111 protein-coding genes and 1 pseudogene (2 of these 112 cut by a window edge) are annotated in these 113,719 nt (G+C 67.3%); 49 read left to right on the plus strand and 63 right to left on the minus strand.

The window, feature by feature from the left end; translation table 11 throughout:
• Positions 1-1,410, plus strand: partial view of a polyribonucleotide nucleotidyltransferase gene (locus tag NRB20_RS08500; RefSeq protein ID WP_153409237.1) — the 3' portion only. 861 nt of this gene lie to the left of the window's left edge; only the last 1,410 of its 2,271 coding nucleotides appear in the window; its start codon lies beyond the left edge, outside the window; the stop codon is at positions 1,408-1,410.
• Between the two features lie 52 nt (positions 1,411-1,462).
• Entirely contained in the window at positions 1,463-2,800 is a 1,338-nt protein-coding gene (locus tag NRB20_RS08505; RefSeq protein ID WP_319944705.1) for a M16 family metallopeptidase, read from the plus strand.
• A gap of 82 nt (positions 2,801-2,882) precedes the next feature.
• Here the strand turns inward: NRB20_RS08505 and NRB20_RS39525 are convergent, their stop codons facing one another.
• A complete protein-coding gene (locus NRB20_RS39525) occupies positions 2,883-3,257 on the minus strand; it encodes a CD225/dispanin family protein (RefSeq protein WP_153409239.1) in 375 nt (124 codons plus the stop codon).
• A 379-nt stretch (positions 3,258-3,636) separates the two neighbouring features.
• Between NRB20_RS39525 and NRB20_RS08515 the strand changes: the two genes are divergently transcribed.
• Together NRB20_RS08515 and NRB20_RS08520 are read left to right on the plus strand one after the other, a co-directional pair.
• Positions 3,637-4,887 (plus strand): Lsr2 dimerization domain-containing protein, encoded by a 1,251-nt coding sequence (locus NRB20_RS08515; RefSeq protein ID WP_153409241.1) that lies wholly within the window; start codon positions 3,637-3,639, stop codon positions 4,885-4,887.
• 260 nt (positions 4,888-5,147) lie between these two features.
• Positions 5,148-5,483 (plus strand): hypothetical protein, encoded by a 336-nt coding sequence (locus NRB20_RS08520; protein WP_153409242.1) that lies wholly within the window; start codon positions 5,148-5,150, stop codon positions 5,481-5,483.
• Positions 5,484-5,555: 72 nt separating this feature from the next.
• On the opposite strand, the gene NRB20_RS08525 is transcribed toward NRB20_RS08520, so the two are convergent.
• The gene (locus NRB20_RS08525) at positions 5,556-6,272 is read right to left on the minus strand and encodes an SDR family NAD(P)-dependent oxidoreductase (RefSeq protein WP_153409244.1); all 717 of its coding nucleotides are present in this window, start codon (positions 6,270-6,272) and stop codon (positions 5,556-5,558) included.
• A gap of 85 nt (positions 6,273-6,357) precedes the next feature.
• Here NRB20_RS08525 and NRB20_RS08530 point away from each other — a divergent pair, with 85 nt between their 5' ends.
• Complete coding sequence (locus tag NRB20_RS08530) at positions 6,358-6,909, plus strand: TetR/AcrR family transcriptional regulator (protein ID WP_319944632.1); 552 nt, start codon at positions 6,358-6,360, stop codon at positions 6,907-6,909.
• Between the two features lie 341 nt (positions 6,910-7,250).
• Here the strand turns inward: NRB20_RS08530 and NRB20_RS08535 are convergent, their stop codons facing one another.
• Positions 7,251-7,577 (minus strand): ArsR/SmtB family transcription factor, encoded by a 327-nt coding sequence (locus NRB20_RS08535; protein WP_153409245.1) that lies wholly within the window; start codon positions 7,575-7,577, stop codon positions 7,251-7,253.
• 92 nt (positions 7,578-7,669) lie between these two features.
• On the opposite strand from NRB20_RS08535, the gene NRB20_RS08540 reads away from it, so the two are divergent.
• The 6 genes from NRB20_RS08540 to NRB20_RS08565 all read left to right on the plus strand — a co-directional run bounded on the left by NRB20_RS08540 (position 7,670) and on the right by NRB20_RS08565 (position 13,813).
• On the plus strand, positions 7,670-8,914 hold the full coding sequence (locus NRB20_RS08540) for an MFS transporter (RefSeq protein WP_153409247.1): 1,245 nt from the start codon (positions 7,670-7,672) through the stop codon (positions 8,912-8,914).
• Between the two features lie 87 nt (positions 8,915-9,001).
• Positions 9,002-10,435 (plus strand): pentapeptide repeat-containing protein, encoded by a 1,434-nt coding sequence (locus NRB20_RS08545; RefSeq protein ID WP_153409249.1) that lies wholly within the window; start codon positions 9,002-9,004, stop codon positions 10,433-10,435.
• 48 nt (positions 10,436-10,483) lie between these two features.
• A complete protein-coding gene (locus NRB20_RS08550) occupies positions 10,484-11,257 on the plus strand; it encodes a sulfotransferase family protein (RefSeq protein ID WP_194289766.1) in 774 nt (257 codons plus the stop codon).
• A gap of 53 nt (positions 11,258-11,310) precedes the next feature.
• Entirely contained in the window at positions 11,311-12,426 is a 1,116-nt protein-coding gene (locus tag NRB20_RS08555) for an alcohol dehydrogenase catalytic domain-containing protein (RefSeq protein WP_153409253.1), read from the plus strand.
• A 108-nt stretch (positions 12,427-12,534) separates the two neighbouring features.
• A complete protein-coding gene (gene dapB, locus NRB20_RS08560; protein ID WP_319944633.1) occupies positions 12,535-13,290 on the plus strand; it encodes a 4-hydroxy-tetrahydrodipicolinate reductase in 756 nt (251 codons plus the stop codon).
• Positions 13,291-13,324: 34 nt separating this feature from the next.
• Positions 13,325-13,813, plus strand: a complete 489-nt coding sequence (locus tag NRB20_RS08565) for a hypothetical protein (protein ID WP_319944634.1) — start codon at positions 13,325-13,327, stop codon at positions 13,811-13,813.
• Positions 13,814-14,312: 499 nt separating this feature from the next.
• On the opposite strand, the gene alc is transcribed toward NRB20_RS08565, so the two are convergent.
• The 3 genes from alc to NRB20_RS08580 all read right to left on the minus strand — a co-directional run bounded on the left by alc (position 14,313) and on the right by NRB20_RS08580 (position 17,408).
• Complete coding sequence (gene alc, locus NRB20_RS08570) at positions 14,313-15,323, minus strand: allantoicase (RefSeq protein WP_319944635.1); 1,011 nt, start codon at positions 15,321-15,323, stop codon at positions 14,313-14,315.
• The gene (locus NRB20_RS08575) at positions 15,320-16,525 is read right to left on the minus strand and encodes a DUF6986 family protein (RefSeq protein WP_153409257.1); all 1,206 of its coding nucleotides are present in this window, start codon (positions 16,523-16,525) and stop codon (positions 15,320-15,322) included. Before NRB20_RS08575 ends, alc begins: the two co-directional genes overlap by 4 nt.
• A 400-nt stretch (positions 16,526-16,925) precedes the next feature.
• Positions 16,926-17,408: a MarR family winged helix-turn-helix transcriptional regulator gene (locus tag NRB20_RS08580; RefSeq protein ID WP_153409259.1), complete on the minus strand. Its 483-nt coding sequence runs from the start codon at positions 17,406-17,408 to the stop codon at positions 16,926-16,928.
• A 140-nt stretch (positions 17,409-17,548) separates the two neighbouring features.
• On the opposite strand from NRB20_RS08580, the pseudogene NRB20_RS37960 reads away from it, so the two are divergent.
• A pseudogene (locus NRB20_RS37960) lies at positions 17,549-18,952 on the plus strand (MFS transporter); the annotation flags it as partial.
• 93 nt (positions 18,953-19,045) lie between these two features.
• Entirely contained in the window at positions 19,046-19,906 is an 861-nt protein-coding gene (locus NRB20_RS37965; protein WP_319944706.1) for an MSCRAMM family protein, read from the plus strand.
• Between the two features lie 56 nt (positions 19,907-19,962).
• Here the strand turns inward: NRB20_RS37965 and NRB20_RS08590 are convergent, their stop codons facing one another.
• From NRB20_RS08590 to NRB20_RS08600, 3 genes are all read right to left on the minus strand, one after another.
• Complete coding sequence (locus NRB20_RS08590) at positions 19,963-21,597, minus strand: MFS transporter (RefSeq protein ID WP_153409263.1); 1,635 nt, start codon at positions 21,595-21,597, stop codon at positions 19,963-19,965.
• A 198-nt stretch (positions 21,598-21,795) separates the two neighbouring features.
• Positions 21,796-22,191: a 4-carboxymuconolactone decarboxylase gene (pcaC, locus tag NRB20_RS08595; protein ID WP_153409266.1), complete on the minus strand. Its 396-nt coding sequence runs from the start codon at positions 22,189-22,191 to the stop codon at positions 21,796-21,798.
• Between the two features lie 38 nt (positions 22,192-22,229).
• Entirely contained in the window at positions 22,230-23,060 is an 831-nt protein-coding gene (locus tag NRB20_RS08600; protein WP_153409268.1) for an SDR family oxidoreductase, read from the minus strand.
• 89 nt (positions 23,061-23,149) lie between these two features.
• On the opposite strand from NRB20_RS08600, the gene NRB20_RS08605 reads away from it, so the two are divergent.
• From NRB20_RS08605 to NRB20_RS08620, 4 genes are all read left to right on the plus strand, one after another.
• Positions 23,150-24,727 (plus strand): methylmalonyl-CoA mutase family protein, encoded by a 1,578-nt coding sequence (locus NRB20_RS08605; protein WP_153409270.1) that lies wholly within the window; start codon positions 23,150-23,152, stop codon positions 24,725-24,727.
• Positions 24,727-25,128, plus strand: a complete 402-nt coding sequence (locus NRB20_RS08610) for a cobalamin B12-binding domain-containing protein (protein WP_153409272.1) — start codon at positions 24,727-24,729, stop codon at positions 25,126-25,128. The genes NRB20_RS08605 and NRB20_RS08610 overlap by 1 nt, the downstream gene beginning before the upstream one ends.
• A 51-nt stretch (positions 25,129-25,179) precedes the next feature.
• Entirely contained in the window at positions 25,180-26,136 is a 957-nt protein-coding gene (locus tag NRB20_RS08615) for an LLM class F420-dependent oxidoreductase (RefSeq protein ID WP_319944636.1), read from the plus strand.
• Positions 26,137-26,231: 95 nt separating this feature from the next.
• A complete protein-coding gene (locus tag NRB20_RS08620) occupies positions 26,232-27,296 on the plus strand; it encodes a CaiB/BaiF CoA transferase family protein (protein WP_319944637.1) in 1,065 nt (354 codons plus the stop codon).
• Between the two features lie 197 nt (positions 27,297-27,493).
• On the opposite strand, the gene NRB20_RS08625 is transcribed toward NRB20_RS08620, so the two are convergent.
• Positions 27,494-28,546 carry a ferredoxin--NADP reductase gene (locus tag NRB20_RS08625; RefSeq protein WP_153409274.1) on the minus strand — a complete coding sequence of 351 codons (1,053 nt, stop codon included), beginning with the start codon at positions 28,544-28,546 and terminating at the stop codon, positions 27,494-27,496.
• A gap of 140 nt (positions 28,547-28,686) precedes the next feature.
• On the opposite strand from NRB20_RS08625, the gene NRB20_RS08630 reads away from it, so the two are divergent.
• The 4 genes from NRB20_RS08630 to NRB20_RS08645 all read left to right on the plus strand — a co-directional run bounded on the left by NRB20_RS08630 (position 28,687) and on the right by NRB20_RS08645 (position 32,977).
• Positions 28,687-30,132 (plus strand): class I adenylate-forming enzyme family protein, encoded by a 1,446-nt coding sequence (locus tag NRB20_RS08630; protein ID WP_319944638.1) that lies wholly within the window; start codon positions 28,687-28,689, stop codon positions 30,130-30,132.
• Positions 30,110-31,015 (plus strand): acyl-CoA dehydrogenase family protein, encoded by a 906-nt coding sequence (locus NRB20_RS08635; RefSeq protein ID WP_153409278.1) that lies wholly within the window; start codon positions 30,110-30,112, stop codon positions 31,013-31,015. The genes NRB20_RS08630 and NRB20_RS08635 overlap by 23 nt, the downstream gene beginning before the upstream one ends.
• A 104-nt stretch (positions 31,016-31,119) precedes the next feature.
• Complete coding sequence (locus NRB20_RS08640; RefSeq protein WP_319944639.1) at positions 31,120-32,208, plus strand: acyl-CoA dehydrogenase family protein; 1,089 nt, start codon at positions 31,120-31,122, stop codon at positions 32,206-32,208.
• 1 nt (position 32,209) lies between these two features.
• Positions 32,210-32,977: an enoyl-CoA hydratase/isomerase family protein gene (locus NRB20_RS08645; protein ID WP_153409282.1), complete on the plus strand. Its 768-nt coding sequence runs from the start codon at positions 32,210-32,212 to the stop codon at positions 32,975-32,977.
• A 6-nt stretch (positions 32,978-32,983) separates the two neighbouring features.
• On the opposite strand, the gene NRB20_RS08650 is transcribed toward NRB20_RS08645, so the two are convergent.
• Positions 32,984-33,781, minus strand: coding sequence for a siderophore-interacting protein (locus NRB20_RS08650; RefSeq protein WP_153409284.1), 798 nt, complete (start codon positions 33,779-33,781; stop codon positions 32,984-32,986).
• 28 nt (positions 33,782-33,809) lie between these two features.
• The gene (locus NRB20_RS08655) at positions 33,810-34,385 is read right to left on the minus strand and encodes a PadR family transcriptional regulator (protein ID WP_153409286.1); all 576 of its coding nucleotides are present in this window, start codon (positions 34,383-34,385) and stop codon (positions 33,810-33,812) included.
• A gap of 252 nt (positions 34,386-34,637) precedes the next feature.
• On the opposite strand from NRB20_RS08655, the gene NRB20_RS08660 reads away from it, so the two are divergent.
• Positions 34,638-35,456, plus strand: a complete 819-nt coding sequence (locus NRB20_RS08660; protein WP_153409288.1) for an SDR family NAD(P)-dependent oxidoreductase — start codon at positions 34,638-34,640, stop codon at positions 35,454-35,456.
• A 313-nt stretch (positions 35,457-35,769) separates the two neighbouring features.
• On the opposite strand, the gene NRB20_RS08665 is transcribed toward NRB20_RS08660, so the two are convergent.
• From NRB20_RS08665 to NRB20_RS08675, 3 genes are read right to left on the minus strand one after another with little or no spacing between them, the layout of a single operon-like run.
• Positions 35,770-36,849, minus strand: coding sequence for an NAD(P)H-dependent amine dehydrogenase family protein (locus tag NRB20_RS08665; RefSeq protein WP_153409290.1), 1,080 nt, complete (start codon positions 36,847-36,849; stop codon positions 35,770-35,772).
• The gene (locus NRB20_RS08670) at positions 36,849-37,682 is read right to left on the minus strand and encodes an acyl-CoA thioesterase (RefSeq protein WP_153409292.1); all 834 of its coding nucleotides are present in this window, start codon (positions 37,680-37,682) and stop codon (positions 36,849-36,851) included. Before NRB20_RS08670 ends, NRB20_RS08665 begins: the two co-directional genes overlap by 1 nt.
• A 45-nt stretch (positions 37,683-37,727) precedes the next feature.
• Positions 37,728-38,381 (minus strand): TetR/AcrR family transcriptional regulator, encoded by a 654-nt coding sequence (locus tag NRB20_RS08675; RefSeq protein ID WP_319944640.1) that lies wholly within the window; start codon positions 38,379-38,381, stop codon positions 37,728-37,730.
• Between the two features lie 239 nt (positions 38,382-38,620).
• Between NRB20_RS08675 and NRB20_RS08680 the strand changes: the two genes are divergently transcribed.
• From NRB20_RS08680 to NRB20_RS08695, 4 genes are all read left to right on the plus strand, one after another.
• Positions 38,621-39,619, plus strand: a complete 999-nt coding sequence (locus NRB20_RS08680) for an acyl-CoA dehydrogenase family protein (RefSeq protein WP_153409294.1) — start codon at positions 38,621-38,623, stop codon at positions 39,617-39,619.
• Positions 39,603-40,778 (plus strand): acyl-CoA dehydrogenase family protein, encoded by a 1,176-nt coding sequence (locus tag NRB20_RS08685; RefSeq protein ID WP_319944641.1) that lies wholly within the window; start codon positions 39,603-39,605, stop codon positions 40,776-40,778. Before NRB20_RS08680 ends, NRB20_RS08685 begins: the two co-directional genes overlap by 17 nt.
• Positions 40,779-40,792: 14 nt before the next feature.
• Positions 40,793-41,575 carry an enoyl-CoA hydratase gene (locus tag NRB20_RS08690; protein WP_153409296.1) on the plus strand — a complete coding sequence of 261 codons (783 nt, stop codon included), beginning with the start codon at positions 40,793-40,795 and terminating at the stop codon, positions 41,573-41,575.
• 203 nt (positions 41,576-41,778) lie between these two features.
• Positions 41,779-42,297, plus strand: coding sequence for a hypothetical protein (locus NRB20_RS08695; RefSeq protein ID WP_153409298.1), 519 nt, complete (start codon positions 41,779-41,781; stop codon positions 42,295-42,297).
• Positions 42,298-42,413: 116 nt separating this feature from the next.
• On the opposite strand, the gene NRB20_RS08700 is transcribed toward NRB20_RS08695, so the two are convergent.
• The 7 genes from NRB20_RS08700 to NRB20_RS08730 form a co-directional block, all read right to left on the minus strand.
• Positions 42,414-43,205 carry an acyl-CoA dehydrogenase family protein gene (locus NRB20_RS08700; protein WP_406603795.1) on the minus strand — a complete coding sequence of 264 codons (792 nt, stop codon included), beginning with the start codon at positions 43,203-43,205 and terminating at the stop codon, positions 42,414-42,416.
• A gap of 241 nt (positions 43,206-43,446) precedes the next feature.
• Positions 43,447-44,535: an acyl-CoA dehydrogenase family protein gene (locus NRB20_RS08705; protein ID WP_153409300.1), complete on the minus strand. Its 1,089-nt coding sequence runs from the start codon at positions 44,533-44,535 to the stop codon at positions 43,447-43,449.
• Positions 44,536-44,982: 447 nt separating this feature from the next.
• Positions 44,983-45,414, minus strand: a complete 432-nt coding sequence (locus NRB20_RS08710) for a nuclear transport factor 2 family protein (RefSeq protein ID WP_153409302.1) — start codon at positions 45,412-45,414, stop codon at positions 44,983-44,985.
• Complete coding sequence (locus tag NRB20_RS08715) at positions 45,401-46,612, minus strand: metal-dependent hydrolase family protein (RefSeq protein WP_319944642.1); 1,212 nt, start codon at positions 46,610-46,612, stop codon at positions 45,401-45,403. Before NRB20_RS08715 ends, NRB20_RS08710 begins: the two co-directional genes overlap by 14 nt.
• 3 nt (positions 46,613-46,615) lie before the next feature.
• On the minus strand, positions 46,616-46,963 hold the full coding sequence (locus NRB20_RS08720) for a hypothetical protein (protein ID WP_153409304.1): 348 nt from the start codon (positions 46,961-46,963) through the stop codon (positions 46,616-46,618).
• Positions 46,944-48,215, minus strand: coding sequence for an aromatic ring-hydroxylating oxygenase subunit alpha (locus NRB20_RS08725; protein ID WP_153409306.1), 1,272 nt, complete (start codon positions 48,213-48,215; stop codon positions 46,944-46,946). Before NRB20_RS08725 ends, NRB20_RS08720 begins: the two co-directional genes overlap by 20 nt.
• Before the next feature lie 12 nt (positions 48,216-48,227).
• Positions 48,228-48,752, minus strand: a complete 525-nt coding sequence (locus tag NRB20_RS08730; RefSeq protein WP_153409308.1) for a carboxymuconolactone decarboxylase family protein — start codon at positions 48,750-48,752, stop codon at positions 48,228-48,230.
• A gap of 292 nt (positions 48,753-49,044) precedes the next feature.
• On the opposite strand from NRB20_RS08730, the gene NRB20_RS08735 reads away from it, so the two are divergent.
• The 6 genes from NRB20_RS08735 to NRB20_RS08760 all read left to right on the plus strand — a co-directional run bounded on the left by NRB20_RS08735 (position 49,045) and on the right by NRB20_RS08760 (position 55,632).
• The gene (locus NRB20_RS08735) at positions 49,045-50,211 is read left to right on the plus strand and encodes an acyl-CoA dehydrogenase family protein (RefSeq protein WP_153409830.1); all 1,167 of its coding nucleotides are present in this window, start codon (positions 49,045-49,047) and stop codon (positions 50,209-50,211) included.
• A gap of 123 nt (positions 50,212-50,334) precedes the next feature.
• Entirely contained in the window at positions 50,335-51,102 is a 768-nt protein-coding gene (locus tag NRB20_RS08740; protein ID WP_153409309.1) for an SDR family NAD(P)-dependent oxidoreductase, read from the plus strand.
• Positions 51,102-52,334, plus strand: a complete 1,233-nt coding sequence (locus NRB20_RS08745; protein ID WP_153409311.1) for a CaiB/BaiF CoA transferase family protein — start codon at positions 51,102-51,104, stop codon at positions 52,332-52,334. Before NRB20_RS08740 ends, NRB20_RS08745 begins: the two co-directional genes overlap by 1 nt.
• A gap of 161 nt (positions 52,335-52,495) precedes the next feature.
• Entirely contained in the window at positions 52,496-53,332 is an 837-nt protein-coding gene (locus NRB20_RS08750) for an enoyl-CoA hydratase/isomerase family protein (protein WP_153409313.1), read from the plus strand.
• Positions 53,325-54,470 carry a thiolase family protein gene (locus tag NRB20_RS08755; RefSeq protein ID WP_153409315.1) on the plus strand — a complete coding sequence of 382 codons (1,146 nt, stop codon included), beginning with the start codon at positions 53,325-53,327 and terminating at the stop codon, positions 54,468-54,470. The genes NRB20_RS08750 and NRB20_RS08755 overlap by 8 nt, the downstream gene beginning before the upstream one ends.
• 10 nt (positions 54,471-54,480) lie before the next feature.
• Positions 54,481-55,632: an acyl-CoA dehydrogenase family protein gene (locus NRB20_RS08760; protein ID WP_319944643.1), complete on the plus strand. Its 1,152-nt coding sequence runs from the start codon at positions 54,481-54,483 to the stop codon at positions 55,630-55,632.
• Between the two features lie 115 nt (positions 55,633-55,747).
• Here NRB20_RS08760 and NRB20_RS08765 read toward each other — a convergent pair whose 3' ends face one another.
• From NRB20_RS08765 to NRB20_RS08805, 9 genes are all read right to left on the minus strand, one after another.
• Entirely contained in the window at positions 55,748-56,221 is a 474-nt protein-coding gene (locus NRB20_RS08765; protein ID WP_319944644.1) for an NUDIX hydrolase, read from the minus strand.
• 164 nt (positions 56,222-56,385) lie between these two features.
• Positions 56,386-57,087, minus strand: coding sequence for an HAD family hydrolase (locus NRB20_RS08770; RefSeq protein WP_153409319.1), 702 nt, complete (start codon positions 57,085-57,087; stop codon positions 56,386-56,388).
• 42 nt (positions 57,088-57,129) lie between these two features.
• Positions 57,130-57,753: a Uma2 family endonuclease gene (locus NRB20_RS08775; protein WP_153409321.1), complete on the minus strand. Its 624-nt coding sequence runs from the start codon at positions 57,751-57,753 to the stop codon at positions 57,130-57,132.
• Positions 57,754-58,043: 290 nt separating this feature from the next.
• Positions 58,044-58,682: an NAD(P)-dependent oxidoreductase gene (locus NRB20_RS08780; RefSeq protein ID WP_153409323.1), complete on the minus strand. Its 639-nt coding sequence runs from the start codon at positions 58,680-58,682 to the stop codon at positions 58,044-58,046.
• Positions 58,683-58,690: 8 nt separating this feature from the next.
• Positions 58,691-58,909 (minus strand): hypothetical protein, encoded by a 219-nt coding sequence (locus NRB20_RS08785; RefSeq protein WP_153409324.1) that lies wholly within the window; start codon positions 58,907-58,909, stop codon positions 58,691-58,693.
• Between the two features lie 13 nt (positions 58,910-58,922).
• A complete protein-coding gene (locus NRB20_RS08790; RefSeq protein WP_153409326.1) occupies positions 58,923-59,885 on the minus strand; it encodes a sigma-70 family RNA polymerase sigma factor in 963 nt (320 codons plus the stop codon).
• Between the two features lie 31 nt (positions 59,886-59,916).
• On the minus strand, positions 59,917-60,624 hold the full coding sequence (locus NRB20_RS08795) for a hypothetical protein (protein WP_153409328.1): 708 nt from the start codon (positions 60,622-60,624) through the stop codon (positions 59,917-59,919).
• A gap of 47 nt (positions 60,625-60,671) precedes the next feature.
• Complete coding sequence (locus NRB20_RS08800; protein ID WP_153409330.1) at positions 60,672-61,463, minus strand: SDR family NAD(P)-dependent oxidoreductase; 792 nt, start codon at positions 61,461-61,463, stop codon at positions 60,672-60,674.
• Positions 61,464-61,820: 357 nt separating this feature from the next.
• Positions 61,821-62,381, minus strand: a complete 561-nt coding sequence (locus tag NRB20_RS08805; protein ID WP_153409332.1) for a TetR/AcrR family transcriptional regulator — start codon at positions 62,379-62,381, stop codon at positions 61,821-61,823.
• An 85-nt stretch (positions 62,382-62,466) separates the two neighbouring features.
• Between NRB20_RS08805 and NRB20_RS08810 the strand changes: the two genes are divergently transcribed.
• Positions 62,467-62,877, plus strand: a complete 411-nt coding sequence (locus NRB20_RS08810; protein ID WP_153409333.1) for a nuclear transport factor 2 family protein — start codon at positions 62,467-62,469, stop codon at positions 62,875-62,877.
• Positions 62,878-63,045: 168 nt separating this feature from the next.
• Here the strand turns inward: NRB20_RS08810 and NRB20_RS08815 are convergent, their stop codons facing one another.
• Both NRB20_RS08815 and NRB20_RS08820 read right to left on the minus strand, forming a co-directional pair.
• Positions 63,046-63,756 (minus strand): lytic transglycosylase domain-containing protein, encoded by a 711-nt coding sequence (locus NRB20_RS08815; protein WP_194289767.1) that lies wholly within the window; start codon positions 63,754-63,756, stop codon positions 63,046-63,048.
• A gap of 159 nt (positions 63,757-63,915) precedes the next feature.
• Positions 63,916-65,481 carry a plasmid pRiA4b ORF-3 family protein gene (locus tag NRB20_RS08820; RefSeq protein WP_194289768.1) on the minus strand — a complete coding sequence of 522 codons (1,566 nt, stop codon included), beginning with the start codon at positions 65,479-65,481 and terminating at the stop codon, positions 63,916-63,918.
• Between the two features lie 159 nt (positions 65,482-65,640).
• Between NRB20_RS08820 and NRB20_RS37490 the strand changes: the two genes are divergently transcribed.
• Both NRB20_RS37490 and NRB20_RS38860 read left to right on the plus strand, forming a co-directional pair.
• Positions 65,641-65,865: a hypothetical protein gene (locus NRB20_RS37490; RefSeq protein WP_194289769.1), complete on the plus strand. Its 225-nt coding sequence runs from the start codon at positions 65,641-65,643 to the stop codon at positions 65,863-65,865.
• Positions 65,866-66,037: 172 nt separating this feature from the next.
• On the plus strand, positions 66,038-66,166 hold the full coding sequence (locus NRB20_RS38860) for a hypothetical protein (RefSeq protein ID WP_264766335.1): 129 nt from the start codon (positions 66,038-66,040) through the stop codon (positions 66,164-66,166).
• 54 nt (positions 66,167-66,220) lie between these two features.
• Here the strand turns inward: NRB20_RS38860 and NRB20_RS08825 are convergent, their stop codons facing one another.
• From NRB20_RS08825 to NRB20_RS08840, 4 genes are all read right to left on the minus strand, one after another.
• Positions 66,221-67,192, minus strand: coding sequence for an NADPH:quinone oxidoreductase family protein (locus NRB20_RS08825; protein ID WP_153409338.1), 972 nt, complete (start codon positions 67,190-67,192; stop codon positions 66,221-66,223).
• Between the two features lies 1 nt (position 67,193).
• Positions 67,194-67,979 (minus strand): enoyl-CoA hydratase-related protein, encoded by a 786-nt coding sequence (locus NRB20_RS08830; protein WP_153409340.1) that lies wholly within the window; start codon positions 67,977-67,979, stop codon positions 67,194-67,196.
• Positions 67,980-67,999: 20 nt separating this feature from the next.
• Complete coding sequence (locus NRB20_RS08835) at positions 68,000-69,028, minus strand: phosphotransferase family protein (RefSeq protein ID WP_194289770.1); 1,029 nt, start codon at positions 69,026-69,028, stop codon at positions 68,000-68,002.
• Between the two features lie 193 nt (positions 69,029-69,221).
• Complete coding sequence (locus NRB20_RS08840) at positions 69,222-70,523, minus strand: acyl-CoA dehydrogenase family protein (protein WP_153409344.1); 1,302 nt, start codon at positions 70,521-70,523, stop codon at positions 69,222-69,224.
• A gap of 35 nt (positions 70,524-70,558) precedes the next feature.
• On the opposite strand from NRB20_RS08840, the gene NRB20_RS08845 reads away from it, so the two are divergent.
• Together NRB20_RS08845 and NRB20_RS08850 are read left to right on the plus strand one after the other, a co-directional pair.
• Complete coding sequence (locus NRB20_RS08845) at positions 70,559-71,047, plus strand: VOC family protein (protein WP_153409346.1); 489 nt, start codon at positions 70,559-70,561, stop codon at positions 71,045-71,047.
• A complete protein-coding gene (locus NRB20_RS08850) occupies positions 71,044-71,883 on the plus strand; it encodes an SDR family oxidoreductase (protein WP_153409348.1) in 840 nt (279 codons plus the stop codon). The genes NRB20_RS08845 and NRB20_RS08850 overlap by 4 nt, the downstream gene beginning before the upstream one ends.
• Before the next feature lie 90 nt (positions 71,884-71,973).
• On the opposite strand, the gene NRB20_RS08855 is transcribed toward NRB20_RS08850, so the two are convergent.
• Together NRB20_RS08855 and NRB20_RS08860 are read right to left on the minus strand one after the other, a co-directional pair.
• Positions 71,974-73,149 (minus strand): amidohydrolase family protein, encoded by a 1,176-nt coding sequence (locus NRB20_RS08855; protein WP_153409350.1) that lies wholly within the window; start codon positions 73,147-73,149, stop codon positions 71,974-71,976.
• A gap of 95 nt (positions 73,150-73,244) precedes the next feature.
• Positions 73,245-73,961 (minus strand): 3'(2'),5'-bisphosphate nucleotidase CysQ, encoded by a 717-nt coding sequence (locus tag NRB20_RS08860; RefSeq protein ID WP_153409352.1) that lies wholly within the window; start codon positions 73,959-73,961, stop codon positions 73,245-73,247.
• Between the two features lie 166 nt (positions 73,962-74,127).
• Here NRB20_RS08860 and NRB20_RS08865 point away from each other — a divergent pair, with 166 nt between their 5' ends.
• A complete protein-coding gene (locus NRB20_RS08865) occupies positions 74,128-74,784 on the plus strand; it encodes a phosphate signaling complex PhoU family protein (protein ID WP_194289771.1) in 657 nt (218 codons plus the stop codon).
• A gap of 118 nt (positions 74,785-74,902) precedes the next feature.
• Here the strand turns inward: NRB20_RS08865 and NRB20_RS08870 are convergent, their stop codons facing one another.
• The 14 genes from NRB20_RS08870 to NRB20_RS39250 all read right to left on the minus strand — a co-directional run bounded on the left by NRB20_RS08870 (position 74,903) and on the right by NRB20_RS39250 (position 90,436).
• Positions 74,903-75,763 carry an acyl-CoA thioesterase gene (locus NRB20_RS08870; RefSeq protein ID WP_153409356.1) on the minus strand — a complete coding sequence of 287 codons (861 nt, stop codon included), beginning with the start codon at positions 75,761-75,763 and terminating at the stop codon, positions 74,903-74,905.
• Between the two features lie 45 nt (positions 75,764-75,808).
• Positions 75,809-76,396 (minus strand): carboxymuconolactone decarboxylase family protein, encoded by a 588-nt coding sequence (locus NRB20_RS08875; RefSeq protein WP_153409358.1) that lies wholly within the window; start codon positions 76,394-76,396, stop codon positions 75,809-75,811.
• A 27-nt stretch (positions 76,397-76,423) separates the two neighbouring features.
• Complete coding sequence (locus NRB20_RS08880) at positions 76,424-77,179, minus strand: SDR family NAD(P)-dependent oxidoreductase (protein ID WP_319944645.1); 756 nt, start codon at positions 77,177-77,179, stop codon at positions 76,424-76,426.
• Entirely contained in the window at positions 77,176-78,003 is an 828-nt protein-coding gene (locus NRB20_RS08885) for a TauD/TfdA dioxygenase family protein (RefSeq protein ID WP_153409362.1), read from the minus strand. Before NRB20_RS08885 ends, NRB20_RS08880 begins: the two co-directional genes overlap by 4 nt.
• Positions 78,004-78,044: 41 nt before the next feature.
• Positions 78,045-78,578 carry a nuclear transport factor 2 family protein gene (locus NRB20_RS08890; RefSeq protein WP_227833335.1) on the minus strand — a complete coding sequence of 178 codons (534 nt, stop codon included), beginning with the start codon at positions 78,576-78,578 and terminating at the stop codon, positions 78,045-78,047.
• A gap of 44 nt (positions 78,579-78,622) precedes the next feature.
• Positions 78,623-79,483 (minus strand): SDR family NAD(P)-dependent oxidoreductase, encoded by an 861-nt coding sequence (locus NRB20_RS08895; protein ID WP_153409366.1) that lies wholly within the window; start codon positions 79,481-79,483, stop codon positions 78,623-78,625.
• A gap of 5 nt (positions 79,484-79,488) precedes the next feature.
• Positions 79,489-80,916: an aldehyde dehydrogenase family protein gene (locus NRB20_RS08900; protein WP_153409367.1), complete on the minus strand. Its 1,428-nt coding sequence runs from the start codon at positions 80,914-80,916 to the stop codon at positions 79,489-79,491.
• Positions 80,917-80,940: 24 nt separating this feature from the next.
• Complete coding sequence (locus NRB20_RS08905) at positions 80,941-82,650, minus strand: thiamine pyrophosphate-binding protein (RefSeq protein ID WP_153409369.1); 1,710 nt, start codon at positions 82,648-82,650, stop codon at positions 80,941-80,943.
• Between the two features lie 22 nt (positions 82,651-82,672).
• Positions 82,673-83,614 carry an SDR family NAD(P)-dependent oxidoreductase gene (locus tag NRB20_RS08910; protein ID WP_153409371.1) on the minus strand — a complete coding sequence of 314 codons (942 nt, stop codon included), beginning with the start codon at positions 83,612-83,614 and terminating at the stop codon, positions 82,673-82,675.
• 44 nt (positions 83,615-83,658) lie between these two features.
• Entirely contained in the window at positions 83,659-85,485 is a 1,827-nt protein-coding gene (locus NRB20_RS08915) for a flavin-containing monooxygenase (RefSeq protein WP_153409374.1), read from the minus strand.
• 17 nt (positions 85,486-85,502) lie between these two features.
• Positions 85,503-86,855, minus strand: a complete 1,353-nt coding sequence (locus NRB20_RS08920) for an aromatic ring-hydroxylating oxygenase subunit alpha (RefSeq protein WP_153409376.1) — start codon at positions 86,853-86,855, stop codon at positions 85,503-85,505.
• Positions 86,852-87,733, minus strand: coding sequence for an SDR family NAD(P)-dependent oxidoreductase (locus NRB20_RS08925; protein WP_153409378.1), 882 nt, complete (start codon positions 87,731-87,733; stop codon positions 86,852-86,854). The genes NRB20_RS08920 and NRB20_RS08925 overlap by 4 nt, the downstream gene beginning before the upstream one ends.
• 5 nt (positions 87,734-87,738) lie before the next feature.
• Complete coding sequence (locus NRB20_RS08930; protein WP_153409380.1) at positions 87,739-89,346, minus strand: SMP-30/gluconolactonase/LRE family protein; 1,608 nt, start codon at positions 89,344-89,346, stop codon at positions 87,739-87,741.
• A gap of 283 nt (positions 89,347-89,629) precedes the next feature.
• The gene (locus NRB20_RS39250; RefSeq protein WP_319944646.1) at positions 89,630-90,436 is read right to left on the minus strand and encodes a FadR/GntR family transcriptional regulator; all 807 of its coding nucleotides are present in this window, start codon (positions 90,434-90,436) and stop codon (positions 89,630-89,632) included.
• Positions 90,437-90,511: 75 nt separating this feature from the next.
• Here NRB20_RS39250 and NRB20_RS08940 point away from each other — a divergent pair, with 75 nt between their 5' ends.
• The 6 genes from NRB20_RS08940 (at position 90,512) to NRB20_RS08965 (ending at position 96,743) form a co-directional block, all read left to right on the plus strand.
• The gene (locus NRB20_RS08940; RefSeq protein WP_153409382.1) at positions 90,512-91,681 is read left to right on the plus strand and encodes an acyl-CoA dehydrogenase family protein; all 1,170 of its coding nucleotides are present in this window, start codon (positions 90,512-90,514) and stop codon (positions 91,679-91,681) included.
• 154 nt (positions 91,682-91,835) lie between these two features.
• Positions 91,836-92,783 (plus strand): acyl-CoA dehydrogenase family protein, encoded by a 948-nt coding sequence (locus tag NRB20_RS08945; protein WP_153409384.1) that lies wholly within the window; start codon positions 91,836-91,838, stop codon positions 92,781-92,783.
• Between the two features lie 15 nt (positions 92,784-92,798).
• Positions 92,799-93,581, plus strand: coding sequence for an enoyl-CoA hydratase/isomerase family protein (locus tag NRB20_RS08950; RefSeq protein WP_153409833.1), 783 nt, complete (start codon positions 92,799-92,801; stop codon positions 93,579-93,581).
• A 10-nt stretch (positions 93,582-93,591) separates the two neighbouring features.
• Positions 93,592-94,767 carry an acyl-CoA dehydrogenase family protein gene (locus NRB20_RS08955; protein WP_153409386.1) on the plus strand — a complete coding sequence of 392 codons (1,176 nt, stop codon included), beginning with the start codon at positions 93,592-93,594 and terminating at the stop codon, positions 94,765-94,767.
• Positions 94,764-95,876, plus strand: a complete 1,113-nt coding sequence (locus tag NRB20_RS08960) for an acyl-CoA dehydrogenase family protein (protein WP_153409388.1) — start codon at positions 94,764-94,766, stop codon at positions 95,874-95,876. The genes NRB20_RS08955 and NRB20_RS08960 overlap by 4 nt, the downstream gene beginning before the upstream one ends.
• 147 nt (positions 95,877-96,023) lie before the next feature.
• Positions 96,024-96,743, plus strand: a complete 720-nt coding sequence (locus NRB20_RS08965; RefSeq protein ID WP_153409390.1) for an alpha/beta fold hydrolase — start codon at positions 96,024-96,026, stop codon at positions 96,741-96,743.
• Here the strand turns inward: NRB20_RS08965 and NRB20_RS08970 are convergent.
• From NRB20_RS08970 to NRB20_RS08990, 5 genes are all read right to left on the minus strand, one after another.
• Positions 96,720-98,438 (minus strand): class I adenylate-forming enzyme family protein, encoded by a 1,719-nt coding sequence (locus NRB20_RS08970; RefSeq protein ID WP_319944647.1) that lies wholly within the window; start codon positions 98,436-98,438, stop codon positions 96,720-96,722. The genes NRB20_RS08965 and NRB20_RS08970 overlap by 24 nt on opposite strands.
• Before the next feature lie 19 nt (positions 98,439-98,457).
• Positions 98,458-99,684 (minus strand): FAS1-like dehydratase domain-containing protein, encoded by a 1,227-nt coding sequence (locus NRB20_RS08975; protein WP_319944648.1) that lies wholly within the window; start codon positions 99,682-99,684, stop codon positions 98,458-98,460.
• An 84-nt stretch (positions 99,685-99,768) separates the two neighbouring features.
• Positions 99,769-100,752, minus strand: a complete 984-nt coding sequence (acuI, locus tag NRB20_RS08980; protein ID WP_153409392.1) for an acrylyl-CoA reductase (NADPH) — start codon at positions 100,750-100,752, stop codon at positions 99,769-99,771.
• 34 nt (positions 100,753-100,786) lie between these two features.
• Complete coding sequence (locus NRB20_RS08985) at positions 100,787-101,701, minus strand: SDR family NAD(P)-dependent oxidoreductase (protein WP_227833336.1); 915 nt, start codon at positions 101,699-101,701, stop codon at positions 100,787-100,789.
• Positions 101,702-101,793: 92 nt separating this feature from the next.
• On the minus strand, positions 101,794-103,344 hold the full coding sequence (locus NRB20_RS08990) for a class I adenylate-forming enzyme family protein (protein ID WP_319944649.1): 1,551 nt from the start codon (positions 103,342-103,344) through the stop codon (positions 101,794-101,796).
• 210 nt (positions 103,345-103,554) lie between these two features.
• Between NRB20_RS08990 and NRB20_RS08995 the strand changes: the two genes are divergently transcribed.
• The 3 genes from NRB20_RS08995 (at position 103,555) to NRB20_RS09005 (ending at position 106,858) form a co-directional block, all read left to right on the plus strand.
• A complete protein-coding gene (locus tag NRB20_RS08995; RefSeq protein WP_153409394.1) occupies positions 103,555-104,694 on the plus strand; it encodes a CaiB/BaiF CoA transferase family protein in 1,140 nt (379 codons plus the stop codon).
• A 127-nt stretch (positions 104,695-104,821) separates the two neighbouring features.
• On the plus strand, positions 104,822-106,090 hold the full coding sequence (locus NRB20_RS09000) for an acetyl-CoA hydrolase/transferase family protein (RefSeq protein WP_153409396.1): 1,269 nt from the start codon (positions 104,822-104,824) through the stop codon (positions 106,088-106,090).
• Positions 106,091-106,858 carry an enoyl-CoA hydratase-related protein gene (locus NRB20_RS09005; RefSeq protein ID WP_153409398.1) on the plus strand — a complete coding sequence of 256 codons (768 nt, stop codon included), beginning with the start codon at positions 106,091-106,093 and terminating at the stop codon, positions 106,856-106,858.
• A 145-nt stretch (positions 106,859-107,003) separates the two neighbouring features.
• On the opposite strand, the gene NRB20_RS09010 is transcribed toward NRB20_RS09005, so the two are convergent.
• Entirely contained in the window at positions 107,004-108,080 is a 1,077-nt protein-coding gene (locus NRB20_RS09010) for an alpha/beta hydrolase family esterase (protein ID WP_153409400.1), read from the minus strand.
• A 114-nt stretch (positions 108,081-108,194) separates the two neighbouring features.
• On the opposite strand from NRB20_RS09010, the gene NRB20_RS09015 reads away from it, so the two are divergent.
• The gene (locus NRB20_RS09015; RefSeq protein WP_319944650.1) at positions 108,195-108,848 is read left to right on the plus strand and encodes a TetR/AcrR family transcriptional regulator; all 654 of its coding nucleotides are present in this window, start codon (positions 108,195-108,197) and stop codon (positions 108,846-108,848) included.
• 36 nt (positions 108,849-108,884) lie between these two features.
• On the opposite strand, the gene NRB20_RS09020 is transcribed toward NRB20_RS09015, so the two are convergent.
• Genes NRB20_RS09020 through NRB20_RS09035 form a run of 4 tightly spaced genes read right to left on the minus strand, consistent with a single transcriptional unit; the run spans position 108,885 to position 113,050 of the window.
• Entirely contained in the window at positions 108,885-109,781 is an 897-nt protein-coding gene (locus NRB20_RS09020; protein ID WP_153409404.1) for an SDR family NAD(P)-dependent oxidoreductase, read from the minus strand.
• A complete protein-coding gene (locus NRB20_RS09025) occupies positions 109,778-110,680 on the minus strand; it encodes an LLM class F420-dependent oxidoreductase (RefSeq protein ID WP_153409406.1) in 903 nt (300 codons plus the stop codon). Before NRB20_RS09025 ends, NRB20_RS09020 begins: the two co-directional genes overlap by 4 nt.
• A 1-nt stretch (position 110,681) precedes the next feature.
• On the minus strand, positions 110,682-111,923 hold the full coding sequence (locus tag NRB20_RS09030; RefSeq protein WP_153409408.1) for an acyl-CoA dehydrogenase family protein: 1,242 nt from the start codon (positions 111,921-111,923) through the stop codon (positions 110,682-110,684).
• Positions 111,920-113,050: an acyl-CoA dehydrogenase family protein gene (locus tag NRB20_RS09035; RefSeq protein ID WP_153409409.1), complete on the minus strand. Its 1,131-nt coding sequence runs from the start codon at positions 113,048-113,050 to the stop codon at positions 111,920-111,922. Before NRB20_RS09035 ends, NRB20_RS09030 begins: the two co-directional genes overlap by 4 nt.
• A gap of 103 nt (positions 113,051-113,153) precedes the next feature.
• On the opposite strand from NRB20_RS09035, the gene NRB20_RS09040 reads away from it, so the two are divergent.
• A protein-coding gene (locus NRB20_RS09040) for a cytochrome P450 (RefSeq protein WP_153409412.1) crosses the window boundary here: on the plus strand, positions 113,154-113,719 show its 5' end (the start). 775 nt of this gene lie beyond the right edge of the window; the window shows 566 of its 1,341 coding nt (coding positions 1-566); the start codon lies at positions 113,154-113,156; its stop codon lies beyond the right edge, outside the window.

The following is a 113,719-nucleotide window of genomic DNA, read 5'->3' on the forward strand; positions in this document are numbered from 1 at the left end:
CTGAACGAGGCGCTGTCCATCGCGGGCAAGCAGGAGCGCGACGAGAAGACCGACGAGATCAAGCTCGCGGTGCTGTCCGAGCTGGCCGAGACCTTCGAGGGCCGCGAGAAGGAGATCGGCGCGGCATTCCGCTCGGTCACCAAAAAGCTTGTGCGCCAGCGCATCCTGGCCGACGGTTTCCGCATCGACGGTCGTGGGCTGGCGGATATCCGCGCGCTGTCGGCCGAGGTCGCGGTGGTGCCGCGGGCGCACGGTTCGGCGCTGTTCGAGCGTGGCGAGACCCAGATCCTGGGCGTCACCACTCTCGACATGGTGAAGATGGCGCAGCAGGTCGATTCGCTCGGCCCGGAGACCAGCAAGCGCTACATGCACCACTACAACTTCCCGCCGTTCTCCACCGGTGAGACCGGTCGCGTCGGTTCGCCGAAGCGTCGCGAGATCGGGCACGGAGCTCTCGCCGAGCGCGCGCTGATTCCGGTGTTGCCCTCGCAGGAGGAGTTCCCGTACGCGATCCGTCAGGTCTCGGAGGCGTTGGGCTCCAACGGTTCCACCTCGATGGGTTCGGTCTGCGCCTCGACCCTGTCGCTGCTGAACGCCGGTGTGCCGCTGAAGTCCCCGGTCGCGGGCATCGCGATGGGTCTGGTGTCCGACGAGGTCACCGACGAGTCGGGCAAGACCGAGACCCGCTACGTCGCGCTGACCGACATCCTCGGCGCCGAGGATGCCTTCGGCGACATGGACTTCAAGTGCGCGGGCACCCGGGACTTCGTCACCGCGTTGCAGCTGGACACCAAGCTCGACGGCATCCCCTCGAAGGTGCTCGCGGGTGCGTTGAACCAGGCTCGCGACGCGCGCCTGACCATCCTGGACGTGATGGCCGAGGCCATCGCCAGCCCGGACGAGATGAGCCCCTACGCCCCGCGCGTCACCGCGATCAAGATCCCGGTCGACAAGATCGGCGAGGTGATCGGACCCAAGGGCAAGGTGATCAACCAGATCACCGAGGACACCGGCGCCAACATCTCCATCGAGGACGACGGCACCGTGTTCGTCGGCGCGACCGACGGCCCGTCGGCGCAGGCCGCGATCGACGCGATCAACGCGATCGCGAACCCGCAGCTGCCGAAGGTCGGCGAGCGTTTCCTGGGCACGGTCGTGAAGACCACCGCCTTCGGCGCGTTCGTCTCGCTGCTGCCGGGCCGCGACGGTCTGGTGCACATCTCCAAGCTGGGCAACGGCAAGCGCGTGGGCAAGGTCGAGGACGTGGTGAACGTCGGCGACAAGCTGCGCGTGGAGATCGCGGACATCGACAACCGCGGCAAGATCTCCCTCGTCCCGGTGGAAGAGGAAGACGCCGCCGCGGCCCCCGCCGCCGAAGAGAGTGCTGCGGTCGAGGCCGGTGCCGAGTAAAAACTCTGGTGTGACGAAGAAAAACGCGGCAGCGCTTTCGACCCCCTTGCTCGTGAACGGCGAGCAGGGGGGTTCGTCTCTGCTGAAGACGGCCGCCCCCGGCGACAGCGGGGTGCGGCGCACCGTGCTGCCGGGCGGGCTGCGGGTGGTCACCGAACATGTGCCCGGGGTGCGGTCGGCGTCGGTCGGTGTATGGGTCGGTGTGGGTTCGCGCGACGAGGGCCCGACCGTGGCCGGTGCCGCGCATTTCCTGGAACACCTGCTGTTCAAGGCGACGCCGACGCGGACAGCGCTGGATATCGCGCAGGCCGTGGACGCGGTCGGCGGCGAGTTGAACGCCTTCACCGCGAAGGAACAGACCTGCTACTACGCGCACGTGCTGGACGAGGATCTGCCGCTGGCGGTGGATCTGGTCTCCGATGTGGTGCTGAACGGGCTGTGCCGGGCCGAGGACGTGAACGTGGAGCGGCAGGTGGTGCTCGAGGAGATCTCGATGCGCGACGACGATCCCGAGGACATGGTCGGGGACGCGTTCCTGACCGCGCTGTTCGGCGATCATCCGGTGGGGCGGCCGGTGATCGGCACGATCGAGTCGATCGAATCGATGACCGCGAATCAGCTGCGTGGATTCCATCAGCGTCGCTACCGTCCGGAGCGGATGGTTGTGGCGGTGGCCGGGAATGTCGAGCACGAGCACACGGTGGAGTTGGTGCGGCGGGCGTTCGCGGCCCGGCTGGATCCGGCGTGTGAGCCCGCGCCGCGCCGCGAGGGGCGGTTCCGCACGCATACGCCGCCGCAGTTGCAGTGGATGTACCGGGACAGCGAGCAGGCGCATCTGGTGTTCGGGGTGCGCGCGTTCGGGCGGCACGAAGGGGAGAAGCGCTGGCCGCTGTCGGTGTTGAACACGGTGCTGGGCGGCGGTCTGTCCTCGCGACTGTTCCAGCGCATCCGCGAGGAACGCGGCCTGGCGTACTCGGTGTATTCCAGCGTCGACACCTTCGCCGACACCGGCGCGTTCTCGGTGTACCTGGGGTGTCAGCCCGAAAACCTGGGCCAGGTGGCCGCTTTGGCGCGTGATGTGCTGGAAGAGGTTGCCGCGGACGGGATCACCGACGCCGAGTGTGCTCGCGCCAAGGGCTCGCTGCGCGGCGGTTTGGTTCTGGGACTGGAGGATTCGGGTTCCCGGATGAACCGCATCGGCCGCAGTGAACTCAGCTACGGCAATCACCGCAGCGTCTCGGAAACCCTCACCCGCATAGATTCGGTCACCACGGCCGAAGTCTCCGCGGTAGCCCGCACCCTGCTGTCGCGGCCCTTCGCCGTGTCGGTGGCGGGCCCGTATCGCCGCGCCCGCGACCTCCCGGTCGCAGTACGTCGACTGGCGGACTGATCACCGTCCCGGAAGACCTCGAATCCCGCACTGCGGGTTGGTCTTCCGGGACCGGTCACCGGCCACGACTTTCCGTCCGGATTCAGGAACTCGTGCCCTGAATAGAGGACACAAGAATATAGATTATGACGGACACGACGAGGAGCGCCTCGACAACGGTCGCGACAATAGCCCATATTTTCGTCTTACGGGATGCTGAAAGGGCTCCTTGGATATCGCCCGAGATCCATTTCTGTCGCACCTGACCGGAATATACGAGCGCAACGACTCCCGCCACTACGCTGATCGGGCTGCAGAATGGAACCACTCCGATGATCGTTATCGCCAGTGCCCATCCAAAATACCGTGGCGGAGCCCCCTCCGGTGATATCGGTTGATACTGTGCGAGATTCGGGTACGGTGTTCCGCTGCCCTGATTACCAGGTTCGACAGGTCCGTTCGGCTGACCATAGGTCATTGCGATGCGTTTCCTCCCTGGTCTCACATACAGAGACCTAGTGTTCTGCAAAGTACCGTGTCCATCCTCGACGGTCGAGCAGTTTACTAATTGCCGCCGGTAATTCCTCACCGTGGGAAGTGATTATCCTTCGCGTGGGCGATGCCGGTGACGGTGCACCCACCGCACTCTGCGTGCCGGACGGGTTGCCCATTCGGTGAAGACCAGAGTCACCACGACTGCCGGCCCTCAGGCCGCTGCGGATCGGTGTGTGCGGCTGCTGGCGGAACCTGTAGTGCTGGTTGATATTCCGAGGTGGGAGGGTATTCGGTCGTACTTGTCGGTGGGGGTGGCTATGGTGAGCGCACGGGCAGGGTCGGGCGGGAATGTGGAGGGTGAGATGGCCAGGCGGGTGAGTGTCGAGTGGCTCGATGACTACGACGGGGAGTCCGAGGCGGTGAGTACGGTCGAGTTCTCGTTCGAGGGGGAGGATTACGAGATCGATCTGTCCGAAGGCAATGCGGCGGCGTTTCGTGCGTTCTGGCAGCCGTGGGTCGAGAGAGCCTGTGTCGCAGAGTCGTTCGAGGATGACGAGGATGACGAGGATGACGAGGATGACGAGGAGCCGGGGGAGGGCGACGGTGCGGCGGTGTTCTCGGTGGAGATCGTGCGATGGACGAATCGGGACATCGTATTTCCCCGGGACGACAGGGGGACGCCCTTCGGGACCAGGTTCACGCCGGGGGTGGCGGTTCATCGGGGGGATATGTGGTGTCTGTTCGTGCGCAAGAGTGATGACAGGCTGTACTACGGCAGTGGTGGTCAGGCGGGGTGGTGTGCGCCGAGTTTGTTCTCCGCGGATCCGGAGTTGACGGTGGTGGGCTCGCCGCGGCTGGCCGAGTTGGATGGTGTGCTGCATGCAGTGGTGATCGAATCCGCCGGGGACAGTGGCGATCTGGTGCACTATCGATACGACGATGCCGGGCGTGAATGGGGGCAGCGGTCCGGGTTGGTTCGGCGGGCCCATGCCGCGCCCGCGCTGGCGGCTCATCGCGGGCGGCTGTTCTGCGTCTACGGTGACGACCAGGATTACGACCGACTGTGGTTCACGACGTGGGACGCGAATCGCGGCTGGGGTAGGCCGGTCCGGTGCGGCGTCGAGAGTATGTGGGGCACACCGGCATTGTTCGTCGTCGGTGATGAATTGCATCTGGTCTTCGCCTCGAGCGGTGAGGATCGTGCGATGGTCGACATGATCTATCGCGAACCCGACGGGCCCCGCTCCGGCACGTGGGTACGCAACCGGCACCGGACGGATATCGCCGCGACTCCCGGTGTGGCAGCGGCGGGTTCGGCGACCAATGGATATCTCGGCTATCTCCGGCATGGCACCGGTGGTCTGCTGTTGTCCGCGCTGGGGCCGGATGGCTGGAGCGAGAACGAGTATCCGGGCGGTTATGCCTGGGAGGCTCCGGCCGTCGTGGTCCAGGGCGGTCATCTCAATCTGATCTTCAACGCGCGCAATGATATGAGCGACCTGCTGTGGCACGAGCGTCCGATCATCGACCACGGAAATGATCCGGCGGATTCGGGTGGATACGACGGACTCACGGCCGAGGGTTCGGATGAACTCGGTGGTGAAGTCGGGTAGACGATCGGCGAGACTTTCGCGGCCCGACCCCGCGGCACGCTGCGACCATCGATCACCGCCGCAATTCGACCGGGGACGGACAATGGTCGCGAAAGGGGGAGAGTGGCTGAATTTCGCGAGGATTGCGAGGTTTCCGCTGAATTATTTGCCGGGGTATTCGACATTTCCCGATGGTTTGCGGTATACCCGTGCGTGATCGGTGTGAAACCAAATGAATCCAGCCGTTACGGGCCGGTGGGTCCGCAAGGAAAGGGTTGTACATGGCCAGTCTCCGACAAGGACGTCTTCGTGGAATCGCGGCGAAGACCATAGCGACGGCGGCTCTGGTCGCTGTCCCGTTCATCGGGCTCGAAGCCACCGCCTCTGCGGCTCCGGGGCAGCAGCCCGGTGGGCAGACGCAGCAGCAGCCGCAACAACAACATCAGCAGCAACAACAGCAACAGCCGCAGCGGACGATTCCGCCGCAGAATCAGTGGCACCACTCCTATTACCCGCCGAACGGCTATCGGGACGACCAGCGCGCGCCGTCGTATCCGCTCGGTGGCTACCCGCCCGACTGGTGGTGGCAGGTGCTGCGCGCGTTCGGCATGGCCTGATCCGTGTGCCGTTCGAGGCCGTGACCGATCCGATCAGGTCACGGCCTCGGCTGTTTCCGGATGTTGTGGTGTTCAGCTGCCGAGGGCGTCGAAGATCGTCTCCGCGCGATCCCGCTTCTGGTACATCTCCCAGGCGGTGTCGGCGACCTCGTCCGGATCGAGCGTATGTTCCTGTACCGCAACGGAAGTCGCGGGATCGGCGGTCATCGCGGCGTGGATGTCGCCGCGTTCGATCAGGCCGCCGATGGTGAGCGTGCCCGCGTAGACGCCCTGTTCGGCCAGCGCGGGATGGAGGGTGAGCGCGTAGTTGCGCAGCGCCGCGACGACGAGGGCGAGCTGACCCAGCATCGGCATCGGGCGGACGCTGGACAGGCCGCCCGAGATGATGAACCCGCCCGCGCCGCGTTCGAGCATGCCCGGCAGCACCGTGTCGACCACCTGGATCACCGGCCAGAGCAGCTCGAATCCGGCCTGCGCGGTCCGCACGTCGACCTCGGTGATCGGTACCGGCCGACCGGTGGTCGGGCCGTAGTACACGAATTCGATATCGCCGGACGCGGCGATCTCCGCCAGGACCGCGGTGAGCTGATCCAGGTCGGTGACGTCCGCGGTGTGCGCGGTCGCCTCGATGTCCAGCGCCGACAGCTCGGCCAGGTAGTCGCCGTGCCGGGTGTCGCTGCGCGAGATCAGGGCGATCCGGTAACCCTCGCGGCCGAATCGGCGGGCCATGGACATGCCCAGGCCCGGTCCGACGCCGAAGATCACGGCGGTACGTGCGGTGTTCGTCATGGTGTCTCCAAAATATTGAGGCCCCCCTCAATTTCGGAGGTTAGCACTAGGGTGAGGGGCTCCTCAAGTTTTGTATGATGATGCCGTGTCCCGACCGATGCGCCGCGATGCGGCCCGCAACCGCGAGCGGCTGCTGCACGAGGCCGCGGCGGTGTTCACCGAGCAGGGGCTGTCCGGCTCACTCGAGGAGATCGCGCGCCGTGCGCAGGTCAGCATCGGCACGCTCTACAACCACTTCCCGAACCGCGACGCGCTCATCGACGCACTGGTCCCACAGCGGGTCGCCGAACTGATGCAATTCGCCGAACAGGCGACGGCCGAACCGGATTCGTGGCTCGCGCTGACCGGATACATCGAGAACATGCTCAGCCGGTTCACCACGGACCGAGCCCTGTTCGAGGCATTCACCGGCGATCATCCGGCCGCGGCACAGCTGGTCCAGGCGTGTTCGCGCGGGATGTCCGGGTTGTCGGCCGTGCTGGACCGCGCGCGCCGCGACGGAGTACTGCGCGCGGACGCCACCGACATCGACGTGGTCAACCTGATCTGGGCGTTATCGCTGCTGGGCGACGGCGTCGAGACGACAGGCTGGCAACGGTCGCTGGGTTTCGTACTCGACGGACTGCGCGCCCGTTGATCGGTCGGGGTGCATGGTGATCAGTTCGGGCGCACAATGATTGGCCGTGTGCCCGGTGACGAGTCGGCGGGCTCGCAGATGAGCTGGTGTGCCCGGTGATCGGCTGGATTGCGCAGTGATCAACTGGTGCGCACGGTGATGGCCGGGGTGCGCGGTGAGCGGCTAGCGCATACGGCGATTGGCTGGAGTGTGCGGTGATCAGTCGGTGTGCTCGGAGATACGCCGGTGTGTGCGGCTCGGTGGTCGCACGTATTCCCGGGGGCGAACCGGTGTACCGGGGCCCGGCTGGTGTGCCCGGGATTGGTCGGTGTGTCCGGTGATCGGCGGGTGTGCCGGGGCGATTACTTCGTGTGTGCGCGGTTGGCGGCGGCGATGATCGGGTCGAGTAGGCCGGGGAGTTCGGTGTCGACTTCGGTGCGGCGTAGGCGGGCGTAGACCTGGCCCTCGTCGACGATGCGTTCGGTCAGGCCGGCTTCGCGGAGGGTTTTCAGGTGGTGGGTGGCGGTGGATTTGTTGATCGTGTCGTAGAGGGCGCCGCAGCGTTGGGCGGTGCCGGCGTTGGCCAGGCGGCGCACCATTTCCAGGCGTACCGGGTCCTGGAGCGCGGCCAGCACGTCCTGAACCGAGCCGACCGGGAAGGACTCCACGGTTGCTGCCGTATTCGCCATGACCCACCTCACTTCAGGTTTGATGGGAATCAAACCGCGCCGACTGTCGTTGAGTTCGATCGTAATCAAACTTACCTGATGGGGAGCGAGATATGGCAGCGACCACGGCGGCAGCCCCGATCCCTGCGAAAGGGGTCGTTCAATCCTGGGCGTACGCATTGATACTGCTGGCCACGGGGGTGGCGCTCGGGGTGTCCGGGGCGCCCGCACCGCTGTACGGGCTGTATCAGAAGCAGTGGCACTTCTCGTCGTTCACCACCACGATCGTGTTCGCGGTCTACGCGGTCGCGGCACTGGCGGCGGTGCTGGTGTCCGGGCGCATCTCCGATGTGATCGGCCGAAAACCCGTGCTGCTCGGGGCGATCGGGACCATGATCCTCGGACTGGTGGTGTTCGTCTTCGCGGACAACGTGGCAATGCTGTTGCTGGCCAGGGCATTACACGGGCTCGCGGTGGGATCGATGGTGGTGGCCGGCGCCGCCGCGCTGCTGGACCTGCGGCCCGCACACGGCGCGCGGACCGGGCAGCTCAGCGGGGTGTCCTTCAATGTCGGTATGGCCGTGGCGATTCTGGGTTCGGCCGCGCTGGCGCAGTACGTGCCGCATCCGCTGCGCACGCCGTATCTGGTGATCACGGTGCTGTGCCTGCTGATCGGGATCGGTGTGCTGGTCATGCGCGAACCGCACACCGCGCGCGTGCCCGGACGCGTCCGCATCGCGAAACCAGCTGTGCCGCAGGAGATTCGAGCCGACTTCTGGTTCTCGGCGCTGGGTGTGATGGCGGCCTGGTCGGTGCTGGGCGTGCTGCTGTCGCTGTATCCGGCGCTGGCCTCGGCGAAAACCGGTGTGCACAACCTGATCTTCGGCGGCGCGGTGGTGGCCGCCACCGCGACGGCCGGTGCGCTCGCGCAGTTGTTCGCGACCGGGATTCCGGCGCGGCGGGCGGCCATCGGCGGTGATCTGGGAATGGCCGTGACGCTGCTGCTGACGATTCCCGCACTCGCGACCCGCAATTGGGTGCTGGTCCTGGTGGCCGGGGTGTTGCTGGGCGTGACGTTCGGGCTCGGATTCGGCGGCTCGCTGCGGCATCTGTCCGACGTCGTGCCGCCGCATCGGCGCGGGGAGACGATGTCGGCGTACTACTTGCTGGGCTATTCGGCGATGGCGTTGCCGACGGTGCTCGCGGGATGGGCCGCGACGCGGTGGGGGATGGCCGCGATCTTCCCGTGGTTCGTGGTCGTGGTCGCGCTGGCCTGCGTGGGTGCGGCGGTGATCGGGATACGTGGTCAGCGGGCCGAACGGGTGCGCACAGACGCGTCGGAGGTCGTGTCGGCCTGAGCGGCGGGCGTCGTGAGATGTCCTGGGCGGTAACCACGGATCGCACTCGCACTCCCGCGGGCGGCGATTTGTGGTTACCATGCCGCTATGCGGTGGAGGGGGAAAACCCGGGAACGTTTCACCGGCAGGCTACAGCGGTCCGCGTTGTTGTTGTCGGTGGTATTCGCGGTGCTGGGCGGACTCGGTATCGCGGCACTGGCCTGGTGGGTGCTGTGGATTCTGTTGGGCGCCAAGGCGCAGACACCCGATCAGGTCGATCTGACCAAGATCGCGCTGTCGGTGGCCGCGGGTGTCGGTGGTGCGGTCGCGCTGGTCGTCGCCTATCGCAAACAGCGGGACGGGGAACGCGGCCGATTCGCCGAATTGTTCGGCGCGGCAGCACGACAGCTCGGTGACGCCGATGTGGCGGTGCGGATCGCCGGGGTCTATGCGATGGCCGGAGTGGCCGACGAATTCGGTGCGCCGGGTCGTCGGCAGCAGTGCATCGATGTGCTGTGCGGATATCTGCGGCTGCCCTACGATCCGGATTCCGGGGCCGATCATCTGACGCAGCGCACCGAGACCGTCGAGGAATCCGGCGTCAAGCGGGAGTTGAAATATCAACTGCGGCAGAATGATCGGGAGGTGCGCCGGGCCGTCGTGGACGTGATCGTCGCGCATCTGCGGCCGCAGGCCGAGGTGTCCTGGTCGCGGTGCAATTTCGACTTCTCCGGTGCGGTACTGGAGGATTCGGACTTCCGGTACGCGGTGTTCGCGGGCGAGCGCACCTATTTCGCGCGGGCGGTATTCCTGGGCAAGCGGGCCACCACCTTCGAACACGCGCGTTTCATCGGACAGTTCATCTCGTTCCGCAGCTGCGAATTCCGCGGCGCCACCACCCTTTTCCGGGACACGGAATTCGCGCCGGCCGAGCGGTCCGGATCTGAGTTGCCCGGCGCCGGAATACGTTTCGAGGGCGCGGTGTTCGATTCACCGGTCTCCTTCGATCGGACCGTATTCCGCGGTCCCGCGGTGATATTCGGCGATGCGGCGTTCACCGGGGAGCGCACCTCGTTCGCCGAGACCGTATTCCGCACGGAGCGAGCCGAATTCGGCGGGGCGACGTTCGACGGTATCGCGGTGCGTTTCGAGGCGGCCGAATTCGACTGTGCGCGAATATCGTTCACCCGCGCCCGCTTCTATGCCGCGCGAGTTGCCTTCGACGGTGCGCGATTCGGCGTTCGCTCCCGCTGGCGGCGCAGTCCGACGCTCGCGGTCGACTTCTCCGCCGCCGAGTACCACGGCACGATCTCCTTCGACGACACCGTCTTCGACGGCCGCGACGCGGATTTCTCCGAGGGGGACTTCTTCGGCGAGATCACGTTCCGCAGAACACGTTTCGAGACGCAGCGCACCCGCTTCGACACCCCGAAGGCATGGGTGGGCGTGCGCGTGGACTGGGATGTCGACCCGACCTACAAGCCCTCGCGGATCACCCCCGAGACGTGGCCTCCGGCGCCCGTGCCACCGCCCGCGAGCTGAGCGACACAGAAGCTGCACAGGTTCCATACGGCAGTTAACATCGCCGACGTGTCTACTCCGCTATTGATATTCGGCGCTGGTCAGCGCTGTGGCAGCACGCTGGTGCAGCGCCTGATCACCTCCCACCCCGAGGCGTTCATCTGGGGCGAGCAACACGGGCAGTTCGGAGCGGTCGTCGACGCGTTCGAGGGTCTGGTCGGTCACAACGAGTCGTACGGCGGGGCCGGCCGCACGGAATTCGAGTTGCACGGATATCAGGGATTCCTGGCGAACCTCATGCCGGAAACGGAGCATATGCGGGAGGCGTTCGCCGAGTTCTGCACGCGGCTGTTCCAGGTGCCGGATGTGCGGGTGTGGGGGTTCAAGGAGGTCCGCTTCGATCTGGCGTTCGCCACGCGGTTGCAGCGGTATCTGCCGGGGCTGCGGGTGATCTTCATCGTGCGGGATCCGCGCGATGTGCTGTCCAGCCTGGACGAGTGGGAGAGTCGCGGGTGGTGGACCCGCGCGGATACCGAGATGTCGTTCCGGAACTGGACGCGGATCGCGCACTCGTTCCTGGAGACCGGTTCGGTGCCGGTGCTGTCGGTGCGTTACGAGGACTTCATCGCCGATCGGGAGGACTCGGCCCGCAGGGTCGCCGAATTCGCCGACCTCGATCCCGACGGATTCGATATGGCGGTGTTCGATCGCAAGGTGCACAACCTCGGCCTGTGGGAGGAGCGCACGCTGCGGACCTGGGAGGAAATGTCCATCGACCTGCGGTATCTGCTGTTCGACGAGGGTTTGCGGGCTACCGCGAAGGCATACGACTACCACCTGTAGGTCCTGGCGCGATCGCGGCCGACGCCGGGCCGGGAGGCGGTAGCGTGCGGATCATGAAGATTCGTGGTGCAGTCCTGGAACGCATCGGCGCGCCCGCGCCGTACGCCGAATCGACCCCGCTCGTGGTCGGTGAACTGGACCTGGGCGAGCCCGGTCCCGGTGAGTTGCTGGTGCGGATCGAGGCGGCCGGGCTGTGCCATTCGGATCTGTCCGTGGTGGACGGGAACCGGGTGCGGCCGGTGCCGATGCTGCTCGGGCACGAGGCGGCCGGGCGGGTCGAGGCGATCGGTCCGGGGGACAGCGATCTGCGGATCGGGCAGCGCGTGGTGATGACGTTCCTGCCGCGCTGCGGGGAATGCGAGGGCTGCGCGACCAACGGCCGCACCCCGTGCGTGCCCGGCAGCGTCGCGAACAATGCCGGTGAGTTGCTGGGTGGCGGGCGACGGCTGCGGCGGGACGGCGAGACGATCCAGCATCATCTGGGCGTGTCCGGATTCGCCACGCACGCGGTGGTGGATCGGCGTTCGGTGGTGCCGGTGGACGACGACGTGCCGCCGGAGGTCGCCGCGGTGCTGGGCTGCGCGGTGCTGACCGGCGGTGGGGCACTGTTGAATTCGGCGAAACCGGGGCCGGGCGAGCGGATCATGGTGGTCGGGCTCGGCGGGGTCGGGATGGCCGCGGTGCTGGTGGCGGCCTCGGTGCGCGCGGAATTCGGCAACGAGGTGATCGCGGTCGACACGCTGCCCGAGAAGCTCGCGCTGGCAACGGAACTCGGCGCCGATCGGGTGTACACCCCGGAGCAGCTGACCGCGGCGGGGATCGTCGCGGAGATCGTGGTGGAGGCCGCGGGGAACGTGCGGGCCTTCGAGACCGCGGTCGCCGCGACCGCGCCCGGCGGCACCACGGTGACCGTCGGGCTGCCGAATCCGCAAGCGCGGGCGAGCATCTCACCGCTGGGACTGGTCGCGCAGGGACGTTCGATCGTGGGCAGCTACCTCGGATCGGCGGTGCCCGCCCGGGACATTCCGACCTATGTGCGGATGTGGCGGGAGGGCCGGTTGCCGGTCGAGCGGCTGGTCTCCTCGCGATTGCGGCTCGAACAGATCAATCACGGCATGGACGAACTCGCGGCCGGACACGGGCTGCGGCAGGTCGTCGTCTTCGACTGAAACGCCCCGCGTGCCGCGGGTCACTCGCGGTGTGGGTGCGTCGGTTCGGTGTCGGTGCAGCGCAGTAGGCTCGGCGCAGGTTGTCGACCGGCATGTGAGGAGTCAAGGGTGAGCTCGAACCGGATCCGGGTGGGTGTGCTCGGCGCGCGGGGCAAGGTCGGACAGGCGATCTGCGCGGCGGTCGAGGCGGCAGGCGATCTGGAGCTGGTCGCCGGGTTGGACAAGGGGGACGCGCTCGACGGATTCGCCGACGCGGGTGCGCAGGTGGTCGTCGATTTCACCCATCCCGATGTGGTGATGCCGAATCTGCGGTGGCTGGTCGAGCACGGGATCCACGCGGTGGTCGGCACGACCGGGTTCGACGAGTCGCGGCTCGCGCAGGTGCGCGCGTGGCTCGCGGGCAAACCCGAGGTCGGGGTGCTGATCGCGCCGAATTTCGCGATCGGTGCGGTGTTGTCGATGCGGTTCGCCGAACAGGCCGCGCGCTGGTTCGATTCGGTCGAGGTCATCGAACTGCATCATCCGAACAAGGCCGACGCGCCCTCGGGCACCGCGTACCGCACGGCGGGCATCATCGCCGAGGCGCGCAAGAACGCCGGTGTCGGTGCGAGCCCCGACGCGACCAGCACCGAACTCGAGGGTGCGCGCGGCGCGAGCGTCGACGGGGTGCGGGTGCACTCGGTGCGGCTGGCCGGGCTCGTCGCGCATCAGGAAGTGCTGTTCGGCACCCAGGGCGAGACGCTCACCATCCGCCACGATTCGATCGATCGGACCTCGTTCGCGCCGGGTGTGCTGCTGGGCGTGCGGCAGATCGGCGCGCGGCCGGGCCTGACCGTCGGCCTCGACCCGCTGCTGGATCTGTGAGCGGGCGTGCGTGCGAATGCGTTCGGAGTCGGCCGTGAGTGAGAGCAACGACAACGGGCGGCTGGTGCGGACCCTCGGAACCATCGTGTTCCTGGTGGTCGCGCTGGTGCTGTACTTCCTGCTGCTGGGCCGGATCGCGGTGGCGCTCATCGCCTCCGGGAAGGTCGCCGGTATCGCGATGGGTGTCGGGGTGTTCATCCTCGGTCTCATCGGCATCTGGGTGGTGGTCACGAGTATCCGTGCGGCACTGGCCCATCAACATCTGGCCAAGCGCATCCACGAGGAGGGCCGTGAGCTGGACGTCTCGGATCTGCCGCGTCGCCCGTCCGGCCGAATCGAAAAGGCCGCCGCTGACGCGCTTTTCGAGCAGGTGAAGTCGGAATGGGAAGCCGCGCCGGATGATTGGCGCAACAACTACCGTGCCGCCCGCGCCTACGACTACGCCGGGGACCGCACCCGGGCGCGTGAGGTCATGCGTCGCGCGGTCGCACTCGAGCGCGCCGAGCGGGATCGCGAGAAGTAGACCGCCGCACCGGGATTCGATCGCGCGGAATCCGATCGCACGGGAATCCGATCGCACGGGGATTCGGGCGTACGGGGATTCGGGCGTACGGGGACTCGATCGCACGGTGATCCGGACGCACGGGGATTCGGGCGTACGGGGACTCGATCGCGCGGGGACTCGATCGCACGGTGATCCGGACGCACGGGGATTCGGGCGTACGGGGACTCGATCGCGCGGGGACTCGATCGCACGGTGATCCGGACGCACGGGAATCCGGACGCGCGGGGATTCGATCGCACCGGGATCCGGGCGCGCGGGGATCCGGGCGCGCGGGGATCCGGGCGCGCGGGGATCCGTCAGCCGGGCGGGGACCGATCGGTTCGTCGGCGGTCGCGGGTACGCGCTCGGATGGTCGGCCCGGTGTCGGGCGGCGTGAGAGATCTGCGCTGCAGGACGAATTACGTTGTGTTGTTACATAATTCGAACCGAGCGGCGTCGGATCGGGCTGGAACGTGTGTTACGAGACGTCGTTGTCGGGTTCGGTCAAGGTGCCGTAGAGGCGCAGGCGGGCCAGGCCGCCGTCGGGGTAGACGTCCAGGCGCACTTCGTCCAGCGGATCGGTGCTGGTCAGGGCGAAGCGGTGGCGGGTGTCGGGGAGTAGGTCGGTGCGGGGGAGCAGGTCGATCTCGGTGCCGTCGGGGCGGAAGCCGGTGAGTGAGGCCGCGCCGGGGCTGTTCCAGAGGAAGTAGGACGTGTCGATCTCGGCGGCGGTCAGCACGCCGGTTCCGGCGAGGCGGACCAGTACCCAGTCGTTGCCGGGGGTGCGGCGGCGGGCGGTTTCCCAGCCGTCGCCCATGACGCGGGCGCGGCCGGGCATGAGGATGTTCTGCGGATGGGAGTAGAAGCGGTTCGAACAGTCCGCGATCCGGCCGCCGTTCTCCACCGCCGCCAGATCGAACGGGCCCGCGCGCAGCCATTGCGGATCAGGTTTCGTCTCGCCGTGCACGCGCAGCCGGGCCACGCCGCCGTCCGGGTGGATGTGCAGGCGCACGTGGGTGAATCGTTCCTCGGAATCGACCTCGAACGCGTTGGGCGTGCCGCCGCCGACCGTGCTGCGGGCCACCAGCGTGGTCCAGCCGTCGAGCGCGGCCACCTCCTCGGCGGTCGGATAACCCTGCACCGCAATGGCTTCCACCGAAACCTCGGGCGGATAGTTGCCGGTGAACCACGCGGTGTCCACGATCACGCCGCGGATCACGCCCGGCACGCCCAGGCGCACGATGGCGGTGTCGCGATCGTCGGGGCCGGGGGCGTCACCGTGCGAGCGGCGGCGGCGGCGCGTCTCCCAGCCGTCGTACACCTGGCCCTTGTGCCCGAAGGTGGCGGCCTGATGGGTCGCGGCCGCGGGCAGGATCAGGTTCTCCTTCTCCGCGAACGCCTCGTCGCTCGCCCAGATCACCGCACCGCCCAGGGTGCGCACCGCCAGATCGGGCAGCAGGGTGAATTCGGTCGACTCCGTGGGTTTCACAGTTCGGGCACCTTCCGCTCGCGCAATTGGGTGAGGACCTCGACCGATGCGTCGGGGGCCAGTGCGGTGACGTCTTCGGGGTCGAATGCACCGCAGTCCAGGCCGCGCAGCACCACCGTGGCCAGGGCCTGCGCGGTGGCCGGCTCGTCGACCACGGCCCCGCCCCGGCGTCGCAGATAGTCGTCGATGCGGGGAGCCGCGGCGCGCAGCGCGTTGCGGAAGAAGGTGAAGGTGGCGGCCCAGCGGGTGATCAGGTGGCCCGGATGCATATCCCAGCCCTGGTAGTAGCCGCGCTCGAGGGCCCGGGTGACCAGGCGGAAGTGCCGTTCGAGCGCGGCGGGAGCGGTATCGCCGACCGGCAGCACCTGCGTCGAGCCGTCGCACACCCACACCCCGGTTTGCGCGGCCGCGACCTGCATGATCGTCTTGGCGTGATCGGCGACCGGATGCTCCAGCGACTGGAACTGCGGTGCGATACCGCAGGCCGCGCTGTAATCGTAAGTGCCGTAGTGCAATCCGGTGCAGCGTCCGCCCGAGCGCTGGATCGCGCGGGCGACCACCGCGGAACCGTCGGCCGCGATCACCGCCTGTGGGCTCTCGATCTGCAATTCGAAACGCAGTGTGCCCGAGGCGATCCCGTGCACACTCTCCAGCAGCTCGCACACCTGCACGGCGACCTTCACCTGTTCGACGGCGCGCAGCTTCGGCACGGTGAACACGAAACCCTCGGGGACGCCCCCGGCCCCGTCCAGGACCAGTTCCAGCGTGCGGATCGCCCGGTCGTATTCGCCGACGGTCAGCCCCTTGACCCGCACCCCGCGCGAGAACACCGCCGGGGGCAGCGCGGCGAGCACGCGTCCCGCCCATCTCGCGTCGTTGTCCTCCACCGCATCGCCCCGGATGCCGTAGCCGTCCTCGAAATCCAGTCGCAGATCCTGAATGGGCCGTTGCCGCAACATGTTCCGGGTCCGCGCGAGTACGCCCGGACCGACCAGCTCGAGCAGTTGTTCGGCATGCTGATCGGACAGCCGCAGTGCGGTGGCGCCCCATTCGCCCGGCAGGTCCACCGCGGCATGCGCGCCGTTCACGTACACGGTGTGCACGGGCTGCCCCGGCCGATCGCCGGGATATTGCCGCCGCAGCACCGTGTCGACCGCGCGCAGCTGCTCGCCGATGTTGTGCAGGTCGATGCGCGGCGTCATGACCGAGCCCCCTCGACGTCGACGGCGATCGTGCGCCGGACCGATCGAATCCGTCGGTCACTCTCGGGTGGGCAGCGATGCTCCTGCCGATCCGTTGCTGTCGCGGCGGCCGGAATGCGGCTGCCGCGCACGGATGATCCGAGACACCGGAGTCGTGCTTTCCGGCGCACCCCGCGCATCCGGTGCGCCGAAAGCCCGTGTGCCGCAAGCGGAGACGCGGTTGTGGCAGCACCGAATGCGGGCATCGCCGTTGGCGCGCTGCGAACTTCGGCCAATCTCACACCTCCGATCGTTCGGTCCCCCGTATGGGGCGGTTGACGGTGGTGACGGTATCGAGTCCATATTGCGTGGTTGTTGCCCGAAGCGTATACGTTCCGGTCCGCGCGGTCCGGGACGGGAATCAGCGGGGGTTCGCCGGGGTGGTTTCGCGGGTGTCGGGGCGGGGCCAGCCGCGCCCGTCGAGACGTTCGATACCGAGGTTGAAGCGGCGCAGGTAGGCGGCGAAGGCGGTGATATCCGCCGCGGACCAGTCGGCCATGATGCGGTTCATACCGTCGAGGTGGACCGCGCGGGCGGCGTGCAGCAGGCGGCGCCCGGTCTCGGTGAGCTGGAACTTGCGCGCGATACCGCCGTCGGGATCGGGGATCCGCTCGACGAGCCGGTCCCGCAGCATCGCGCGGGTCTGGCGGTTCAGGGTCGAGGCGTCCAGGCGCAGCGCGTCGCCGAACTGCCGGATGGATTGCGGCCCGGCCACTTCGATGCGGCTCAGCAGCAGGTAGGCGCTGCGCTCGAGCAGGCCGTTACCGCTGCGGAAGCGCGGATCGAGAGTGTACTTCGTGAGCAGCATGCTCTCGAATTCGACCATTTCCACCGGCCCGTTCATGCTGAACTCCCTTCCGCCGTCCTCGCCGTGGGGCTGTCGACGAGACGGACGCCACATCCTTGTGCACTCAGCAATTGTTGTGCATAACGCACATGCTATGCATACTACATATTAACGGCGTGACTCGTAAGGAGATAGACGTGGCCGAAACAAAACCTGCCGCCCGCTCCGGCGGCATCCTGGCGGTGCTGGCGATCGCCGGTATCGTCGCGTCACTGACGCAGACATTGGTGATTCCGCTGCTGGGACAGATGCCGCAGCTGCTGCACACCTCGACGACGAACGCGACCTGGGTGGTGACCGCGAGCCTGCTGGTCGCGGCGGTCTGCACGCCGGTGGCCGGACGCCTCGGCGACATGTACGGAAAACGTCAGGTGCTGGTGGCCTCGACCATCCCGCTGATCGTGGGTTCGGTGGTGTGCGCGCTGTCCTCGTCGCTGTGGCCGATGATCATCGGCCGTGGCCTACAGGGCATGAGCGTGGGCATCATTCCGGTCGGCATCGCCGCCCTGCGTGATCTGCTGCCGCCCGAGAAGCTCGGTTCGGGTATCGCGCTGATCAGCTCGTCGCTGGGTATCGGTGGCGCGCTGGGGCTGCCGCTGGCCGCGGCGGTCGTGCAGTACAGCAACTGGCGGGTGCTGTTCTGGGGAGTCGCGGTGGCCGGGGTGATCGTCGCGGCGCTGATGTACTTCGTGTTGCCCGCGATCCCGGCGGCCGGCGCGGCCGGACGTTTCGACGTGCTCGGCGCGGTCGGACTCGGGGTCGGACTGGTGTGCCTGCTGCTCGCGGTGTCCAAGGGCGGTTCGTGGGGCTGGGGTAGTGCCAGCATCATCTGCCTGTTCGTCGGCGCGGTCGTGGTGCTGCTGGCGTGGGGCTGGTGGGAGTTGCGCAACAGCACACCGCTGGTGGATCTGCGCACCACCGCGCGTCCGCAGGTGCTGATGACCAACATCGCGTCGATCGGCATCGGTGTCGCGATGTACTCGCAGTCGCTGATCGTCCCGCAGTTGCTGCAACTGCCCAAGATCACCGGCTACGGCCTGGGCCAGTCGATGATGGCGATGGGCCTGTTCATGGCGCCCGGTGGGCTGATGATGATGCTGCTGTCGGTGCCCAGCGCCAAGCTGTCGGCGGCGCGCGGACCGAAGGTGACCCTGGCGCTCGGCGCGCTGATCATGGCCATCGGTTACGGCCTGTCGATGGTGCTGATGGGCAACCCGTGGACGCTGATGATCGTCACGATCATCATCAGCTCGGGTACCGGATTCGCCTACGGCGCGATGCCCGCGCTGATCATGGGCGGGGTGCCGGTGTCCGAATCCGCGGCGGCCAACAGCTTCAACACTCTGATGCGTTCGATCGGCACCTCGGTGTCCGCGGCCGTCATCGGTGTGGTGCTGGCGCAGCTGAGCGTCAACTTCGGCGGGCACAGCATTCCGACCGAGAACGGGTTCCGCACGGGTCTGCTGATCGGATGTGGTGTGTCGGTCGTGGCCGCGATCATCGCACTGCTGATCCCGGTGCGCCGTGCCGCTGCCGCCGCCGCGGAGGCCGCGGTCGCGCACACCGTCGACGAGGTCGATATCGTTGCCGCGGAAGTGGATTCGCTGCCGGTCGCGGGCGTCGTCTCGGCCGCGGTGCAGGTCGCTGCCGATCGTTACGCGGGTGAGCCGGTCGCCGAAACCGTCACCGGCCCTTCGATCTACGGCCGGGTGCGCGATGTGGGCGGGCCGGTCGTGGCCGGTGCCACGCTGACGCTGATCTCGACGTCGGGTAGCCAGCTCGGGCGGGCCGCCACCCGGCACGACGGCTACTTCGAATTCGCCGTGCCGGCCGCGGGTTCGTACGTGCTGATCGCCTCGGCGGAGGGCCGTCGCCCCGACGCCTCGACCATCACCGTGGGCCAGGTCCCGACGCTGAGCGAGGTGACCCTCGGCGGCATGGGCGCGCTGGCCGGAACCGTCACCCGGGAACCCGGCGACGATCCGGTGCCCGAGGCGCGCGTCGCGGCGCTGGACCCGCGCGGTGAGGTCGTGGCCTCGGCCGAGACGGACATCCTGGGCCGGTTCGGGCTGTCCGATCTGCCCGAGGGCGAGTTCATCGTCGCGGTGAGTGCCGACGGCTTCCATCCGACGGCTGTTCCGGTGCTGGTCAGCGGTGCGGGTATCACCGAGATCGCGGTCATGCTGCGGCCGGGTGCGCGGTTGAGCGGTGTGGTCCGGGTCCGCTCGGACGATCGGCCGCTGCACGACGCGCAGGTGACGCTGATGGATCCGGCCGGGCACGTGGTGGACACCATGACCACCGGTCCGGACGGCGGCTACACCTTCGGCAACCTGTCCGATGGTGACTACACCGTCGTGGTGAGCGGTTACGCGCCGGTCGTCATGCAGGTCAGCGTGCACGGTGACGCCGTGCAGGGTGTGGACGCGCACCTGGGTCACGACGGCCCGGCCGTCCCGGTGATCCCCGCGCTGGAGCAGACTCCGGTTCGCTGATCACGACCACGAACGAACCCCGGTGCCCGAAAAAGATTCGGGCACCGGGGTTTTCGCTATCCCTGGTTGGCGACCTCGGCACCGCCGGTGGCCGGGCTGCGGCCGTGCCGCATGACTATCGCGACGATCAGCGCGACGATCGTGGTGGCCAGCACCACCCAGAAACTCAGCGTGTACCCCCGGTCGGCGAAGACCTGCGGGATCGTCTGGACGGTCGAATGCCCCATCACATCGATGTGCGCCTTGACCGGATGGTTGTTCAGCAGCGCGGTGGTGACCGCCATGCAGACGGCCGAACCCATACTCATGGTCACCCCGAGCATGCCCGCGCTGATGCCCTGCTGTTCCTGCGGTACCGCGTCGATGATGAGGTTGGGCCCCGCGGCGTAGAAGAAGCCGAATCCGATGCCCGCCAACAGATACAGCACCAGATAGGTGATCCAGCTGTAGTGGAACACGACGAAGCCGATACCCGAGACGGTCAGGATGGAGAAGGCCAGGATCGCGGGGATGCGCGCGCCGAGCTTCCGGGCCATCGCGCCGGCGAACGGGCCGATGACCATGCCGAGCAGACCGGCCCAGATGCCCACGTGCAGTGCGTATCCCAGCATGCTGAAGCCGTTGCCGTAGGTGTATCCGGGATCGAAATTCACGTGCACGAGATTGGCCGGGAGGGTCATACCCGTCATCTGATGTGCTTGTGCCACAACGCCTTGCACGACATTCTCGCGTAGTCCGTCCTGGTTCGGAGTCTGCGTCATGTACCCCAGCGCCAGTGGTTGCACCGCGGTGATGCCGACGCCGAACGCGGTCATCAGCAGGGTGAGACTGACCTTCGGGTTGACCAGCAGTTTCATATCCATGATCGGCCGGGACACGTTGAACTCGACCACCACGAACAGCACCAGCATGAGCACGCCGCCGATGAGCCAGGCCAGCGCCGACGGTCGACCCCAGCCCCAGGTCTGGCCGTTGTCCAGGTAGAGCAGGGTGAACAGCGCGCCCGCGGACAGCAGGATCGCGCCGAACGGGTCGATGCGCTCGCGCACCCGCAGCTTCGTCTCGGGTACGATCCAGATCACCAGCGGCGTCAGCACCAGGGTGAACGCGGCCAGGAACCAGAACATCGCGCGCCAGTCGTAGTGGTCGACCAGGAAGCCGCCGATCAGCGGTGCGATGGCGCCGGAGAAGCCCAGTCCGGCCCCGATCATGCCGACGCCGAGCGGAATGTACTTGCGCGGGATGAGATCTCGGATCAGACCGTAGGCGACCACCTGGCTGGCGATGGAGAACGCCGCCAGCCCGCGGCCGATCAGGAAGATGGTCCAGCTGCTGGTCAGCGCGCAGATGACGCAGCCGACGAAGAAGCAGACGCCGGTGGCCAGGAACAGCTTCTTCTTACCCCAGGCGTCGCTGGCCTTGCCGATCAGCGGTGTCGCGGCCGCACCCACCAGCCCCAGGATGATGACCGCCCAGTTGATGTTGCCGCCGACGTTCGTGAACGTCTTGGTCATCTTCTGTAGCGCTGCCGAGACCATCGTGTATTGCAGCGGGACGACCTCGGTGTACAGGACGATGACGACCAGGATGGTGAAGATCCGCAGTCGTGAGGCCCCGTCCAGGCGGCCGGTGTCGATCTCGGCAGGACTGTCGAGGTTGTCCGGCGGAGGACTGGTTTCGGTGGTGGACATGGAGAGCTCCTGAAGCAGGGCGATATGAAAGCGAGCTCGCGAATGTGATCGAGGTCTCGCTAGGCATTTATGGTAAGCAGATTCTCCAAATAAACAAGTATCATTTACAAACTGGGATTATCACATTCTGTGATGGCTCGGAACGTGCGAACGCGAGGCATCCGTACTGGTGCCTCGCGTTCGGGGGTGCGGGGACGGCTATGGTCCGGCGTGCTCCGCGATGATCGGTCCGGCGATCCGGAACGCTTCGACCCCGGCCGGTACGCCCGCGTAGACGGTCGCGTGCAGCAACACCTCGCGGATCTCGTCGGGGGTGACGCCGTTGGTGAGGGCCGCGCGCACGTGGGTGGCGAATTCGGCCGACCGGTTCAGGGCGGTGAGCATGGACAGGGTGAGCATCGAGCGGGTGCGGCGGTCCAGGCCGTCCCTGGTCCAGACCGCGCCCCAGCAGTATTCGGTGACCAGATCCTGGAGTGGGCCGGAGAAATCGGTGGCCGAGGCCAGGGCGCGTTCGACGTACTCCGCGCCGACCACCTCCCGGCGGACCTGGAGTCCGGCTTCGTAGCGTTCGGCGGGAGTGTTGTCGATTGTCATGTGCACCAGCTCTTTTCGCGGTCCGTGGGATACCGAACTCAGTCCAGGAACAGGTCCGGCGTGGGATTCGGGCCGCCGCCGTAGCGGGAGAAGTCCTCGACGCCGGCGTACAGGGACAGGGCGTCGGCGTCGAGGAAGCAGTTGCCGGTGGTCTTGCGCGCCGGGCGGGTCAGGATCGCGGCCGCGGCGTCGGCCATGATCTCGGGGCTGCGCGCGGCGGCGAGCTGATTCTCGCCGTCCCGCAGGTTCGCCACCGCCGAGGTGGCGATGTACGTCTGCGGCCACAGGCAGTTGAAAGCTATTCCGGCATCGGCGAATTCGGCGGCCCAGCCCTGCGAGAGCAGCGTCATCCCGTATTTGGACAGCGTGTAGGAGGGGTGCGCGCCGAGCCAGCGCGGATTCATGTTGATCGGCGGGGCGATGGTCAGCACGTGCGGGTTGGCCGACTTGCGCAGGTGCGGCAGGCAGGCCTGGGTGAGCAGGAAGGTGCCGTGCAGATTGATGTCGGTCATCAGCGCGAACTTCTTGGGCGCGAGCTGTTCGGTGGGTTCGGTCGCGATGGCGCTGGCGTTGTTGATGCAGATGTCGACGCCGCCGAAGCGTTCCACCGCCGTGTTCACCACGCGTTCGACATCCTCCGCGCGACGCACGTCACCGACGACGGCCGCGGCCTTACCTCCGGCCGCCTCGATTTCGGCGGCGGCGGTGTGCACGGTGCCGGGCAGGCGCGGATGGGGTTCGGCGGTCTTGGCCAGCAGCGCCACATTGGCCCCCTGGCGGGCGGCGGCGAGGGCGATCGCCAGGCCGATGCCGCGGCTCGCGCCGGAGATCACCATCGTGCGGTCGGTCAGCGGTAGGTGGTCGGACATCGTGCTCCTCGGTCGCAACGGGTTCGTGATCAGGCATTCACACCTGATGGTATTGGCATTCTCTTTTTTGGCAAGTACCGTATTCACTGATGAACAACGAAGTGCAGACCTCGTCCAGGATCCCGCTCGACGCGGTGTACGGACCGCAGGATCGGCGAGCCGATCCGCCCGCGCCGGGCGAGTACCCCTTCACGCGCGGAAACTTCGCCTCCGGCTATCGGGGGCGGCTGTGGACCTTCCGGCAGTACTCCGGCTTCGGCACCGCCGAGGAGTCCAACCGGCGCTACCGGTATCTGCTCGAACAGGGCGGTACCGGGCTGTCGGTGGCGTTGGATCTGCCGACCCAATGTGGTTACGACTCCGACGATCCCGAGGTGAGCGAGGAGGTCGGGCGGGTCGGCGTCGCGGTGGACACCCTCGCCGACGCCGAGATCCTGTTCGACGGCATACCTTTGGACAAGATCTCCACCAGCTTCACCATCAACGGCACCGCCGCGATCCTGCTGGCGTTCTACGTCGCGGCCGCGGAGAAGAAGGGCGTGCCGCGCGAAAAGCTCACCGGCACGATCCAGAACGACATCCTCAAGGAGTACGCCTCGCGCGGCACCTGGATCTGGCCGCCCGAACCGTCGCTGCGGTTGATCGCCGACACCATCGAGTTCTGTGCCGCGCAGGTGCCGCGATTCAACGCGATCTCGGTGGCGGGCGCGCACTTTCGCGATGCGGGCGCCACGGCGGTGCAGGAGATGGCGTTCACGCTGGCCGATGGTGTGACCTACTGCGACACCGTCGTCGAACGCGGCCGGATGAGTATCGACCAGTTCGCGCCGCAGGTGTCCTTTTTCTTCTACACGCACGGCGATTTCTTCGAGGAGATCGCGAAATACCGTGCGGGACGGCGTCGTTGGGCCACGATCGTGCGCGAGCGATACGGCGCGACCAAGGACAAGGCGTCGATGTTCCGGTTCGGCTGTGTATCGGGCGGCGCCTCGCTGTACGCGCCGCAGGCGCAGAACAATCTGGTCCGAATCGCTTACGAGGCAATGGCTTCGGTGCTGGGCGGGGTGCAGTCGATGTTCACCGCGGCCTGGGACGAGCCGTTCGCGCTGCCCAGCGAGGAATCCGCGACGCTGGCGCTGCGCACCCAGCAGATCCTGGCCTACGAGACCGGCGTGACCCGGGTCGCGGATCCGCTCGGCGGCTCGTACTTCGTCGAGGCGCTGACCGACGAGACCGAGGCGCGCATCGTCGAGATCATGGCCGATCTGGATCAGCACGGCGGCATGGTGCGCTGCATCGAGGACGGTTATCTACAGGGCCTCATTGCCGACGAGGCATACAAAGCGCATCAGGAGATCGAATCGGGCGAGCGTCCGGTGGTCGGGGTGAACCGGTTCGTCTCCGACGAGCCCGCGCCCGATATCGGCACCTACGAACTCGATGCGCAGGGCCGCGAGGTGCAGTTGCAACGCCTGGCCAAGGTCAAGGCCGAAAGGGATTCCGCCGCAGTGGAATCCACGCTGGCCGCGCTGTCGCGCGCCGCCGAGGGAGACGAGAATCTGATGGACCGCCTGATCGACTGTGCCAACGCCTACTGCACGGTCGGGGAGATGACCGCCGCGCTGAAGTCGGTGTGGGGCGAATTCCAGCAGCCGGTGGTGTTCTGATGACCGCGCGGGTGCTGGTCGCCAAGCCCGGTCTGGACGGACATGATCGCGGCGCGAAGATCGTCGCGCGCACGCTGCGCGACGCGGGATTCGAGGTGATCTACACCGGGATCCGCCAGCGCGTGGAGGACATCGTGTCCATCGCGTTGCAGGAGGATGTGGCCGTGGTCGGGCTGAGCATCCTGTCCGGCGCGCATCTGGCGCTGACCAAACGAGTGGTGGACGCGCTGCGGGCCGCCGATGCCGGGGATATCGCCGTGGTCGTGGGCGGCACGATTCCGCAGGCCGACGTGTCGCGGCTGGAGGAGGCCGGGGCCGCGGCGGTGTTCCCGACCGGTACGGCGCTGGAGGTGCTGGTCACCGAGATCCGCAAACTGACCGGCACACCGGCCTCGTCCTGAACCCGCTGTCGCCCATCGCGCTGTGAAAGTGCTTGGAACTGGAGGAAATTCGTGCGTATCGGAGTGATGATCGGCCCGGAGAAGGGCGATGCCGCGCGCAAACTCGACCGGATGCTGGCCGATATCGAATGGGCCGAGTCGGCCGGGCTGGACACCGCCTGGATTCCGCAGATACCCACCGATTTCGACGCGCTGATCACCATCGCGCTGATGGGGCTGAAGACCTCGCGCATCGAATTGGGTACGGCCGTAGTGCCTTTGCAGGCGCAACACCCGATCGCCCTTGCCCGGCAGGCGCTTTCGACGCAAGCGGCGGCGAGCGGGCGGTTGGCGCTCGGGGTCGGCCCGTCGCATCACTGGATCGTGCGGGACATGCTGGGCCTGCCCTACGACAAGCCCGCCGCCTACACCCGCGACTACCTCGATGTGCTGAATCCCGCACTGCGCGGGCCGGGTTCGGTGGATGTCGAGAACGAGACGTTCACCGTGCACAACCCGCTGGACCTCGGTCCGGTCGCGCCGATTCCGGTGCTGGTGGCCGCGCTGGGACCGGTGATGTTGCGGATCGCGGGGGAGCGGGCCGACGGCACGGTGCTGTGGATGGCCGACGAACGCGCGATCGCGGACCACATCGCGCCCAAGATCACCAAAGCCGCCGCCGAGGCGGGACGTCCCGCGCCGCGCATCGTGGCCGGACTGCCGGTGTGCCTGTGCCGTCCGGACGAGGTGGATCAGGCCAAGGAGCGGGCCAACCGGATTCTCGCCGAGGCCGAGGTGTCGCCGAATTATCAACGGCTGCTGGATCAGGGCGACGCTCGCAATGTCGGCGATATGTGTATCGCCGGGGACGAGGCGGCGATCGCGGCGGGGCTGCGCAGGTACGCCGAGGCCGGGGCGACGGATGTGTCGGTGCGGCTGCTGCCGATCGGGGACACGCTCGACGAGTTGCGTGCCTCCAAGCGGCGCACCCGCGAGATGATCGCCGAGGTCGCCCGGGATTTGCGTTAGGTCCTTGCACGGCAAGGGAATTCGGAACGTCGGCGGGATCTCGCGGTGGCGGGGTTCGTGGAGAACGGGTGATGCGGATGCGAGCGGATGGACGAGTGTCGCCGGAGCCGGATACCGAGGCGACCGGTGGTGGTCCGCTGGCCGGAATCCGGATCCTGGAGGTCGGCACCATGCTGGCCGGGCCCTACGCGACCATGATGCTGGCCGATCTGGGGGCGGAGGTGACCAAGCTGGAACCCGCCTCGGGCGAGATCTCGCGGCAGGTCAGCGATACCTATTTCGCGAGTCTCAATCGCGGAAAGCGCAGTCTGGTCATCGATCTGACCTCGCCGGAGGGGCAGCAGCGGCTGGGGGAGCTGGTCGCGGAATCGCATGCGCTGCTGGTGAATCTGAAGCCCTCGGCGATTCGGCGGTTGGGGTTGACCTTCGAGGCGCTGCGTCGGTGGAACGAGCGGATCGTCTGCGTGGCCATCACCGGGTTCGGGTTGGACGGTGGGGATGATCCGGCGTTCGACTACGTCGTCCAGGCGTCGACCGGGATCGCGGCCATGACCGGGGATCCGGACGGGCCGCCGACGCTGCCGGGGTACTCCTCCGCGGACAATTCGACCGGTTTGACCGCCGCGTTGGGGCTGCTCGCGCAGATCGTGTCCGGGCGGGGCGGGCAGGTCGACGTCTCGCTCTACGACGTGATGCTCTCCCAGCTCAACTATCACGCCGCCGCTTACCTGGGGACCGGTGCCGAGCCTCGACGTCGTCCGTTCGGCGCGCATTCGTATTACGTTCCGGCGCAACTCTTCCCGACTGCCGAGGGGCATCTGGCGCTGTTCATCACGCACGACGGATTCTGGAAGACTTTTGCTGCCGAGGCCGGGGTCGGCGGTTTCGAGACGATGGCCGAACGTGCTTCCCGCCGTGAGGAAGTGCTCGACGCGGTCACCGCGGCCCTGGCCACCGATACCGCAGCGGGTTGGCAGAATCGACTGCGGCCCTTGGGGATTCCCGCAGCAGCGGTCCGCACGCTCCCCGAGGCGCTGGCCGCGACCCCGGAAGCGATCATCACCGCGGGCGATTTCCGGCTGATCCGCAATCCGATCAAGGTCGCCGGGTACGAGCACGTGTACGGCCCGCCCCCGGTGCTGGGCGAAGCCGGTCGCTGAAAGTCTTTGTCGTGCAGCTAATTGTGGGAGATTCCGGACGTGTGGCAGCCCGCTTCGGCGGGTGCGACGTGGCGGGTGCGGCGTGGTCCGGCCCGGAGGGTAGAGCAATCCGGCGGCGCGACGGGTGAGATTCCCGGCACGCGCGAGGCCCCGTGCGGCGGATCGGCTGGGATCCGCCGCACGGGGCCGGGCTCGTTCTACTCGTAGTCGACGGTGATGGAGTCGGTATCGGGGATCGCCTGGCAGGTCAGCACGTAGCCTTCGTCGAGTTCGTCGTCGGTGAGGGCGTTGTTCTGCCGCAGCGTCGCATGGCCTTTCAGGACCTTGGCCATGCAGGTGGCGCAGTTGCCGGACTCGCAGGAGAAGGGCGGGGTCAGGCCCGCGCGACGGGCGCTCTCCAGCAGGGTTTCGCCGTCCTTGCGCGGGACCGTCTTCTTCTTGCGGTTCAGGATGATCGTGACCGAACCCTCACCGGCGGGTTTTGCCGGGGCCGTGGGGGTTTCGGGTATCGAGGGCGTCACCGCGGGGGTTTCGGCCGTGGGTGTCTCGGGCAGTACCGGCACCGGCGCGCCGAATCGCTCGCTGAAGATCAGACCCGGTCCGGGCAGGGCCTTCTCGATCATCTCCATGAACGGTTCCGGGCCGCAGATGTAGCTGTCGGCCGCACCGTCGAACCCGACGAATTCGGCGATCGCCTCGGGGGTGAGGAATCCGCTCGCCGAATCCAGATGCCGGATTACGCTGAGCCGTCCGGGATACTTCGCGGCCAGTTCGGTCAGGGCGGTGTCGAAGATCACCGATTCCGGATCGCGGTCCGCGCACAGCAGCCGCACGCGACGTGCGGTGGTGGCCAGGGCGCTCTTGGTCAGCGACAGCACCGGGGTGATACCGCTGCCGCCGCTGAATCCGAGCAGCGGGACCTGCGTGTCGCGCAGACAGAATCGGCCCGCGGCCTGCGACATCTCCACTTCGTCGCCCTCGACCAGGTTGTCGTGCAGCCAGTTCGAGACCGCGCCGCCGGGTACGCGCTTGACCGTGGTCATCAGTTCGCCGTCGGTTTCGGGCGCGCTGGACATCGAGTACGAGCGGAACAGGGTTCGGCCGTCCACCTCCACCCGGAACGTGCAGAACTGCCCGGCGCGGTACGTGATCGGCCCTTCGTGCGGGGCCAGCACGAAGGTGCGCGCGTCCGCGCTCTCCTTGCTGATCCTGGTGACGGTCGCGCGCTGGAACATCGGTGGTCTCGCCATGAACTACCCTCCTCTGGTATTAAGATTCTAGTATAGAGAGAATTAGATTCTCATCAATGAGATTGGATGGCTGCGATGGTGGTGTGCACCACTCGGCGCACAGGTCTCCCTGTCGCGCCCTCGCGTGCCGAGGCGTCGTCGTGAGCGCGCCGGGTGTCGCGACGGCGCTGCGGGCCGATCCGGTCGCGTTGGTCTTCGAGGACCGGGAGTACTCGCGGGGTGAGTTGGATCGGCTCGCCGCGGGCCTGGCGGCCGAACTTGCCGAGCGCGGGGTGCGGGCGGGGGATCGCGTCGCGCTGATGTCCGGCAATCGGCCGGAGTTCGTGGTCGCGGTGCTGGGGTTGTGGCAGCTGGGCGCGACGGTGGTGTTGATCAGCCCGTCCTGGAAGCGGACCGAACTCGAGCACGCGCTCATGCTCACCGAACCCGTGCTGGGCGTGGGTGATTCGCCGCTGCTCGCGGAGATGTTGCCGATGCGGCATCTGGACGAGCCGATAACGCCGCGCACACCCGCTGCCGCACGTCCCGATCCGGCGTCCGACGCGGTACTCGTATTCAGTTCCGGCACAACGGGTCTGCCCAAGGCCGTGCGGCACACCCATGCCTCGATGGCCGCGGCGGTGCAGCACTGGATCAAGGTGCTCGAGCTGAATTCCTATGACCGCCTACAGATTCTCACCCCGCCCTCGCACATCCTGGGTCTGCTGAACATCGTCACCGTGCTTCAAGCCGGGGCGTGGATGCGACTGCATCGACGGTTCGATCTCGAACGCATGCTCAGCTGTATCGCGCAGGATCGGATCACCATCGAAATGGCCGTTGCGCCAATAGCTCTGGCGTTGGCCGCCCATCCCGAACTCGAGTCCTACGATCTGTCCTCGCTGCGGTACATCATGTGGGGTGCGACCCCGGTCGCGGCCGGTGTCGCCGAAACCGTCACCGCGCGAACGGGTGTGCCCTGGCTGCCCGCCTACGGTGCCAGTGAGCTGCCGGTCATCGCGTGCAGCCCGATCGGCGACGTGCGATTGGACAGCGTCGGCAAGGCCGCGCCCGGGGTGCGGCTGCGCGCGATCTCGCTGGAGACCCGAGAACCGTTGGGGCCCGGGGAGATCGGTGAGCTCCAGGCGCGGTCGGCGTCGCTCATGGCCGGATATCTTCCGGACGAGGCGACCGCGAGCGCCTTCGACGACGGCTGGTACCGCACCGGTGATGTCGGCAGTATCGACGCCGACGGCTGGATCCGGCTCACCGATCGATCCAAGGAGATGATCAAGGTGCGCGGCTTCCAGGTCGCGCCCGCCGAGATCGAGGCCGTGCTGCACGCGCATCCGGGAGTGGGCGACTGCGCGGTGTTCGGGGTGGCCGATCCGGGCGACGGCGAGGCGATCGTCGCGGCGGTCACCCGGGCCGCCGAGGTCGTCCCGGAGGTCACCGCCGACGAGCTCGCCGCGCTGGTCGCCGAGCGGCTGGCCGGATACAAGCGGTTGCGTCGCGTGGTCTTCGTATCCGAGATTCCCCGACTGCCGTCGGGCAAGGTGTTGCGCCGAATTCTCAAGGAGCAGTATGGACGTCAGATACACGAGTGAACAGCGGCAGCTGCGTGACGCCGCCGCGAAACTGGCCGACGATCTGGGACCGGGTTCGGTGCTGGGGCTGGACGACCGGGCTCGGCTGAACAGGTTGGAGAACACGGTCGCGCAGACCGGGTGGCGGGCGCTGCGGTCGGACGGGGCCTCCGGTGTCGAGGTCGCGATCGTCGCGGAGGAGTTCGCGCGCGGCCTGGTCGACGTGCCGTTCCTCGGGCCGGTGCTGGCCGACGACCTGCGTGGGCAGTCCGGGGACGCCGCCGTGCGCTGGACCGTCGCGGTGGGCAACCGCGCCATCGACGCCGTCGACGCCGATCGGGTGCTGATCGTGGACGGGCCGCGGCTGCTGGCCGCGGGGGTCGGCGAGGATTCGCCGAGCGCCGATCTGACCCGTCACGACGCGGCGATCAGCGGTGAACCCGAACCGCTCGGTGAACTCAGCGCCGAACAACTCGGCCACTGGCAGGCGTTGGCGCTCACCGCGACCAGCGCGGATCTGGTCGGATGTGCCCGGGGCGCACAGGCTCTCGCGGTCGACTACGCGAAAGTGCGTGAGCAGTACGGCAATACGATCGGCTCGTACCAGGCAGTCGCGCATCTGCTCGCCGAGAGTCAGGCGCTGATCGAGGGCTGCATCAGCGTGCTGCGGCATGCGGCCTGGGCGGTGGACGAACTCACTCCCACCGAAGCCATCCGAGCCGGGCAGATCGCCAAGATCTATTGCGCGCGATCGGCATTGACGGTGTGCGAGACGGCCATTCAGGTGCACGGCGGCATCGGCAACACCTGGGAATGCCTCGCGCACGTGTATCTGCGTCGCGTGATGACCTCGACGGAACTGTTCCCGGTGCGGTTGGAGGAGATCGACTGTGGGCTCACGTAATTCATTCGGCGCGGCGCAGGTAATCCACTCGACGAGGCGGAACTGTTCGCCGTGCTCTCGAAGGAGATCGGTTGTGAGCTTTGACGATTCGAAGGAGTGCGGTCGTGGACTTTCGTGATTCCCCCGAAGAGGCCGAATTCCGGGCGCGTCTGCGGGACTGGCTGGCCGAGATCGCCGGGCGCTTCCCGACCTCGGGCGATGAGTACTGGGCGCGGCAGGGCGAATGGCATCAGGCCCTGTACGCGGCGGGATTCTTCGGCGTGACCTGGCCCCGGGAGTTCGGCGGGCAGGAGTTGCCGCCGGTGTTCGACGTCATCCTGGACGAGGAACTCGCCATCGCCGGGGCCCCGCCGCGGCCGAGCCTGGGCTATCTGGTGCAGGGTCTGGGGCGGCACGGCAGCAAGGAATTGCAGCAGCGGTTCCTGCCCGGGATGATCAACGGCACCGAACGCTGGTGCCAGGGGTTCAGCGAACCGGGCGCGGGCTCGGATCTGGCCGCGCTGACCACCACCGCCACGCGCGAGGGTGATCACTACGTCATCCACGGGCACAAGATCTGGACCAGCTACTCCGATGTCGCGGACTGGTGTCTGCTGCTGGCCCGCACCGACTCGGATGTGCCTCGGCACAAAGGGATTTCGGCGTTCATCATCTCGATGCATCAGCCCGGCGTGGAGCAGCGGCCGTTGCAGATGATCAGCGGCGTCACCCGGGAGTTCGGGCAGGTGCGTTTCGACGGTGCGACCGTGCCCGCCGATCAACTCGTCGGCGAACCCGGTGACGGCTGGAAGATGGCCATGACCGTGGTCGGGCACGAGCGCGAACCCGCCACCCTCGGATTCGCCGCCCGATACGGAAAGCTGGTGCGCCAGTTGGCATCCCGCGTGGACGGGCCGACTCCGCCCGAACTCGCCTGGGCCGCGGTGCAGACCGAGATGCTGCGGCTGCACGTGCGCCGCCGCCTGTCCGAACAGCTCGACGGGGTCACCCACGGTCCGGACGGATCGCTGGACAAACTGCTCATGACCTGGGTCGATCAGTCGGTCGGACATGCCGCGCTGAGCGTGGGCGGCAGCCGCGATCCCGAACTACTCGGTTCCTACATGTACAGCCGGGCGCAGAGCGTCATGGGCGGGACCTCGCAGATTCAGAAGAACATCATCGCCGCACGCATCCTGGGATTGGGAGTTTGACATGTACGACATGCCCGCCGAAATCGACGTTCGCGCCGAGGGACCGGTCCGGATCATCACCCTCAACCGTCCCGACGCGCTCAACGCGGTCAACGATTCGCTGCACTCCGGGCTGGCCCGGCTGTGGCCGCAGCTCAGCGCCGACCCGACGGCACGGGTGGCGGTGCTGACCGGCGCCGGTCGCGCGTTCTCCGCGGGCGGGGATTTCGCGTACCTCGACGAGTTGAGCAACGACCGCGCGTTGCGGGCGAAGTCCATCGCCGACGGTCGCGACATCGTGCTGGGGATGGCGCGCTGCCGGATTCCGGTGATCGCCGCGGTGAACGGCCCGGCCGTCGGATTGGGTTGCAGCCTGGTCGCTTTGAGCGATCTGGTCTACATCGCCGAGACCGCGTACCTGGCCGATCCGCACGTGCAGGTCGGCCTGGTCGCCGCCGACGGTGGCCCGCTCACCTGGCCGCTGCACACCAGCATGCTGCTGGCCAAGGAATACGCCATCACCGGTGCGCGCATCCGCGCCGAACAGGCCCGGGAGATGGGTTTGGCCAACCACGTCGTCGCCGATCCGGTCGCCGAGGCCCTGGCCTGCGCCCAGCGCATCCTCGAACTACCGCAGCAGGCCGTGGAGGCCACCAAGCGCCTGTTCAACATGCAGCTCGAGCACACGGTGTTGCAAACGCTCGACTTCGCCCTCACCGCAGAGGATCTCACCTTCCAGAGCGAGGATTTCCGGGCGAATATCGCCAAGCTGACGGCCGCCAAGCGCTGAGCCGGGTCAGTCCATACCGCGTTTGCCCGGGGTCCAGAACGGCTTGGTGACGACCGAGCGTCGCGGCCAATGCCGTTCGCGGACAAGGTGTGTGGAGATCATCTGGATGGTCCGGGCCTCGCCGGCGAGGTAGGCGACGCCGGGTTCGGCGGGCAGGTCGATGGTGCGGATCGCGTCGAGCAGGGTTTGTGAGCGGGCCGCCGAGGCGGCGCCGCGCAGCGGGCGGGTGAGGGCCACGGCGCGGTGCAGGGGGAGGCGGTCCGCCTCGGTGGCGGACTCGATCGCGCCGTAGACCGGGACGTGGCCGGGGACCGCGCGCAGCATCGGGCCGAAGGCGGCCGCGGCGGTCTCCTCGCCCGCGAACAGGTGGTAGGGGGCGTCGGGGCGGAGGGTGAAGGTGCCCTCGGGGCCGCGGAAGCGTACGGCGAGACCGGGTTTCGCCTCGCGACCCCAGGTGGCTCCGGGGCCGTCGCCGTGGTCCATGACGCACAGGTGGATCTCGGCGGCGTCGGGATCGTAGTGCCACACCGAATAGGTGCGCAGCTCGCCGATGCGGCCCATGATGCCGTCGGCGTCAGGATCGCCGGTGGCGATCCGGATCTGTTGTCCGGGAAGCCAATCCAGGCCGCTCAGGGCCGGGCCGCCGATGCGGATGCGGCGCATGCGCGCGGCGATCTGTTCGGTCTCCAGGACCTGCCCCTCCAGGAAGAAGCGGTCGAGCAGGCGGGTCCGCAGGGTGCGGGGTGAGCCGGGCGGGGTCGCCTCGGCGATGGTCTGTTGCGCGGTGGTGTCGTTGTGCGCCATGGGAATACCTTCGTATCGGGAGATGCGATCACTCGGTGCGGCGGCCGCGACGCCGCTGCTGATGATGAGCCCGGTGTGCCCGTTTGACATCGGTTTTGAGCTGCCGGAGCTCGCCGGTGGCCTCGGTCAGGACCGCCCGGACGCGGTCGACGACCTCCGGGTCGCCGTGTGCGTGCACGATCACCGAGACCGCGGTCTTGAACAGACGCAGTGCGGGACCGACGATCTCGGCGGCGTCGGGGTCGCGGAACATTCCCCACTCACCGCGTTCGGTGGCACGCTCCCAGATCTCCCGCACGGTCTCGCCGTGCGCGTCGACCTCGGCGCGACCTGCCTCGGTGATGTGGAAAACCTTTCTGCCGCTGGTGATCTCGAGCGTGGCCAGGCCCTCGTCCTCCAGCTGTTGCAGGGTCGGGTAGACCGCGCCCGCGCTCGGGCGGTACGCGCCGCGGCAGCGATCCTCCAGCCGGGACATCAGTTCGTAGCCGTGGCCGGGTTGCTCGGCGATGAGTGCGAGCAGTGCCAGCCGCAGCTCGCCCTGGCCGAAGAAGCGTCCGGGGCCGGGGCCGATACCGCCGGGAATCGGAGGTCGTCGTGGACTCACGCTCTCAAGTTATATCGTAAGATATAGCTAAAGCAAGAGTCTGGAATTCGCGGATCTGCTGTTCACGTGTATGAGAACGATGTGTACTCTGATGGAGAACATAATTTCCACGCATGATTGCGTACAGGCGGCCCGGTTGTGCCGTCTTTGTGCAACTCGCCGGGTACCGTGCCCTGCGGGAAGGCTTGGCCGCACTCGTGTGATTCGCTCGAACCTGTTGTTTCACACAGGGTTCTGCTGAGAGGAGCGGTAATGCAGATCCAGTCGGGGCAGGTCGCCGTCATCACCGGCGGTGCCAGCGGTATCGGCTACGGCTTGGCCGAGGCGCTCGCCGCGCGCGGGGTCCGCGTGGTCATCTCCGACATCCGCGCGGACGGGCTGGCCGAGGCCGCGACCGCACTGCGCGAGACCGGGGCCGAGGTCACCGCCGTCGTCGCCGATGTGAGCGACGAATCCTCGGTGCGGGCCCTGGCCGAGGCCACCCTGGCCGCGTACGGCCGCGTGGATCTGGTCTGCAACAACGCCGGTGTGGTGTGCCCGGCGGCCCCGATGTGGGAGCAGGACGCCCGCACCTGGCAGCGCATGATCGGCATCAAGATGCTCGGAGTCATCCACGGCGTCAAGGCTTTCGCCCCGCTGCTGATCGCGCAGGGCGCCGGCCACATCCTCAACACCGCGTCCTCGGGCGGCCTCGCCCCGCTCCCGTCCCGCACCCCCTACACCGGCACCATGCACGCCGTCGTCGGCCTCACCGAAACCCTCGACCTGGAACTCAAACAGCAATCCCCGAACCTGGGTGCCACCGTTCTTTGCCCCGGCCTGGTCGACACCCCGCTCGGCCGGAACTCCGCTGCCCTCGGAGCCATCACACCCCCACCCGCAGACGCCCCGGCCCCCTCGATGCGCACCTTGGCCGCCGCCCGCGGCGGAATCCTCTCACCCCGCGAGGTGGCCGAGGCCGCGCTCACCGCCATCGAAGTGGACCGCGTCCACACCGCCCCCGGTGCGGGCGTCGCGGACCGGGCACAGGCTCGCGTCGATGCGCTCCTGTCGGATCTGGCCGCCGACTGAGCGACTGGCTGCCGTGACATCGCGGCGTCGGATACGGCAGAGGTGGCAACGCGTTGTGACCGCCGTCTGTAACCGGTGCTTCACATCCGTACCGTCCGGCGTGACCTGGTCGCGAGATCGGTTCAGGCGCATGGCATTCACCTCGGCGCTTGCCGACCATGCCTGACGGCGCGGTGACGAGTACGCCTTCGAATCATGTGTCGGCAGCCGGTGGTCGTTTGCCGTGCGGTCGGGGCGAACCCGACCGCAGCGAACGAATTGTCCGGTCTGTTGAGGCTTGCGGTGAGATATGTTTCGCCGCAAGCAGATTCGCTCAGCTGAGTCGGGTGATGATGTGCGGTAGGTCGAGGGTGGTGCGGATGCCGGGCTCTGCGGCGCAGACGGCGGGGATGGCGTTCACCGCGCGGTTGGCGGTGTAGGCGGGGGAGATCTCGGCCATGCGGTCGAGGGGGATGGGGAAGTGGAGGGTGACCTCGAGGGGCGCGTCGCCTTCGACCGATATGTGCCAGCCGGTGTCGTGCAGGTCCCAGGTGGGGTCGATGTCCTTGCCGCAGTACCAGGTGGCGCGGAAGCTCAGCAGGGGGCGGTCACCGACCATGGCGGTGATCGTGGTGCGTTGGGCGGCAACGGTTCCTCGCTCGATCGTGCCGGCCGCGATGGTGAAGGTTTCGCGGGCGGTGGCGACCTCGCCGTGTGCGGTGAGGGAATCCACGGGTTGGCCGAGGGCGTCGCCGAGCAGGCGTAGCGAGGGGCCGAAGCTCGCGGCGAGGTATTCGGCGCGGGCCGGGTCGAATTCGGTTGGCGCGCTGCCGAATCCCATGATGTCGAACAGCATGGACGGCGAATCACGTTGCGACAGATCGGCGTACTCGTCGATCGCGAGCCGGTCCAGGCGACGCTGGATCGAGGACAGCACCAGCGGTACGGCCTCGCTGATGAATCCGGGGCTGCTCCCGGTGCTGTGCACCGAGGACCGGCCCAGGCCGCAGGCGTGCTGAACCTGGTGTCGCAGTGCGGGATCCATACTTCCGGGGTGATGGAACGCCCCGCAGGTGGTCACCACGTTCGCGCCCGCGGTGAGCAGCCGGACCACGGTGTCGCCGTCGAAGAGCAGCGGCATGTAGAGCACGCAGTCCGCGTCCAGGTCGAGAATCTGCTCGATGTCGTCGGTCGCGAGCACGCCGGTCGGCGGCAGGCCGCACAACTCGCCCGCGTCCCGCCCGGCCTTGTCGGCGGAATGCACGAACAGGCCGACGAGTTCCAGCTCCGGATGTCCGATCACGCCGCGCAGCGCGCGAGCGCCGATGGTCCCGGTGGCCCACTGCACGACCCGGTACTTGGGCCGCCCCGGATCCTGCTGAGAGTTCTTGTCCAGCACGGTATTCGGCTCCATCATCGCACCGCCGCATCGGCATCGGGTTGCGGGAAGCGCACCATGGCCTCCTGCGCGTAGGACGCGACCAACTGCCCGTCCTCGGTGAGCACATCGCCGCGGCCGAAGCACCGTGCGCCGGACATGATCGGACTGTCCTGGCGCAGCAGCAACCATTCGTCGGTCCGGAACTCACGATGGAACCACAGGCTGTGCGAGGTCACCGCGGAACGGAAGGCGGTTCCGTTGCCGCTCTGGCGAATTCCCTCCAGCGGTCGCAGTGCGGTGCCGATCAGGTTCAGGTCGGTGGCGTACGCCAGGATCGCCGGGGCCAGTTCCGGGGACACCTGCGGGGTGCGCATCCAGAACTCGAATTCCGGTGGCCCGGAAGCGGAGTCGTCCAGGTCGGCGGCCGCGCGGGTCTCCCACGGCAGCAGACCCCACTCGACCTTGTGCTCGTCACCCAGCAGTGCGGCGGGTGCGGGCACGGACTGCCGCTCCGGACCCGCCTCGGGTGCGTGCATCGACAGGGATGCGGTGGCCGCGACGCCCGAATCCTGTTCGGCGACAATGCTCACCGTCGCGAACGAGCGCCCCTCGTGGTGGCGGCGCACCCGATAGCGGATCGGCTCGTCGGTGCGGCCCTCCCGCGCGAACAGCGCGTGCACCGACTTGACCGACTTGTGCGGACAACTCAGCGCCGCGGCGCGAACGAACTGCCCCAGCAGCTGCCCACCGAAGACGCGGTAGTACTCCAACTGCTGGTTGGCGCCCTCGAAGACGGTCTCGTCGTCGAGGGACGACCGGGTCGACAGTTCGAGGCAGGCGAGAAGATCACTCCACAGGTCGGGCATACACCCGAGTGTAAGTGAAACTCTCGATGATTGAGAATAAGATTCTCATTTACGGGCGAAGCCGTGCGCGCAGAAGCTCCAGACCTCGCTCGCGCTGATCGGATGCGTGGTCTCCTCGTCCGTGCCGCCGTTGGACTGCGCGGTGAACATGACCGTCTGCATCACCATCGCCGCCACCCGGCGCGGATTGGCATCGGCGCGAAGCTCTTTCGCCTCCTGCGCCTGCTCCATCAGCTCGGTGAACAGCGCCAGCACCGGCGCGTGCGCGACCTTGACCTGGGCGGGATGCGAAACCAGCAACTGCGGCGCGAAGTCGGTGAACAGCGGGCGCTGCGCGTTCGGATCGGGACGGCACAGCTCGTACAGCAGCTCGACGGTCACCTGCAACTGCTCCAGCGGATCGCTCTTGGCGTCGGCGGCGGCGCGCAGCTGATCGGCCGTGCGGTTCAGCGCGTCCTCGAACAGTGCCAGCAGCAGTTCGTGTTTGCCGTCGAACTGCAAATAGAAACTGCGCAGCGACTGCCGGGAGCGATCCACGACCTCCTGCACCGTGAAGTCGGTGGTGCCCTTCTCGGTGATGATGGCCTGGGCGGCGTCCAGGAACCGCTGCACGCGCTGCTCGGCGCGCAACTTCGCGGTGCGCAGCGACCGCTCGACGGCGCGCTGCTTCCAGGCGGGCTCTTCGCTGGGGCTACTCACAGTGTCACCTCGTCGGCGTCGGACGCCCACGGCTGTGTAGCCGGTGTGCTCGCGGACCTACTCACGGGCTCACTGCTCCTCGGTTATGTGAAGAGAACATGACTGCACTGTACCGGAGAACGTGTTTCCATCGGGTTGCTGGGTGGCGTGTTTGTCGACATAGTGGAGACTCTTACTTCCACTGAATGAGAATGATATTCTCGCTAGGCAACATAGTAGTCGGCAAGGAGGCTGTCCGGATGCTTTTGGAGTTCGACTCCGACCAGCGACTGTGGCACGACACGGTGCGCGAGGTGCTGGCCAAACAGTGCCCCCCGGCGCTGATCCGGGAGATCGCCGACAAGGGGGCCGACAGTGATGCGCTGTGGCGCAACTACATCGGCCACGGGTGGACCGAGCTGACCGATCCGGCGGCGACGGTCGAGCTGGGCATCGTGCTCGAAGAGTTCGGTTACGCAACGGATCCCACGCCGTATCTGGCGACCATGACCCAATTCGCGCCGCTGGCACCGGATTTCGCGCGGCCGGACAGCTCCGGCACCGCGGTGTACGACGGCATCACCGCCTTCCGTGACGCCGGGGGCTGGGTGCTCAGCGGTACCGCGCGGCACGTGCTGGACGGCGATCGCGCCGAACAGTTCGCCGTGGTGACCGAGGCCGGGGTGTTCGTGGTGCCCGCCGCCGAGGCGAGTACCCGGCGCAGCATGGTGTTCGATCCGGTGCTGCACGTCGGCGAGGTGAGTCTGGCCGGGGTGCGGGTGCGCGAGGAGAACTATCTGCGCGCCGATACCGAGCGGGCGCGTCACGTGGCGTTGACCGGGATGGCCCTGACCATGGTGGGCGCGTGCCGTCGCGTACTGGATCTGGTGCTCGAGCATGTGCGCACCCGCGAGCAGTTCGGGGTGCGGATCGGCTCGTTCCAGGCCGTCAAACACAAGGCTGCCGATATGCACATCGCCATCGAAAGGGCCCGTGCCCTGGCCTATTTCGCGGCGCTGACCATTCGCGACGACGATCCGCGCCGACGGCTCGCCGCGGCCATGGCCAAGGCCGCCGCGGGGGAGTGCCAGGCGCTGGTGTTCCGGCACGGCATGCAGCTGTTCGGCGCGATGAGTTTCACCTGGGAGAACGACCTGCAGTTCGCGCTCAAGCGGGCCAAGTCCGGCGAGCTCATGCTCGGCGGCGCCGCCGAACACCGCGCGCTGATCGCCGAGGAGTACCGTGCAACTGAATTTTGATCCCGAGGTCGAGGAGTTCCGGGCCGAATTCGCCGCCTTCCTCGGCGAGAACCTGCCCGACGAGGTCGCCGCCGCCGCGGACCGGCCGATCTCGAGTGCCGAGGTGCCGCCCTGGGCGCGCGAGTGGCAGCGGCTGCTGTTCGACAATGGCTGGCTGCTGCCTGGCAATCCGCCCGAATTCGGTGGCCGCAATGCCGGAATCCTGCAGCAGTACGTGCATTTGCAGGAGCTCTCGTACCGGCGCATCTATCCCAGTTTCAATCCGCAGGGCCTGGGCATCATCGCCGCCTCGCTGCTGTCCTTCGGCACCGAGGAGCAGAAAACCCGTTGGGCGCGACGGATTCTGCGCGCGGAGATCACCGCCGCGCTGGGGATGAGCGAACCGGGCGCGGGTTCGGATCTGGCCGGACTGCGCACCCGCGCGGTCCGGGACGGTGACGAGTTCGTGGTCAACGGGCAGAAGGTGTGGACCTCGGGCGCGCACGACGCCGATGTGCTGCTCACCTTCGTGCGCACCGATCCGGACGCGCCCAAGCACAAGGGCATCAGCGTGCTGCTGATCCCGACCGACTCGCCCGGCCTGACCCGGCGGCCCTTCGCCTCCATCTGCGGGCCGCACGACCTGGACTTCAACGAGGTCTTCTTCGAGAACGTCCGGGTGCCCGCCGAGAACCTGGTCGGCCCACTGAACGGTGGCTGGGGTGTTGCCAATGGGTCGCTCGGGCACGAACGCACGCTGCTGTGGCTGAGTTTCGCGGATCGGTTGCAGGAACTGCTCGAGGATTTCCGGCCCAAGACGGTGCTGGACCGGGACAGTTACGCGACGCTCGCGATGGACAATCAGGCGCTGCGGCTGCTGGGTTCGGCGGCGCTGGCCCGGGAGGCGCGCGGGGAACAGGACGTCGCCTCGCTGTCGGTGCTCAAGCTGCTGGGCTCCGAGGCGGTGCAGCGCGCGGCCGATTCGGCGTTGTACGCCAAGGGAATCGATGGGCTCGATCATCCCGGGATGACCGCGCCGTTCAATCCGCTCAACAACGACAATATGGTCAGCAGCTGGTTCGAGCGGTATGTCCGCAGTTTCGCCGGCACCATCGCCGGCGGTACCTCGGAAATTCAGCGCAATATCGTCGCCGAGCGCGTGCTCGGATTGCCCCGATAGGTCAGGAGCCCGATTTGTTCATCCGCTACGAGGTCGCCGACAAGGTCGCGACCATAACGCTGAATCGCCCCGAGGTCGCCAATGCGCAGAACCCGGAGCTGCTCGACGAACTCGATCAGGCCTGGACACGTGCGGCGGCCGACGAGGAGGTGTCGGTGATCGTATTGCGGGGCGAGGGTAAACATTTCTCCTCCGGGCACGATCTACGCGGCGGCGGGAAATGGCCGGACAAGATCACGCTCGAGATGATCTACACGACCGAGGCGCGGCGGTATCTGGAATATTCGCTGCGCTGGCGCAACGTGCCGAAGCCGTCGATCGCGGCGGTGCAGGGCCGGTGCATCTCCGGCGGGCTGCTGCTGTGCTGGCCGTGCGATCTGATCGTGGCCTCCGAGGACGCGCTGTTCTCCGATCCGGTGGTGCTGATGGGTATCGGCGGCGTCGAATATCACGGGCACACTTGGGAATTGGGGCCGCGCAAGGCCAAGGAGATCCTGTTCACCGGACGTCCGGTCACCGCGCGCGAGGCCGAACAGGTGGGCATGGTGAACAAGGTGGTGCCGCGCGAGCAGCTCGATGCCGAGACCTCCGAGCTGGCCCGGCACATCGCCACCATGCCGCCGTTCGGGTTGCGGCAGGCCAAGCGCGCGGTCAATCAGACCCTGGACATCCAGGGTTTCTACGCGGCCATCCAATCGGTATTCGATGTGCACCAGACCGGGCACGGCAATGCGCTGAGCCATACCGGTATGCCGATTCTGGCGCATCTGGCCGAGATGAAGGAGAAGCTGAAATAACCGGAGGAATTTCCCTCCGAAGAAGGGAATTCGCAACACGCGGGACGTGTCATTGGCTAGCATGATCGCTGTCGGCATTCCACTCGAATTCACCGGCAGCGCTTCGCTATACGTGACACGGCAGCGAAGCGGTCGAATTCCGCCGAAGCACCCGCGGTGGGATTTCATCCACCCCGAAATTCCTTCCGGAAAGAAATATACTCATGCGCGATACCCTTTTCCGCCGGACCGCGATCTGTGCCGCCCTGGTGGCCGTCGGCGCTTCCGTGCTGGCCGGCTGCGGCTCGTCGAACAGCTCCAGCAGCAGTTCGACCACCGCGGCCGCGGCGAGTTCCGCGGCCGCGACCACCGCCAGCGCGGGGACCAAGGCCGATGCCGCGACCACCCAGGCGGTGACCGAGGTCTTCACGAAGTTCTTCGACGCCAAGACCTCCGCCGCCGACAAGGCCACGCTGGTGGAGAAGGGCGACGTGTTCGCTCCGGTGTTGCAGGCCCAGGCGAGCAATCCGCAGGCGCAGGGCACCTCGGCCACCGTTTCGGCGGTGACTCTCAGTGACCCCACCCACGCCACCGTGACCTACTCGATCGTCATGGGCGGAACTCCGGTGCTGCCCAACCAGACCGGCAAGGCGGTGCAGGATGGCGGCAAGTGGAAGGTCGCCGCGGCCACCTTCTGCCAGTTGCTGACGATGCAGGGCGGCAAGTCCGCGGCTTGCAGCTGAGTTCTCGGCTGAGAACAGCAGTAGGCCCGGTGCGGATCTCGCATCGGGCCTACTGCCATGTGTGCCTCGGGGATGACCCGAGCTTCGGGCCGACGCGCGGGTCGGCGGTTCGAGGGTTACAACTGGGCCAGCCTGGGCGCGGCTCCCGCGGTGCGAATGCGGGCACCGGCCTCGCGGGTCAATTCCCTTGTGCTGCCCAGCAATCCGTCCAGCACCAGCACGCGCCGGATGTGGCCCTGCAAATCGTGTTCGGCGGTGAATCCGATTCCGCCGAGCGTCTGCTGACAGTGTTTCGCGGCCAGCAGCGCGGCTCTGCCCGCGGCGGCCTTGGCCAGCAGCGCGCCGAACTCGTCGTCGGCGGTACTCAGCGTCGCCTCGGCCCCCTCGAGCGCGACCAGCGTCTCGGCCAGCCGATGCCGGATCGCCTGGAACGACGCCACCGGCTTCCCGAACTGCTTGCGGTCCAACGCATGTTGCCGCGCCAGCGCCAACATGGTCCGGCCGCTGCCGATCAACCACCAGGCCAACGCCCGACGTCCGGCGCTCAGCGGAACATCGGTCCCGTCGGCGGCCGGATGCAACGGCAGTTCCTCATCGACCGTGCCACCGGGCTGATCGGTGCGCTCCCACACCACCCAGGACCCACCCGCGAACGGCAGAGTCACAGTGCCGCCCAACGGCTTTCCCGCCTCCAGCGCCACCACATCATTGAGCACCGGCGCATGCGCCCCGGTCTCCCCGAGCAGCCGAAATACCAAAGGTATTGCTACATCGGGCATCTCGGCAAGCATCTCCGCCCACCCCAACTCACCCAGCGCCCGATCCAGTTCGGCTCCCGAGGCAGAGGTCATCGCCTTGCGTAGACTCTCGGTCAGCAGCTCGATCTCGGCGGAATCACTATCTGTCACAGGAGCTTTCCTTCCTCATCGCACGAGTATCTCGACCGCCGGTCCGGGTATTCGGACACACAGTGAACCGTGAAGGGCTGTCGTCCGGTGCGAGGGTCGCGCGTTGTCCGGGCGACTGTTGTGCGAAGGTTCGGTTCCATCGCGCGGGTGAAGCAGGTCGGGTGCGGCTGAATTACCGTGTGCCGCAACAGGTCGGCAGACGATACCGGTCGCATGGCCGGGGTCGGCCCGCCGTGCACACTCATTCTTTCCCCAGGTCCAGCAGTCGCCGGGCGACGATGTTGCGTTGGATCTCGGCGGTGCCGCCGTAAATGGTGGCGGCGCGGGAGTAGAGGAATTCGGTGCGCCACGGGGAATCCTGGAGTTCGACCGCGCCGGGGAGCAGGTCGCGGGCGGTGTCTAGGAGTTGTTGTTCGGCGGTGGCCAGCAGGATCTTGTCCACCGAGGTCTCCGGGCCCAACGACGCGCCGGATGCCAAGCGCTGCTGGGTTTCTCGGGATCGGCAGCGCACGGTGTGCAGGGCCAGGAAGGCTGAACCGAGTTCGGCGTCGTCGGGGATCGTGGTCTGGTCGATCACCCGGTCCAGGCGGGTGAACAGGTAGGCGATGCGGTGCCAGAAGCAGGTGGAGCGCTCGTGCGGGAGCAGGTCCATCGCGACCTTCCAACCGTCGCCCGGACGTCCCAGCATGCGATCGGCGGGAACGCGGACGTCATCGAAGTACACTTCGGCGAACTCGTCCACGCCGTGCATGGTGCGCAGGGGGCGCACGGTGATGCCGGGGGTGTCCATGTCGAGGAAGAACGCGGTGATCCCGTCGTGGCCGGGCGCGGTGCGGGTGAGCAGGACGCAGCGTGCGGCGTACTGCGCGAGGCTGGTCCACACCTTCTGCCCGTTGACCACCCAATGATCGCCGTCCGCAACGGCTTTCGTGCTCAGTGAGGCCAGATCGCTACCGGATCCGGGCTCGGAGAATCCCTGACACCACTGCTCGCGTCCGGACAGCAGCCGGGGCACCATCTCCGCGGCCAACTCGGGTCGAGCGTAGGAGATCATCGTCGGCGCGAGCACCTCGATCATCGAGTAGTTCCCGGGTTCGGCCAGGTCGCGCGTGGCGACCTCCTCACCGAGAATCGCGCGCAGCACCGCGGGGCCGCCCAGGCCACCGACCTCGGCGGGCCACCCGTACCGCATCCAGCCCGCGTCGTACAGCGCGCGCCGCACCCGGCACAACTGCTCCAACTCGGCGTCGAGCGAGTGATCGGGGCCGGGCGTCAGATCGTTCTCATCGAGCCAGGCGCGCACTCCGGCACGAAACTCGTTGATATCCATAATGTTCAGACTCTCTCGGGAGCTACCGACCGCCGGATGTCAGGTCCGGCGGGCTACTGCGCGTCCCGAACTGTGCGGGCGGCCGCAGCATGGTGTCTGCCAAACGCATGGTCGAGCGTGTTGCGGCGGCCGTAGCGGGGTATGCCTCCGAACGCGTGGTCGAGCGCATTGCGGGTGGCTGGATCAGGCCGTGCCGCCGAACGCGTGATCGAGCGCAGTGCGGGTGGCCGGACCAGAGCGTGCCGTTGAACGCATGATCGAGCGTGTTGCGGGTGGCTCTGTAGCGGGGCGTGCTGTTGAAGGCGTGGTCGATGCGGGTGGCCGTAGCAGGGCGTGCCGTTGAACGTGTGATCGGGCGGGCCGGACCAAGGCGTGCGGCCCGCCGAAGTGCGGTCGAGCGCGTCGCGGGCGGCCGAGGCGTCGTTGACCCGGCCGACCGCACCGACGTCATTGGCGGCTGCGCTCGAAGGCGTGCGGGATACCCGAGTCGTGGTTCCCGTTGCGCCGGATGAAGGTCATTCGGCGGGTTCGCAAACGCCAGCCGTTCTCGGTCCGCACGAGCGTGTCGCTGTAGTAGCCGATCCGCATGTCGTGATTGGTGTTGTCGATGAAGCACAGCGGCTGGGTGCCGGTCGCGGTGTCACCGTCGATGTCGAGAACCGGTGTGCCCGTGAGGAACAGGCCCTTGGGCGCGGCGGCGACCAGCTCCGGGAACAGGTCCAGGGTGTAGGTGTCGCCGAACGCGCTGTAGGTGCCGTCGGGGGTGAACACCGAGACCACGCCGTCGATATCGCCCTGGGTGATGGTCACCGCGTACTTGGCCAGCAACTGCTGGATGTCGAGGAGATCCTCGTAGCGCGAGGGTTTATCGCTGGACAAAGACCTTGCCGCCTTTCATCACGAACCGCACGTCCTGGGTGACGGTGATGTCTTCGATCGGGTTGCCGGGCACGGCGATGATGTCGGCCAGCATGCCCTCGGCCAGCCGCCCGCGGTCCTCGGCGTCGATGAGGTCCGCGCCGTTGACCGTCGCCGCGCGCAACACGTCCAGGGGCGCGAGCCCGCGTGAGACCAGCGCGACGAGTTCGTCCGCGTTCTTGCCGTGCGGAATGGCCGGTGCGTCGGTGCCCACGGCGATCCGCACGCCCGCCTTGTAGGCGGCCAGCACCGAACTCTGCGCCTTCGGAAACATCTCCGCCGCTTTGGCTTTGAGCGCCGGGTCGGCGTGCGAGATGTCCATGGCGTCGGTGAGCCGGGTGGTGGGCACCAGCCAGGTGTTGTGCTCGACCATCATGTCGATGGTCTCGTCGTCGATGAGGAATCCGTGCTCGATGCAGTCGATTCCGCAGTCGACCGCGTGCCGGACCGCCTCCGCGCCGTGCGTGTGCGCGGCGACCTTGAGGCCGCGCCGATGCGCCTCGTCCACGATGGCGCGCAACTCGTCATCCGAATAGTGTTGCGCACCAGGCGATCCCGTCAGCGACATGACACCGCCGGATACGCAGATCTTGATCAGCTGCGCGCCGTACTTGATCTGGTACCGCACCGCCTTGCGCACCTCGTCCACGCCGTTGGCGATGCCCTCCTCGAGGGTCAGCTTCAGCACGTCGGGGGCGAAGGCGGAGAACATGGTCGGATCCAGATGCCCGCCCAGCGGGGTGATCGCGTGTCCGGCGGGCACGATCCGGGGTCCGTCGATCCAGCCGCGATCGATCGCCTTACCCAGCGCGACGTCCAGCAGGTAACCGCCGGTCTTCACGAACAGACCCAGGTTGCGCACGGTGGTGAACCCCGCCCGCAGCGTGCGGCGGGCATTGCCCACCGCACGCATCATCCGCAGGGCGGGGTCGTCGGTCACACTCGAGGCCAGGCCGGTCTCGCCGCGACCGCCCATCAGCAGATTGACCTCCATGTCCATCAGCCCGGGCAGCAGCACGACGTCGCCGAGGTCCAGGACCTCCTCGCGCTCCGGACCGCCCAGTCCGACAATGCGATCGCCGTCGACATGCACGATGCCGGGCCGGATGATCTCGCCGGTGTCGATGTCCAGCAGACCGGCCGCTCGAAGTGTGAGCACGGGTTACACCACCGGCTCGGAGACCACGGCGACGTAGGCCGCGCCGGAGTCCGGCACGCGCGGCTGCTTCCAGACCTCCACCGGGAAGGAGACCATCACCAGCGACTGCAACAGGTGGAACAGGTGGCGCTGCTCGTCGGGCAGGTCGTTCCAGTCGAACTTCTCGATGTGGGCCAGCGCCTCCTGCAAACGCGGGAAGACGGCCTCGTAGAGGTCCTGCATCTGCTCCATCGACGAGGCCAGGCGCTTGGTGTAGCGCTCGGGCTCGGTCGCCAGAATCCAGTCCGAAAACCGTTGCAGGTCAGCGAATTCGGCGGGCAGGGTCTTGGTCTCAGCTGGCTGCGCGGGCATTGCGGTACTCCTTCACGATGTTCTGGACGGTGATGTGCAGGTGGCGCAGCAGCACCTCCTGGTCGTTGAGCGGGAACTCGGTGATCGCGCCGGTCTCGAGCATGGTCTGGGTCGCCTCGAGGGTGTTGGCGTCCTGGAGCGCGTACTCCTTGAAGGTGACCCCGGCCAGTTCCTGGCGCAGCCGCTCGGTGGCGTTCTTCGGCGGCACGAAGTACAGGTTCGCCTCGAAGACGTGCTTGTTCACCGCGGTCGGCCAGTAGTGGTAGGTCAGGTACCAGCCCGGCGCCCAGATCAGGATGCCGAAGTTGGGGAAGACCTCGAATTCGTCCACGCCCCAAGCCTTGTGGCCCGCGGGGTTGACGCCGGACGGCAGCGGGTCCAGGCCCTCGATGTCGGGGCGGTCCCACGGGCCGAACAGGCCGCTGCGTAGCTCGCGCTCGATCGGCTTGACCATGCTCGGGTCCTTCGGCGGGGCCATGCCGCCCCACGAGGAGACCATCGAGTGCGGGGTCCAGCACTCGTAGTGCAGGGCCTCGAAACCGACCTCGAGCAGCTTGTCGGCCTCGTCCTTGACCGCCTGCTTCATGTGCAGCACGGGTGCGTGGTAGAACTCGGCGAACGCGTCGATGAACAGCTTCCAGTTCGCGCCGATCTCGGAGCGGTAGCTGTAGACCTCGGTCATCTCGTGGAAGGGGTAGCCCTCCAAGCCTTTTGCCCACGCGCCGAGGTATTCTTCGAGCGGCTGGGCGTTGTCGTCGAGGTTGATGAAGATGAAGCCCTCCCACACCTCGCAGCGCACCGACTTGAGCCCGAACTTGCTCTTGTCGATGTCGAAGAATTCCTTCTCCTGCTGCACGAAGGTGGCCTCACCCTCGAGGCTGTAGCGCCAGGCGTGGTACTTGCAGGTGAACTGGCGGCAGGTGCCGGCGGTCTCCTCGCCCGGGTAGTCCTCCCAGACCAGCTTGTTACCGCGGTGACGGCAGATGTTGTAGTACGCGCGGATCTGCTTGTCGTGATCCTTCGCGATGACGAAAGACGCGTTCACACAGGCGAGTTCGCGGGTGAAGTAGCTGCCCACCTTCGGCAGGCGCTCGACGCGGCCGACGTTGAGCCAGCTCTTCTTGAAGATGGCCTCCTGCTCGTCGGCGTAGAAGGCGGGATCGGTGGAGTCGGTGAAGTCGACCACGTCGGTACCCAGCTCGGGGTAATTCTCCGTCCAGCTGCCGGCAGCCGGTTTTGTGAAGTGTGGCAAGGGATTTACCTCTCAGTGATCGGTCTTGACGCCGAAAGTGTTGAGTGCCATGGACATCGCGATGTAGCCGCCGATGGTGAAGACCAGGTCCATGCGCTGTTTCTCGTCGAGACGTTCGGCCAGGGCGGACCAGGTCTCGTCGGAGAGTTCGGATTTCGCGTCGAGCTCGTCGACGCAGGACAGGATGAGGCGGTCGAAGTCGTCGGTGCCTTCGCCGCGGGTGACGGCCTCGATCTCCGCTACGGTCAGTCCCGCCTCCTGCGCGAACTTCAAGTGGTGCACCCACTCGTATTCGCAGCGGCGGTTGTGGGCCACGCGCAGGATGATCAGTTCGCGGGCGCGGGGCGGCAGCGTGGACCGGAACAACAGATGCACGCTGAACCCGAGGAACGCCTCGGTCAGGTCCGGGTGCCGGGCCAGCGGTGCCATGGCGGGGCCCGCGGATTCGGGATTGCGCATCGCGCGGGGCAGCAGGGCGCGGAACGCGTCGCGGGTGCGGTCGTCCCACTGGTCCGCCGGTAGCGGCGGCAGGCGCATGCCGACCTCCTCTCGTGAGAATCTGATTCTCTAAAACTGAGGACTAGATTTCCATGAACCCGGGCGATAGTCAACGCCGGGGCTCCGGCCTGGGGGAATCGTGACCATCGGAAGTGGGTCGTGACCGGCCGCGTCGGCGGTTCCGCCCTGGTTTCCGACGGATCGGATGGTGATTCTCCAAATAAGAGAATATAGTTTCCCTAGCGTTGCGTGCCCGGTTCGTCGCGGGCCCGAAGTCCGCAGAGTCCGGCCCCCAGGGGCGGAGAGGAGTCCCACGATGACGAGCGGCGGCATGAATTTCGAGCTGACCGAGGATCAACAGCTGATTCGCAGCACCGTCGCGGAGCTGTGCCGCAAGTTCGACGATCAGTACTGGATGGCCAAGGATCAGGCGCACGAGTTCCCGACCGAGTTCTACGACGCCATCGCCAAGGGTGGCTGGCTGGGCATCACGATTCCCGAGGAGTACGGCGGGCACGGGCTGGGCATCACCGAGGCCACGCTGCTGGCCGAGGAGGTCTCGCGCTCGGGCGGTGCGATGAACGCGGCCACCGCCATCCACATGTCGATCTTCGGTATGCAGCCGGTGGTGGTGCACGGGTCCGACGAACTCAAGGCGCGCACGTTGCCGCGGATCGCCGAGGGGGAGCTGCACGTGTGCTTCGGCGTCACCGAACCCGGTGCGGGACTGGATACTTCGCGGATCACCACGTTCGCGCGGCGCGACGGGGACCACTACGTGGTGAACGGGCGCAAGGTGTGGATCTCCAAGGCGATGGAGTCCGAGAAGATCCTGCTGCTCACGCGGACGCAGCGGTACGACGAGGTCTCCAAGAAGACCGACGGGATGACGTTGTTCCTGACCGATCTGGATCGCGCGCACGTCGACATCCGGCCGATCGCGAAGATGGGGCGCAACGCGGTCACCTCCAACGAGCTGTTCATCGACGGGCTGCGGATTCCGGTCGAGGATCGGGTGGGTGAGGAGGGGATGGGCTTCAAATACCTGCTCGACGGGCTCAATCCCGAACGCATGCTGATCGCCGCCGAGGCGCTCGGGATCGGCCGGGTGGCACTGGATCACGCGGTGCGGTACGCCAAGGAACGCGTGGTGTTCGACCGGCCGATCGGGATGAACCAGGGCGTGCAGTTCCCGCTGGCCGATTCGCTGGCCCGGCTCGACGCCGCGGAGTTGGTGTTGCGCAAGGCAACCTGGCGTTACGACCAGGGGCTGCCGTGTGGGCGCGAGGCCAATACCGCCAAATACCTTTGTGCCGATGCGGGTTTCACCGCCGCGGACCGGGCATTGCAGACGCACGGCGGGATGGGGTACGCCGAGGAGTATCACGTGGCGCGGTACTTCCGGGAGGCGCGGGTGATGCGGATCGCGCCGATCAGTCAGGAGATGATCCTGAACTACCTGGGCTCGCACGTGCTCGGGCTGCCCCGGAGTTATTGAGCCGCAAGGTTTCCCGGGCTCGAGGATGGCCCGCCGGAACCGATGGCCGCCGTGGACGCGGCGGTCAGGACAGGACCGGGACGCGCAGGTGTCCGGTACACGAATCACACAGGGAGTCGGCCGATGGCAGGCAACAATGGATTGTTCGATCTGAGTGGGCGCGCGGCGCTGGTCACCGGCGCGGCCGGGGGGATCGGGTCCGCGGTGGCCCAGGCGCTCGCGACGCAGGGCGCGGCGGTGCTGGTCACCGACGTGAACGGGGATGCGGCAGCGGCAGTTGCGGAGAAGATCGTCGGAAACGGTGGTACCGCTGCGAGTTTCGCGCTGGATGTGTCCGATCGTGAGGCGGCCGACGCCGCCACCGCGCGTGCGGCCGAATTGGCCGGGGGCACACTGCATATCGTGGTGAACAACGCCGGTGTCACCGATCCGCACATGTTCTCCGACATCACCGCGGACTCGGTGCGGCGGCTGCTGGAGATCCACACCATGGGCACCTTCAACGTCTCGCAGGCGGCGCTGCCGTATCTGCCGACCGACGGCACCGGGCGGATCATCAACGTGACCTCCTCGGCGGGCATCGTCGGCACCCTGGGCCAGGTGAACTACTCCGCGGCCAAGGCCGCCATCATCGGCATCACCAAATCCCTTGCGCGCGAACTGGCTCGCAAGAACATCCTGGTGAACGCGCTCGCGCCGCTGGCCGCCACGCCGATGACCGACACCATCCGCACCGACGAGAAGTTCGCCAAGCAGATGTTGAACCGGATTCCGTTGCGGCGCTGGGCCGATCCGCAGGAGGTCGCCGGGGCGTTCGTGTTCCTCGCGACCGACGCCGCCTCCTTCATCACCGGCCAGGTGCTGCCGGTGGACGGCGGCATGGTGATGTGATGCTGGATCCGAGTGCCGGTCCGCTGGCCGGAATCACGGTCGTCGCGCTGGAACAGGCGGTGTCCGCGCCGATGTGCACGCGCGCCCTGGCCGATTTCGGGGCCCGGGTGATCAAGGTCGAGAACCCCTCGGGCGGCGACTTCGCCCGCTACTACGACGATGTGGTGCAGGGGCAGGCCGCGCACTTCGTCTGGTGCAACCGGGGCAAGGAATCGGTCACCCTGGACCTGAAATCCGATGCGGGCGTGGAACTTCTGCATCGGCTGCTGGATCGCGCGGATGTGCTGGTGTCGAATCTCGCGCCCGGGGCGACCGCGCGCTTGGGCCTTGCGCCGCAGGACATCTCGGCCCGGCACCCGGATCTGATCGCCGTGGAGATCGACGGCTTCGGCGCGGGCGGGCCGCTATCGCACAAGCGCGCCTACGACCTGCTGGTGCAGGCCGAATCCGGAGTGTGCGCGGTGACCGGGACGGCCGATTCACCCGCCAAACCCGGCCCGCCGATGGCCGATGTGACCACGGGACTGTATGCGGCACTGTCGATTCTGGCGACGCTGTGCGGGCGACTGCGCAACGGACCCGGATCCGGGACGAATATCGCGGTCAGCCTGTTCGACATGATGGCCGAGATGATGGGGTACCACCTGAATTACGCGCGGTATTCGGGTGTGGATCTGGTGCCGCTGGGGATGAGTTCCCCGGCCGTCGCGCCCTACGGCGCCTACCGCACGGCCGACGATCAGACGGTTGTGTTGGGCACCACCAACGATCGCGAATGGCAGCGGCTGTCCCGGGATATGCTGGGCCGCCCCGATCTGGCCGAGGACGCGCGATTCCTGACCAACCCGGGGCGCTGTGAGCATCGTGCCGAGCTCGATGACGCGATCGGAAGCTGGTGTGCGGCACATGATCTGGAGCACATCCAGAAGGTCGCCGACGAGGTCGGGATCGGCAACTCGCGGTACAACAAGCCCAGCGAGGTGATCAACCATCCGCAGCTGGTCGAACGTCATCGGCTGCGCACCATCGACACCCCGGGCGGGCGCATCGTCGCGGTACTTCCTCCCGCAGTGATCGACGGCTTCGAACCGCCCATGGGCCCGGTGCCGGGACTCGGCGAACACACCGACAGTCTGCTGGCCGAGATCGGTTGCAGCGCAGCGGAAATTGCCACGCTTCGGGGGAGCGGGGCGGTCGGTGCGCGGTACCAGCCGCCGGTGGAAGCATCATGACAGCCGCACGCAGGGGAATCGAGGGTTGCGTTGGCAGTGCTCGGCCATCGGTGGAACTCACTGTGGTGCAGGGAGTTACGCGATCGTACGTGAGGTTCCGTGCTGGTGGGCCGAGTCGCGTCGCGCCAATTCCCTTGCTGCGAATGATGAGGGAGGTGTGAATGTCCGGCGAGCCAGTTCTGCTGATCGATGATGCGGCCGGCGTGCGGACGCTCACGCTGAACCGGCCTCGGCGCAAGAACGCGATCGATCACGAGTTGTGGTTGACGCTCGCGGATGCGTTGCGGGACACCGCGGTTGATCGGTCGGTGCGGGCCGTGGTGCTTACCGGGGCGGGCGGGGCATTCTGTTCGGGGGCGGATATCTCCGCGCCGGACAACAGTCATCCGGTGTATCGGATGCGGGAGTTGACCGACGTGGCGTTGCTGCTGCACGAGTTGCCGATGCCGACGGTTGCCAAGGTTCGGGGAGTGGCTGTCGGTGCGGGGTGGAATCTGGCGTTGGGGTGCGATCTGGTGGTCGCGTCGGCGCAGGCCCGGTTTTCGCAGATCTTCGCGCAGCGCGGGTTGTCGTTGGATCTGGGTGGGTCGTGGTTGTTGCCGAAACTTGTCGGGCTGCAACAGGCCAAGCGGCTCGCGCTGCTCGCCGAGACCATCGGGGCCGCAGAGGCTTTGGGGCTGAGCTTGGTGACCTGGATGGTATCCGAGGACGAGATCGACACGTACGTGAGCGATCTCGCCGCTCGTTTGGCCGCGGGGCCGCCGATTGCGTTGGCACAGACCAAGGCGCTGCTCAATGCCGGGGCCGATCACACGCTGCGTGAGGCACTCGCCGGCGAGGCCACCGCGCAGGGACTCAATTTCGCCACCGCGGACGCTCCCGAGGCGTTCGCCGCCTTCGCCGAGAAGCGCGAAGCTCAATTCACCGGTCGCTGGACCGTGCATCGTCCTGCGATGCGCGGCGGCGACTCCGAGAAGACCAGGGAAACAGATGCGTGAAGTAGTCATCGCCGGGGCCGTGCGGACCCCGGTCGGTAAACGGAACGGCGGGATGTCCGGTATGCACGCCGCGGACCTGTCGGCGGTCGTGCTGACGGAGTTGGCGCGGCGCACCGGGATTGATCCGGTGGTCGTGGACGACGTGATCTGGGGTTGCGTCTCCCAGGTGGGCGATCAGTCCAGCAATATCGGCCGGTACGCGGTGTTGGCGGCGGGCTGGCCGGAGACGATTCCGGGGACGACGATCAACCGGGCGTGCGGATCGAGCCAGCAGGCACTGGATTTCGCCGCGCAGGCCGTGGCGTCCGGGCAGCAGGACGTCGTGGTGGCCGGTGGGGTCGAGGTGATGAGCCGGGTGCCGCTCGGTTCGGCACGTTCCACCGGGATGCCGTACGGGCCGAAAGTGCTTGCGCGGTACGAGAATTTCTCCTTCAACCAGGGCATTTCGGCCGAATTGATCGCGCAGAAGTGGGGTTTCACGCGGACTCGGCTGGACGAGTTCTCCGCGCAGTCGCACGAGCGGGCGGCCGCCGCGCAGGACAAGGGCGCGTTCGAGGAGCAGATCGTCTCGGTCACAACGGATTCCGGGACGGTCACCGCCGATGAGGGCATCCGTCGCGGCACCACAGTCGAGAAGCTCGCGGGCCTGAAACCGGCCTTCCAGGACGACGGCGTCATCCACGCGGGTAGCTCCTCCCAGATCTCCGATGGTGCTGCGGCACTGCTGGTTACGACCGCCGAGCGGGCCCGCGAACTCGGACTCACACCCCTGGTGCGGTATCGGGTGGGCGCTGTCACCGGAGCCGATCCGGTGCTCATGCTCACCGGTCCCATCCCCGCGACGGCAAAAGCGTTGCGCAAGGCGGGAATCGGCATCTCCGACATCGGCGTCTTCGAGGTGAACGAGGCTTTCGCGCCCGTCCCGCTGGCCTGGCTCGCCGAAACCGGCGCGGATCCGGCCGCGATGAATCCGCTCGGCGGCGCGATCGCCCTGGGCCACCCGCTCGGCGGCTCGGGTGCGGTTCTGATGACCCGCATGATTCATCACATGCGCGACAACGGAATTCGCTACGGCCTGCAAACCATGTGCGAGGGCGGCGGAACCGCCAACGCCACCATCGTCGAACTAGCGTCCTGAAGGAGCCGTCGTGCGCCGCACCCTCTACACCGCCGATCACGAGGCATTCCGGGACCTGGCAAGGCAATTCATCGAAAAGGAAGTGGTCCCGCACTACCCGGACTGGGAGCGGGCGGGCCGGATGCCGCGCGAAATCTTCGAGCGCATGGGCGAACTCGGCATGCTGGGCACCGCGATTCCGGAGGAGTACGGCGGCGGGGGAGTGCGGGACTACCGCTTCAACGCGGTGTTGCAGGAGGAGGCGTATCGCGCGCTGGTCACCCTCTCGACCGTGCGCACCCAGATCGATGTGATCCTGCCGTACTTCCTGGAATACGCGAACGAGGAGCAACGTCAACGCTGGTTCCCCGGCCTGGCGAACGGCACCCTGCTCACCGCGGTCGCCATGACCGAACCCGGCACCGGCTCCGACCTCGCGGGTGTGTGCACCACCGCGGTCCGCGACGGTGAGGACTACATCATCAACGGCGCAAAGACTTTCATCACCGGCGGCCTCCTGGCCGACCTGGTGATCGTGGTCGCCCGCACCGACACCGACCCCGACAACCGTCGCGCGGGCCTGAGCCTGATCGTCGTGGAGAGCGGCCGCCCCGGCTTCACCAAGGGGCGCGTCCTGGACAAGCTCGGCTGCAAGGTCCAGGACACCGTCGAGCTCGCCTTCGACAATGTCCGTGTGCCGCAATCGAATCGGCTCGGCGAAGAGGGCGAGGCCTTCGGCTACCTCGGCCACAACCTGGCCCAGGAACGCATCACCGTCGCCGTCGGCTCGGTGGCACAGGCGCGTTCGGCGATCATCGCCACGAGCGAATACGTCAAGGAGCGCAAGGCATTCGGCCAACCGGTGGCCTCCTACCAGAACACCAAGTTCGAACTCGCGGCCATGTCCGCAGAGGTCGAAGCCGCCCAAACCATGATCGACCGAGCCGTCCTGGACCTGGTCGAAGGCGAACTCTCCGGCCCCGACGCCGCCCGCACCAAACTCTTCTGCACCGAAGTCCAAGCCCGAGTAGTAGACCGCTGCCTCCAACTCTTCGGTGGCTACGGCTACATGCTCGAATACCCCATAGCCCGCCTCTACGCCGACGCCCGAGTAGCCCGAATCTACGCTGGCACAAGCGAAGTCATGAAGACGATCGTTGCGAAGGACCTGGGTCTGCGCTGAATCGATATTCCGGGGCCTGTCCGCCCGCCTACCGTTCGCCACGGACGGACAGCGCCCTACGGAATCTCAGATGACACGGATGCCGTTGGGAATCTTCTTGCCGGGCAACGAATCGTTACCCCAGGTAAGGCGTTCCCCGGTGTTCCGCATGGTGCCGCAACCGAAGCCGCACAGTCGGGTGCACCGGCAACGATTCCAGTTCGTCCAGCGTGAGGAACTCCACCGCGGTGGACTCGTGTGACACCGTGACCGTCCCACCGGTCACCCTGCCGTAATAGATCACCGCGAACTCCTGCCGAACCTCCCCATCCGCGTAGGCGATCACATGCTGAGGGGCGGTGTAGATCCCGAGCAACCCCGTGATCTCGATATCCAGACCGGTTTCTTCCCGAGTCTCGCGTACCGCACACTCCGACAGCGTTTCCCCTACCTCCATGATCCCCCCGGGCAGCGACCAGTTCCCCGAATCACCCCGCCGCTGCATGAGCACCCGTCCGAGCTCGTCCACGACCAGAGCGGAGGCCCCTGGTTTCAGCGAATTCGCTTCCGGCGCTTGTGGATCGTTGTAGTAGTCACGCCGTGAGCCCACGGGAACTCCCTTCGGTGCACCATCGGTTTGGTTCGGGCGCGATCCGCTGTGTCCGTAGCCATCCCGCGCCGTCCTCTGATCTGGATCTGGATGAGATCGGTTGTGTTCCAGTGGTTCCGGCCAGTGCGGTGCCGGTAGGAGCTCCAGTCGAGGGCTTCCGGCCGTCAGCCGATGATGTTACCGGGGTGGTGATCGGCGGGAGGAGATGTCGACGCGCTGAACAGCTCGTTCATCGAGTTGATGATCGCTGCCGGTACGTGAGCGGCCAACTTCTCGGACTTGCCTGGTTTGTTGGCGAATGCGATCACCGGGACTGCGGCGGCCTCTCCCGCGAGGATGTCGGTTACCGAATCGCCGACGAATGTGCACTGGTCGGGTGTGGTGCCGAGCCCGCGGATCGCCGCGTGCAGTAAGTATGGGTGTGGTTTCAGGTGTGAGGGGTCCGCGTCCGTGCGCGCGTAGACGCCGGTGACATGTTCGGTGAGTCCGTGTGCATCGAGGTAGGCGCTGATGGCGGCATGAGAGTTGTTGCTGACGATTGCGATTCGGCCGTGCCGAGCGGCGGTGCGTATCACGTTGTGCGCGTGCGGAGTTGGTCGCGCGGAGGCGATGGCGTCGAGTTCGATCGTGGCGAGTTGCCGTTCGATGGCATCAGCGATGGTCGGTCCGAGGAGTGCGGCGAAAGCGAGGACGTCGAACGGGTCATCGTCGGCGGTGACCTCCGCTGGAATGTCCGATTCGAGTAATGTGACGAGTTGTTCGACGGCGGTCCTGCTGGAGACACCGGAGAAGACCGAGCAGATGGGTCCATCGAAGTCCAGTAGGAGACAAGGCCGTTCGTGTAGGTGCCTGGTCGATGAGGTCATGGGGTGTAGTCCGGGTGCCGGAGTTCCATTCGCGCAGCGGGATCACAGGACCAGTTCGGTGAGCTGATCCCAGTCGATGTTGATACGGATCGGTACATCGACTGCGGCACCTGTGCCGGGCCGTAGTTCCCGAACGAACTTGTACCCGCCGGACTGATGATCCAGAACGTGCACTTCGATCCCGTACACGGCGTTGTCCCGAAGGGTGACGATCCAGTACCACGGGATTCCGGCCGCCGCGTATTCGGCCATCTTCTCCACGCGGTCGGTCTTGGCGCTACCGGGCGAGACCACTTCCACGACGAGTTTGACATGCCGGGCCGGAAGGGGGCGAACGCCATTCGGCGCACAATCGAACAGCGCGGCGTCGGGGCTACGGATTGTCATTCTCGGTACGTCCCAGAGGACGACGTCGAAATCGCCGTCGGCGTCCAGGCAGTCGTCCGGATTGGCCCGCATATAGTCGCGTGCCGCTTCCTCGATCATATTTGTGATTCGACGGGCGGCTTTCTGGTGTGCTCTGCTTGGTTCCTCGCATCGCACCACGTTGCCGTTGACGACCTCGACACTCCGACAGAAGTCTTCCGGTAACTGTCGCCAGATCTCGACCGTGACCGGTTCGGGTTGGAGGTTGTCTGTGCTGGCCCAATCGAAGATCGCGGACATGCGGTACACATTACCGCCAGCGCACACTGTCACCGGTCGTCCGGATTGGACCTACGCGCAGTGGTGGGCTGGCCTATGGCCTCGGCGACGTAGGTCATGGAGTGGTTGTCGCGGGGGACGGCGGCGGTGCGTTGTTCCGGGTGAACCCCACTCGGCAGGTTGACGCGGACAACTGTGATCCCGGGCCGCCGTAGATGGTCGGCGGTGCGGTTCCCTGGGTAGGCGTAACCATATTGTCATAACCTCGAGTTTCCTTGTGTACCAATGAAACCCACTGATCACCGGCTGTCTCAGTAGGCGACGGTGAATACGGTTCTGTGGTGGGTTGGTTTGTCGATCTCGTCGACGAAGGCGATGGCGTAGTCTTCGCCGCTGATGTGTGAGTTTCCGTCGGCGTTTACCAGCAGCACATCGTCGCCTACTCGGAAGGCGCCGGTGCGTGTGCCTCGGTTGTTCGCGTTGTACAACGCGGGCGGTGAGAGGCTGAACCAATCCACAGTGTTTGGGAGGGCTCGCAGTCGGGTCAGGACCGCGGCGTGGGCGTTGCCGTCTTCGCGGAATTCTTCCGGGAAGAGTGGGGTGTCGAGCACGCGTGGTCCATCCGGTGCGACGCGCAGGTTGCCCGCGCCGCCGACGAGGCCGAGGCGCGCGGCGTTGGCGGAGGCGATCTTGCCGAGTGTGGGAATGTGGTCGGCCAATCCTGTGCCGTGAGCCTGCAACGCCACCACCAGTATGTCCGCGTCGGAGGCGACGTCGCGCACGAATTTTTCGTCGAACAGCGAACCGGGGCGGACGTCCAGGTCGGCGCGGGACGCGAGTGGGGCGGTGTTGCGTGCGATTGCGATGACTCGGTGTCCGCGTGTCGTCGCTTCGGTCGCGATGTTGCCGCCGGAATAGCCGGTGGCGCCGAATACCGCGATGGTGGTCATTGTGATCCTCAGGGGGGTGCGGTGGGGTGGACGCCGCACAGGTCGGCGGCGATGCCGAACAGTCGGAGACGTTCGGATCGTTGATCCTGTTGGCCGACTTGATGTTCGAGTGCGTGGCGGTGGATTTGTCGCATCATGTGCTCGGCGGCGTCGGCGGAGCCGAGCATGAGGTGGCAGAACAGCCGCAACTGCCTGTCGAGTGCCTCGGTTCTTTCCGGTTCGGACATCACGTTGCTGTTGTCAGAGTCCGAAGAGCGGAAACAGCGCTGCGCCGTGGAACGCGACGATCCGGCCGATGCCCTCGGTCGTGAGCGTGAGTACGTGCAGCGCGTGTGGGTGAAATTCGCCGTCGCGGCCGCGAGCGTAGACCGCGAACGCGGGCTGTCCGTTGGCGGATGCGGCGACCAGCCTGGTGGGTCCGATCGTTCGCATCTGCTGGGCGAGGAAGGCGATGATGGTGTCGCGGCCCTCGAACCAGGTTGTGATCGGCGGCATTTCCCATCTGGCGTCCTCGGTCAGGATCGCGACGAGTTGATCGACGTCCGCGGTTTCGAAGGCGGTGACGTAGCGGTCGAGTAGGGCCCGCTGCTGTGGTTCGGCCGGTTCGGTCAGGTCGTCCTCGCGCAGCGGAATCTGGTCTCGCGCGCGTTGCAACGCGCTGTTGACGGCCGCTGTCGTCATCTCCAACAGCTCCGCGACCTCGGCGGTTCGCCATTGCAGCACGTCGCGAAGTATCAGCACGGCCCGTTGCCGCGGCGGCAGTCGCTGGAGCGCTCCGATCAGGGCTAGCCGCATGGAGTGTCGTTGCACCACAACGGTTTCCGGGTCGGTCGGTGCGGCGGTGAACAGGAAATCGGGGATCGGTTGCAGCCACGGCGTCTCGGGGGAACGCCGGGCTCGCGTCGTGTTCAGGTTCGTCTCGGGGGCGCCGAGATCGGCGGGCAGCGGTCGGCGTCGGCCTTTTTCCAGCGCTTTGAGACAGGCCCGGGTCGCGATGCGGTAGAGCCAGGTGCGCAACGACGAGCGGCCCTCGAACCTGTCGTATGCGTGCCAGGCGCTGAGGTAGACGTCCTGGACCACTTCCTCGGCGTCGTCGATGGAGCCGAGCATGCGGTAGCAGTAGGCGAGCAGCTCACGCCGGAACGGTCCGCTCAGCGTCGCGAAATCCTCGTTGCCGGTCTCGGCTTCGGTCACAGGGTGCATGATGCGCCAATTCTCTTGCCGGTGTGCCGTCTCACGAGATCGTGATGTCGGCCATGTCGATGGCGACCAGGACGATCCGGTCGTCGCCCATCGATGTGTAGGCCCGGCGGGTGGCCGGGACCATGATGCCGTCGACGTCGCGATAGCCGGTCGCGTAGAGATGTGATTCAGTGGTCGGGTCGACGATGTCGATGGTGAAATCGTGGCGGCGCAGCAACCCGTCGGGGCCGAAGCAGAACACCTGCTCACGGGCGTGGGTCTTGATGTGGTCGGGGAAGGTCACGCGCAACCGCCGCCACGTTTCGCCGTCGGCTTCGATCGGGGCGATCTCTTCACCGACGAAACCCGGCCAGGTCAACAGGAACGGGGTATTCACGTACGTCCACAGTGCTTCCCCGGTGAAGTACGCCAGATGCAAGTCGTCCCAAGGGGTTTGGAAGTCGTGGCCGGCGAACGACTGCTCCGGATCGTCGCGCTCGCCGACTACGGCGCCGTCGGGGCGTTGCAACTCGACCCGGTCGGGTCGGAAGAGTGAGCGGCGGTCCTGTGTGCGGTAGTCCATGGTCACTTGTTGCTGCGTGGTGTCCACCTCGAAGCGGACGTTGCTCATCGCGTCCGCTTTTCCCTTCATCTGCCAGAAGGCTCCGCTGATGGCGGCGTCGATGCGGATCGTCTTGGTCCGGTTCCAACGGTCCAGACCGCCGTGTGCGGTGATCGCGGTCGCGAGTAGATCGCTCATTGTGTTGGTCCTCTGTGTCCGAGAGAGGTTCGACGTCGTTGCTGGCGTCAGTCGACGACGAGTCCGCCGGTCAGGTTGGCGACGGTGCCGGTCATCGCCGAGGCCCGGTCGGAGGCGAGCAACACCGCCGCTTGCGCGAGTTCGTCCAGTGCGGTCAACCGCTTGCGGTGGGTCATCGCGCCTTCCATCTCGAGCAGTTGATCCTTCGTCGTACCGAGCGCGTCCGCGTGCAGCCCGAACACGGTGTGGATGGTCGGCGTCTCCGGTATTCCGGTGGTGCGCAAGCAGATCGTGCGGACGCCGTGCTGGGCCCATTCGGCCGACAGCGCCCGGCTGAGACCTTCCATCGCCGCCCATCCGACACTCATCCCACCCACCAGCGGCAACGGCAGGCGCGCCGGTTCGGGGGTGTTCATCATGATCACGCCCGACCGCTGGGCGATCATGTGTCGCGCAGCGGATTTCGCGGTCACGAAGTGGGCCCGGGTATACGTGGTGATCGGGTGCAGGAAATTCTCGATCGGCAGGTCGGTGAACGGGATTCCCTGCAACCCTCGCGGTGAGATTCCGATCGCGTTGAACGACACGTCGAGGGTGCCCGCGTCGGCGACGACCGCGGCCAGGTGGTCGGCTACCGCCTTCTCGTCGGCGGCATCCACCACAGCGGTCTCGGCCGCGCCGCCCGCCGCTGTGATCTCCTTCGCGGCCGTCTCCATGACGTCCGGCGTGCGGCCGGTCAGGAAAACCCGGGCACCCTCCTGGGCGAATGCGCGGGCCACCGCACTGCCGATCGCGCCGCCTGCGCCGTAGACAACGACATTCTTGTTTTCCAGCAACATGACCTTCTCTTTCCGTTGTTCCACGTCAGTGCGTGAGGGCCGTGCCCGTCGAGTTGGTGCACGCGGTGTTCGTCGAGGCTGAAACGAGTGCGTGCTCCCGGACCCGACGAGGTCAGGGGGAGCTGATGCTGGATCACGACCGTTGCGGTCGCGCCGATCACCTCCTACACGTACAGAGGCGGGCTCATCACGAAATTCATCGGTGCCCGATCCGGTGCTGGGAAAAACGGATTCGCCTCCGAGAATCGGTCTGTTGCGGTCAGCCGAAAGTTCAGGCTGATCGATCCGGGCGGGCTGTATCGACATACGAGACCCGTCGGTTCGCGTGCGTAGTTGGTCGAACAGGGTGGGCGGCGTTCACGCCGTGTCGCGGGTGACACCCGTGCGAACGATGGCCAGCAAACGGTCGATCTGCGGTGCGTCTGCGGCGGCCTGGCCGATTCCGTTGCAGGCGGCGAGTAGGTCGGTTACGTCGAGATCGGCCTGGATCGCGCCCGAGTGCTGTGCCCGGCTCAGTAGATCGGCCGCGGCGGTGTGCATCGTTGCGTGCCAATCCTGGTACAGGGTTGATCGCTGGCCGGAATCGTCTTCCGGGATGGCCAGGGGGAGTTGGCCTTTCGTGGAGACGTGGGTGATGAAGGCGCGGAGCCAGGTGAACAGGGCGTCGGCGGGGGAGGGGGCGTCGAGCAGGGTGCGGGCCAGGCCGCCCAGGGCGGTGACCTCCTCGGCGTAGACGGCGATGACCAGGTCTCGGCGGGTGGGGAAGTGGCGGTACATGGTCGCGTTGCCGACTCCGGCGCGGCGGGCGATCTCGTCCAGGGGGGCGCTCACGCCGAGTTCGTCGAACACCTCTCGCGCGGCCGCCGATACCAGGTCGTAGTTGCGGCGTGCGTCGGCGCGGAGGGGGCGGGCGGTCATCTTTCTCCTTGCGAAGTGGGGAACTCCCCGGTTAGTCTAGCCAGGACTAAACGGGGAGTTCCCCACTTATGTGAAAGGTGTTCGGATGGTGGACATTTCCGCGGCGGATCGGATCGCGATCCACGAGACGATCGCGCTGCACGGACATGTGGCCGATGACCGTGACTGGGATCGTTGGGGTGAGCTGTACGCCGACGATCTGGTGCTGGACCTCGAGGATTTCGGGCTCGGCACCATCGAAGGTCTTGCGGCACTACGGGAATTGGCCCGCACTAACCAGGACGACCCGGCGCAGCCACTCGGACATCACGTCACCAATATCGTCGTGGTCGCCCGCGATGGCGATCTGGTGCGGGCGCGATCCAAGGGGCTGTCGGTCCATGCCGACGGGACCAGTGGCACGGTCGTCTACGAGGACACCCTGCGACGCGAACCGCAGGGCTGGCGCATTTGCCATCGCAGAATCTTCGCGCGTCGCGTGCCCGGACGAGCCTAGCCGGACGTGTTGGTCGTCGCGTGCCGAAATCCCGGCATGGCCGCGTGCCCGCCGTCATCGTGGCGGCACCGCTCGATACGTCGTACGTCGACCGGCGGCGATGCGGAATATGTTGCTGCCCAGCGGTTTCCATCTCGACATGAGATCGCCGCGTACGGCCGCTCACCGCTACGTGTAGCGGTGAGCCCAGCCCATGACCTGGGTGACGTACGCCATCGAATGGTTGTAGCGCAGGATGGCGGCGGTGCGCTGTTCGGGCTTGTTCATGTTGAGGCCGCCGGAGCAGAGGTAGTTTCCGGCGGTGTAGCTGGCGTCGAAGAGGTTCTGGGGGTTGCTGCCGGGGCGGGCATAGTGGGCCCAGGTGGTGGGCATGAACTGCATCGGGCCCTCGGCGCGGGCGAATTTGCCGTTGTGGTCGCGGATGATCTCGTTGTGCGCGAGGGTGCCGTCCAGGGCGGGGCCGTAGATGTTGCGGCGCGCGGTGCCGAACATGTCGACGTTGCCGTTGTTGGCGTGATGCGATTCGACGCGGCCGATTCCGGCGAGCAACTGCCAGGGCATGTGGCATCGAGGCTGTTCCACAGCGAGTTCGGCGGCGGCGACCTTGTATGCCGTCGCCGCGATCCCGGGAATCTCCGGTGTGCTCGAGCCGCTGCTCGATCCGGAGTCCGCGGAGCCGCTGCTCGACCCGGAATCCGCCGAGCCGCTGCTCGATCCGGTGGGCAGCAGCGCAATGGCGTGCACCGCGGGGGTGACCTCGGCGGCCGAAGCCTGTGTGGCCAGGGTGGTTACGGACACCACCCCGGGAACCAACCCGGACAATGCGATCACCGACTTGCGCCGGACCGTCGATTCGGGCTTCTTCCGGTGACGTCCCACCTCGGCGCTACCTCCATGACATTGCTACGAGCGGACGTCATTGTATCGATAACGGACGCCGAGCGCTCGGTAACGCGAAATAGTTTTTCCGGCACCATGATTCGCGACCGAGCGGGGAGGGAATCAGCTGTGCGGATTGCGCTGATGTGGCAGCGCCGTCTACTTCCTCCCGCGTGCGGACTTGCCGTCCCGTCCCGTGAGCGCGGCATTTATCGCAGCCTTGTCGAATGCGGCGGGATCGTGCTGGTCAGCATGCTCGTAACCCAGCCATTCGAGCCGATCTGCGTGCTCGGGGTGGTTCGGATCGGCGAGAATCTCCAGTAGCTTCTCGTACCCCCACATCCCACCGCAATCCTCCGGCGGTGTCGCACGGCGGCCGCCGGTGCAGCGTGGATAGGTTGCCGACGCGGTGGCGGGCCCGGAGTGCTCGACGACGATCGCGTGCTCCCAGTCGTCGCCGAAATCGTAGGTGTAGCTAAGTTTCGCGCCGACCGTGCCCGCGACCTGTTCGAGGGTGGTCTTGGCATCGGCCCGGTGCCCCAGTTGCGGATCGGGGCGTCCGAAGGTGCCGAAGTCGGTGTCGAACGAGTACAGGTGACTGTTCGTCCAGCCGAACGCGGTCTGGATGACATCGTGGAGTTCGTTCAACGGGATGTCACCGGGAACCTCGAGGCGCCGCCAGATCGGCGGTTTGGCATAGCGCAGATCGACCCGCAAGCGCAGGATCGGCGCCCGGCCGTCTCGGGTCTTGCGTTTGGGGGGCAGCTTGGCGGGTTTCAGGGACCGTGTTCCGCGTCCGGAGCCGGTGTCGAGCAATCCCGAGGCGGACATCTCCTCCAGGACGCTCAGGAGCGCGTCCGGATCCAGGTCGTCGCCGTGCGGTGGTCGTGGTATCGACGACAATGGCAGTGTCCGGAGCCGGGCGCGCAGCAGCGTGGCGAGCAGGTGGTAGCCGGGGCCGTCCTCGTCGCCGAGATCGAGGTTGTCCTCGGGGGTGTCGCCGAACGTCGAGTCGCCCCTGTCGTGGTCGGCGCGATGGTCGAGGGCGACTTCCGCATGCCACCGGAATTCTGCTGGGGCCAAGGGCTTTTCGGTCAATCGTAGGTTTTCCCGGCGGGCCTGCCCGCGTATCGTGGCCAATGCGTCGGGCAGCTCCTCGGGCTCCAGCATCGCGATCTGTACCGCCGCGCCGCATTCGTCGGGATCGACGATGAGCATCATCGCGTGCGCGCCGTGCGGCCGTTCGAAATACGCTGCCAGAAGGAATATTTCATCCTCTGGATCGGTGAGCGCCACACAACCGCGTACGGTCACCGGATCCTCGAGGTTTCGGATCCAGTCGGGAAATGCGTTGGCGGGCACCGTGAGACGACTCTTGTGCAGCTTGGCTGCCGCCGCGATCGGCTCGGTTCCGAGCACCGCGAACATGCTCAGCAATCCCGCTGCCGGGACACCGCCCAATGCCTCGAAGGCGGGGAGCATCGAGGTGAGCACCAACTCTTCCGCGTCATCCCCCGCAAGGCTCGCGGATGTCAGCAGCATCGCCCCGATCAGTTCCGCGTCCAGCGGATCGGTGACCGCGTCGAGCGATTCGAGAATCGGCGCCACTGGGATCGGAGAGTCGAACGGGTCGTCGTCCCCGTCGAGCTCGGTGGGTAGCTCGGTCGCCATGTCCGGCTTCGGCACGAGTTCCAGGTTCCGGTGGGGTCGTCGACGACTGGTCATACCCGAGACAATAGGGGCAACTCGGTTCAAGGACGAGGGCGGTTGAACATCCGGCGATGCCTGGCGTGGTCGGGTCGTGTGCCCGGGTCCCTGTCGCATTCGAGAGCACGCGATCGTTTCGGTATTACTGGGAGTAATACCGCTGGTACTCTGGGCGGTATGAGCAAGTCGCTGTCGGTCAAGGTGCCCGATGATCTCGATGCCCGGATGCGATCCGCTGCGGGGGACAACCTGTCCGAATGGGTTGTAGAGGCTATCGAGGATCGCCTCGAGCGTGAGATGTGGGCCAAGTCGAAGGAGGCCGAGGCCTTGCTGGGGATCGATGTGCAGTGGCTCGACGACGAGCGCAAGGCTGTCGAGCGGGCACAGCGTGCGGCAAGGTGAGGTCAGGCCCCGCCGAGACTCGGTGGGCCCGACCACTTACGTGGTTGTCTTGTCCGGTCCTCGCTATCACGCGGCAGGGAAAGGTCGAGTTGCCTTCTGCCGGGTTGTCGCAGGGAGCGTTCCCGACGATTTCGCCACGATGCACCGTGTTCGCTACCGGGACGAAAACGGTATGGAGACAACAGGTGTCGCGGTGCCGGACCTGATCGGGTGGATGCCCGAGTCGGGACTGGGCGAACCCGTCGGTTTGGTGACCGACATGCCCGCTCTCCTGCGGGTCGTCGGAGCGTTGTTCCGCTGATCCGGTGTGTCGGCGGGTGGATGAGTACGGGTGCCGTCACGTTTGTTGTCGTGGTCAAGGCGTGGTGAGATCGATGAGGATCTTGCCGACCGCCTTGCCGTCGGCGACCCGGCGTAGCGCGGCGGCGGTGTCGGCGAGCGGGTAGACCGCGCTGATGTGCGGGTTCACCTGTCCGGTGGCGAACAGCTCGCGCAGTTCGTGTTCGTTGCGCGCGAACTCGTCCGGATCCAGATCCTGGAATTGGAAACCGAGCAGGTGAATTCCCTTGACCAGCACCAGGTTCAGGGGGATCTGCGGGATCGTGCCCGAGGCGAAGCCGACCGTCACGAAACGCCCGCCGCGACCGAGGGAGCGTAGTGCGGGTTCGGACAGGCGACCGCCCACCGGATCCACGACGGCATGCGCGCCTTCGGGCAGTACCTCCCGCAATGCGCCGCGCAGATCTCCCGAGGTGTGATCGATCAGGTGCTTCGCGCCGTATTCGGCTGCCGCGCCGAGCTTTTCGGCCGAGGACGCCACGGCGGTGACTTCCGCGCCCAATCGCACACCGAGCTGCACCGCGGCGAGCCCGACCCCGCCGCCCGCGCCGAGCACCACCAGCCGATCCCCGGCCCGCACCCGCGCCACCGAACGCAGGCAGTGGTACGCGGTCCGGTACGCGACGCCGAACGCCGCGGCCCGATGATCGTCCACACCGTCGGGAATGCGCGCGAGCCCGGTGGCGGCCACCGCGATCTCCTCGGCGAAGGCCCCGACGATGCCGGTCCCGGTCACCCGGTCACCCACCGCGACCGCGGTGACGTCATCGGCGATTTCGGTTACGGCTCCGGCGAATTCGCTCCCGGGCACGAACGGCGGCGGCACCTTGATCTGATATTCGCCCGCGATCACCAGTACATCGGGGAAGTTGACCGCGGCCGCGCCGACCCGCACCCGGACCTGTCCGGGGCCGAGTGCGGGGGCGGGGCGTTCCTCGATGCGGATGATCTCCGGTGGCCCGTAGGCCGGGCAGATCACCGCGCGCATATCACTTACCCTGCCACTGCGGGGTGCGCTTCTCGGCGAACGCCGTTGCGCCCTCCTTGGCGTCGGCGCTGGTGAAAACCTTTCCCTGCCAGGTCTTCAGGCGGGCTTCGGCTTCGTCGGAGTCGGTAACCGCAAGGCGGGCAAGCTCTTTGGACGCAGCCAGACCCAGCGGCGCGTTGGCGGCGATCCGCTCGGCGAGGGCCACGGCGGTGGCCAGTACCTCATCGGGTTCGGCGACGGCGTTGATCAGCCCGACCTCGTATGCCCTTGCGGCACTGACGAAATCGCCGGTCAGCAGCAGTTCCAGCGCGATCGCGAGCGGAATGCGGGTGCCGACCGTGGTGCCGCCGCCCGCGGCGAACAGACCCCGCTTCACCTCGGGGAAGCCGAATTTCGCGGCCGAGGAGGCCACGACGACATCGCAGCCCAGCAGCAGTTCCAGCCCGCCGCCGACCGCCGTGGCATTGGCCGCGCCGACCACCGGCACACCCGCCTGCCCCTTGGCCAGCCGCCCGTACGCCTCGGTGGCCGGGTCCGCGCCGAAGCTCTCACCCTTGGCGAAGGCGCGCAGATCCATACCCGCGCAGAAGGCGCGGTCGCCGGTGCCGATGAGCACGATCGCGCGGATCCCGGGATCGGCCTCGGCGTCCAGCACGGCCTGCCCGATGCCACGAATCAGATTGCCGTTCAACGCGTTACGCGCCTCGGGCCGGTTGAGCCGGGCGATCAGCACCGCCCCGGACCGTTCGACGACGAGTTCGCTGTTCGCGTCGGTGTTCTCGCTCATCGCGATTTCCTCCCTGGATGTCAACGTGCGTACTGCGTGCTCTCGGCCAGCTCGGCGGCCGAACGCATGGTGTCGACCACGACCGGGCCGAACGATTCCAGTTTCACATCGCCCTTGGCGCGCTGGAAGCCGCGCTCGAGCACGATGGCCAGTTTCCACTTCGCCAGGATCAGGTAGTAGTCGATATCGTCGACCTGCCGCCCGGAGACCTCGGCGTAGTGCGTCAGGATCTGCTCGCGCGAGGGCATGTACTGCATGTTCGCGTAGCCCTTGTTCGCCACGGCCGGGTCGCTGGTGTCCTCGGGCCAGCCCTGCAACATCCAGCCCAGATCGAGCTTCGGGTCGCCGACGGTGCCCATCTCCCAGTCCACCAGCGCGGCCAGCCGGGCCGGACCGCCGTGCTGGAACATCACATTGGCGAACTGGTAGTCGCCGTGCATGAGCCCGGGAACGTAGTCCAGCGGCCGATGGGTGCGCAGCCAGTCGGTCGCCACATCCATACCGTCGAGGTTGCGTGCGCCGTCGATGTGGTCGTAGAAGCTCAGCCACCGTGCGACCTGACGTTCGTGATAGCCGTCGGGACGGCCCAGATCGTGCAGGCCCTTGGCCTTCCAGTCCACCCGCGAGAGCAGCGCAATCCCTTCGGCGAGTTGATATCCCAGTCCGGCGCGCAGGGTGTGATCGGAGTCGAAGGGCTCGGGCCACACGCCGCGATGATCCATCGGCGACCAGCCGTCCACGAAACCCATCAGATAGAACGTTCGGCCCAGTACCGAGGCGTCCGTGCAGGCCGCGACCGCGGCGGTGTGCGGGACGTCGGTGCCCTCGAGCGCCTCGATGATCCGCCACTCGCGCAGAATGCCCGCGTCCCGTTCGGCGGGCGCCTCGGGCGGCGGAATACGGATGGCGCACACGTGCTCGCCGCGGCTGATCCGGTAGATCTCGTTCTGCGTGCCGCCGGACAGGAAGCGTGCCTCGATCGGCTCGCCCTTACCCGGCAGCCCCTGCCCGTCCATCCATTCGGCCAGACGCGCGGTATCGATACTCATGGTTGCCCTACGTTCGTTCGTGCGGATCTCTCGCATCGGCCTCGGCGGGCACGAGCCGGACCGTGCCGATGTGCCTGCTCAGGTCGCTCGATGTTCGCGTTTTCCGTTGTGTCTGTGCGGGTTCGAGGTTTGCATTGCCCCGATGTGCCGCGGTGTGTCTGTACGCCCACACGGCTCGTCCGACGCACGGTGCTCACAGATTTCCGGCTTCGTGCTCGAGGAACTCCGCGAATTTCTCCCGTGCCGCTTGCTGTTTCGCCGGAATCCACTGGGTCGGCCACATGCCGTCGGTCGGCTGGTAGTCGCGCAGCACCTGTTTGGCGACGGTGCCCTTGTGCACCTCGGTGGGGCCGTCGGCCAGGCCCATCACGCCCGCGCCGTGGATCATCCGGAAGAACGGCATCTCGTTGGTGGTACCCAGCGCGCCGTGGATCTGCATTGCGCGCCAAGCGATGTCGTGCAGCACCGTGGGCATGATGATCTTCGCCGTGGCGATGTCCTTGCGGACCTTCTTGTAGTCGTTGTACTTGTCGATCTTCCACGCGGTGTTCAGCACGAACAGCCGGAACTGGGCCAACTGCGCGTAGGAGTCGGCGATGTAGCCCTGCACGAATTGCTTGTCCGCCAAACGACTTCCGGCGGTTTCGCGACTCAGGGCGCGCTCGCACATCATGTCGATCGCCTGCTGTGCCAGGCCGATCGTGCGCATGGCGTGGTGGATGCGGCCGCCGCCGAGGCGGGTCTGCGCGATGACGAAGGCCTGGCCCTCGCCGCCGAGCAGCGCCTCGTTCGGCACCCGGACGTTCTCGTAGTGGATGAGCGCGTGTGAACCACCGTTGATCGGCTCGCCGTACAGCCCGACGTTGCGTTCGATGTTGATGCCGGGGGTGTCGGTCGGCACCAGGAACATCGACATGCCCTTGTACGGGCTGACATCGGTGTTCGTCACCGCCATCACGATCAGGAACGCGGCGGTCTTCGCGTTGGAGGAGAAGAACTTCCAGCCGTTGATGATCCAGTCGTCGCCGTCGCGCACCGCACGGGTCTCGAAGCGGGTCGGGTCGGCCCCGGCCTGCGGTTCGGTCATCGAATAGCTGGAGAACAGTTCGCCCTCCAGCAGCGGTCGCAGATAGCGCTGCTTCTGTTCCGAGGTGCCGTAGTGCGCGATGATCTCGGCATTGCCGGTGTCGGGGGCCTGGCAGCCGAACACGATCGGGGCCCACGACGAGCGACCCAGAATCTCGTTGAGCAGCGCCAGTTTCAGCTGTCCGTACCCCTGCCCGCCCAGGTCCGGGCCCAGATGTGTGGCCCACAGTCCCTGTTCGCGCACCTGTTTCTTGAGCGGCTCGATCGCCGCTCGGCGCGCACCTTCCAGCGGCACGAACTGCTCGTGCTCCCAGACCAGGTCGAGCGGCTCGACCTCCTCGCGGACGAACTCATCGGCCCAGTCGAGCTTGCGCTGGTACTCGGGGTCCGTCTCGAAATCCCATGCCATTGCGCCTCCTCTCTCCAGGTGAGAATATCCTTCTCATGAGTCAGAATGCAATTCTTGATCCCGGTGATCAGTTCCACATCGGCATCGTGGCGGCGGATTTCGAGGCCACCGTGGCGCGGTTGACCGAGGTGCTCGGGTACGAGTGGGGGCCGGAGATCGGCGGGCCCGTCGCGGTCGGCCTGCCCGATGGGCGGACCACCGAGTTGGAGATCCGGTGTGCGTACTCGCGCACGACACCGCGCCTGGAAGTCGTGCGCAGCGTCGCGGACAGCCTGTGGCAGCCCGCAGGGGAAGGCGGGTTGCATCACATCGGCTACTGGTCCGATGACGTCGCCGCCGACACCGCCCAACTCGCCGAGCGCGGATACGCCGTCGAGGCCACCCGTGCGGGCGTCGGCGGCGGGCTGTTCTTCGCCTTCCTGCGCAGTGCGGAGGGCTTCCGGGTGGAGTTGGTCGATCGCGTGGCCGAACCGAGTCTCGCGCGCTGCTGGGCCGCGCCCGAGGTGTCGGGTGGTGCGGCATGAGCACCGTGGGGATCGTGACCGGCGGCGGTCGCGGCATGGGGTACGCCTGCGCGCAGCGGGTGGTGGGGTTGGTCGACACGCTGCTGGTGGTCGATCGCGATCCCGACTCGGCGCAGACCGCATGCACGACGCTGGCGGCCGAAAATCCCGGTGTCGCAGTGGAATCGGTGGAACTGGACATCACTGATGCCGCCGGGCTCGCACGCCTGGCCGAACGGGTCGGCGAACTCGGTGAACTCCGCGCGGTCGCCCACGCGGCCGGTATTTCGCCGAGCATGGCGGACTGGCGACGCATCTTCGTAGTCGATCTGATCGGCACCGCGCTGCTCGCGCAGGCGCTGCGTCCGCTGGCCGTACCCGGCACGGCCACAGTGTGTTTCGCCTCGATGGCCCCGCTGCTGGACCCCACCCCGCCGGACCCCGCGGCCCTGGCGATCCTGGACGACCCGCTCGCCCCGGACTTCCTGGACCGCCTGCGCGAGACGCTCGGCCCGGTGCTGGAAAAGCCCGGCGTCGCGTACGGCTGGGCCAAACGCGGCGTGCACCTGTTCGTGCAGCAGGAGGCGGTTCGCCTGGGTCCGTCCGGTGCGCGCATCTGCTCGGTCTCCCCGGGGATGATCGATACTCCGCAGGGACGCCAGGAAGCGGCCGAACAGCCGAGCATCGCGGCGCTCGTCGAGCGAACACCGTTGGGGCGTATGGGACTCGCGGAGGAAGTCGCCGATGTGGTGGCATTCGCCCTGTCGGATCGGGCGAGCTTCCTGAACGGGACGGATCTGCTCGTGGACGGCGGCGTGATGGCCGCGGTTCGGGTGGCCGGACACGCTGCCCGATGAATCGGACCGGGCCGCAACGGATTTAGGCATACGGCTTCGCCCCCGGCGATATGAGCCGGGGGCGATGAACCACTGTGACCGCCGCGCGGATCAGACGTTCAGCAGCCGGGCGAGGTTGCCGCCCATGATCTTCGACTGGTCGTCCAGCGACAGTTCCTTGATCTCGTCGACGTAGCGCGCCGGTTCGGCCAGGCCCTCCGGATGCGGGTAGTCCGAGCCGAACAGCACGTGGTCCGCGCCGATGAGCCCGGACAACTCGACCAGATCCTCTTCCCAGAACGGGCTGACGTAGATGTTCTTGATCATCTCGACCGGATCGCTGGGGAAGCCCTCCGGGGCCTTCTTGTAGATCGAGGCGAGGTCCTCGAGCAGGCCGGGCAGCCAGGCCGCGCCGTTCTCGATGACGGCGATCTTCAGCTCCGGGAACCGGTACAGCGCGCCGTGGCACACCCAGGACGCCATCGCGTCGCGGATCGGCTGCCAGGCGTTGACCATCTTGAAGGTGTTGGTGACGAACGGCAGCATTTCCCGTTGCGTCCCATCCCATTCCGAGGCGTAGCGGGCGTAGCCGCTGTCCGAGGAGTGCATGGTGACGAGTACGTCGAGTTCGACCACGCGCTTCCAGAACGGGTCGAACTCCGGCACCGCGAACGAGCGCGGGCCGCGGAAGCCGGGCACCGGCGCGGGCCGCACCAGGATCGCCTTCGCGCCGCGCTCGACGACCCACTCGAGTTCCTCGATCGCCTTCTCCACGATCGGCAGGCTGATCACCGGCACGGTGAAGATGCGGTCCTTGTGGTTGAACGACCACGTCTCGTACAGCCACTGGTTGAGCGAGTGGATGACCGCGTGGATCAGTTCGGGATCGGACTTCATCCGCTCCTCGACCAGGCTGGCCAGCGTCGGGAACATCAGCGCGCGGTCGATCTGCAGGTCGTCCATGACCTCGAGCCGCGCGACCGGATCGCGGAAGGCGTCGGTGGAGCGGATCGGCTTGCCGAAGATCTCCCGCATGCTCTTGCCCTCGGGATTGCCGTTCTTGAAGTAGTCCTCCATGGCCCCGGGCGCGGCGACCACGTCGAAGGTCGGGTTGGGGATGTACTCGCTGATCTGGCCGAGGATCGCGATCTTGGTGCGGCCGTCGACCTCGACGTATTTGACCGCGTCCCGGTACTGCTTCGGGAGGAACTTGGTCAGCGCCTCCTTGGTCTCGTAGAGGTGGTTGTCCGCGTCGAACAACTGGTAGGGCAGATCCCGCTTGGGCATGTAAGGCTCCTTCACGTTTTAGGAGAATTTTATTCTCACGAACGTGCAGTCGCAATGCCTATAAGGATTGCAAGGAAAGTCGGCCGACTCGGCGGTCAGGAGTTCGTGCGCAGGACCTCGAGGGCGGCATCGGCCAGTTCCGGGCGGCAGATGAGCAGGTCGGGGAGGTACGGGTCGGGGCGGTTGTAGCGCAGGGGGGAGCCGTCGAGGCGGGAGACGTGCAGGCCTGCGGCGGCGGCCACGGCTACCGGTGCGCAGGAGTCCCATTCGTACTGGCCGCCGGAGTGGGCGTAGATGTCGGCCTCGCCGCGCACCACGGCCATGGCCTTCGCGCCGGCCGAACCCATCGGCAGGGTGGTCGCGTCGAGATGTTTCACCAGCAGGTCGACGCAGGCGGGTGGGCGGCTGCGGGAGACGACCAGGCGGATCGGGCCGTCGGCGGGCGGGGGCAGGGCCGGGGGTTCGCCGGTGTGCAGGACGAGGTCGGCGGCGGGCAGGGCCACCGCGCCGATGACCGCGACGCCGTCGACGGCCAGCGCGACGTGCACGGCCCAGTCGGTGCGCGGCGGCTGGCCGTACTCGCGGGTGCCGTCGAGCGGGTCGATGATCCAGACGCGTTCGCGCTCGAGCCGGATCGGGTTGTCGGTGCTCTCCTCGGACAGGACCGCGTCCTCGGGGCGCAGTTCGGCCAGCCGTCGCAGCAGCAACTCGTTCGACTTGCGGTCCCCGGCCGCCCCGCCCTCGTGCCGGATCCCGAGCAGCAACTCGCCGGCCTCGACCGCCAACCGCGCGGCCACACTGTGATCATCCATGTAGATCATCATTACCTTGGCTCGCCCGAGTACGCCAGAGCCAGGTGGCGGCCTGGACGGCGGCAGGACCGGGATGCGGTGCGCTTATACCGGAAAAGGGAACGGACCGAGCGGATGGTTTCGGCGAAGTTGTGCATATGCGGGTGAAAACAGCGAAGATTACGGCGTGCGAACTAAATTCGCCGCAGAGCTCGCGGCGCTCAGCGAGGAGCTCGGGAGGCTCGCGGAGTTGGCATCCCATGCATCCGAACGAGCCGCGGTCGGGTTGGCGCGAGCCGATCTGACCGCCGCGTACGAGGCCCTGGCGGCCGATGAGGAACTTCAGACCGGATTCACGGCCTGCGAGAATCGGGCCGTCATTCTGCTCGCACTGGAGGCGCCGGTCGCTCGCGACCTACGCCAGGTGGTCAGTGCCATCCGGATCACCGACGATCTGTCCAGGATCGGCTCGCTGATCAGTGCGATCGCCGAAACCGCGGTGCGGTATTTCCCGGAGACGATCGCGCCCGACGAAGTGGCCGAACAACTTTCGGATATCGGCACCGCGACCGCCGCACTGATCGCGGCGACCAACGCGGCCATCGCGGCGCCCCCGGGCAAGGGTGATGTGCTGGCCCCGCCCGGTCCGGCGCTGGCCGACCTGCGGGCCGAGGTGCAGGCCCGGATCGCGGCCCCGGATTGGGCGCACGGACATGTCGTGGCAACGGATCTGGGGCTGCTGATGCACCATTACGAGCGGTGTGCCGAGCACTGTGCGCGGATCGGTGGGTTGATCAACTTCTTCCACACCGGGACGCCGATGTCGTTGGAGTCTGCGGAGTAGCGCAGCACGTGGCGTAGACCCGCACCCCTACTGTTCCCCTTTCGCCGGGCCCCGATGACGTCCGGTCATCGGGGCCGATTAGTGTGCGGCGCAGTGCTTTACGTCGTTCCGCGGGGGTTCACATCAGGTCGCCGGTGGTGCCGCCGCGCGATGGGAAGGCGCGGACCATGGCGTGCACGCCGTAGGAGGCGACCAGGTGGCCGTCGTGGCTGAAGATCTGCCCCTCGCTCTGCGCGTGGCCGCGACCCGCGTAGGTGACGCGGGTGGCGTACAGCAGCCAGTCGGAGACGTCGACGTCGTCGTGAAAGGTGATGGTGGCCATGGTGATTCCGGTGGAGATGCTGCGATGCGCCATGGCCTCGCCGAAGCCCGCGTGCGGGCGCAGGGCGGCGGCGACCGTCCAGTGGGTGGTGGACTGGGTCAGCAGCGCCGCGTGCAGGTGATCCCGGTCCGGGGCGTCGCGAAACCTGGTCCATACGAACAACTCCGGCGGACCGATGCGATCGGGATCCGGATCGTAGGCGTCGTCGACCACGCGGATGTCGCGGCCGAGGACCTCCGTGCCGGGGATCGCCATCGAACTCAGCTCGTCCGGTGGGGTCACCTTCGGCATCGGGGCCGCCGAGTGGATCAGGTCGGGTGCGGTCGTGTCGAGCAGGGCTATGCCTGCGCAGCAGAGCGAATCCTGTTGGCGGACATGGATCTGCCCGGTGCCGAGGGTGCGACCGGAGCGCAGCATGTCGACGTCGATATCGAGGGGTTCGGTGTGCTTGGCCATCTTGGAGAAGATCATCGAGACCGAGGTGACGCGTTGGCGCGGCACCTCTTTCGCCGCCGCGACCACCGCGCTGCCGAGCATCTGCCCGGCCTCCACGACGTCGCGGATGGTCGGGCCGTGCGCGGGGGCTCGGTACCGGCCGGGGCCTCGGGGTTCGACGTCCATGAGACGTTGGAGTTCGGCCTGGGTCCAGTCGGCCATTCGCGGACCTCCTCTCGGTGAGAATGTGATTCTCTTATATGAATATTATCCTTTCGGCGGGTCCGGCAGATACGGCACGAGCCCTTCCTCGGGTTCGATGCCGAACGAGCGCAGGGCCATGGCGACCATGGCGTAGGTGCCGACGGTGAAGACCAGGTCCATCAGCTGATCCTCGGTGAGCTCACCCGACAGCGCAGCCCAGGTCGGCTCGGCGATGATGCCCTCGGCGAGCAGCTCGTCGACTGCGGCGAGCATGGCTCGATCCAGCGGTTTCCATTCGGCGGCAACGGGTTCCGCGGCGATCCGGGTGATCTCCTCGGCGGTCAGACCCGCGCGCTCACCCAGGATGACGTGCTGTGCCCACTCGTACCCGCACTGCCGCAGATGCGCGACGCGCAGCACCAGCAACTCGCGCTGCCGCGCGGTGAGTGAGGTGCCCGACAGCAGATGCCGGTTGAACGTCAGAAACGGTTGTGCCAGTGCGGGATAGCGCGCGAGAGTGCCGAGCAGATTGGATCCGCTCTGGTTCTCCTGCGTGGGTTTGCGGCCGATGACCGAACTGCGGAAGCCGTCGACGAACGCGGTCATCTCCGGCGACCACTCCGGTTTCGGCAGGGGGGATATGCGAGGCATGATGACTCCTGGTGTGGCGGAACGGGTTCAGGTGTTGCGGCCGCCGTTGACGCCGATGACCTGCCCGGTGATGTACCCGGCCTGTTCGCTGACCAGGAACGCGCAGGTGGCGGCGATGTCCTCGGGTTGGCCGATGCGGCCCACCGGGGTCCTGGACACCTGCAGATCCATGTCGAACACCCCCTTGCTGAGGGTGTCGCGCATCATCGGCGTCTCGATGAAGCCGGGCGGAATCGTGTTGACGGTGATGCCTTTTCGTCCGAATTCCAGCGCCAGCACCTTGGTCAGGCCGACCACGCCCGCCTTCGAGGACACGTACGCGGCCATCCCGGGCACGCCCGAATGCATGCTGGAGGAGGAGATGTTCACGATGCGCCCCCATCCGGCGGCGACCATATCCGGCAGCACGGCCTGACAGCAGTCGAAGGTACCGGTCAGATTGACCGCGAGCACCCGGTTCCAGGTCTCGGCCGTCACCTCGAGCGACGGCCCGGCCACGGTGACGCCCGCGCTGTTGACCAGGATCGCGGGCGTGCCCAATTGCTCGCGCACCTCTGCCACACCGGCGTCGATCGCGGCTCGATCGGTGACGTCGACCTCGAATCCGAGCGCTCGATCACCGTTCGCGACAATGGATTTCGCGGCCGCCTGCGCCGCTTCGCCGTCACGGTCGAAGATCGCGACGAGTGCGCCGTCGGCGGCCAGCTGTTTGGCGATGGCCCCGCCGATGCCGGAGGCGCCGCCGGTGACGATGGCCGTGCGCTGGGTTGTCTCGGTGCTCACTGGATCGGCTCCTGTCCGACGAGGGTGGATCGGTGCATGCGGCGCGGTAGCGACCGGTCGAATTCGCAGGCGCGGTGGACGAGTCCGGTGTTGTCCCAGATGACCAGGTCACCGACCGACCAGGTGTGCTTGTAGACCCGGTCCGGGGTGGTGGCGCGGTCCTGAAGTTCCTCCAGTAGCGCCGCGCCCTCCTCGAGGTCCATACCGACCACGTGCGAGGCCGACGCGCCGAAAACCAGTGACCTGCGGCCGGATTCGTGCGTCCACACCAGCGGATGCTCGCGGTCGGGGAAGCGCGCCCAGTCGGCCCGCTGCTCGGGCGTCGGGTTCGCGAAGGTGCGGCTCTGGATGCGGGCCATGCGGTGGACCACGCGCAGTCCGGCGAACCGGTCCTTCTCCTGGTCGGTGAGCGCGTCGTAGGCGGCGTAGGTGCTGGCGAACGCGGTCTCGCCGCCTTCGGCGGTGATGTTGTGCGCGCTCATGATCGAGGCGCGCGCGGGCACCTCGTCCATGGACCCGTCGATATGCCAGTAGTCGTTGCTGGGGTAGTACTTCGCATTCGGATTGTCCGGATCGAAGCTGATGATCATGACGTGCTCGTTCGGGAAGTTGGGAAACTTGGCCAGCGGCCCCATCTTTCGCGAGAACGCCACCTGCGCCTCGTCCCCGGCGTGCAGTTCGGGGAACAGCAGCACGCTGTGCCGTTCCAGCAGTTCGAGACACCGGCCGGGCAGATCCTCGTCGGTGACGAGCCGTTCGGCATCCACGCCGAGGATGCGCACCCCGACCGTCTCACTCAATTTCTCGGTGGTGAGTGCGGACATACGCCGCTCCTTTCTGCGCAGTCGCGCGCTGAATTCACCTGTCATCCAGGGATGTTCGGCTCCCGCAGGTTGCGCAGGGGGCGTCGGTACGAGGGGTCCTGCGTGCTGCGCGAAGGTGCGCCGTTCACGTGGATGCCGGGGACGTCGGCGAACGGGATCGGCATCGTGGGCACCATGCCGGACCACTCGATCACCGTGGTGCGCAGCATGATTCGCCATTCGCCGGCGCGCCGGGTGAGGCGGTCCAGGTAGCGGCCGCCCGCGAGCCAGTTGCTCTCGTCCCGGTTGCGCGCGGCGAACAGGTAGTACAGCTCGGTGTGCGCGGTGTCACCGTCGATGTCCACGGTGAGATTGAGCAGATTGTGTTGTGTGGCAACCTGTCCCGCCTCGTGCATGGTCCGCGACCAGTCGAACAGATCCGCCGGGCCGCCGACGAAATCGCCCGCGGCGATGGTGGCGTCGGGGTGGAAGGCGGACAGGAACAGCTCCCGGTCGAAGCGGTCCATGCCCCGGCTGAAACGGGTCAGCGCGTCCTGGATGTCCTGGCGATCCAGCAGGGCCTCGAGTCTGGTCATCATGTACTCCGTATTGCGTTGTGCGGCAGGGATGTAGCCTTGAGTCAGAGCGCCGACCAGATCGGATCGCCGCGGGTTGCGCGCAGGGAGGGGATGACCGCGCCGTCGATATCGGTGATGCCGTAGTCACCGGCGAGTTCGGCGGTGATGTAGGTGCCGCCGGTGCGGGCCAGCACGTCCGGATCGGCGGCCAGGGCCGCGATCACCCGGCCCGGGAACTCGGGGGAGCAGCCGTTCTGCGGCAGGGTGGCGGCCTGGCCGTCCAAGCCGGGAATGGTCGACAGATTGCGTTGCGCGCGTTCGGTCCAGGTCAGGCCCTGCCACAGCGAGATCGAGCTCACCCCATGGGGTTTCAGCTCGACGGCCATATCGCGGGCCATCCGGTCGGCCGCGGATTTCGCGGTGCCGAACACCACCCCGTAGGTGTAGCTCACCCCGGTGTACCCGGAGATCGCGACGATCAGACCCGAGCCCTGCGGCGCCATGATCGAGGCGGCGTGCCAGGCCGCCACGAAATTCGACCGCACCCCGACGTCGAACATCTCCCAGTTGGTCAGGGGTTTTTCCCAGAACGGGGCCGGATCGGTGAGATCCTCCGGCAGCGAGAACGCGTTGTTGACCAGGATGTCCAGGCGTCCGGAGCGACGCCGGACCCGGTCGAACAGGTCCGCGACCTGATCGTCGAACGCGTGATCCACCTGTACGGCAACACCTTTCCCGCCCCGCGCGGTGCATTTGGCGGCGGTGTCGCCGACCGTGCCCGGCAGCGGATGGGAGCCGGGCGTCATCGTGCGGCCCGTCACGTACACCGTGCAACCCTGTTCGGCCAGGGCGAGCGCGATACCTTTCCCGATACCGCGACTCGCCCCGGTGACGACGGCGACCTTGCCCGCGAGCGCACCCATCGGTGCTATACCTCGGGCTCGTATCCCAGAATGCCCTTGACCTCGAGGTATTCCTCGAATCCGTATGCGCCCCACTCACGTCCGTTACCGCTGCGCCGATAGCCGCCGAACGGAGCGCCGAAATCGACCGCGCCGTTGATCGAGACCCAGCCCGAACGGATGCGCGCGGCGACCGCGCGGGCGGTGTCGAGATCTGCGCCGGAGACGTTGCTGGCCAGACCGTATTCGGTGTCGTTGGCGATGGCCACCGCGTCGTCCAGATCGGTGTAGCCCAGGATCGACTGCACCGGACCGAAGATCTCCTCGCGGGCGATGGTCATATCGTTGGTGACATTCGCGAAAACCGTTGGCTTGACATAGAACCCGCGTTCCAACCCATCGGGTCGACCGGTGCCGCCGCTGACCAGCGTCGCCCCCTCGTCGATGCCCTTCTGGATCAGCGCCTGGATCTTGTCGAACTGCGCCTGCGACACCACCGGACCGATGGTGACGTCCTCGGCCGGATCGCCGACGGTGACCTGCTCGGCCGCGGCGCGCGCGACCTCGATCGCCTCGGCCATGCGATGCGCCGGGACCAGCATTCGTGTTGTGGCGCTACAGGTTTGGCCGGAGTTCATCATCATGCCGGTGACCCCGCCCGCGACATTGTCGGCGAAGGCGTCGTCGTCCAGGACCAGATCTGCGCCCTTGCCGCCGAGTTCCTGGGTGACCCGCTTGACCGTGGCCGCGGCATTGCGTGCGATTTCGACGCCCGCTCGCGTGGATCCGGTGAAGGAGATCATGTCCACGTCCGGATGCACCGACAGCTGCGTGCCCACGCCCGGCCCGTCACCCTGCACCAGATTGAACACCCCGGCGGGAACGCCCGCGGCATCGAGGGTCTCGGCGAGGATCTGGGCATTGAACGGCGACTGCTCGGACGGTTTGAGCACCGTCGTGCAGCCGGTCGCCAACGCCGGAAACAGTTTCACCGCAATCTGATTCAGCGGCCAGTTCCACGGCGCGATAAGGCCGCAGACCCCGATCGGCTCCTTGATCAGCAGGGTCTGCCCGCGCTGCTCGGAGAACGCGAAGTTCTCCAGGATCGAGATCGCCTCGGCGAGATGACCGGCCACCAGATCGAGCTGGAAACCATTGGCCAGCGCGGTCGGTGCGCCCATCTCCTCGGTGAGCGCGGCGCCCAGATCGGCACGGCGCTTGGTGAATTCGCCCTCGATGGCGTGCAGCAGGTCGACGCGGTCGGCCACGCTGCTGCTCGCATAGGCGGGGAAGGCGCGGCGGGCCGCGGCGACCGCGCGGTCCACATCGGCCGCCGAACCGAGCGCGACCCGGCCCGCCACCTGTTCGGTGGCGGGGTTGATCACCTCGAACGTCGCCGAGGAGGCCGGATCGACCCACTGACCGTCGATGTAGAACTTGAGATATTCACGCATGATTCGCTCGCTCTCGTCCCGGGCCTACTGCATGCCCTCGGCGTACCAGGTGCGGAACTCGTCGTAGCTGGGCATCTCCTCCGAATTGGCCTTCGGATCGACCGCCACGTGGATCACGCCGGGCCGTCCGCTGGCGTAGGCGCGCTTGATGGCCGGGGCGATGTCCTCGTCGCGCTCGACGTATTCGCCGTAGCAGCCGAAACCCTCGCCGACCTTGTCCAGGCGGGTTCCCTCGCCCCAGTGCACGCCGGTCTCGAGCGAGCCCTGCCCGAACGTGCGCTTGTAGACGCCGACCTCGAGGCCCCAGGCGTAGTCCACCGCGACCACGCAGACCAGCGGAAGATTCAGGCGCACAGCGGTTTCCAGCTCGGCGATCTGGAACTGGAACGACGAGTCGCCGGTGATCAGCATGACCGGGCGCTGGCCGCCGTCGGCGACCGAGGCGCCGATCGCGTACGGCAGACCGGTGCCCAGATGACCGAAGTTCTGGTTCCACATCACGTCGTGCGGCTTGGCCTGGGAGTAGGTCCAGCCGAAGATCGTGGTGGCGCCGCCGTCGCGGGCCATGATGCCGTCCGCCGGGAACGCCTTGGTGGCTTCCACGATCATCCGCGCCGGATGCACCGGCGACATACCCGAGGGGGCGGTTTCGGCCAGTTCGGCCAGCTGCGCGGCGTCCTGTTCGATCCAGCGGGTCAGTTCCGGGGTGGGGGTGCGCGGGGTGTCGCGCAGCGCCTCGGTCAGCTGCGGCACGATCGTGCGCAGGTCGCCGACCAGCGGCACGTCGATCGAGCGGTTCACGCCGATGGCGGCCGGATCCTGTTCCACCAGAATCCAGGTGCGGTTCGCCTCGCCCGCCACCCAGTGCCGGCCGCGGCCGAAGTGCACCGGCTCGCCGAGTTCGGTGCCGATGGCCAGGCACAGATCCGACTGCACGACCGCCTCCACCGCGGCCTTCGAGAAGCCGTAGGGGAACGTGCGATCCTCGAGCCCGGCGATGTACGAGGTGCCGCCGGAGGTCTGAATGACCGGCGCGGCAACGAGATCCGCGAGTTCCTTGACCGCCGCGCCGGCCCGCGCGGTGTGTACCCCGTGCCCGACCAGCAGGATCGGCTGCTTCGCGGCCTTGATCGCCTCCACCGCGGCGGCGATCCGATCGGGTCCGGCGCTCTGGCCGACCAGGCGGTAGGACTCGGGCGGCAACGCCGGCGGGACGTCGATCTCCTCGAGGATCACGTGCGAGGGGTACTCGATGTACACCGGGCCGGGCGTGCCCGACAGGGCCTTGCGCAGGCCCTCGCGGATGATCTCGTCGGTCTGGTCCGCGTATTCGATACTGGCGCTGTACTTCACGGCGTTCTCGACCAGTCCGCTCTGCTGCACGAACTGGATCCGGCCGCGGCGCACCCGCTGCTCGGTGATGCGGGCGCGCTGGCCGCCCAGGAAGATGATCGGGGAGTTCTCCACCTTGGCGCACATGATCGAGCCGGACAGGTTCGCGATGCCCGGGCCCAGCGTGCCGATGCACACTGCGGCCTTACCCGTCATGCGCGAAACACCCTCGGCCATCATCCCGGCCGATTCCTCGTGGTGCGGTGCGACGACATTCCAGCCGCGTTCCTGCGCGAGGTGGAACAGATGCACGAAATTCGGGTCCGGAATACCGAACAGGGTGTTGATCCCCTCGGCCTCGAAGAGATCCAGAATGCGTTCGTAGACCTTCACTGCTGCCATATGCCTGTGCCTGCTTTCCTGATCAGGTGGTAGGTGATTGGTTCCGGTGTGCCGGTGCGGCTTTCGCCGCCATCGCGAAGCTTCTGCCGATGTGGTCCGCGTGCGCCGAGAGCGGCGGCAGGATCCAGGAATCGCCGGTGTCGCGGATCTCCTCGACGTGGTCGGCCACCTCGTCGACGGTCCACGACGGCCGGTACACGCCGGGGGTTTCGGCGATATACGCCCGAGCCACCCGTCCGGCGATCGCGACCAGCAGTTCGCCTGTGAGCGAACAGGATTCGTGCGCCAGATAACCGACCGCGGGCGCGACCAGATCCGGGCTCATATCCGGATAGGCGGAGGTGTCCAGCCCCTCGGCCATGCGGGTCAACGCCGACGGGACGATGACGTTGCTGGTGATGCCGAACTCCGCGCCCTCCAGCGCGACCACGTTCGAGAGCCCGATCATCCCCGCCTTGGACACCGCGTAGTTGGCGACGTTCTTGTTGCCGTAGATGCCGCCGATCGAGGAGGTGAGCACCACGCGCCCGTAACCGGCCTCCCGCATCACCGGAAAGGCCGCTCGCACAACGTGAAACGCGCCGCGCAGATGCACGTCCAGGACCGCTTCGAAATCCTCGTAGCTCAGTTCGGTGAGCGATCCGTAGCGGACGTTGCCGGCGTTGTGCACGAGGATGTCGAGGCGGCCGAAGTGCTCGAGCGCCGAGTCGACGATCGCGCGGCCGCCCTCGGGGGTGGCCACCGACGCCGTGGAGGCGACCGCTTTCCCGCCCGCGGCGGTGATCTCGCGGACCAGTTCGGCGGCCACCCCGTCGTCGTCGGTGTCGCCGCGCACGCTCGCGCCCGGATCGTTCACCACGACCGCCGCGCCGAGCTCCGCGAGCAGGAGCGCGTATGCGCGGCCCAAACCGCGCCCGCCGCCGGTGATCACGGCGACGCGGTCATCGAATCGCAATGGGGACAAGGTGTTTCCTCTCACCTCGGGCAATCGGGCGCTCGGCGTGGACGTCACTCGCGGAGTGACAGGCCCGCGAGATCGCCGGTGTCACGCCAGGTTTGCAGTAGTTCCTCCAGGACGTAGAACCCGCCCCAGAACGGATCGCCCAGGAAGGAACGGCCGTTCGGCTCGCCCTCGCTGTTGTAGTAGCCGGGCGTGCACTCACTCGTGAAGGTGCTGTTGTCGAAGGCGTTGGCGCGGACGGTCTTTATCCACTCGTCCTCGGCCTCCTGCGTGGGCTCCACGACCGTGACGCCGCGCGCGGTCGCCTGGGCGATGATGTAGGAGATGTGGTCGGCCTGCTGCTCGAACATCAGCGTCGTGGCGGCGGTGACGCCACCCTGGATGAATCCGGTGAAGTAGATGTTCGGGAAGCCGTGCGCGCTCATCCCGTGCAGGGTGCGAAAACCCTTGCCCCAGTGCTCGTACAGCGACTTGCCGTCCCGGCCGGTGAACGGCTCGATGTCGTACTGGCGATCGAGCGAGGTGGTGATCTCGAAGCCGCTGGCCAGGATGATGCAGTCCACCTCGTACTCGACGCCGTTGGCCACGACGCCCTTCTCGGTGATGCGCTCCACGCCCTTGGCGGCCGACACGTCGACCAGAGTGACGTTGTCGCGGTTGAAGGTCGGCAGATAGTCGTCGTTGAAGACCGGCCGCTTGCACATGTTGCGGTAGTACGGCTTGAGGATCTCGGCGGTCTCCGGATCGGTCACGATCTCCGCGATGCGGTTGCGCAGCCGCTCCATCGAGCGGTAGTCCTCGATCTCCTTGAGCTCCATGAACTTCGCGGGATCGGCCAGGGCCGCCCAGCCGTTCTCGGCGTTCAGCTTCGCGGCCAGGTTGCGGGCGACCTCGGTCCAGCCGTCGCAGATCAGGTCGGGCTCGCCGGGGTTGTAGAAGGCGAAGGCCGCATTGTGGAAGTTGCGCTGCCGCTCGGCCCGCCAGCCGGGTTCGAGGGACTTCACCCATTCCGGATCGGTCGGGTGGTTGTCGCGCTCGAAGATGTACGACGGGGTGCGCTGGAAGACGGTCAGATGCTCGGCCGCGCGGGCCACGTGCGGAATCACCTGCACGCCACTGGAACCCGTGCCGATCACCGCGACCCGCTTGCCGGCCAGCTTGTCCAGCCCGCCGTGCAGATCGCCGCCGGTGTACTCGAAATCCCAACGCGCGGTGTGCATCAGGTGCCCGTCGAAATCCGCGATCCCCGGGATGCCGGGCAGCTTGGGCCGGTTGTACGGGCCCTGGCACATGACCACGAAACGCGCCGCGATCTCGTCGCCGCGGTTGGTGCTGATCCGCCAGCGGTTGATCTCGCCGTCCCATCGCAGGGAGCGGATCAGGGTGTGGAACAGCGCGTTCTCGTAGAGGCCGAAATGTTTTCCGATGCGTTGCGCGTGTTCGTAGCACTCGTCGCCGTGCGAGAACTTCTCCTTCGGCATGTAGCCGGTTTCCTCGAGCAGCGGCAGATAGCAGTAGGCGTCCGAGTCGATCTGGATGCCCGGGTAGCGGTTCCAGTACCAGACGCCGCCGAAATCGCCGCCCAGCTCGATGATGCGGAAATCGGTGATTCCGGCCTGCTGCAACCGATGTGCGGCGATCAGGCCCGCGAACCCGCCGCCGAGCACCGCGACCTCGAGTTCGCCCGAGATCGCCTCGCGCGGTTCGACGGGCAGATGCGGATCGCCCTCGTAGAAGTCCGCGAACTCGTTCTCGGCCTGGAGATACTGCTGTTGCCCCTCCGGACGCAACCGCTTGTCGCGCTCGGCGAGGTATTTCAGCCGCAGCGCCTCCCGGTCGACCTCGGGTGTCTGTGTGGGCGAACAGTCGTTCATGCGAATTCCTCTGTTACTCAGGCCAAATCGGTCGGTTCACCGGTGCCCATATAGGACGCGAGATTGTGGTGCAGGTTCACGATGGTGCGTTCGCGATACGGGTTCGGTTTGGGACCGGAGAAGCCGCGGGATTTCATGCCCTGCTGCACCGCGGCCATATTGTCGAAGTCCTGCGGGAGCACCGTGCGCCAACCCTCGTCGCCGACCGGGGTGTAGATCCATTCGGTCTGCGGTTCCTCGCCGGGCGGGAACAGTTCGAATACCGCCGCCTCGAAAATGCATTTGTCCGGATCGGATCCGTAGGGGCGGAATCGGTAGCACAGCATATTGTTCGGGGCGTGGCCGATCTGGAAATTGGGGAAGATCTGCCAGGAGGTGCCACTCTTGGCGACGATCTCCGGATCGACGGTCGGCCAGATCACGCCGCGTTCTGCGTCCTCGCGGCGGCAGGTGTCCAGCCAGTACCGCAGTACCTCGCCGGGCGGGGTGCCGTCGGGCAATTCCGCGGCCAGCCGGTTCGCCACGGCCACCATGGATTCGGTGGTGTTGGTATTGGCGTTCTCCCAGGTGAAATTCTGGAGTTGCGCGGTCGACAGGCGCGCGTCCGCGCCGCTGCCGATACGCAATTTGCCCTGGTTCTCCTCCATACCCTTCGGTGCGTCGTAACCGATATTGCTGTGTTTGCCCTGCGCGCGACCCCAACCCAGGAAATCGCCGAAATTCATGAATTCCGGATGGGTGTAGGGCACGTGGTAGGTCTCCATGAACGCCTCGAAGGCGACCTTCCAGTTGCAGTCGAACGTCAGCCAGCGTCGCCACCGGTACCGCATGTTCTCCAGCTGGAACGGATCCAGCAGGGACGCGGCGGGTTCCAGATATTCGCGCAGCGGTTCGGCGTCCGGATCCAGGTTGATCCAGACCCAGCCGCCCCAGGTGTCCAGGCGGACCTGGTTCAGCCCGTCGTTGCGCTCGGTGAGCCCGCACGTCCAGTCCCCGCGCTCGGGCACGAAGGTGTTCTCACCCTGCAAGTTGTACCGCCACCCGTGGAACCCGCAGACGAACTGCTTGCGACTGCCCCGCGCGTCGTGCGCGCCCGGTGGCGTATCGACCAGCCGCCGCCCGCGATGCGCGCAGACATTGTGATACGCGCGAATGGTGTCCTCGGCAGTACGCACGACGATCACCGAATCGTGCACGATCTCGTAGGTCAGGAAGTCGCCGACGCGGGGCAATTCCTCCACCCGGCACACCTGCTGCCACACCTTGGCCCACAGCCGATCCCCTTCGGCGCGAGCGTATTCCGGGGAGATATATGCCTCCACACCGATCGTCATCGGCGTGGAGAGCGCTTCGGCTGCTGTCTCGGTCATGGGTTTCTCCTGGTGATGGCCGCGCGGAACGTTTCGTCCTTCAGGAACAGGGAGGTGTTGTCGGAGCCCAGATGAGTCCATTTGAGGTTCAGGCCGCCGTCCACGAGCAGGGTTTGCCCGGTGACGTAGCCGGAGAGTTCGGAGAGCAGGAACAGGATCGCGCCCGCCTGCTCGCGGGGGGTGCCGCGGCGGCCCATGGCGATGGCGCGGCGGTCGCGTTCGGGATCGGTGTCGACGTAGGTGCCCGAGGCGGGGGTCTCGGTGACGCCGGGGGCTACCGCGTTGACGCGGATGTTGTCCAGGGCCAGTTCGACCGCCATCGTCCGGGTGGCCGCGACGAGCGCGGCTTTGGCTGTGCCGTAAGCGATATGGAAGGGGGCGGTGTTCATGCCGCTGATCGAGGACAGCGAGACGATCGAGCCGGGGCGGGACTGCGAAGCGAGTTCCGCGGCGACGGCCTGGCTGAAGAAGAACATCGTCTCGAGGTTCTGGGTGAACAGCGCCTGCCAGTCGGCGCGGGTGACGCGGGTCGCGGGCATCCAGGTGCTCGGTGCGGCCCCACCGGCGATGTTGACCAGGCCGTAGAGCTGGCCCTCGGTGTCCCGGGCGCGCTGGACGACCGTGGCGATGCCCTCCTCGGTCGACGCGTCGGCGGCCACCGAGATGACCGGAAGTCCCTCGGCGGCAAGGGGTTCGACGTGTTTCGCGAGATTCTCCGGATTGCGGCTGACCGCCAGCACGGTGGCTCCGGCCTGGGCGACCAGGCGGGTCACCGCGGTGCCGATGCCGCCGCCGCCCGCGCCGGAGACGATCACGATGCGGCCGTCCAGGCCGAAGAACTCGTTGGGGGAGAAGGGTTCTCGGGTGGGTTCGGTCATTTCGCTCACTCCGCGTAATGCAGCGCCATGACGCTGCCCTCGGCATCGGCGGACAGGTAGATGGTGCCGTCGGGCCCGGCGGCGATGCTCGCGAACGGACCCATCGGGCCGGAGAACGGCGGGGTGCCAAGCAGCGGTTTGGGTTCCACGCCGGGAGGCGCGCCGAGGGGGAGATCGGCGGCGATGGTCTCGCGTTCGCCGGTGGTGAGGTCGGCGGAGATCAGCGCGTCGAGGCCGACGTCGAGGATCAGCAATCGGTTGCCGCGCACCAGGATTCCCTGCGGGGTGTGCAGGCCGTCGACCACGGTGTCCACCCGGCTGCCGATCGAGACGACCCGTCCGGCACCGGATTCGGAGACCAGCAGCGTGCCGTCCGGTGCGAAGGCCACGCCCATCGGCCCCTGGAGGCCCGACGCCAGTACGTCGGCGCCGCCCGCCCGCACCGACAGCACCCGGCCGGTGCCGAGTTCTGCGGTGACGATGGTGCCGTCCGGGCCCGGGGCGATGCCGTAGAGCTGATCGAATCCCTCTGCCACGACCTCGGTTTCGGGCTCGGGGTGCAGGCGGTAGTGGGAGACCTTCCCGTCGGAGGTGGCGCACAGGAACTCGCCCGCGCCGACCGCGCTGACCCCGCGCACGTAGCCGGGGGTTCCGGCGCTGAAAAGCGATGCGACCGTGTGCAGTCCGCCGTCGCGGTAGGCGTAGAAGAACGTGCCGTCGGCGACGTAGAGGTTGCCCTCGGTGTCGACGGTCAGGTCCAGCGGCCACATCAGGCCGCCGTCCAGCACGGTCTTCGTGCCACCGCCGGAAAGGATTTCGATGATCTCGCCGGAGAAGTGCGAGACGAACAGCCGGTCGCCGACGAATGTGCAGTTGTCCAGGCCTGGCGCGAGTTGCGCCAGGACCCGGCGTTCGCCCGTGCGCGGATCGATCCGCAGGACCTCGCCGGTCGCCACCTGCGTGGACACGATGCGGCCCGCGGAGTCGAACTTGACCGAGTCCGGTGTGCCGAGATCGCCTGCGACGCGCTCGGGTTCGCCGCCGTCCGGGTCGATGCGCCAGATGTCGTTGGAGCCCATGACCGGGTAGTAGAGGAGTCCGTCGGGGCCGAACTCCATGGCGTTGGGCATCATCAGGTTGTCCTGGAGGACGCGCGGGGCGCTGCCGTCCAATGGGAGTTCCATCAGGCGTCCGCCGATGCGGCATTCGTTGACGAACAGGCGGCCGTTGTGCACGGTGATCCCGTTGGCGCCGGGCAGATCCGCGCGGATCACCCGGGTCTTGCCGTCGGTGTCGCGCACGCTGACCCGCGCGTCCATGTACTCGGTGGCGATGAGGTTGCCGCCGGGATCGAAGGCCAGATCGTCGGGGGCGATGATGTCGCCGCCCTTGGCGCTGACGGTTTCCAGCTCGCCCGTGGTGACGTCCAGGGCGCTGATCTGGCTGCCGGCGACCTGCGCGACGTAGACGCGCCCGTCGGGGCCGGTGCGTAGTCCATTCGCGCCGAAGAGCCGGCTCGGCGGGGTGAGTCGCCGCAGGCTCCAGCCAGTGGCGAGGGTTACCGGAGTGGTGCTGCTGTAGCGCGCCGCCTGAATCACGGCGGGGCCTCCCATGCTGAAGAGAACGTCGGTGTCTGTTTCCTGAGGTGGCTGCGGACCCGGCCGAATCGGCGGTCGTGACGCACGCCACTCGGCGTGGGGCTACGCTACTTCAATCCTCATAAGGATAGCAATACTTGAAGGGGTGTTGTTCCGGCGTTACACTGCCCGGCGTTGTGACGGGGCACGATCGTCGGTGGGGCCGGGTTGTGTGGTGGGCGGCAGTCGTAAACGCCCTGCGGACAACGTGATTCGCCCCCGCGCGACGCATCGGGCGGGGGTTGGGGCAGGGTGTGTGTCAGACCCGGGGGCCGCGGCTGGATTGGATGGCCTGGCGGGCCAGGTCGGAAGTGGCGTTGACGATGCCGTTGTCGAAACGTTCCAGGACCAGGGCCTGGGTGGCGGTCAGATGGGCGCGGTAGAGGCGTTCGGCGGCCTCGGCGCGTCCGGCGGCGATCTCCTCGAGCAGGCGGCGGTGGGTGCGCACCGACTCGTGTGACTCACTCGCGGAGGGATATTCGCCGCGTTTGGTCAGGACCTCGGCCCAGGCTTCCTCCTGGGAGGACCACAGCGCGACCAGGCTGCTGACCACGTAGCGGATCGTCGCGTTGGGGGTGAACGAGACGATCAGATCGTGGAAGTCGCGGGCGGTGTGGGTGAAGGGCAGGCCCTCGCCGATGAGTTCCGCGGACGCCTCGATATTGGCCTCGAGCGCGGGCACGATCGCCTCGGCGCGGTCCTCGCGGCGGGCGCATTCGGCCGCGCACATCGGTTCCAGGGTGCGCAGTCCCGCGGCCAGGTCGCCCAGGGTGACGCGCGCGCCCTGCAGGGCCAGGCCCAGGTGGTAGGCCGCGGAGGACTCGTCGGGGCGGTGTACTTCCGCGCCACCGACATTGCCGCGCCGGACCGTGACCAGGCCCTCGGTCTCGAGAATGCGCAGCGCCTCGCGGATCGAGGGGTAGCTGACGCCGAAATCCTGCACCAGCTGATCCTGGGTCGGCAGGCGATAGTCGTCGTCGCCGGACAGGATGCGGTTGCGCAGCTCCGCGGCGACGGTCTCCGCGATGCGGCGTTGCGGGATACGGCCGCGCCGGGCATTGGTCACGCGTGGAGTTTACCCATGGCTCGGTGACCATTCAAATATTGCTATCCTTATGAGGATTGAAGTACTGTCCGATTCATGGACTTCACGATGGGTGAGGCCGCCTCCGAACTCCGCGGCGAGCTGCGCAGGCTGATCGCAGCGGAGGTTCCCCCGGATTTTCTCGGCGCGTTCACCGACGATCCCGCGGATCTCGCAGTCGCCCAACGCTTTTCCCGCATCCTCGCCGAACGTGGGCTGCTGTGCGCGGCATGGCCGGTCGAATTCGGCGGGCGCGGCGCCTCGATCTGGGAGCAGACCGCGGTGCGCGAGGAGATGTGGGCCCGGCACGAGCCGCGCGGCGCGCAGTACATGGGCGTGAACTGGGTCGGCCCGACGATCATGCGGCACGGTTCGCCCGAACAGCAGCGCAAACATCTGCCGCCGATCGCGCGCGGCGAGGTGATCTGGTGTCAGGGGTTCAGTGAGCCCGATTCCGGCTCCGACCTCGCCTCGCTGCGCACCACCGCGCGCCGGGACGGGGACGGCTGGCGCATCTCCGGGCAGAAGATCTGGACCTCCTACGCCGGCATGGCGCAGTGGTGCTTCCTGCTCGCCCGCACCTCCAAGGAGGAGCGAAAACAGCAGGGGCTCACGGTATTTCTGCTGCCGATGTCCGATCCGGGGATCGAGGTGCGGCCGATCCGGTCGATGTTGGGGCCGCATCATCTCAACGAGGTCTTCTTCGACGGCGTCCGCGCGACCGAGGCCGATGTGCTCGGCACCGTGGGTGGCGGGTGGCCGGTCGTGCAGGAGGTGCTCGCGTTCGAACGCGTCGGCATCGCCCGCTACGCCCGCTGCGAACGCCTGCTCCAGGCCGCACCCGAGGTGCTGGGCGAGAACTGGGACGACCTGCCCTGCGGGTTGCGTGGCCGCTGGGCCCGCATGCTGACGCACTGTCGTCGCGCCCGCCTGCTCGCGTATCAGGTTGTGTCCCTCCAGGATTCCGGTCAGGTCACCCCCGCCGACGCCGCCGCCTACCGCATCGCGGTCACCCGGCTGGACCAGGACAGCGGCGCGGTACTCACCGAGATCGCCGCCTACGCCACCGGCGAAACCCCTGCGCGCCAACGCTTCCGCCGTGCCGTGGCCGATCACGCCCGTTACGCCCACGCCGCCACCGTCGCCTCGGGAAGTGTCGAGATGCAGCGAATCCTGTTGGCGCGGGCGCTGCTCGGCGGCAACCGGAAGAAGCGGGATGCGGCATGAGGTCGAAATATTTTGGTGCAGTGGGATATTCGATGTCCTTCGCAGCTGCTGAACTCGATTGGTGTGCGGCCCGGTCGGCCGTGCGTCGCAGCGATGTGATTGTCGCTGGACGGGTTGCGAGATGTGGGATCGGACGTTCGGTGGAGGTTGTCGTATGAATATCGAATTGTCTGATGAGGCACGGGAATTCGGTGTGGCGGCCGGGCGGGCGTTGAGTGCGGCGGGTGGGGACGAGTTGGTGCAGCGGGCCGAGGTCGAGGTGGGGGTTCGGCGGGAGGTGGTGGCCGAGGTGCTCGGGGGGTTGGGGGCTTGGGAATTGGAGCCGCGGGGGGATGGGGTGGAGTTGGAGGCTGCGGCGGCGTTGTGTCGTAGTGCGGGGTATCTGGCTGTGCCTTATCCGGTGGCCGAGCGGTTGGCGCGGCCGCAGGGGGGTGGGGTCGACGGGCTGGTGGTGGTTTCCGAGGTGGGGGCCGCCGCGGCGGTGGCGGGGCTGGATTTGCGGTGGGTGGGGGTTACGGTCGATGGGGTGCGGCGGAATGTCGCTGTGCGGGAGGGGGATTCGTCGCCTCGGCAGTCGATGTTCGTGGCCGGGTTGGAGTTGGGGGAGACGGTCGACGGTGGCGGGGTGATCGATGCGGCGCTGGGGTTGGTGTTGCCGTGTTGGACGTTGTTGGGGATGTTGGATCGGGCGGTGGATCTGGCTCGCGAGCATGTGCTGGTGCGGGAGCAGTTCGGGCAGCCACTGGCGCAGTTCCAGGGGGTGCAGTTCCAGCTCACCGATGCCGAGGTGGAGCGGCGCGGGGTGGAGATGCTGGCTCGATATGCGTTGTGGAGCATAGGATCCGGCGATCCGGCGGCGTTGTCGGATGCGCTGGCGTTGCGGTTGGCCGCGCTGGAGGCGGCCGATACGGTCTTCCGGGTGGCGCATCAGTTGCTCGGGGCGCTGGGGTTCTGTGACGAGTCGACGTTGTCGTGGATCTCGCGGTACAGCCAGCCGATTCGCCGTCTGCCGTTCGGGCGCACGGCCACCGAGGAACTGCTCGGCAGTGGGCTCGGCCGGCACGGGTTGACCGGGTTGTTCTCGGATCCGATGGGGGTTTGAATCGTGGCCGAGGGATTGCGTTACGACCTGCCCGACGAGGTCCGGGTCCGATGCGATGGTCCGGTTCGCACCGTCGTGCTGAACCGGCCGGACGAGTTCAATGCCGTGGACGTGAATCTGCATCGCGGGCTGGCCACGGTGTGGCGCCAGCTGGCGGCCGACACCGAGGCGCGGGTGGTGATTCTGACCGGGGCCGGGCGGGCGTTCAGCGCGGGTGGCGATCTGGACTGGATCACCTCGTTTCTCGGCGATCCGGTCGCGCGGGACGAGAGTATTCGCGAGGGTGCGCAGATCATCGAGGAGATGTTGCGTTTCCCGCTGCCGGTGATCGCCGCGGTGAACGGTCCGGCCGTGGGGCTCGGTGCGAGTGTTGCCGTGCTGTGCGATGTGGTGCTGATGTCCGAGCGTGGTCATCTGGCCGATCCGCACGTCGCGGTGGGGCTGGTCGCGGGTGATGGCGGCGCGGCGTTCTGGCCGCTGCTGACACCCATTCTGCGTTCGCGCGAATACCTTTACACCGGTGACCGTATCGATGCCGCCACCGCCGTCCAACTCGGCTTGGCCACCCGCGTCGTCCCACCGGACGATCTGCTCGAGGAGGCCCAGCGCCTCGCCCTGCGTCTGGCGGCTCAACCCACCGAGGCCCTGCGCAGCACCAAACGCGTTGTGAACATGTATCTTTCGCAGGCCCTCGCCGGGCCGATGCAGGCCGGATTCGCCGCCGAGGTGGTCAGCATGCAGTCGACCGAGCATCGCGAACGGCTCGAAGCGTTGCGGGACAGGACCAAGAGCCGATGAGGTGCGGCGGATGAACAGTCCGGGAGATCTGCGGGAATTTCGTGTCGCCGTGCGGGATTGGTGCCGGGCCGAGATTCCGGTCGGCTGGCGCGCGGCGCAGACCGGTGCCTCGGACGCGGAATTCGTTGCGTTTCAACAGGAGTGGTTTCAGCGGTTGCGGGGAGCCGGGTTCGCGGTGCCGCACTGGCCCGCGGAGTGGGGTGGGGGGATGTCGGTGGGGGAGCAGATGGTGCTGTATCAGGAGTTGGCCGCGCACGACGCGCCCCGGCTGGTGTTGGCGTTCGTATCGATACATCACGCCGCGGCAACGCTTTTGGCCGCCGGGACCGAGGAACAGCGGCGCCGGCACCTGCCCGCGATCCTGGACGGTGAGATCTGGGTGCAGGGCTTCTCCGAACCCGCGGCCGGATCGGATCTGGCCGCATTGGCGACCACGGCTCGGCGTGCGGGTGACGAGTACGTCGTGACCGGGCAGAAGGTGTGGGCCAGTGGGGCACAGTTCGCCGACTGGTGTCTGCTGCTGGCCCGCACCGACCCGAATGCACCCAAGCGGCACGGGATTTCGTACTTCCTGCTGGATATGCGGACGCCGGGGATCGATGTGCGGCCGATCCGGCAGGCCACGGGGGAGTCGCACTTCTGCGAGATATTCCTCGACCGGGTGCGCATTCCGGCGAGCGGATTGATCGGCGCGGAGAACGCTGGCTGGCAGGTGGCGCAGCAGACGCTCGGGGCCGAACGCGGGCTGACCATGCTGGAACTGGCCGAGCGACTGGGCAATGCCGGATTCCGCTGGCTGGTGCAGGCGTGTCCGGCCGGGGATCCGCTGCTGCTGGATCGGCTCGCCGGATTCGAGACCGAGATCGCCGGGCTGCGGCTGCTGTGCCGAGATCTGGTGGAGCGGCACGAATCCGGGAGTGCCGGGCCCGCGGACGCGTCGATCGTCAAGCTCTACTACAGCGAACTGCTCCAGCGGATGACCGACTTCGGGACCGAACTCGGCGGTATGCACGCGCATACCGTGCTGCACAAGCCGCGTTCGGGCGGTTGGGAGTCGGGGGCGTGGGCGCTGGACTTCCTGGGGTCGTGGGAGTGGACGATTCCCGGTGGTACCAGCGAGATTCAGCGGACGATCATCGGGGAACGCGGCCTCGGGTTGCCCCGCGAGCCGAGCGGGGCGCGATGAGTGGGAATGCCGTGGAGTTCGCCGATATCCACGACGAATTGCGTGCGGTGGCAAGGGATGTGCTCGCCTCGCCCGACACCGTCGAGTTGACCGGCGGCAGGCTTGCCGACCTGGGTTGGCTGGGGCTGGAGATCCCGGACGAATCGGGCGGCGCCGGAGCGAGTTTCGCGGAGACCGCGATCGTGCTCGAGGAATTCGGGCGGGCGGCGGCCGGGGGATACCTCGGTGCGGCGCTCGGTGCCGGGACGTGTGCGCTGGTCGCCGATGTGGCCGGTCGCGATGAGCTGCTTCGCGAATTGGCTGCGGGCGAGGCTATTACGGCCGTCGCGCTGGTCGCGGCGGCTGATGACTGCTCGGGTTCGTCGCCTTTTCGGCTTCGCGAAGGTTCGGGTGGGCTGTTGCTTTCCGGCCGTGCGGAATTCGTGCCCGATGTGACGTCCGCGGATCGGGTGTTGCTGCTGGCCGATGATCCCGATGGCGTGCCGGTCATCGTTGCGGCGGAAGTCGACGCGCTGGCCTGTACCGCACAGCCGGTGCTCGACGAAACCCGGACGTTCGGGCTCGTTACCGCTGATGATGTTGCGGTGCAGGATGATTCGGTCTGGCGATTCGCTGGGAATCCGGATGCGGCGGTGCGGCGGCTACGCGACCGCGCCGCGCTCTCGATTGGCTGCGACAGTCTCGGTCTAGCCGCCGCGATGCTGGACGCCACCACAGAGTACGTCGCCGTTCGTGAACAGTTCGGTCGCCCGGTCGGCTCCTTCCAGGCCGTCAAACACGCCTGCGCGGATATGCTCGTGCGGCTCACCATCGCACGCCATCTGGTCGCCGACGCGGTCCGGCAGAGCGTGGAAGATACTCCCGACGCATGGGTGGCCGTATCGATGGCGAAGTCCTACGCCTGCGCCGCCGCAGTCGAAATCGCCGGTAAGGCAATGCAATTGCACGGCGGATTCGGTTACACGTGGGAGAGTGGCATCCACCGTTACCACAAGCGCGCCATGCTGAACCGCGCCCTGTTCGGCTCTCCTGCGGCGCATCGCCGCAGGTTGGCCGAGCGGTACAGCATCACGACGCCGGAGGAACTCCCGGCTCCGAATCCTCGCTGATCGAGACACTGATCCGGTCGACACCGGATCATCTCCTGGCCGTGTGGCCGGAGCTGACGATTGCGGGCGAGTCCTGTGATTTCCCGGCAGCCGCACGCGGCGGTATTTAAACTCTCCTGAGAAGAGAATCACATTTTCGGGAGTGAAATGGCTACATTTGTCCTGGTGCACGGCGGCGGACACGGCGGTTGGTGCTATCGGTACGTTCGGGCACTGTTGCAGCGGGCCGGGCACGAGGTGTTCGCGCCGACGTTGTCGGGGCTGGCCGAGCGCGCTCATCTGCGCACGGCGAATATCGGGTTGGAGACCCATATTCAGGATGTGGCGGGGCTGCTGCACTACGAGGATCTGCGCGAGGTGATCCTGGTGGGGCACAGTTACGGCGGCATGGTGATCACCGGCGCGGCCGATCGTGCGGTCGAGCGGATCGGCCGGATCGTCTACCTGGACGCGGCCAATCCGCTGAACGGCCAGTCGCTGGTCGATGTCGCCGGGCCGATCATCGAATCCACGCGGCCCATGGGCGAAACCGTCGACGGCACCGAACTGGTGCTGCTGCCCGCGCCCGAGGCCCCGCTGTTCTACGGCGTCACCGACCCGGCCGATGCGGCCTGGATGAGCGAACGCCTCACCGCACACCCGTGGAAATGCTTCGAAGACCACCTCGACCTGCGCAACGAGGACGAACTGTGGGCGCTCCCGCAGTACCACATCGTCTGCACCTCGACCCTGGCCACCCGCGACCCCGAACTGGTCGCCAAAGCCCGTGCCCTGGGCCGACTCTGGGACATCGACACCGGCCACGACCTGATGATCACCGAACCACAGGCCGTCGCCGACGCACTACTGGAGATCGCCGCGTACTGACTGCGACAGCCGCCGAGCCGCAAGCTCCCGCAAATCACTGGACTTGATCTTGGCGCTGCCAGTCAACGCGATGTCGGATTCGTCGAAGAACAGGATGTGCCGGGGGATCTTGTAGCTCGCCAGACGTTCGCGCAGGTGGGTTCGGAGGGCGTCGGGGTCGGGGGGTGTGCCTTCGTGCGGGACGAGGCAGGCCACCACCATCTCGCCGAGGGTGTCGTGTGGAACACCCACGGTGCGAGCGACTTTCACGCCCGGATAGCCGATCAACGCCTCGTCCACCTCGAGCGGTGAGACGTTCGCGCCGCCGGTTTTGATGATGTCGGTCAGGCGGCCCTTCCAGTAGAGCCTGCCGGTGGCGTCGAGGTACCCGCCGTCACCGGTGTGGAAGTAGCCGTCCGCGTCGAGGGTTTCCGACAGCGGCATGCCGAGGTAGCCGAGCATGAGAGTCGGTCCCTTGACACAGATTTCGCCGGATTCGCCGCGTGCGGTGACCGCGTCGGTGATCGGATCGACCACCTTCACCGTGACCCCGGGCAGTGCGACGCCGCTGCTGCCCGCGTGCACCTCGTCCGGAGTGTCGGCCGGGTAACACGTTGTGATGGTGAAGGTTTCGGTATTCCCGTAGGCGCGTCCGGGTTCGTACCAGACCGTGGATACGGTCGGGTGATGCGCGATCGGGGTGTGGTAGTCCACGAACCGCATGGCGCTCAGATCCACCGTGCCCCAGTTGGGCGCGGCCTCGAGCTGAGCCCACTGGTGCGGCCAGGCGCCCGGGAAGTTCACCCGCTCGGCCTGCATCAGTTCCAGCGCCTGCGGTGCGTCGAAGATCGGTTGCAGCACAAGGGATCCGCCCGCCGCCAGGGTCGAGCCGAGCGCCTGCGCGAAGTTGCCGGACCAGAAGAATCCGTTGGCCACCCAGGCGCGAACATCGTCCTGCGGCCCGAATCCGAACAGCCGGCGGAACCGCCACATCTGAATGGTCACACCGCGATGCGCGCTGAGCACCCCCTTGGGCGCGCTGGTGGAGCCCGAGGAGAAGAACAGCACACCGGTGTCGCTGGGCCGGGTCGCCGCGGCCGTCGCCTCGATCAGCTCGCGGGCCTCGGTGCGTCCGCGCGCGAGGAAGGTGTCCCAGGTGTCGATCGCGGCGGTGGGCAGCGCCGGCCCGACCATGGCCAACCGGCGCAGGAACGGGTAGCGCACCGACCGCAACGGACCCAGTCCCGCCTGACCGAGCGCGGGCTCGAGCTCGGCCAGGATCTCCGCGAAATCCTTACTGAGCACCCGTCTTTCGAATAGCAGCACCGACACCCCGGACAGCCGCAGCAGCTGGTCCAGCTCCGCGGCCGTCGAGAAGGTGCTCAGCGGCACCGCGACGCCTCCGGCCAGGCTCGCGCCGAATACCGCCGCGAGCCATTCGGGCCGGTTCGTCATCAGCACGCCGACCCGGCCGTCGCGACCGATACCGCAGGCCCGCAGCGCGCGGGCCACGGCCATCGCGCGCTCCCACAGTTCGGTGTAGGACCAGCGCACGACGACACCGTCGTCGCCGTGCGCGGTCAGGGCCTCCCGGTCGCCGTAGAGTTCGGTGACCTCGCGCAGGAAGCCCGGCAGGGTCAGCGCGCCCAGTCCGGGCTCACTGTCCAGCGGAGGTCCCGAGACGATCGAGATGTCCTGTGCGGCAGTGGTATCCACCGCTGACCCCTTCCAGCCGCTAGAGCGGCAGTTCGACCTCGGCGGTGCTCTTGACCAGTACCCCGCCGTCCTGATTGGTCAGTTGCAACTTGATCTGGACCAGCGGCACGCCCCACGCCGACTGCGGTTCCTTCCCGACGACCTCGGCGTCGAAATAGGTGACGTCACCCTCGAAGGCGGGCAGCCGGAAATCGGATTTGACGTGCCGCACCAGGCCGTCGTTACCGGCCCAGTAGGCCAGATAGTCGGTGCACCAGCCGCCCATGGTCGCGCCGTAGCCGTACGCGCGGGCCATGCCGACCTTCCCGGCCTTGTCCTGATCGATGTGTCCGCGCGAGGGCCCGACGTACAGCCCGTCCCGCAGCCGCGGATCGATCCGCGCGCCCTCCTCGTCGAACCCGAAACCCTCTGTCCAGCCGGGATCCTGGTACACCCACGGATCGTCGACCCCCTCGGGCGTGACCCAGTGGAACGTGCCCCAGATGTTGAACAGGAACGCGCGGTACTCGGTGGTGAAACTGGCGATGCTGTGCGGGCCGATCACCCGGCGCGGCAGCGTGTCCCCGACCTTCACCTCGTCGAAATGCGGTGAGACACCGAGCCGATTGGACATCAGCCACTCGGTGCGCTGACGCCCGATCTCGTCGAGTTCGGCCTCGGTCCAGCGCTTGAGTTCGCCGAGCTGGTTCTCGTACATACCCCGCTTGTTCGCCTCGGCGGCGAGATAGCGGATGGAGGTGGACCTTTCGCGGGCGACCAGGGTGCCGTGCTGATTGCGGTGCGTGGTGTCGCCGCGCTGGAACATGGTGGGCCCGGCGAAATTCGTCGGCGCGACCTTGTAGTCGTGGAATCGCCGCTCCTGGAACAGTTTGTCGCCCGGCCGCACCGGGCAGCCGTAGAACCACCACTCCTCGCCACCGAAGATCAGGTGGCTGCCGGGGATGCGGCCCACACACGCCGGGGCCGCGCCATGGCCGTAATCCAGTGCGACAGCGATGGATTGGGGTGCGACGATGCCGCCGTAGCGGGACTCGCGGGCGAACTCCTGATCCCAGTGCAGCGGGTTCGGGTAGTCCATCGCCATCACCCAGCGGCGAATGTCCGAGGCGCTGCACGGATCCCAGAGCTGGCCGCCGCCGACGGGTTGTCCCACACGGGGTTCCACATCGGACAGGTCCAATTCCGGTGTGTCGTCGACGGATACGGCCGGTTCCTTCTTGGCGGACTTCTTCGGCGAAGTGCTCACTTCCGCCTCCCTTTCTGCCCGGGTGCTCGGGCCGGTGGATCGAGTGGCCCGGACAGGCCGGGCTCGAGGGGTGTGCGGAACGGCTCAGCGGTTGACGTCCACGACGATGCGTCCGCGTATCGTGCCGTCGATCAGCTTGTTCGCCGCGCCGATCGCGTCGGCCAGCGTGACCTCCTCGGTCAGCGACTCGAGTGCGGCGGGGTCCAGATCGCGAGACAGCCGCTCCCAGGCGGTGATTCGGCGTTCGCGCGGCGCCATCACGCTGTCGATACCCAGCAGGCTGACCCCGCGCAGGATGTGCGGGGCGACGGTCGACGGGAAGTCCATGCCCTGGGCCAGGCCGCACGCGGCGACCGCGCCGCCGTAGCGGGTCTGGGCGCAGGCGTTGGCCAGGATGTGGCTGCCCGCGGTGTCGACCACACCGGCCCAGCGTTCCTTCTGCAACGGTTTGCCGCGTTCGGCGAGTTCGGCGCGGTCCACGATCGTGCTCGCGCCGAGTTTGCGCAGGTAGTCGGCTTCGGCGCTTTTGCCGGTGGCGGCGGCGACGGTGAATCCCGCCGCGGACAGCAGTGCGATGGCGATACTGCCGACGCCGCCGGTCGCGCCGGTGACCAGGACCTCGCCCTGCTCGGGCCGCAGGCCGAAGGAGTGCAGCGCCTCCACGCACAGGCTTGCGGTGTATCCGGCGGTGCCGATCGCCATCGCCTGTCGCGAGCTGAATGCCGAGGGCAGCGGAATCAACCAGTCGCCGTTGAGGCGGGCGCGCTGAGCCAGTCCGCCCCAATGCTTTTCGCCCACGCCCCAGCCGTTGAGCACCACCCGGTCACCGGCGGCGAATTCGGCGTGACTGCTCTCGGTGACCACACCGGCCAGGTCGATGCCGGGCACCAGCGGGAAGATGCGCGCGATGGGTGAGGAGCCGGTGATCGCCAGGGCGTCCTTGTAATTCAGCGTCGAGTACTCGACCTCGACGGTGACGTCGCCGTCGGGGAGCCGGTCCTCGTCCAGGCTCGTCGCGGAAACCGTCTGTCCGGCATCGGATTTGTCGATGACAAGTGCGGAAAACATGAGGGGAGAAGTCCTTTCGGGTTGTCGGCAGGTCTCAGCGGGCGGTCCAGCCGCCGTCCACGACGATCGTCTGGCCGGTGACATAGGCCGCCGCGTCACCGGCCAGCCATACGATGGCCCCGGCGATGTCACCGGCGACCGCCTGCCGGGGCAGGGGGGTGTTGCGCCGCAGATATTCCGCGCCGCGTTCGCTGTCGTAGAGGGAATCGGTGATCTCACTGCGGAAGAAGCCCGGGGCCACGGTGTTGACCCGGATCGAATGTCGCGCCCACTGCACCGCCAGTTCGGCGGTGAGTCCGGACAGGCCCGCCTTGCTCGCCGCGTAGGACGCCTGCGGGATGCCCGGGACGCCGACGCGGCCGCTGATCGAGGAGACGTTCACGATCGAACCGCGTCCGGCCGCGCGCATGTACGGAAATACCTGCTGCGCCAACAACAGTGGGGCGATCAGGTTGAGTTCCATGGTGCGGCGGACATCGGTGAGGGGTTCGTCCTCGGCGCGTTCGGTGCCGAATCTGTTGCCCGCGGCGTTGATCAGGATCTCCGGCGGTCCGAGCGCGTCGGCCACGGCGGGTACGAGCTGCCCGATCCCCTCCAGGTCGGACAGGTCGCAGGTGATCGCCGTGCCGTCGATCTGCTTGGCCAGATCCGTGAGACGGTCGTGGCGGCGGGCCACGACCGCGACGCGTGCGCCGAGGTCGGAGAGGGCTCGGGCCACTTCCGCGCCCAGGCCGGAGGATGCGCCGGTGACGATTGCGACGCGGTCGTGCAAGTCGAACATGCGGGCCGCGGTGTCGCTCGTGGGGGCTGCGCTGGTGGTCGTGCGAGCTGCGGTGTCGCCTGTGGGGTGTGGGGTGGTGCTCGCGCGGAGTGCGGCGTCACTTGTGGGGATTGCGGTGGCGCTCGCGCGGGCTGCGGTGGCGCTCGCGTGAGTTGCGGCGTCGCTCATGGAGGCTGCGGGGGCACTCGCAGGTCGCGGACCTGGGGTGTTGTCGGCCACGTGCTGTCCTCTGGTGGTCGGCTGGTGGGTGTTCGGGGCGCTCATCGGCGTGGCTCGGGGTTTCTCGTCGCCGGTGTCGTCCGGTGGCGTGCGAGCAGTTCGGGTAGTTTCGTGCGTTCGACCTTGCCCATCGCATTGAGGGGGAGTTCCGGTACGGCACACCAGATCTCGGGGACCTTGTAGCCCGCGAGCTCGCGGCGGCACAGGGCGTCCAGGGCATCGAAATCCGGTGTGCCATCGGTGGTTTGGATGAGGGCCGCGACGCGTTGGCCGAGGCGTTCGTCGGGAACCGGGCACAGGGCGACCGCCGCGACGCTCGGATCGGCGGCCAGGACCCGTTCGACCTCGAGCGGGTAGATGTTCGCTCCGCCGCGGATGATGACGAGTTTCTTGCGGTCGAGTACGGTCAGCCAGCCGTCGGCGTCGACGGTGCCGATATCGCCCGTGGGGATCGGGCCCGGTTCGGGCGGGGTGATGCGGCCGTTCTCCCAGTGTCCCAGCAGCGGCCGCCACTGTCCGGCGTAGGGGCCGGATTCGGTGGGCGCCAAGCAGAGTTCACCGAGCTCGCCAGCCGGAAGGCGTTGTCCCGCATCGTCATAGGCCGCCACATCGAACTGCGGCAGCAGTTGCCCGCTCGCTCGCGCGTGCCGGAATTCGCCGACGGGATCGATCGAGACCACCGCCGGCGCCTCGGTGAGTCCGTAGGTGGCCCTGGGGGTTACGCCGTGCGCGGCGGCGAAATCAGCGAACAAACTCTCGCCCGCGTCGCCGCCGCCGCTCCAGACCTCTTGCAGGGAACCGAGATTCAGCTGCGGGCGGCGGGCCAGATCGAATACCTGCGCGGGTGCGCCGTTCCAGACCGTGACGCGGCGGGTGCTGATCCACTCCGCGACACCGTCCACGTCGCGCCGGTCCATGATGACCGCGCAGCCGCCCGCCTGGGCCGTGAGCAGGGTGGACAGGACCATCAGATTCAGGATCGTGAGCGGGAAGCTGTCGCCCTTGCGCAGCTCCGGGCCCCAGCCTCGGGATTCGACGAGTGCCGCGCCCGGCAGCAGCAGATTGTGGTGGCTGTGCACCACGGCCTTCGGGCGTCCGGAGGTGCCGCTGGTGAAGGCGATGGCGGCGGGGCTGTGCGGGTCGAGCGGGATGTTCGGGGCCGGGTCGGCGCGGTCCAGCAGTTCGGTCCAGCGTGAGATGTCCACGCGGCCGGGAACATTGATGCGACAGCGGGCACCGGCCAGCAGGATCGCGGGTTCGCAGGTCTCGTGCAGTCCGGCCTGTTCGCTCTCGGACAGTGCCTCGCCGATACCCACCCAGATCGCGCCGATCCGCGCGACGCCGTGGAAGGCTGCGACGATGTCCAGGTCATTGGGCAGACAGGCCGCGACGCGGTCGCCCGGACGGACGCCCAGCGACCACAGGGCCCCGGCGGCGCGATCGGCCCGCTCGTTCAACTCGGCGTACGACCAGATGCCCGAGGCTGCCTCGATCGCGGGGGAGTCGGGCGATGTTCGCAGGGCGGTGTCGAGCACCCGGGCGATCGTGCCCGGACTGTTGCGCTGGGACGCCGCGCCGGTGCTACTTTCCACGCTCCCTTTGATATCAGTATCTTTACTATCCTTGCAAGGATTAATCAGATACTCTGGCAAACGCGCCACCGGGACCCGGTCCGAGACCGTCCCGGCCCTGTTGCGCACCGAATCACGCCCCGGCTGCCTTCGTCATCGCGCGCTCGCGACACCCTCGATCCGGCGTTCCGTGGCGGGTCCGGCGACATCCGAACGTGGAGGCTGAGGCAGATGACACACACCGGTCCGCTGTCGGGAGTGCGGGTCATCGATCTGACGGCGATGGTCATGGGGCCGTACTGCACGCAGATCATGGCGGATATGGGGGCCGACGTGATCAAGATCGAACCGCCCGCCGGGGACAACACCCGCTACATTTCCGCCGGGCCGGAACCCGGGATGGGCGGGGTGTTCGTGAACGTCAATCGCGGAAAGCGCAGTGTGGTACTGGATTTGCGGTCCGACGCGGGTGCGCGGGCGTTGCGGGAGCTGATCCGCGAGGGTGATGTGTTCATCCACTCCATGCGCGGCAAGGCGATCGCCGAACTCGGCTTCGACTACGCCGCGGTCTCCGCGATCAATCCCTCGATCGTCTACACCAACTGCTACGGCTACGGACGTCGCGGCACGGATGCGAATCTGACCGCCTACGACGACACCATCCAGGCCGAGTGCGGACTGCCCTCGGTGCAGGAACAGCTCACTGGCACAGCGGGTTACGTCGCCACCATCATGGCGGACAAGGTCGCCGGGCTGACCGCGCTGTACGCGACGATGATGGCGCTGTTCCACCGCGAACGCACCGGCGAGGGACAGGAGGTGGAGGTGGCCATGTTCGAGACCATGGCGGCGTTCCTGCTCGTCGAACACGCCAATGGCGCGATGTTCTCCCCGCCGCTGGGCCCGGCGGTGTATCACCGCGCGGTGGACCGCAATCGGCGTCCGTACCGCACCAAGGACGGATACATCTCCGCCCTGGTCTACAACGACAAACAGTGGGCTGCGTTCGTCGAAGCGGTCCAACCCTCTTGGGCCGGACCGGAATTCGCCACCCTCGCGCAACGCGCCGCCCGCATCGACACCGTCTACGCACTCCTGGGCGAAACCTTCGCCGAACGAACCACCCACGACTGGCTCGAACTCCTCCGCTCCCGCGACATCCCCTGCGCCCCCGTCCGCACCCTCGACGAACTCTTCGACAACCCCCACCTCAACTCGGCCGACTTCTTCGAAACCATCGAAGCCCCTTACGGTCCGGTGCGTTATCCCGGTGTGCCAACCTGGTTTTCGCGCACCCCGGGCCACGTCGCCGGTCCGGCTCCCCGGCTGGGCGAGCACACCGCCGAAGTCGTGGACGGGGAACGCGCATGAAGGTGATGAGGGTCGCCGCGAATCGCGCTGTCGCCCCGTGTTCGGGTCGGTCGATCGAGAAACATTGCGTGGGTGCGGATTCCGAGCTCGCTGAGCGCACCGTGCAGATCATGAACGGGGAACGGGCATGAAGGTGATCGAGGCTGATGAACTGGATGTCGCGGAGTTTCTGCGGCATGGGGATCGGATCGTGGTGGGGCAGGCTTGTGGGGAACCGACGACGTTGATGGAGGGGTTGCTTGCGGGGGCGGGGGAGATCGGGGGGTTGTCGGCGTTCATCGCTACGAGTTTTTCCGGGTTGTTGACTCCTGAAGCTACGCAGGGGATTTCGATGGTGAGTATGGGGGCCATCGGGGCGTTGCGGGCGTTGACGGCGGCGGGGAGGCTCGAGGTGATTCCGTGTCATGTGGGGCGGGTGGGGCCGTTGATCGAGGCGGGGATCATCGGGTGTGATGTGGCGTTCGTACAGGTATCGCCGCCGGATGCGCAGGGGGACTACAGTTTCGGGTTGATCAGCGATTACGTTCGGGCGGCGGTGCGGCGGGCTCGGGTCGTTGTCGCGGAGGTCAACGATCGGGTGCCGTGGACGTACGGGGCGACGCTGCGGGCCGATGAGATCGATTACGCGGTAAGGGTTTCCCGTGATCCGGTGCAGGTGCCACCGGCCCGGATCACCGAGATCGACTCCGCCATAGCGAAATACGCCGCCGCCTACATCGAGGACGGGGCGGTGTTGCAGACCGGTGTGGGTGCGGTGCCGGACGCGATGCTGCGGCTGCTGCACGATCGGCGGGATCTGGGCGTGCATTCGGGGATGATCGGGGACGGACTGGTCGATCTGGTCGAGGCCGGTGTGCTCACCAACGCGCGCAAGCGGATCGATGCGGGCGTCTCGATCACCGGCGCGTTGATCGGCACCGATCGGCTCTACGCATTCGCCCACCGCAACAACGGGATTCGCATGTGTCCCACCAGCTATACGCACGACGCGTCGGTGCTCGCACAGGTCGAGCGGCTGGTGACGATCAACTCGGCGCTCGAGGTCGACCTCACCGGTCAGGTCAACGCCGAGCAGACCGGGTCGGCCTATCTGGGCGGGACCGGCGGGCAGGTGGATTTCGTGCGGGCCGGAATATGTTCTGCCGGTGGGCATTCGGTGATCGTGCTGCCGTCCACCGCGAAAAAGGGCACGGTCAGCCGGATCACCGCCGCGCTGTCCGGGCCGGTGACCACCGCGCGCAGCGATGTGGACGTGATCGTCACCGAGTACGGCGCGGCCGAATTGCGCGGGCGCACACTGGCCGAGCGCAGCCGCCGCCTGGTCGCCATCGCGCACCCGGACTTCCGGGAGGAGCTGGAGCGGGCCGCGCACATCATCCAGCAGAGAGGTTTCTGAATGCCCGACCCCGTCCTGTTCGAGGCCCGCGCCGACGGGATCGCCGTCATCACGATCAACCGCCCCGAGATCCGCAACTGCCTGACCGCCGAGGTGCGCGCGGGTCTGGCCGCGGCCTGGGACCGGTTCGAGCGGGATCCGTTGCTGCGCATCGCGATTCTGACCGGCTCCGGTGACCGGGCGTTCTGCGCGGGCGGCGATCTGAAGGAGATGGTGGAGACCGGTATGCGGGTGCCGCCCCGCGACATGTTCGCCCTGCCGTACGACACCGTCGAGCTGAGCAAACCCACCATCGCGGCGGTCAACGGCGTCGCCTTCGCGGGCGGCTGGATGCTCGCGCAAGCCTGTGACCTGTGCGTTGCCGCCACCACCGCCCGTTTCGCGATCACCGAGGTGAAGGTCGGCCGCAGCGCCCCCTGGGCCGCACCCCTGATCCACATGATCCCGCAGCGCGTCATGATGGAGATCATGCTGACGGGCAAACCGATCACCGCCCGCCGCGCCTACGAGATCGGCCTGGTCAACCGCATCGCCGAGCCCGACGAACTACTCACCACCGCAATCGAATTGGCCACCGAGGTACTTGCCGGAGCTCCCCTGTCCGTCCGAGCCGCCCGTGAAACCGTCATGCTCGCAACGGAAATGGGCCGCTCGGCCGCCCTCCAAGCCGCCCGCAGCGCATCGGAACTCTGCTACAACAGCGAAGACGCCCAGGAAGGCCCACGCGCCTTCGCCGAAAAGCGTTCCCCCCGTTGGCAAGGACGCTGATCCGCAGCAGGCCGGTCCTCTCGATTCGCACGTCCGCCGACCCGCCCACCTGGAACGCGGTCGGCGGTGCATCGAGGCGGAGCGCACGCGGCCACGGTGCGGTGCCCGCCACGCGATCGTGGGATCCGTGTGACGGGCCGACTGCTCAGCCGTGCACAGGCCCGGTCAGCGGGTGTGCCTGGAAGAAGTCCCACATCGTGGCGGTGGCGTCGATGGACGTCGTGGTCGAGCCGACCAGAGGCGTCGGCGAGACGATCGAGGCATGGCCGGGCCAGGTGTGCCCGCCGCCCAGGACGGAGTAGAGCTCGACCGTGGCGTTGGCGGGACAATCGAAGCTGGTGACGACGACGTCGGCGGTTACCTTGCGCTGCTGGGGTTTTCCGGGGCAGCCGTTGCGGTGGGCCCAGGCGGCGGCGTTGGCGGGGATGTCGGTGGGGCCGGGGCCGTTCTGGGGGCCGCTGGAGGAGCCGCCGTCGGGGGAGGGGAGGTAGCGCGCGTTCGCGCCCTGGCCGCCGCCGTAGGCGACCAGCGGGTCGGCGGTGCCGTGGAAGGCGATCACGGGGACGGGTCGTTGCGTGCGGCACCAGCTGAAGTTCTGGAGTCCGGCGACCGGGGCCACCGCGGCGATCCGATCGGACAGCTGGCAGGCCAGCGACGACGTGGTGAACGCGCCCATCGACAGCCCGGCCACATACACCCGGCGCAGATCGATACAGGACGTCGCCTCGATGTGTGACATCAGCTGGGACAGGTATGACACGTCGGCGCTAGCGGGGCTGAAATCCCAACGGGGCCAGCCGGGTTCGTCGATCTGCGGAGTGATCGTCACGAACCCGTGACTGTCGCCGTAGGGCCCGAGCCCGCTGCCCTCGTGTTCCAGGACCGCGAGCTCGAGATAGCCGTGCAGGTCGAAGACCAAGGGCAGCGGATGGCTCGTGCCGGGAGGAACGTCCTGGATGTAGGTCCCGGAACGTCCGGCCGCGCTGAAGTGCCGGGTGGACTGCCCCGAGGTGACCGCCGGGAGGTGACATCCCGACGATCCCACGGCGGCAACGGAATTCGCGGGCGCGGCCTCGGCGACCTGACCGGCGGCGGTGAGCGTGGTGGCCGCGAGCGCGGTGGCGGCGAGTAGCGCGCGGGCCGCGCGGCCCACCCGGAGTGCGGTGCGGTGGACGGCGGCGCCCTGTCGTGTCGACCACGATGCTGCGGCATTCTCGAACATGACACGCATGCTCGCATGGCGACGGGGGTTCGTGCACCCGTTCACCACCGGATTCACGCCGAAACCGGGGCGCGGATATTTGCGAGAATCCACGCTGGCAAGAATACTATTCTTGTGAGCGAGAATAATGCTGCGCGTCCCGCGGGTGATATCGCGAGCCGGATCGCGGCACGCACCCTCGCCGACCGGGAGGCGGTCTATGCCGGTGAGGTGCGGCGACTGCTCGATGCCGCACTCGAACTCATCCGCGTCGCGGGCACCGGCGCACGACCCCGGGTGGCCGATATCGTCGCGGCCGCGGGCCTGTCCAACGACGCGTTCTACCGGCACTTCCCGTCGAAGGACGCACTCATCGCGGTACTCATCGAGGACGGCGCGGACCGTCTGGTCAGCTATGTCGCGCATCGCATGGACAAGCAGGATTCCCCGCGCGAGGCTGTGCGGGCCTGGGTGCAGGGCGTGCTGTCCCAGGCCGCCGACGACACCGCCACCACCACCCGCGCGGTGCTGTGGAACGGCGGTGCGCTGACCCCCGCCATCGATACGGGCTCACCACTGCCCAGCGGCCGCCTCGCTCTGCTCCTGCACCACCCGTTCACCGAATTGGGCAGTGCCGAACCGGAATTCGACGCCAGTCTGGTCGCTCACGCCACGGTGGGCAGGCTCTCGGACTACCTGTGGCGGCGCGAGGAACCCACCGCGGCCGATGTGGATCGGGTAACCGCGTTCTGCCTGCGTTCGCTCACGCTCCGCCAGGCCGAGAGCTAGTTCGCGGCTCGGCTGACGACTCGGCCCGGCAGGTGCTCACGATGGATCGGGCTGCCGAAGATAGCTGAGTGGGGCGTAGTTCGCCCAGCCCTGCTCGGGCCAGTTGAACCAACCAGCTGAGGCGGAGGTGCCACCGTCCGGATGCAACGTGGTGCCGGTCAGGTAAGCACCCAGGTCAGAGGCAAGGAAGACGACGCAGCCCGAGATGTCGGTGACCTTGCCCGAACGGCCGAGCGGTATCGCCACCTGCACACCGACCGGATCGTCCATCGCACTGTCACCCTGCCCATGCCCGATCCGCGCCAGACTGGGTGTCGGAACATAGTCCGGTGCAACGCAATTGACGCGAATACGATCCGGCGCGAGTTCGATCGCGAGCGTCCGGGAGAACTGCTCGACCGCGGCCTTGGCGGCCGAGTAGACCGCGAAACCCGGTGCGGCACGGTGCGCTTCGATCGTGGTGATGGTGACGATGCTGCCCCCGCGCCCGCCCGCCCGCATCCGCGGCGCGGCCAGCGAGCACGCGTGCATGACGTGCAGCAGATTCGTGCGCAGCAGCGCGTCCCAGCCCTTGGGTCGGGTCTCGGTGAACGGCGACCGGAAGGTGCCGCCGACCACGTTGACCAGCGTATCCAACCGCCCCCACCGCCGATCGACCTCCTCGAACAGCGCGGTGAGCGTCTCGGGATCGCGCGCGTCCCCGACCTGCACCACCGCGTCGTGACCGCCCTCGGCCAGCACGGTGCGCAGGTCCTGCGCGGCCTCCGCGTCGAGGTCCAGCACGGCCGTGCGTACGCCGTTGGCGGCCAGATCCGTCACGATGGCCCGCCCGAGACCGCCTGCGCCACCGGTGATTACAGCGACACCATCGGCGAGCCCACTACGTCGCTCGAACCAGCCGGACCCGGATGTGCCGTTACCGTTCTCGCTCATCGCAGATAACTCGCGCCGAAGGATTCGATGAAATCCATTGTCTCGGAACGTTCCCGGGTCCGCGCGGACACCACGATCCAGGTGATCCCGGCCTTGTCGAGCTCGGCGAACGCCTCCCGGTTCCGATCCGGTTCGTCGGCGGACGTGCCCAGGCCCTCGGCGTTGTAGGAGTACACCACGTCGATCGGATCGGTGCGTCCCTGCTGCTGCGCCGAGGCCCGCAACTCGGCGATGTCACCGGCCAGCTGCCCGATCGGTCCGAGCTCGGGAGTCCTTGCGGTGGAACTCAATTGGGACCCGCCGGACATCGGCATCCAGCCCTGCGCGTGCGCGGCGACTCGACGTCGGGTGAGCTTGGAATTGCCGCCGATCCAGATCGGGATCGGATCCTGCACCGGACGCGGCCGGGCGATCACGTCGCGGGCGTTGAAGTGCCGCCCGGCATAACTGAACGGCTCACCGCTCCAGTGCAGCGGCAACGTCTCCAACGCCTCGTCGAACAGCGCGTTGCGTTCCTCGAAATCTATTCCCAGAGCATGGAATTCGCTCTTCTGATAGCCGGTGCCCAACCCCAGGATCGCGCGCCCGCCCGACAGCTTGTCCAGGGTGGCCGCGGCCTTGGCGAGCAGGAACGGATTGCGGTAGGGCGCGACGGCCAGATAGGTCAGCAGCCGCAGCCGTTCGGTCGCACCGGCGATATAACCCAGCGCCACCAGCGGATCGAGGGTCTGGTGCCCGCCCGAGGCCAGCCAGCGCGCACCCGGAATCGGATGCTCGCTCAGCGACAGCGCGTCGAATCCGGCGCGCTCGACCGCGATCGCGACCTCGCGCAGCGGGCCCGCGTCCAGAATGTCGCCCTCGTATCCCGTGGTTTCCGGGTAGTGGAAGATGAATCGCATCTCAACGTCCTCGTTTGACCTGGTTGAACGGCACGTCGCGGTCCGCGGCGTACTCGCGGGGCATGCCCAGCACCCGTTCGCTGATGATGTTGCGCGCCATTTCGGTGCTGCCGCCGGCCAGGCTCCACGCGTTGCGGAACAGGTAGTCCAGGCCGATCCGCGCGCTGATGGGCTCGCCCAACTCGCCGGTGACCGCCGCCGAACCCGCCACCTTCATCGCGTAATCGCTTTGGCACCAGGTGGTTTCGGCCCCGAACAGCCGGACGATGGAGCCGGCGGTCGGCGGTAGCGCGCCACCGGCGATCTGCTGGGTGACGTGATCGATCAGCTGATTGCGGACCACGGTCATCATCCGCGCCGCGCCGATGTCCTCGCGCACGGTGGGATCGTCCAGGCGGCCGACCTCGCGGGCCAGATCGACCAGCACATTGGTGTCCGCGCCCAGGTGCGGGCGTCGGCCGCTGGTGTAGGGCGAGGTGCCGCCCATCGCCGCGCGCTCGTGCATCAGCAGGCGCGAGGCCGCCGCCCAGCCGCCGCCGACCTCACCGACCACGGCGTCGGCGGGCAGCCGCACGTCGTCGAAGAATTCCTGGCAGAACTCCGTCGCGCCGGTGACCTGTCTGATGCGCTGGATGGTGACCCCGGGTGCGTGCACGGGGACCAGGAACATGGTGAGCCCGTTGTGTTTCGGCACGTCCCAGTCGGTGCGGGCCAGACACAGTCCGTAGTCCGCGCCGTACGCGCCCGAACTCCAGATCTTCGAGCCGTTGAGCACCCATTCGTCCCCGTCGCGGTCCGCGCGGGTGGTGAGCCCGGCCAGATCCGAGCCGCCCTTGGGTTCGGACAGGAATTGCGCGAGGATCTCCTCGCCGCGCAGGACCGCGCTCAGGTGGGTGAGTTTCTGGTCCTCGGTGCCGAGTTCGGCGAGGGTGGCCGCGCAGATGGCCAGGGTGGGCACGTTCAGCTCGAGCGGCATCTCGTAGCCGAGCGACTCCTCGGTGAAGGCGCGCTGATGGGCGAGCGTGAGTCCTTGTCCGCCATAGGCTTTCGGGAAGCAGATGCCCGCGAAACCGCCCTCGGACAGGATGCGTTGCAGGCGGCGGGCGCGATCCCAGCTCTCGTCGTCGGGGACGCCCAGGCGACCCGGCGAGGCCGGTGGCAGGTTCTCCTTCAACCAGCGGCTGGCCCGGTCGCGGAAGGCGTCGAGCGGTTCGAGTTCGGTGTTGTCGGCTACGGTGCTCATGCGGCGCTCCGGACGAGGAGATCGGTGATGCGGCGGTGGTGTTCCTCGGGCGTGCCGTAGAGGGCGCGGCCGAGGGTGACCCGCCGCAGGAACAGGTGCAGATCGTGCTCCCAGGTGACGCCGATGCCGCCGTGGATCTGTACGCAGTCCTGCACGATGACCGGCGCTTTCCCGCTCACGTACGCCTTCGCGACACTAACGAGTTCCGCTGCGGTGGAAGGACTTTCGTCCAGCGCGGCGGCCGCGGCGCGGGAGGTCGCCGCACATGCCTCGAGCCAGGTCTTGTTGTCGGCCATGCGGTGTTTGAGGGCCTGGTAGGAGGCCAGCGGGCGGCCGAAGGTGTAGCGGTCGAACATCCACTCCACGGTGGCGTCGAAGGCGCGCCGGGTGGCCGCGGTCGATTCGGCGGCGGTCAGGGCGGCGGCGATGTGGAGCTGGGATTGTATTGCGGCCGTGGCGCTTTCGCCGGTCTGGACGATTGCCTCCGGGCCGAGGGCGACATTGTCGAAGTCGACGCGGGCGGTGCGGCGGACCAGGTCCAGCGTCCACGTCGGGGTGACGGTGACGCCGGGCGTGTCGGTGGGGACGAGCAGTTGGATCGGCCCGTCGGGGCCGTGCGCGGTGACCAGCAGGACGTCGGCGGTATCCCCGGCCTCGACGCGGTCTTTACGACCGGTGAGCCGGTACCCCTCCCCGTCGGGTTCGGCGCGGGTCTGCTCCGGCGCGAGTTCGAGTCCGTGCCGCGGCTCGTACAACGCCCACGCCGCGATCAGATCGCCCGCCACGATTCCCCCGATGACCTCGGCGAATCGATCTCCCGCGGCCACCAGTCCGGACAGCACCGCACTGGTGGGGATCAGTGGTCCGGGCGCGCAGGCGTGGCCGAATTCGGTGGCCACCAGGCCCAGTTCGGTGAGCGGTCGCCCGGACACCGAACCACCGCCCAGGTTCTCGGGCGCCAGCATGGCCGTCCAGCCCAGCTCCGCGCCGCGCCGCCACCAGTCACGGTCGAAACCCGTTGCGGTGTCGGCGAGTTCGCGAATCACCGCAATGGGTGCGGTACGGTCCAGGAACTCGCGGGTGGTGGTCTGGAACAGCAGCTGATCGCCGGTCGGTTCCGCAGTCATGGTGTACGGTCCTCCACTTCGTAGCGATCCTCATTTGACGGCCTCGCCAACCGATGTGAGAATCAGATCATCAGTTAATGAGAGTATCATTCTCATGAGTCGGATGGACGGTGCATCCGCCGCCGCCCGAAGGGAGCCAGCAGTGGTGAACGACGTCACGTCGACGGACTTTTTCCTGGGGCGTGAGCTCCTCGAGAACCCGTACCCATATTTCGACGCCCTGCGGGCGAAATGTCCCGTCACCAAGGAGGACCACCACGGCGTCTACATGGTGACCGGGTACGACGAGGCGCTCGAGGTGCTCAACGACCCGGAGAAGTTCTCCTCGTGCACCTCGGTGACCGGCCCGTTCCCGGGCTTCCCGGTCCCGCTCGAGGGCGACGATGTCAGCGCGCTGATCGAGGAGCACCGCGACGCGCTGCCGTTCAGCGATCAGCTGCCCACGCTCGACCCGCCGGTGCACACCCAGCATCGCGGGCTGCTGATGCGGCTGATCACGCCCAAGCGCCTCAAGGAGAACGAGGAGGCGATGTGGGCGATCGCCGATCGGCTGCTGGACGAGTACCTCGTCGCCGATTCGGTCGATTTCATCCGCGACTTCGCCGGGCCGTTCACGCTGTACACGATCGCGGATCTGCTGGGCGTCCCGCCGGACGATCAGGAGGACTT

Source organism: Nocardia macrotermitis, assembly GCF_009604405.1.
In the GTDB taxonomy this organism is placed as follows: Bacteria; Actinomycetota; Actinomycetes; order Mycobacteriales; family Mycobacteriaceae; genus Nocardia; species Nocardia macrotermitis.

Coding starts and splice junctions, on each gene's coding strand:
- NRB20_RS08555 (WP_153409253.1), top strand. CDS start 11,311: ATGAAGATTCGTGGTGCAGTCCTGGAACGCATCGGCGCGCCCGCGCCG.
- NRB20_RS08525 (WP_153409244.1), bottom strand. CDS start 6,272: ATGACGAACACCGCACGTACCGCCGTGATCTTCGGCGTCGGACCGGGC.
- NRB20_RS08840 (WP_153409344.1), bottom strand. CDS start 70,523: ATGGCATGGGATTTCGAGACGGACCCCGAGTACCAGCGCAAGCTCGAC.
- NRB20_RS09020 (WP_153409404.1), bottom strand. CDS start 109,781: ATGAGCGAGAACGGTAACGGCACATCCGGGTCCGGCTGGTTCGAGCGA.
- NRB20_RS08780 (WP_153409323.1), bottom strand. CDS start 58,682: ATGACCACCATCGCGGTATTCGGCGCCACCGGCTATTCCGGCGGCAAC.
- NRB20_RS08650 (WP_153409284.1), bottom strand. CDS start 33,781: ATGGCGCACAACGACACCACCGCGCAACAGACCATCGCCGAGGCGACC.
- NRB20_RS08625 (WP_153409274.1), bottom strand. CDS start 28,546: ATGGCGAGACCACCGATGTTCCAGCGCGCGACCGTCACCAGGATCAGC.
- NRB20_RS08790 (WP_153409326.1), bottom strand. CDS start 59,885: ATGCACCCTGTGACCGAAGCCGAGACCGGCAACGAGGATTTCGCGACG.
- NRB20_RS08940 (WP_153409382.1), top strand. CDS start 90,512: ATGGACTTCACGATGGGTGAGGCCGCCTCCGAACTCCGCGGCGAGCTG.
- NRB20_RS08835 (WP_194289770.1), bottom strand. CDS start 69,028: ATGAGTATCGATACCGCGCGTCTGGCCGAATGGATGGACGGGCAGGGG.
- NRB20_RS08720 (WP_153409304.1), bottom strand. CDS start 46,963: ATGCCCGCGCAGCCAGCTGAGACCAAGACCCTGCCCGCCGAATTCGCT.
- NRB20_RS08875 (WP_153409358.1), bottom strand. CDS start 76,396: ATGCCTCGCATATCCCCCCTGCCGAAACCGGAGTGGTCGCCGGAGATG.
- NRB20_RS38860 (WP_264766335.1), top strand. CDS start 66,038: ATGGAGACAACAGGTGTCGCGGTGCCGGACCTGATCGGGTGGATGCCC.
- NRB20_RS08795 (WP_153409328.1), bottom strand. CDS start 60,624: ATGAGCGATCTACTCGCGACCGCGATCACCGCACACGGCGGTCTGGAC.
- NRB20_RS08820 (WP_194289768.1), bottom strand. CDS start 65,481: ATGACCAGTCGTCGACGACCCCACCGGAACCTGGAACTCGTGCCGAAG.
- NRB20_RS08915 (WP_153409374.1), bottom strand. CDS start 85,485: ATGAACGACTGTTCGCCCACACAGACACCCGAGGTCGACCGGGAGGCG.
- NRB20_RS08770 (WP_153409319.1), bottom strand. CDS start 57,087: ATGACCTCATCGACCAGGCACCTACACGAACGGCCTTGTCTCCTACTG.
- acuI (WP_153409392.1), bottom strand. CDS start 100,752: ATGTTTTCCGCACTTGTCATCGACAAATCCGATGCCGGACAGACGGTT.
- NRB20_RS08845 (WP_153409346.1), top strand. CDS start 70,559: ATGAGTCAGAATGCAATTCTTGATCCCGGTGATCAGTTCCACATCGGC.
- NRB20_RS08800 (WP_153409330.1), bottom strand. CDS start 61,463: ATGTTGCTGGAAAACAAGAATGTCGTTGTCTACGGCGCAGGCGGCGCG.
- NRB20_RS08645 (WP_153409282.1), top strand. CDS start 32,210: ATGTACGACATGCCCGCCGAAATCGACGTTCGCGCCGAGGGACCGGTC.
- NRB20_RS08890 (WP_227833335.1), bottom strand. CDS start 78,578: ATGACCAGACTCGAGGCCCTGCTGGATCGCCAGGACATCCAGGACGCG.
- NRB20_RS08810 (WP_153409333.1), top strand. CDS start 62,467: ATGGTGGACATTTCCGCGGCGGATCGGATCGCGATCCACGAGACGATC.
- NRB20_RS08755 (WP_153409315.1), top strand. CDS start 53,325: ATGCGTGAAGTAGTCATCGCCGGGGCCGTGCGGACCCCGGTCGGTAAA.
- NRB20_RS08580 (WP_153409259.1), bottom strand. CDS start 17,408: ATGAACGGGCCGGTGGAAATGGTCGAATTCGAGAGCATGCTGCTCACG.
- NRB20_RS08965 (WP_153409390.1), top strand. CDS start 96,024: ATGGCTACATTTGTCCTGGTGCACGGCGGCGGACACGGCGGTTGGTGC.
- NRB20_RS08745 (WP_153409311.1), top strand. CDS start 51,102: ATGCTGGATCCGAGTGCCGGTCCGCTGGCCGGAATCACGGTCGTCGCG.
- NRB20_RS08590 (WP_153409263.1), bottom strand. CDS start 21,597: ATGTCCACCACCGAAACCAGTCCTCCGCCGGACAACCTCGACAGTCCT.
- NRB20_RS08750 (WP_153409313.1), top strand. CDS start 52,496: ATGTCCGGCGAGCCAGTTCTGCTGATCGATGATGCGGCCGGCGTGCGG.
- NRB20_RS08740 (WP_153409309.1), top strand. CDS start 50,335: ATGGCAGGCAACAATGGATTGTTCGATCTGAGTGGGCGCGCGGCGCTG.
- NRB20_RS08705 (WP_153409300.1), bottom strand. CDS start 44,535: ATGGATATCAACGAGTTTCGTGCCGGAGTGCGCGCCTGGCTCGATGAG.
- NRB20_RS09035 (WP_153409409.1), bottom strand. CDS start 113,050: ATGACTGCGGAACCGACCGGCGATCAGCTGCTGTTCCAGACCACCACC.
- NRB20_RS08930 (WP_153409380.1), bottom strand. CDS start 89,346: ATGGGAGGCCCCGCCGTGATTCAGGCGGCGCGCTACAGCAGCACCACT.
- NRB20_RS09030 (WP_153409408.1), bottom strand. CDS start 111,923: ATGAGCACCGTAGCCGACAACACCGAACTCGAACCGCTCGACGCCTTC.
- NRB20_RS37490 (WP_194289769.1), top strand. CDS start 65,641: ATGAGCAAGTCGCTGTCGGTCAAGGTGCCCGATGATCTCGATGCCCGG.
- NRB20_RS08540 (WP_153409247.1), top strand. CDS start 7,670: ATGGCAGCGACCACGGCGGCAGCCCCGATCCCTGCGAAAGGGGTCGTT.
- NRB20_RS08850 (WP_153409348.1), top strand. CDS start 71,044: ATGAGCACCGTGGGGATCGTGACCGGCGGCGGTCGCGGCATGGGGTAC.
- pcaC (WP_153409266.1), bottom strand. CDS start 22,191: ATGACAATCGACAACACTCCCGCCGAACGCTACGAAGCCGGACTCCAG.
- NRB20_RS08830 (WP_153409340.1), bottom strand. CDS start 67,979: ATGAGCGAGAACACCGACGCGAACAGCGAACTCGTCGTCGAACGGTCC.
- NRB20_RS08805 (WP_153409332.1), bottom strand. CDS start 62,381: ATGACCGCCCGCCCCCTCCGCGCCGACGCACGCCGCAACTACGACCTG.
- NRB20_RS08900 (WP_153409367.1), bottom strand. CDS start 80,916: ATGCGTGAATATCTCAAGTTCTACATCGACGGTCAGTGGGTCGATCCG.
- NRB20_RS09000 (WP_153409396.1), top strand. CDS start 104,822: ATGAAGGTGATCGAGGCTGATGAACTGGATGTCGCGGAGTTTCTGCGG.
- NRB20_RS08735 (WP_153409830.1), top strand. CDS start 49,045: ATGAATTTCGAGCTGACCGAGGATCAACAGCTGATTCGCAGCACCGTC.
- NRB20_RS08895 (WP_153409366.1), bottom strand. CDS start 79,483: ATGGGTGCGCTCGCGGGCAAGGTCGCCGTCGTCACCGGGGCGAGTCGC.
- NRB20_RS08600 (WP_153409268.1), bottom strand. CDS start 23,060: ATGTCCGACCACCTACCGCTGACCGACCGCACGATGGTGATCTCCGGC.
- NRB20_RS08610 (WP_153409272.1), top strand. CDS start 24,727: ATGACCGCGCGGGTGCTGGTCGCCAAGCCCGGTCTGGACGGACATGAT.
- NRB20_RS09010 (WP_153409400.1), bottom strand. CDS start 108,080: ATGTTCGAGAATGCCGCAGCATCGTGGTCGACACGACAGGGCGCCGCC.
- NRB20_RS09025 (WP_153409406.1), bottom strand. CDS start 110,680: ATGCGATTCATCTTCCACTACCCGGAAACCACGGGATACGAGGGCGAC.
- NRB20_RS08925 (WP_153409378.1), bottom strand. CDS start 87,733: ATGACCGAACCCACCCGAGAACCCTTCTCCCCCAACGAGTTCTTCGGC.
- NRB20_RS08945 (WP_153409384.1), top strand. CDS start 91,836: ATGAATATCGAATTGTCTGATGAGGCACGGGAATTCGGTGTGGCGGCC.
- NRB20_RS08825 (WP_153409338.1), bottom strand. CDS start 67,192: ATGCGCGCGGTGATCTGCCCGGCCTACGGGCCACCGGAGATCATCCGC.
- NRB20_RS08535 (WP_153409245.1), bottom strand. CDS start 7,577: ATGGCGAATACGGCAGCAACCGTGGAGTCCTTCCCGGTCGGCTCGGTT.
- NRB20_RS08520 (WP_153409242.1), top strand. CDS start 5,148: ATGGCCAGTCTCCGACAAGGACGTCTTCGTGGAATCGCGGCGAAGACC.
- NRB20_RS08730 (WP_153409308.1), bottom strand. CDS start 48,752: ATGCGCCTGCCGCCGCTACCGGCGGACCAGTGGGACGACCGCACCCGC.
- NRB20_RS08920 (WP_153409376.1), bottom strand. CDS start 86,855: ATGACCGAGACAGCAGCCGAAGCGCTCTCCACGCCGATGACGATCGGT.
- NRB20_RS39525 (WP_153409239.1), bottom strand. CDS start 3,257: ATGACCTATGGTCAGCCGAACGGACCTGTCGAACCTGGTAATCAGGGC.
- NRB20_RS08905 (WP_153409369.1), bottom strand. CDS start 82,650: ATGGCAGCAGTGAAGGTCTACGAACGCATTCTGGATCTCTTCGAGGCC.
- NRB20_RS08515 (WP_153409241.1), top strand. CDS start 3,637: ATGGCCAGGCGGGTGAGTGTCGAGTGGCTCGATGACTACGACGGGGAG.
- NRB20_RS08955 (WP_153409386.1), top strand. CDS start 93,592: ATGAACAGTCCGGGAGATCTGCGGGAATTTCGTGTCGCCGTGCGGGAT.
- NRB20_RS09005 (WP_153409398.1), top strand. CDS start 106,091: ATGCCCGACCCCGTCCTGTTCGAGGCCCGCGCCGACGGGATCGCCGTC.
- NRB20_RS08995 (WP_153409394.1), top strand. CDS start 103,555: ATGACACACACCGGTCCGCTGTCGGGAGTGCGGGTCATCGATCTGACG.
- NRB20_RS08860 (WP_153409352.1), bottom strand. CDS start 73,961: ATGGATGATCACAGTGTGGCCGCGCGGTTGGCGGTCGAGGCCGGCGAG.
- NRB20_RS08605 (WP_153409270.1), top strand. CDS start 23,150: ATGAACAACGAAGTGCAGACCTCGTCCAGGATCCCGCTCGACGCGGTG.
- NRB20_RS08695 (WP_153409298.1), top strand. CDS start 41,779: ATGCGCGATACCCTTTTCCGCCGGACCGCGATCTGTGCCGCCCTGGTG.
- NRB20_RS08660 (WP_153409288.1), top strand. CDS start 34,638: ATGCAGATCCAGTCGGGGCAGGTCGCCGTCATCACCGGCGGTGCCAGC.
- NRB20_RS08885 (WP_153409362.1), bottom strand. CDS start 78,003: ATGTCCGCACTCACCACCGAGAAATTGAGTGAGACGGTCGGGGTGCGC.
- NRB20_RS08960 (WP_153409388.1), top strand. CDS start 94,764: ATGAGTGGGAATGCCGTGGAGTTCGCCGATATCCACGACGAATTGCGT.
- NRB20_RS08665 (WP_153409290.1), bottom strand. CDS start 36,849: ATGGAGCCGAATACCGTGCTGGACAAGAACTCTCAGCAGGATCCGGGG.
- NRB20_RS08575 (WP_153409257.1), bottom strand. CDS start 16,525: ATGACGCCGCGCATCGACCTGCACAACATCGGCGAGCAGCTGCGCGCG.
- NRB20_RS08545 (WP_153409249.1), top strand. CDS start 9,002: ATGCGGTGGAGGGGGAAAACCCGGGAACGTTTCACCGGCAGGCTACAG.
- NRB20_RS08870 (WP_153409356.1), bottom strand. CDS start 75,763: ATGGCCGACTGGACCCAGGCCGAACTCCAACGTCTCATGGACGTCGAA.
- NRB20_RS08985 (WP_227833336.1), bottom strand. CDS start 101,701: ATGAGCGACGCCGCAACTCACGCGAGCGCCACCGCAGCCCGCGCGAGC.
- NRB20_RS08785 (WP_153409324.1), bottom strand. CDS start 58,909: ATGTCCGAACCGGAAAGAACCGAGGCACTCGACAGGCAGTTGCGGCTG.
- NRB20_RS08680 (WP_153409294.1), top strand. CDS start 38,621: ATGCTTTTGGAGTTCGACTCCGACCAGCGACTGTGGCACGACACGGTG.
- NRB20_RS08635 (WP_153409278.1), top strand. CDS start 30,110: ATGGACGTCAGATACACGAGTGAACAGCGGCAGCTGCGTGACGCCGCC.
- NRB20_RS08775 (WP_153409321.1), bottom strand. CDS start 57,753: ATGTCCGCGATCTTCGATTGGGCCAGCACAGACAACCTCCAACCCGAA.
- NRB20_RS08670 (WP_153409292.1), bottom strand. CDS start 37,682: ATGCCCGACCTGTGGAGTGATCTTCTCGCCTGCCTCGAACTGTCGACC.
- NRB20_RS08855 (WP_153409350.1), bottom strand. CDS start 73,149: ATGCCCAAGCGGGATCTGCCCTACCAGTTGTTCGACGCGGACAACCAC.